The following is a 112,326-nucleotide window of genomic DNA, read 5'->3' on the forward strand; positions in this document are numbered from 1 at the left end:
AAGAGGTCGCCGTAGAAGGTCGAGTCCTCCGCTAGGAGCTTGTCGAGCGCCAACTCGCGCTTGGTGGTGATCAACTGATCCAGCCGCAGCGGACGGGGCGGGATCTCCGCCCACTGCTTGAGCGTCAGGTTGTGCTCCGGGTAGGGACGCCCGTCCCGGACCGCTCTGAAGATCACGACGGCACGCTCCCCTCCCCGAGACCGGACGGACCGACGGCGCCGAGCCGGGCCGCGGCGGGCGCCGCGCGGCGCGGCGCCGATGACCGTGCCAGCCTAGCGGCCCCGCGCACGCGACGTTCTGCTCCCTGATGTCAGTTTCGCTATCGCTCGTCCGATCCTCAACCCGACGAACGGGACGCCACGCTCAGCTCCACCGGCCGCGCCGCACCACCTCGTCGATCCCGCGCCGACCGCGACGCAACGATGGTGACCGATGGTCCGCCGCCCGGTAACCGATTGTGACGGCGCCGATGGGCTGGTACTCCTCGGGCACGCCGAAGCTCTCCCGGTACGCGGCCAGCCGCTGGGGTGGGATCCCGAAGAAACACGCCCCCAGCCCCTCGTCCACCGCCGTGAGCAGCATGAGCAGCGCGGCGAAGCCGGTGTCGACGTACCAGTAGGGCACCGGCCAGCGGTCCTTCGACCGGTCGGTCCAGCCCTTGTCGGGCTCCGCGTACCGCGTCAGGTAGGCCGACTCGTTGGCGTGCGGCACCACGATGAGCGGCGCGCGGCGCATCCCGGCCAGCCAGCGCTCCCGGCCTCCGCCGTCCGGCGTGGTGGCCGCCCAGAACCGCTCCCGGTCGGCCGGTTCCTCCAGCACCAGGAAACCCCAGCCCTGGGCGAAGCCGGCCGATGGGGCGCGCACGGCGTGGTCCAGCAGCCGGTCCACCACGTCGGGCGGGACCGGACGGTCCGGGTCGTAGTTGCGGACCATCCGTCGACGGCGGACGACCTCGGCGAACTCCATCAGGCCCCGGGACGGATGCCCCAGGCACCCCGCCAGGTCGTGCCGGGCCCCAGCGCGAGCACGTCCTTGCCCGACCGGAACGCGTCCGGCGGGCAGGTCATCGGCTCGATCGCCACCGACCGGCGGTGTCGCTCGCCGGTGAGCGCGTCGCCAGTGAAGACCTGCCACCAGCCGAACTCCGCGTCCGCCCAGATGCTCACCCCGGACGAGGAGTCCGGCGCCGCGAGGCTCACCGATGAGCCGCCGTCGGCGTCACGGACGACCTCGCCGAAGCACAGGTCCAACTCGGCGTCGCCGATCCGGCGCGGGCTGGTCCAGTCGTACTCGGTGCCGGCCACCGGCGTCGCGCCGACCGGGAGCAACCGGCCGTCCACCATGATCCGGGTACGCGCCGGCAGCCGCATGACCAGGTCGTCCACGGCGACACCCGGCAGTTGCAGGTACGGGTGCACGGAGAAGCCGAACGGGGCGACCTCGGTGCCCACGTTCGTCACCTCGTGCTCGGCCCGCAGACCGTCCGCGCTCACGCTCCACCGGCTGACCAGCCGCAGCGGCCACTCGTAGCCGGGCTGCGGCGGCAGGTCGTAGCCGACGGTCACCGCGTCCGTGGACTGCTCCAACAGCCGCCACGGCACCCAGTTGACCAGCCCGTGGATGGCGACATGCCGCTCCGGCTCGGTCAGCGAGAGCTGGTGCGTCCGGTCGCCGTACACGTAGCGCCCGTCCCGGATCCGGTTCGGCCAGGGAGCGAGCACCTGTCCGGCGCAGCCGGGGCAGACCTCGTCGACGCCGTACCCGTCGAGCAGGTCGACGCCGTCGTGCCGGTACGTCCGCAGCCCGCCGCCCACCTCGACGATGACGGCCTCGTGGCCCGCGGCGGCGATGGTCCACTGTGCGCCGGAGAAGGGGCGCTGCTCAGGGCTGTCCATGCCGGCGACCCTAACCGGTCACGACCGGTCGCCGCTCGACGCCGTCGTGGCCCGGTAGCGCAGCAGCGCCGGGAAGGCGACCGCGAGCACCACCACGAGCACCGCCGAGGCGAGTCCGCCGGCGACCCAGGCCACCCCGCCGCCGAACCCGGCGGCCATGGTGCCGGCCCGCAGGTCGCCGAGGCGAGGCCCACCGGCCACCACCACCGTGTTGACGCCCTGGAGTCGGCCGCGCATCCGGTCCGGCGCGTACACCAGCAGCATGGACTGGCGGAGTACGGCACTGACCAGGTCGGCGGCGCCGGCAACGGCGAGCAGCAGGACCATCAGCCAGAGCTGCTGGGCCAGCCCGGCGGCGGCGATCGCGACTCCCCAGCCGACCACCGCGACGACCAGGCCGACCCCCTGCCGGCGGAGCCGACCGATCCAGCCGGAGGTCAGCCCGCCGATCATGGAGCCGATCGCGATGGCGCTGTAGAGCAGGCCGACCGAGCCGCCCCCGCCGAACCGCTCGTTGGCGATCTCCGGAAACAGGGCCCTCGGCATGGCCAGGATCATCGCGATCAGGTCCACGCCGAAGGAGAGCAGCAGGACGGGCGTGGTGGCCAGGTACCGGAAACCGTCGATGACGCTGGCCAGGCCGGCGCGGCGGACCTGACCGTCGGCGCTCGGCTCGGGCGGCAGCGCCGGCAGGCGCAGCGCCGCCCAGAGCATCGCCGTGAACAGCACCGCGTCCAGCCCGTACGCGATCGGCAGCACCACCCGGGTGTCCGACGAGGCGGCGAGGATGAGGCCGGCGGCGAGCGGGCCGGCGACCGACGCGGCGGTGAAGGTCGTGTAGTTGAGGGTGCTGGCGGCCGGGACGAGGTCGTCGGGGACCAGCCGGGGCAGCATGGCGCTGCGGGCCGGCGAGGTGATCGCGAACGCCACCGACTGCACCGCCATCAACACCAGCAGCAGCACCGGGCTGCCCACGTTCAGCAGCGCCTGGACCAGCAGCCCGAGGGTGGATGCCCAGAGCAACAATGAGCCGCCGAGCAGCACCGCACGGCGGTCGCGGGCGTCGGCGACCGCGCCACCCCAGAGCCCGAAGATCAGCAGGGGTACGAACGCGGCGATGCCCAGCAGGCCGACCCAGAACGAGTCCCGGGTGAGGGCGTACATCTCCACCGGCACCGCGACGGCGGTGAACTGGAAGCCGAACATCGCCACGGTGTTGCCGAGCCACAGCCGCCGGTACGCCGGGACGCCCAGCGGGCGGACGTCGATCGCCCAGCGGCGCGCTCCGCGCGGCCGGGCCTCCTGCACACCGGTCACGGCGCCAGCCGCTCGACGATCCAGTCGCTTCCGTCGACGCGACGAAAGCGCAGGCGGTCGTGCAACCGACCGGACCGGCCCTGCCAGAACTCCACCGAGTCCGGCCGGACCCGCAGACCACCCCAGTGCGGCGGTGGCGGAATGGCGCTCTCGTCGGCGTACCGCTCGGCCACCTCGCGGTAGCGCTCCTCCAACGTGGCCCGGTCCGGCACCACGGACGACTGCGGGCTGGCCCACGCGCCCACCTGTGACCCGCGCGGCCGACTCGCGAAGTACGACTCGGTCACCGCCCGCTCGACCGGGGCGATCACTCCTGCGACCACCACCTGCCGCTGCATCGGAAACCACGGAAAGACCAGGCTGGCGTACGGGTTGCCGGCCGCCTCGACGCCCTTGCGGGACAGGTGGTTGGTGAAGAAGACGAAGCCCTCCGGGTCGTACCCCTTGAGCAGCACCGTCCGCCCACTCGGTCGGCCGGCGGCGTCGGCCGTGCCCACCACCATGGCGTTGGGTTCGGGCAGCCCGTGAGCCACCGCGTCGGCGAACCACCTGTCGAACTGGGTGTACCAGTCGGCGGCCAGGTCAGCCTCGGTCAGGCCCAGGTCCGCGGCGTACTCGTTACGCATCGCAGCCGGGGCTGGTGTGTCGCCCGTCACGTCCCCACTCCTTCTCGGCGTGCTGACCGGCACCCTCCCGCGCTGGCCAGACCGCTTCGCCCAGTCTCACCGACCGGCGCGGAGAATGCGCGCCCTGAGATGTCGCGTGCAGCACAGTCGCACTGGGTCGCGTATCCGGTTACCCAGCAGGCAAGATGTTCCGAACACATCCCTGAGGGTCGCCTAAGGCGCTCGGCCGACCGGGCCGGATCAGCTGATCGGGCGCACCGACCAGATCCAGGAGAGCGACATGGCCGACTTCAAACCCGGTCTGGAGGGCGTCGTCGCCTTCGAGACCGAGATCGCCGAACCCGACCGCGAGGGTGGCGCGCTGCGCTATCGCGGGGTCGACATCGAGGATCTGATCGGCCAGGTCTCATTCGGCAACGTCTGGGCGCTGCTGGTCGACGGCCGGTTCGGGCCGGGCCTGCCGCCCGCAGAGCCGTTCCCGGTGCCGGTGCACTCCGGTGACATCCGGGTCGACGTGCAGTCGGCGGTCGCCATGCTGGCGCCGTACTGGGGCCTCAGCCAACTGCTGGACATCTCCGACGAGCAGGCCCGCGAGGACCTGGCCCGGGTGTCGGTGACCGCGCTCTCCTTCGTCGCCCAGTCCGCTCGCGGCCTCGGCCTGCCGGCGGTGCCGCAGAAGGAGATCGACAAGGCGCAGACCATCGTCGAGCGGTTCATGAAGCGCTGGCGCGGCGAGCCGGACCCGCGGCACGTCAAGGCCGTCGACGCGTACTTCATCTCGGCCGCCGAGCACGGCCTGAACGCCTCCACCTTCACCGCCCGCATCGTCGCCTCCACCGGCGCCGACGCGGCGGCCTGCATCTCGTCCGGCATCGGCGCCCTCTCCGGCCCGCTGCACGGTGGCGCGCCGTCGCGCGTGCTCACCATGCTGGAGGCGGTGGAGCGCAGCGGCGACGCGGAGGGCTACGTCAAGGGTGTCCTCGACCGTGGCGAGCGGCTGATGGGCTTCGGCCACCGGGTCTACCGGGCCGAGGACCCGCGCGCCCGCGTGCTCCGGCGCACCGCCAAGGAGCTGGGCGCGCCGCGCTTCGAGATCGCCGAGGCGCTGGAGAAGGCCGCCCTGGCCGAATTGCAGGCCCGCCGCCCGGACCGGGTGCTGGCCACCAACGTCGAGTTCTGGTCGGCCGTGGTGCTGGACTTCGCCGAGGTGCCGGCGCACATGTTCACGTCGATGTTCACCTGCGCGCGGATGGGCGGCTGGAGCGCGCACATCCTGGAGCAGAAGCGCCTCCAGCGGCTGGTTCGGCCGTCCGCCCGCTACGTCGGCCCGGAAACCCGCAAGCCGTCCGACGTCGAAGGCTGGGGCGCCGTCCCGCACGGCGTCTGAGGTGTAAGGAAGGGCACCTTCTTAACGCCTCGCGTATAGGAAGGGGCCCTTCCTTTCGGCAGGGCGCGTTGTGGCGCACGCCTCATGGACGGTCGTGGGACCAGCGGCCGGACTGATCGCGACGGGTGCGAGGATGAGGGCCGGCAGTGTCGCCGGGCCCGCCCTCGCCCTTGCGGAAGGATCTTCAGAACCGTGGCTGACGCACCGATCATCCGGATTCCCGACGAGATCAAGCCCGCCGACGGCCGTTTCGGCTGCGGCCCGTCCAAGGTCCGTCCGGCGGCCGTGTCCGCGCTCGCCGAGGTGGCGACCAGCTACCTGGGTACGTCGCACCGGCAGAAGACGGTCCGCGACCAGGTGGCCCGGCTGCGCTCCGGGATCGCCGAGTTCTTCTCCCTGCCCGAGGGCTACGAGGTCGTCATCGGCAACGGCGGCACCACCGCGTTCTGGGAGGTCGCCACCTTCGGCCTGGTCCGCGACCGGGCGCAGTTCGCCAGCTTCGGCGAGTTCGGCGCGAAGTTCGCCAAGTCGGTCAAGGACGCCCCGTTCCTGGGCGAGCCGACGGTCCGCAAGGCCGAAGCGGGCAGCGCCCCGGCCCTGGTCGCCGAGGCCGGCGTGGACGTGTACGCGACGCCGCAGAACGAGACCTCGACCGGCGTGGCCGTGCCGATCAGCCGGGTGGCCGGCGCGGACGAGGGGTCGCTGCTGCTGGTCGACGCCACCTCGGGCGCGGGTGGCCTGGAGGTCAACGTCGGCGAGACCGATGTCTACTACTTCGCGCCGCAGAAGTGCTTCGGCTCCGACGGTGGCCTGTGGCTGGCCCTGATGTCGCCGGCCGCGCTGGACCGGGCCGCCGAGGTCAAGGCGTCCGGGCGCTACATCCCGGCCTTCCTCGACCTGGTGACCGCGATCGACAACTCGCGGCTCGAGCAGACCTACAACACTCCGGCACTGGCCACCATCTTCCTGGCCGCCGAGCAGACCGACTGGATGAACGCGCAGGGCGGCCTGGCGTGGGCGGCGAAGCGCACGGCGGAGAGCGCCGCCACGGTGTACGGCTGGGCCGAGCGGTCCACGGTGGCCACTCCGTTCGTCACCGACCCGGCGCTGCGGTCCAACGTGGTCGCGACCATCGACTTCGCCGACGGGGTGGACGCCACCGCGATCGCCAAGGCGCTGCGCGCGAACGGCATCGTCGACACCGAGCCGTACCGCAAGCTCGGCCGCAACCAGTTGCGGGTGGCGCTGTTCCCGGCCGTCGAGCCGTCCGACGTCGAGGCTCTGACCGCCTCCATCGACTACGTGGTCGAGCGCCTCTGAGCTTCGTCACGGTGGGTGTCCGTTGACGCCTCGACGGACACCCACCGTGATCGTTGCCGCAGCTCAGTCACGACATGCGGGTGTCGCTTCCCCCACCCTGAGACAGATGCGCGTACGGTGGTCCGAGACGCCTGGGTGGCCGACTCGTGGCGTGCGGCCAGCGAAGCGGGACGGAGGCAACGCTATGCGCCCAGTACGCTTCGTCGCCCTCTCCGAGGACGGCCAGGCCCTGGTGCTCGCCGACGAGGTCGGGCGACTGCTCGCCCTGCCGATCGACGAGCGCATCGCCGGTGTGATGCACCCCGAGCCGGGTGCCCCGCCGCTCGCGGTGGCACCGAGCACCGTCGACCCGATTCCCTCACTGTCCCCCCGGGACATCCAGGCCCGCATCCGTTCCGGTGAGTCGGCCGAGGACGTCGCCCGGATCGCCGGAGTGCCGGTCGACCGGGTCCTGCGCTACGCCGGTCCGGTGCTCCAGGAGCGGGCCATGCTCGCCCAGCACGCCCGTCGCACCCGCCTCAAGGGCGCGGAGAAGCCCACCCCGCTCGCCGAGGTGGTCAACGGTCGGCTGAGCCAGCACGGCATCGACACCGAGAAGATCTCCTGGGACGCGTACCGGCGCGACGACGGCACCTGGCGGATCATCGCCACCTGGCCGTCGGGCAAGGCCACCGCGCAGGCCATCTGGGACATGGACAAGGCCCGGCAGGTGGTCACGCCGCACGACGACATGGCGCAATATCTGTGCGCCGAGCGGCCCACGCCGATCCTCGGCCAGGAGCCGGCGCCGGAGCGGAGCGGGCACGGCCTGCCCGGTCCGTCGCGCGGTGAGCCGAGTCGGGGTGGGCACGGGTTGCCGGCGGCGTCCGAGCACCCGCGACCGGGCCGGGATCCGATCCGGGCCGGCCGGGACGCTTTGCTCGCCTCGCTGGACCGTCCACTCGGCAGCTCGTCGGGTCGCGGGCTCGAACCGCGTACTCCGGCGGCTCTGGCCGGGTCCGACGCGCCCCGGCAGCGGCCGGTCGGCGGTGGCGCTGCCGCGCTGCTCGGCGGCGGCCAGGGGTCGGCCTTCGACGACGACTCGGACGCGCCCAAGGAGGTCCCGGCCGTGCCGTCGCTGGCGGTGCTGCGGCCCCGACGCACCGGCACGGCGGCCGCTGCGGCGGCCGGCGGCGAGTCCACCGACGCCAGCGGCAAGCCGCGCAAGCGGCTGCCGAGCTGGGACGACGTGCTCTTCGGCAGCGGTCCGGCCGCCCGAGAGTCCTCCTGACGCTTCGCGCTTGATCGACTCGGGTTCACGGAAGTCGCGCTGTCAGCACCCGTAAAACACCCCGACTTCCACGAACCCGAGTCGATCAAGGCCGTTCACGCGGGCGCGCCGAGTCAGAGCGGCCAGGCGGCGAGCCGGTCGTAGCGCGAGCGTCCCGACCCGGGGTGGCTGCGCATCAGCAGCAGCTCGGTCGCCGGCCACTCCGGTCCCGCGTACTCGTCCAGCGCGGTGCGGTCGGCTTCGACGGCGGCCGGGTCCATCCGGTCCCCGGGCCGGGCCACGGTCAGGTGCGGGCGGAAGGGCTTTTCGTCGTACGCCACCCCAGCGAGCCGCAGCCGGTCCCGGACCAGCCGGGCCAGGCCGTGCAGCGCCTCGACATCGCCCTGGGCGTCCACCCAGAGCACCGTACGCCGACCGTCACCGAACACGCCACCACCGCTGAGACGCAGCCGGGGCGGGGCATCGAGGCCGGCGCGGAACGAGTCGGCGGCGAGCCCGAGCGCACTCTCCACGTCGACCAGCCGGCCGGCCTCGACGTCACCGAGGAACGCCAGGGTGAGGTGCAGGTCCGCCGGGTCGGCGAGCCGCACCCGGGCACCAACGGCCGCCGCCGCGCCGACCCGCAACCGGGCGATCTGCGCGCCGAGATGGTCGACGGCCTCCACGGGCGGGTTGACCGCGACGAACAGCCGCATTCGGGGGCCTGTCAACGGTGGCGTTGCCGGTGGCCAGCTCGGGCGGCCGGCAGGGTCAACCCGGCGGCGTGCAGCAGGCCCTCCACCCGTACCCGCTCGATCTCCTGGTCGACGCCGGTCAGCTCGGCCAGGTGTTCGCTGATCCCCAGGGCGCGGCAGGCCAGCCGGAGCCGGTCGTCGTACGCCTGGACCACCGCGCCGTGCCAGACCATCGGCCGGCCGATGCCGCCGAGTCGCTGACCGCCGAGGCGGCGCAGGTCGGCCGCGAGCTGTTCCAGGGGACGACGGTCGGTGCGGTCGAACTCGCTGAGGTCGATGTCCCGGGTCAGCGCGTCGGCTTCGATGGCCCGGTCGAGGCGGGCGATGGTGCGTCGCTCCCGCCGGCGCTCCCGCCACTCGGCCCAGCCGCAGACCACCCGGTCGAGAATCTCGTCGTAGCAGAAGAGCAGGGCGAACACCGCCGGAATGCTGGCCATGGCGAGGAACGCCAGGGCCAGCATCAGCGCGCGTCCGACTCCCACGTATCGACGCTAAGCCCCGGCGTGCCACCTCGCCAGCGGTTTGGCCGCATCCGCGCTATCCGTCGATCGGGACCACGCTCGGGGCCCCTGCCCGGCGGTCGGCGGGGGCCCGAGCGCGCGGCTCAGCAGTCGGCGGAAGTGACGTAGAAGCGGGGCATGGGCAGCACCCGGAAGCGCAGCCGCGCACCGGAGCGGCGCAGTTGCCAGGTCAGCGCGATCAGCGCGGTGGCCAGCGAGATCAGCCCGCCCATCCAGATGCTCGCGCCGGCGCCGAAGCGCTCGGCCACCCAGCCGATCAGCGGTGCGCCGACCGGGTTGGTGCCCAGGAACACCAGCACCCACAGGGCCATCACCCGTCCCCGGAACGCGGCGTCCACGCCGAGCTGGACGCGCTGGTTGGCGGCCTGGGCGAAGAAGACCATGAAGAAGCCGGTGGGCACCAGCAGCGCGACGACCAGCCAGTACGCCGACGCGAAGCCGACCAGGGTGCCGAAGCTGGCGCAGCCGATCGCGGCGCCGAGCACCAGCCACACCGACGGGCGGCTGCGCCGGCCGGTGCCGCTGAGCGCGCCGCCCAGCGCGCCCACGGCAAGGGCGGTGCTGAACAGGCCGAACGAGGCGGCACCGGTGTTGAACACCGTCTTCGCCAGCGCGGCCAGGGTGAGCTGGAAGTTGAACAGCGACATGCCGATCACCGACATCACCGCCATCGGCAGCAGCAGGTCCGGCCGCCGCCACACGTACCGCAGCCCGTCGACGACCTTCGCGGACGCCCGCTCGTCGCGCGGTAGGAGCGCGTCGCGGTGCAGGTCGGCGGTCCGCATCCGGACGACGTTCACCAGCGGCGCGATGGAGCTGACGGCGGTGAACAGGAAGACCGGGCCGACGTCGAAGGCGGCGATCGCCAGACCGGCGACTGCCGGACCGACGATCCGGGCGGAGTTGAAGACGGCGGCGTTCAGCGACAGCGCGTTGGGCAGCAGCGGCGTGCCGACCAGCTCCGAGACGAACGCCTGGCGGACCGGGGTCTCCACGGCGTTGGCCGTGCCGAGGAGCGCGGCGAACGCGAAGACGTGCCAGAGCTGGACCAGGTCGGTGAGGACCAGCAGGGACATGCCGAGCGCCAGCACGCTCCAGAAGGCGTTCGCGGCGAACAGCAGGACCCGCTTGTCGTACCGGTCGGCGAGGCGGCCGGAGAAGAGCGTGAGCAGCAGCACCGGCGTGAACTGACAGGCGGTGACCACGCCGAGCGCGGTGGCCGAGTTGTCGGAAAGCTCGAGGACGAGCCAGTCCTGGGCGATGAACATCATCCAGACGCCGATCAGTTTGATCAGCTGCCCGGATGCGAAAAGGCGGTAGTTGCGGACCTGTAGGGACTGGAACATCGTGCTCAGCTTGGCCTGCACTCTCGGTGCGCCTCCTCAAGGACGTACGCGTCATCGTCAGGTGACGGCACGGCCCGGTGGCGCGGGCGCGGGCTCAGGCGCGAGCGAGCTGCTGGAGAATCTCGGCGGCCCTGTGCAGGGTCTCCCGTTCGTCCTCGTCGAGCGCGGCCAGCCGGTGGGCCAGCCACTCGTCGCGGGCCCGCTCGAACTGGTCGAGCACGGCCTGCCCTCCTTCGGTCGCCGCGAGGATGACCTGCCGGCCGTCGGTCGGGTGGGGGGTCCGCCGCACGAGGCCACGGTCCTCCAACTTCGCGACGATCTTGGTCATCGTCGGTGGCTGCACCCGTTCGATCTCGGCCAGTTCCCGGGGCGTCATCCCGCCCGCCAGCCGCAGGCTGGTGAGCGCGGAGACCTGGGTGACCGTGAGGTCGCCGACCGGCCGGGCCCGTCGGACCCGCCGGTTGAGTCGGGTGATCGCATCTCGCAACTGGGGAGCCAGTTGCGCCGGTGGCACGCGTTCCGCCGTCACCGTCCGCTCCGTCACATTAGTTAGCTTAACTAATGAGCCTGGCTAACGACATCTGTTATGACCAGGCTCACGGGGATGTTTGTGCAGTTCCGGGCGGGGAGTCACCATCGACTCCCCGCCCGGACGACACCTGTCAGAGCACCAGCGACTCGATGGGCCCGCGCAGGAAGTACAGCACGAAGAGGGCGGCCACCCCGTACAGCAGCGGGTGGATCTCCCGGGCCTTGCCCCGGGCCAGCTTGACCACCACGAAGGTGATCAGACCAGCACCGATCCCGTTCGAGATCGAGTAGGTGAACGGCATCAGCACGATGGTGAGGAACGCGGGAATCGCGATCTCGTAGTCCGACCAGTCGATCGTCCGTACCGCGGTCATCATCAGGAAACCGACCACCACCAGCGCCGTCGAGGCCGCCTCGAACGGCACGATCACCACCAGCGGCGCCAGGAACATCGCCAGCAGGAAGAGGGCGCCGGTGACCAGGTTGGCCACGCCGGTCCGGGCACCTTCCGCGACACCGGCCGCGCTCTCGATGTACGACGTGTTGCTCGACGTGCTGGCCGCACCGCCGGCCGCCGCCGCGATCGAGTCGACCAGCAGGATCTCCTTGGCCCTCGGCGGGGTGCCCTGCTCGTCCAGCAGGCCACCCTCCTGGCCGACCGCCACCATCGTGCCCATGGTGTCGAAGAAGTCCGTGATGAGCAGCGTGAAGATGAACATCAGCACGACGACCCAGCCGGCCCGACCCCACGAGTCGAGCACGTTGAACTTGCCGAGCAGCGACAGGTCCGGCACGTCGACAACCGTCTTGGGCAACTCCGGCACGTTCAGCGCCCAGCCCTTCGGATTGGGCTTGCCGTCGACGAACGACGGGCCGATGTTGCCGATCGCCTCCACGATCACCGCCAGCACGGTGGACGCGAGGATGCCGATCAGGATCGCGCCGCGGACCCGGCGCACCACGAGCACCAGCGTGAGCAGCAGGCCCACCACGAAGACGAGCAGTGGCCAGCTCAACAGCTTGCCGCCGACGCCCAGGCCGACCGGAACTGTGGTGTTGGCGGCGTCCGGGAGCCGCCGGACGAAGCCGGCGTCCACCAGACCGATGATGGTCAGGAAGAGGCCGATGCCGACGCCGATCGCCGTCTTCATCTGCGTGGGCACCGACCGGAACACCGCGGTACGCAGACCGGTCAGCACCAGCAGCGCGATGATCACACCCTCGATCACCACGAGGCCCATCGCGTCGGCCCAGGTCATCTCGGGAGCGATCTCGTACGCCACCAGGGCGTTGACGCCCAGACCGGCGGCGAGCGCCAGCGGGAACCGGCCGACGACACCCATCAGGATGGTCATCAGGCCGGCGACCAGCGCCGTCGCGGCGGCCAGCGCCGGAATCGGGAGAGTCTTGTTGTCACCGTCGACCGCGCCGCCCAGGATCAGCGGGTTGAGCACGACGATGTACGCCATCGTGAAGAAGGTCGCCAGGCCACCTCGTACCTCACGACTCAACGTTGAGCCGCGGGCGGAGATCTCAAAGAACCGGTCGAAGCCGTTACGCGGTTGAGCGGGGTTGGGAGGTGTGTCGTTCTCGGGCGGCGCTACTGCCATGAGGACCTCACAGGTGATCTTCCGGTTGTCGCGCGCATCGTCCCAGATCGCTGGCGGGCAGGGGAAGTGCATCGCGTACGCTTGCCCGATGCCGAACGACCAGCCACCGCGCCCCGCGCCGCTGGACCCGCCGATGGTGCCGTTCGCCGTCGCCGGCCTGATCGCGTGGGCGGTCGTCGGACTGGTGCTGCTGGTGTTCTTCCGGGGCTGGCTGACCGAGCACCATCACGAGAACTGGCTCTGGACCTGCCTGGCCGGTTTCCTGTGGGGCTTCCCCGGGCTCGCCGTCATGCTGCGGCACGACGCCAACCGACGCCGCCGCCGGGCGATCTGAACGCGCCGGCCCGCGCCGGAGCGCCGCTCAGGGGTGCCCGTACGGCTCCGCCGGCTCCCCCGCCTCGACCGAACCCGGCGCACGGCTGACCGACATGGCCTCCACGGCGCTGTCGTCGTACACCGTTGGTAGGTCCTCGACCGCGGTCTCGGCGGCCTCGATCAGCGTCTCGGAGTGCGCGCCGCAACCATGGTCGGCGCTGACCACCCGACCGTCGTCGGGTGCGTAGAAGTTGCCGCACGCGCCGAACGCCGCCCGCATCGCCCCGGCCAACGGGAGGTAGAAGCCACAGGTGCCGCAGCGGGCGGCGGCCGGCGCGGCCGTGGAGATGGCGGCCGTCGGGCCGTGGTCGCCGTCGTACCAGCGCTGCGCCGCGTCGGCCCGACCCTCCCGGGAGAGCACCCGGGCCCGACCGAGACCCAGCTCCCAGGCCGTCTCCTCGACCGCCGGGTCGTCGGAGAGCAGGTAGCCGGGGACCAGCCGCTCATCCTCCGGAGCGGTCGGCAGCAGATCACCCGGGCCGAGGTCACCGGGCTTGAGCCGCTCCTGCCAGGGCAGCCAGCCGGGCGCGAGCAGCGCGTCCGGACCGGGCAGCAGCACCGTCTCGCAGATGGTCACCGTACGGCTGCGCGGGACGCGGGTCACGGTGACCGCCCACCGCCAACCGCGGTAGCCGGCGAGGCGACACTCGAAGTAGTGGGTGACCAGCCGATCGCCCTCGGACACGACCTGCAGGTGGTCGCCGACGTCGTCGGCGTCCACCTCGGTGATGCCGGCACGGGCCACCTCGACGGCGGCGGCGCAGACCTGGTCGAGACGGGCGGCACGGGTGGAGGCGGGCCTGGTCACCAGACCATTGTTCCCCATGCTCCCCGCAGGGGTGACAGGGACTCCCGGGGAACCTTTCGCCGCGACTGATGCGGCACACCTGCGTCGGATGGGCGAGGATGGTGCACATGCCGCCGTACTCCCACTCCGGGCGTTCCCTCCTCGGGCGGACCGTCGGCACCGGCATTCGGGCCATCCGTCTGCTCCTGCGCGGCTCGGTGGGCAGCGGCCGCTGGGTGACCCGCCGGGCCGGTCATGCCCGCGCGCGGGGCGCCGGCGGCGAGGTCGGCATGGTCCGGCTGTTCGACCTGCACGCGCTCTCCTGCGCGGGTGACACCCTGATCGCGATCGGCCTGGCCGGGACGATCTTCTTCAACGTGCCGCTGGGTGAGGCCCGCAGCAAGGTCGCGCTCTACCTGCTGGTGACCATGGTGCCGTTCGCGATGCTCGCGCCCGTGGTGGGGCCGCTGCTGGACCACTTCCGGCACGGCCGGCGGTACGCGCTGGCCGCCACCATGCTCGGCCGGGCGTTCCTGGCCTGGCTGATCTCGGACTACATCCACGGCTTCGGGCTCTATCCGGCCGCGTTCGGTGTGCTGGCGCTGTCGCGCGCCTACGGCGTGGCCCGCTCGGCGGCGGTACCCCGGCTGTTGCCGGAAGGGCTGGGCCTCTCCCAGGTGGGTGCCCGGGCCAGCGTGTACGGCACGGTGGCGGGCGCGCTGGTGGCCCCGATCGGGTTGGCCGCCTTCTGGTTCGGGCCGCAGTGGCCGCTGCGGGTCGCGTCGGTGATCTTCCTGATCGGCATGGTGATCTCGCTGCGGCTGCCCCCGAAGGCGGACTCGGAGCCACCCGAGCGCGTCCCTCGCGCGCTACGCGCCCTGGGCCGCCGCGCGGACCGGCCGCTGGGCCGGGGTCGGCCCGCCGGACGGCTGGTGATCGCCACCCTGATCGGCGCCGCAACCCTGCGGGCCGTGTACGGCTTTCTGCTGCTCTTCCTCGCGTTCGCCATCAAGAAGGGCGATCTGACCACCGGGGTGTTCGGGCGGGACCTGGGCGCGGAGTGGGCGCTGGGGCTGATCGGCGGCGCCCTGGCCGTCGGCAGCTTCCTGGCGACCGCGGTCGGCACCCGGTTGCGTATCCACCGGCCGACCGCCATCCAGTCCAGCAGCATGATCATCGTGGCGGGGGTGGGGGTACTCGCCGTCATCCAGTTCTCGCTGTTGATGGTGGCCCTGCTCTGCCTGGTCACCGCGCTGGTCAGCGGAGTGGCCAAACTCGCCGTGGACGCCTCGATTCAGGAGCGCATCCCGGAGCGGCTGCGGGCCAGCTCCTTCGCCCACTCCGAGACGGTGCTCATGCTCGCCTTCGTCGCCGGTGGCGGGCTCGGGCTGGTGCCGTTCGCCGGCCGGACCGGCATCGCGGTCGCCGCCGGGGTGGGCATCGTGGCCGCCGTCCGGGGAGTGCTGGTCGCCGCTCGGCTACGCACCGAGAAGCTGGCCGGCCGGCCGCTGGGTGACGACGAACTGGCCGAGGACGAGCCCGAGGTTGTCGCGCCCCAGACCGTCGCGCCCGAGACCGTCGCACCGACCTCGCCGGCGCCACCTCAGGCCACGTCGCAGCGGCAGGACGAAGCGGGGCTCGCGCCGCCGGGCTACCACATCTACCGGCCCTCTTCGTCGGTCGGCGGCCCGGGTGGGGGCGCGGACGACGAGACCCGCCGCGAGTCCCCCGGCTCGCTCTCGTGAGCGGTCTGCTGGTGGTGACCGCGGTGCCGGCCGAGGCGGACGCCGTACAGGCCGGGCTGACCGCCACCAACGTGACCGTCGCCCCGGTCGGGGTGGGCCCGGCCGTCGCGGGTGCCGCCACCGCGCGGCTGCTGACCCTGGCCGAGGCGGCCGGTCGGCCGTACCGTGCGGTGGTCAGTGCCGGCGTGGCCGGCGGCTTCACCGGGCGCGCAGCGGTCGGCGACACCGTGCTCGGCACCGCGAGCATCGCGGCCGACCTGGGCGCCGACTCACCGGACGGCTTCATCGGCATCGAGGATCTGGGCATGCCACCCGCGCTGCTCGGGGGCGGCAGCATCGTCCCTGCACACCCGGCGTTACTGGCAACGCTGCGAGCCGCCCTACCCATGGCCACGATCGGCCCGGTGCTCACGGTCAGCACCGTCACCGGCACCGCCGCCGGCACCGAGGAGCTACGCCGGCGGCATCCGGAGGCGGTGGCCGAGGCCATGGAGGGGTACGGGGTAGCCGTCGCCGCCGCCCAGGCCGGAGTGCCCTTCGCCGAGCTGCGCACCATCTCCAACCCGATCGGCCCGCGCGACCGCGACGCCTGGCGGCTGCGCGAGGCCCTCACCGCGCTGACGAAGGCGGCTGCGGCACTGGGCTGACCCCGGGCGCGCCTCGGACGTCGAGCATCAGCGCCGACGGTCTGCTCGCTCGAAGTTCGAATCCGCAGGCGAGGAGAAAATCGACGTTGCCGAACTCGGCGACCGCGTGGGCGGCACGAAGGCCGGCCCGCGCCATCTCCTTGGCCAACAGCTCGACCAGCCGCCGTCCGATACCGAGAAACCGCAGGTCCGGAGCGACGACAACACCCTCGAGCACCACCTCACGCCGGTCGTCCAGTTCGTCGCCGAGGAGGAGGTCGACACTCCGTTCATGAGCCCGCAGCTCGCCGACCGGTCCCGCTCCGGGCAGCTCGGCGACGAACCGCCAAGAGGTGGCCGGCACGTCTTCGCCCGTACGCCGGAGAGTCACCCGTGCGCGGGCCTCCTGCCGCCACCGCCGCCGGTCCCGCCGAGCCCGGTCGAGGTCGTAGGTCAGCTCCGGCACGCGCAGAGGCCACGATCTCTGCGGAAGAGTGTACGAATGCGCCCACCACGCGCCCGGCCAGTCCTTGAGGGTCCGTACCCGGCGGACATCGAGGTGCGCCGGGTACCGACGGTCGGCCTCGTCCCGTGGCTCGTCGACAGGCATGCCCAGCGGCACGCCGCCCGAATCGGCGAACTTGTCGAGCGGCGGTTCGTCGTGCAGCCGGATCGCCAGCTCGCTCCCTGCCGCTCCGACGAGCCGCGCCACCGTGCGAAACGCCGGCTCGCCGCCCCGCCCCGCCTCGATCCGGGCCAGTGTGCTCTTCGGGACCCCGGACCGATCGGCCAACTCCCGTTGGCTCAGATCTGCACGTCGACGAAGATCGCGCAGCACCGCCCCCACGTCGATCGCATCCCCGCTGATCCCCACCCGTCCATGGTTTTCCGCACGGCGAGCGTCGTCAACAGCGCGCCCTACGCCTGTGGATAACCATGTGGACAACGCGCTTGGGCTGTGGGTATCCCTGTGGTGGTCGGCCCCTGTCGAGCTGCCCCAGAAGTGGGGCGCGCCCGATCGCCCGAAGGGCGGTACACCCCGGATCGCCCCCGCCCACCACCACGACCACCCGGATCCACTGACCACCGCGACCACCGAACGCCCCCACCGCCACGGCCACAGCGCGCACAGGCAGGGCACCCGCACGAGCGGCACAGGCACGGCACAGGCACCGCACGAGCACTGGCACCGCACGAGCACGGGCACGGGCGGGCACGCCATAGGCATCAAACATCGCCACGACCCGCCGCCGCTGGCGCGATTGCGCCCCACATCTGGAGCAGCTCGACAGGGACCGACCTAACCACCCGCCACCACAGCCAGCAGTGCCCCTCGCCCTACATCCGGGGCAGCTCGACAGGGACCGACCTAACCACCCGCCACCACCGCCATCAGTGCCCCTCGCCCCACATCCGGGGCAGCTCGACACCGAGCGACGTGACCTCTCGCACCTGGACGGGGGCACCGGAGGGGCAGGAGTCGGCGCCGGTCTGGTTTGTCGCGGATCACCAGGCACGGGGTCGCACCGACCGGCCGCGCGGGCGGGGCTAACGTGAAGGGCGTGGCGCTCTCCCTGGCGATCTCGCCCTGCCCCAACGACACGTTCGTGTTCGACGCCCTGGTGCACGGGCGGGTGCCCGGCGCACCGCCGGTCGAGGTGACCTACGCCGACGTCGACGTCACCAACACGGCGGCCGAGCGGGGCGCGTTCGACCTGGTGAAGGTGAGCTACGCGGCGCTGCCGTGGCTGCTCGACGACTACCACCTGCTGCCCTGCGGTGGCGCGCTCGGTCGCGGGTGCGGGCCGCTGGTGCTCACCCGGGGCGACCGCGCCGACCTGACCGGCGCCACGGTGGCCGTGCCGGGCGACCGGACCACGGCGTACCTGCTGTTCCGGCTCTGGTCAGCCGGACGGCCGCCAGCTCGGATCGAGGTGGTTCCGTTCCACGAGATCATGCCGGGCGTCGCGGCCGGCCGCTACGACGCGGGCCTGGTCATCCACGAGGCCCGCTTCACCTACCACCGGCACGGCCTGACCGCGCTCGTCGACCTCGGCGAGTGGTGGGAGGCCGACACGGGCCTGCCCATTCCCCTCGGCGCGATCCTGGCCCGTCGCGGCGCGGTCGACCCGGAGGCCGCCGCCGGCTGGATCCGCGAGTCCGTCCGGCAGGCCTGGGCGGACCCGACGGTCAGCCGGGAGTACGTCCTCGCGCATGCCCAGGAAATGGAACTCGACGTGGTGGACCGGCACATCGGCCTCTACGTCAACGAGTTCACGGCCGACCTGGGTGAGGCCGGCTTCGCCGCGGTGACGGCGCTCCTCGACCGCGCCGCCACCGCCGGGCTGGTGCCTCAGACCTCCAGCTCGCGCGCGACCGCGTGGACCAGCTGAGCGATCTTCTGCGCGGTCTTCTTGTCCGGGTACCGGCCCCGACGCAGGTCCGGCTGGACCTTCGCCTCCAGCACCTTGATCATGTCTTCGACGAGGCCGTGCAGCTCCTCGGCCGGCCGGCGCCGCAGCTCCGCCATCGACGGCGGCGCGTCCAGCAGTTTCACGCCCATGGCCTGGGCGCCACGGCGGCTGTCCACCACGCTGAAGTCGACCCGCTGACCACCCTTGAGGTCGGTGACGCCCGCCGGCAACGCGCCCTTGGGCAGGAACACGTCACCGCCCTCGTCACTGGTGACGAAGCCGTATCCCTTGGCCGTGTCGTACCACTTCACTCGACCCGTAGGCACCTGAAAACCCCTGCTTCACTTGAGCCGCTACTGCTCCAAGGCTAGCTGGATCATGCCGTCGAGCGCCGCTGGGAATCCGGTGAGATCGTCCAGCACGACGCTCGCCCCCGCCGCACGCAGCTCATCCGGGGAACACGGGCCCGTCGCCACGGCGATTCCGGGCACGCCGGCAACCCCCGCCGCCACCATGTCCGCCACGTGATCGCCCACGTAGTGGGTCGCGCCGTGCTCCCGCAGGGCGGTCGCCTTCTGCTCGGCGAACAGGTCACCGGCGAGCTCGTCCACCACCAGGCCGAGGTGGTCCAGGTGCAGCCGGGCCAACCGGGCGATCTTGGAGGTGACGACGAGCACCCTTCCGCCCCGGGCACGGATCGCGTCGATGGCCTCCCGCGCGCCGGGCATCGGGACCGTCGGGGTGATCGCGTACGCCGGGTACAGCTCGCGGTACAGCAGGACGGCCGATTCGACCTGCTCCGGTGGGAACCAGTGCGCGATCTCGGTGCGCAGCGGCGGGCCGAGGCGGGACACCGCCAGGTCGGCGTCCACCGGAACGCCCGTCCTCGCGGTCAGCGCCCGGTAGGCCGCGGCGATGCCGGGGCGGGAGTCCACCAGGGTCATGTCGAGGTCGAATCCGACGGTCGGTGCAGACATGCCGAGAAACCTACTCGCCGACGCACAGCCGGCCGTACGTCCGAGGGGCGCGACCGGCCCACCCCGGGCTAGCGTGGAAAGACGATGACCACCTCACTCGCCGACCATCTGCGGTCGCTGCCCGACGAGTCCCTGGCCGCACTCCTGCAACTGCGGCCGGACCTCGTCGTGCCCGTGCCGGCCGACATCTCCGCTCTGGCCATCCGCGCCCAGTCCCGGGTCTCGGTGGCCCGCGCGCTGGACGGGCTGGACCAGTTCACCCTGCTGATCCTGGACGCCGGCCGGCTCACCCGGCACCCGGACGAGGGCACGACCGCCATCGACACGATTCTCGCCATGGCGACCGCTGGGCCGCACCCACCGGCGCCGACCGCGGTCCGGGCCGCCGTGGGCCGGCTGAGGGCGCTGTTCCTGCTGTACGGCCCCGAGCACGCCATGTACGTGGCGGCCGCCGTCGACGAGGTCTCCCCGTACCCCGCTGGACTTGGTCGGCCCGCCGCGGACCTGGACGTTCGCGCGGCCGCCCTCTGCGCGGACCCGGCGAAACTGCGCCGGACGCTGCTCGCGGCGCCCCCGTCGGCCCGGGCGATCCTGGACCGGCTGGCGGCCGGGCCGCCGGTCGGTAGCGTGCCCCCGGGCGCGTTGCAGGCACCGGCGATCGGCGCGCAGGACGCCGTCCTCGCCGACCCGATCAACGGCGGCGCGCCCACCGGCTCACCGGTGCGCTGGCTGGTCGACAATCGGCTGCTGGTGACCGTCTCGGCCGGCTCGGGGACGGCTGGCGGCACCGTCGAGCTGCCCCGCGAGGTCGGCCTCCTGCTGCGGCGCGACAGCGGTCCGCTCGGGCCGTTGCAGACCAGCCCGCCGTCGGTGGCTGCCGCTCCCCGCGAGCCCAAGATGGTCGACTCGGCCGGCGCCGGGCAGACCATGGAGGTGGTCCGGCACACCGAAGGACTGCTGGAACAGCTCGCCGCCGAACCCGCCCCGGTGCTGCGGTCGGGTGGCATCGGCGTCCGCGACCTGCGCCGGCTGGCCCGCACCGCCGGCCTGGACGAGCCGACCACCGCGCTGCTGCTCGAGGTGGCGTACGCGGCGGGGCTCGCCGGTGAGATGGAGCTGCCCGGTGCGACCACCGGTCGGTACGGGGCGGACCAGCAGGTGCTGCCGACCGGCGGGTACGAGGTGTGGCGGGCCGGATCACTGGCCCAACGGTGGGAGCACCTGGCCCGCGCCTGGATGACCATGACCCGGCAGGTGGGGTTGGTCGGGCGGCGTGACGACCGGGACCGGCCGATCACCGCGCTCTCGGCGGAGGCCGAGCGGGCCGGTGCGCCGGCGACCCGCCGGGCGGTGCTCGGGGTGCTCGCCGACCTGGAGCCGGCGACCGCGCCCACCCCGGAGGAGTTGCAGGCCCTGCTGGACTGGCGGACGCCACGGCGCAGCCGAGGTCGGGAGGCCGCCCACCGGGAGGTGCTGGCCGAGGCGGCGCAGCTCGGTATGACCGGGCTGGGGGCGCTCACCTCGTACGGACGGTTGTTGCTGGGCGAGCTGACGTCGACCGACGAATCCGGCGGCGACCCGCTGGGGTTGCACGCGGACACCGAGAGTGGCGATCCGTCCGGTGCGGCGCGGGCGTTGGACGCGCTGCTGCCCGCCCCGGTCGACCACTTCCTGGTGCAGGCCGACCTGACCGTGGTGGTGCCCGGCCCGCCCGAGCCGGCGCTCGCCGCCGAGTTGGAGGCGACGACGGAACTCGAGTCGGCCGGCGGGGCGAGTGTGCACCGGGTCACCACGGCGAGCGTCCGGCGGGCGTTGGACGCCGGTTACACGGCCGACGACCTGCACGAGTTGTTCCGTCGCCGGTCGCGTACCCCGGTGCCGCAGGGGCTCAGCTACCTGGTGGACGACGTGGCCCGTAAGCACGGCGGGCTGCGGGCCGGCTCGGCCGGGGCGTACCTGCGCAGCGACGACGAGGCGCTCCTCACCGAGGTGCTGGCCGACCGGCGGCTGGAGTCGCTGACGCTGCGTCGGTTGGCGCCGACGGTGTTGACCACCCCGTACCAGGTCAGCCGGATGCTCACCGCGCTGCGGGAGGCGGGCTACGCGCCGGTGCAGGAGGACGGCATGGGCAGCACGATGCTGATTCGGCCACGGGTCCGGCGCGCTCCGGCGCGGGTAGGGGTGACCACCAGGACGCTGGACCCGCTGGTTACCCCGAAGCTGCCGATGCCCCGGCTGCTCGGGGTGGTGGAGCACATCCGGCGGGGTGATGCGGCGGCGCGGGCGGCCCGTCGCGCCCCGGCGGTGGTCCGGGGTGGGGCGGCGGGGCTGGGCGGTGGCCCGGTGCCGGCGCACACGCACAGCGAGGCGCTCGCCGTGCTCCAGCAGGCGGTCCGGGACCGGGCGCTGGTCTGGGTCGGGTATGTGGACGCCCACGGGGCGACCGCGTCGCGGCTGGTGAAGCCGGTCTCGATCGGGGCGGGCTACCTGCGCGCCGAGGACGAGCGGACCGAAATGCTGCACACCTTCGCGCTGCACCGGATCACCGCGGCGGTGCTGGCGGACTGATCGGCTCCGTTCTCCCGTGGTCGCTCAGCGGCGGCTGCGTCGTACGGTGCCGACCACCGAGATGAGCAGCAGGAGGGCGAAGCCGGCCCCGGCCGACTCGCCGACCGAGTCGACGAAGCCCTGTTGGAGCACCAGCCACCCGAAGAGGAACCACCCGAAGAGCAGCGCCGCCGCGAAGGCGTACGCGAACACCGTCGCGCGGGACACCTCGTCGGGCGGCGCCTGCTCGTACTGCGCGACCACTTCACGGTCGACCGTCATACCCAGCCTCCCCGCCCGATCCGGCCCTGGACTCCCAGCGTGACACTCCGGTGACCGGTCCGACAGGGGATAAAACCCGGAAAGGAGGGCGTGTCGCTCAGGTGCCGGGGCGGCGACCGATCAGCACCACGCGGGTGCCGACCTTGCCCAGCTCCCACATCCGGACCGCGTCGGCGTGCAGAAGGTTGACGCAGCCGTGCGAGCCGATCGACTTGTCGTGCAGGTAGGTGGTGGTCTCGTGGAAGCCCATGCCCTGGGTGAAGTGCTGCCAGTACGGCAGCCACACCTCGTACGGGTCGGACCACTCCTTCGGGTTACGGAAGTTGACCGTGTACGTGCCGGAAGGGGTGCGGAAGCCGGACATTCCGGTGCGGGTCACGGTCGGCGCCATGACCACCTTGCCGCCCCGCATCGCCCAGACGGTCTGCCGGGTCAGGTCCACGCAGAACGTGGTGCCCGCGCCGGCCTGGCAGCGGGTCGTGTCGGTGGTGGCGAGGCGCTGGGCCACGTCGAGGGTGGTCGGTCCGGCGCGACCCTCAACGGGGCGAATGCCGTACCTCTGCTGGAACTTCTTGATGGCGGCGCAGTCGGCGGCGGACTGCCGCCCGTCGACGGTGACGGCCCCGAACCCGCCGAGGCGGGCGAGGTACGTCTCCACCGCGCGCTGGTGCTGGCCCTGTGGGCAGCCGGCGGCGGTCGGCGCGCCGGTGCTCGGAGTCGACGCCGCGCGGGTCGGCTTCGGCGTGGGTTTTCGAGAGGGTTTCGGGGCGGACGACGGTGTGGTGGGCCGGCCGTGCTGGGCCGGCCCGGACGTGCCGCTCGCCCCCGATGCCTGCTCCGCCGCACCGACCGGAGCGGCTCCCCCGCCACCACTCCCGCCGGACCGCGGATCGAACGTGCACGCGCCGGCACCGACCAGCACGACCACCACCAGGGCAAACAGCCGAGAAGTGTGCCGGACACGCCGCATGGCACCTCCCCTGGACAGTTGTCCCTTTCCTAGACGTTCGTAAGTGCCGTCCTGGTTGCATCCGGTGAGCATCTTTCTTGGGACGTTTCCCGTCGTGCAACACTGGATGGTCGGCCAGCGGCGGGTGTGCGACCGCGGCGGTCCCGACGGCCAACCGAGGAGAGGACGCTGGCGTGAGTGGTGGACCCCTGATCGTGCAGTCGGACAAGACGCTGCTGCTGGAGATCGACCACCCCGACGCGCAGGCCTGCCGGATGGCGATCGCGCCCTTCGCCGAGTTGGAGCGGTCTCCGGAGCACGTGCACACGTACCGGCTGACCCCGCTCGGGTTGTGGAACGCCCGCGCGGCGGGGCACGACGCCGAGGGCGTGGTCGACTCGCTGATCAAGTACTCGCGCTACCCGGTGCCACACGCGCTGCTGGTGGACGTGGCCGAGACGATGGACCGGTACGGCCGGCTCCAACTCGCCAACGATCCCGCGTACGGGCTGGTGCTGCGGGCGCTGGACCGGCTGGTGCTGATCGAGGTGGCGAAGAGCAAGAAGCTCGCCGGCATGCTCGGCGACAAGATCGACGACGACACGATCCGGGTGCACCCGTCCGAGCGGGGCCGGCTCAAGCAGGCGCTGCTCAAGCTGGGCTGGCCGGCGGAGGACCTGGCCGGTTACGTGGACGGCGAGGCGCACCCGATCGAGCTGGCCGAGGCCGGCAAGGACGGGCGCAAGCCGTGGACGCTGCGGTCGTACCAGCGGGAGGCCGTCGAGGCGTTCTGGGCCGGCGGGTCGGGCGTGGTCGTGTTGCCCTGTGGGGCCGGCAAGACCCTGGTCGGCGCGGCGGCGATGGCCGAGGCGAAGGCGACGACGCTGATCCTGGTCACCAACACCGTCGCCGGCCGGCAGTGGAAGCGCGAGCTGATCGCCCGCACGTCGCTGACCGAGGAGGAGATCGGCGAGTACTCGGGCGAGCGCAAGGAGATCCGCCCGGTCACCATCGCCACGTACCAGGTGCTCACCTCCCGAAAGGGGGGCGTGTTCACCCACCTGGACCTGTTCGGCGCCCGCGACTGGGGCCTGGTCGTCTACGACGAGGTGCACCTGCTGCCCGCGCCGATCTTCCGCTTCACGGCGGACCTCCAGGCCCGCCGCCGGCTGGGCCTGACTGCCACTCTGGTACGCGAGGACGGCCGCGAGGGCGACGTGTTCAGCCTGATCGGGCCGAAGCGGTACGACGCGCCGTGGAAGGACATCGAGTCGCAGGGCTGGATCGCCCCGGCCGAGTGCGTCGAGGTCCGGGTGACGCTGACCGACGCGGAGCGGATGTCGTACGCGACGGCGGAGGCCGAGGAGCGCTACCGGATGGCGGCGACCGCGCGCACCAAGCTGCCCGTGGTCAAGGCCCTCGTTGACCGGCACCCGAACGACCAGGTGCTGGTGATCGGCGCGTACATCGACCAGTTGCACCAGATCGGCGAGTACCTGGACGCGCCGATCGTGCAGGGCTCCACCACCAACAAGGAGCGCGAGCGGCTGTTCGACGCGTTCCGCACCGGCGAGCTACGCACGTTGGTGATCTCCAAGGTCGGCAACTTCTCCATCGACCTGCCCGAGGCGGCGGTGGCGATCCAGGTGTCCGGCACGTTCGGGTCACGGCAGGAGGAGGCCCAGCGGTTGGGTCGGGTGCTGCGTCCGAAGGCCGACGGCCGGCAGGCGCACTTCTACACGGTCGTCTCCCGGGACACGATCGACACCGAGTACGCGGCACACCGGCAGCGCTTCCTCGCCGAGCAGGGGTACGCGTACACGATCGTCGACGCCGACGACGTCCTCGGCCCGTCCCTACCGTCCTTCGACTGACCTGCGTTTTTGCTTTGTCGGCTTGATCGACTCGGTTTCCTGGAGGCCGGGGTGTCCCGAGCGCCCGGACACCCCGCCTTCCTGGAACCCGGCCTCGGTCAGCGGGAGAAGCGGTCGACCAGCGCTGCCAGCCGGCGGTCGTGGCCTTCGCGGCGGAGGCGGGCGCTGCGCATGAGCGTGACCAGACCGTGCAGGCCGCTCCAGAACGTCTCGGTGAGAATCTCCAGGTCGGCGTCGCCGGCGAACGGCCGTACCGTCTCGGCCAGTTCGGCGAAACCCCGGGCGAGATCGGTCGGGACGTCCGAGCTGGCGAACGGCAGGTCCACGGCGAGGGTGAACATCGCGTCGTAGAGGGCGGGTCGCTGGTCGGCGAACGCGACGTACGCCGCAGCGACGTCGGCGACCGCCTGCCGTGGGTCGGCCGCGGCCGCACGGGCGGTCACCAGCGCGGTCGCCAGTTCAGCGAAGCCCTCGACGGCGACCGCCGCCATGATGGCGTCCTTGCCCTTGAAGTGGCTGTAGAGGACGGGCTGGCTGTACTCGATCTCGGCGGCCAGCCGCCTGGTCGTCACCGCGTCCCAGCCTTCGGCCAGGGCTAACTCCCGGGCGGCGGCGACGATGGCGCGTTCCCGTTCCGCCCGCTCGCGCTCCCGGCGCGTCTGAGTCGACATGACAGCAATGCTAGCACCGCTAGCGAATCTGTCCGCGCTCTGCTAGCGTCGCTCTTATACCTAGCAGCGCTAGCAATTGGAGCGGATCATGTTGTCACCCCTGGCCTACGGGCTCGCCGTCGTACTCAGTCTCTTCGTCCTCTTCATCGGCGCACGGTTCCTGCTGGTGCCGCGGGCCGCAGCCGCCGGGTACGGCGTACCGGTGCGGCCGGACGGCGATATCGCCTACCTGACGGTCAAAGGGCTCAAGGACGTCACCTTCGGGCTGCTCGGCCTCGCCCTGATCGCCTTCACCACCGCCGACGCGGTCGCGTGGTACATGCTGATCGTCGCGCTCGTCCCCCTGGGCGACACCCTCATCGTGCTGCGCAACGGCGGAACGAAGGCCGTGGCCTTCGGCATCCACTTCGCGACGGCCGTAGTGGTCCTCCTAAACGCCGCCCTCCTCTTCGCCCTGTAACCCCCAGGGCTCGCCCTCAGGCTGGCCCTGTTGATCAAGAGGTTCGCGTCAAATTCCGCCCGATCGGTGACGCGAACCTCTTGATCACCGGGCTGGCCGGGGACCGGCGGGGGCCGGCGGGGGCCGGCGGGGGCCGGCAGGGTCGGGGTGGGGGTGGGGGTGGGGGTGGGGTTAGGGGGTGGGGGGTGGGCAGCGGTCGGGGAGGGTCACCTCGCCGGGGTGGTGGTCGAAGGTGTCGAGCGTGAACCACTCGTCCAGCTCGGGGTCGAAGAGGTTCTGCAGGCCGAACTGGAGCACCTGCCACCACCGGCTCGGGTCGCGCTGGTCGACGTAGATGTCGCCGAGCGCCAGCGGGAACCGGAAGAACTCCCCCGGCACGGTCGAGCCGCCAACCACTCCCACCCGCCAGTGATCCACGTGCCGGTCGTCCGCACCCTGCAGGATCTCCGGCCCGACATAGCGGGACGTCTTCAGCTTGTCGTTGAAGATCTGCCGGTTGAAGAACCCCGGCACCTTGCTGCACGGGCGCGGCGGAAACAGCGGGATGTTCGGCCACTTGTAGGTGAGCGTGTAGAGCGTGTTCTCGTAGATCAGGTTCGTGAACCAGATGGGGTGCTCGGGGCCGCCGGCGACCATCTGACTGTTGCCGTCGCGGCCCTGCCAGCTGAACGGCACGTCGATGCCGAGGTCGCGCACGACGTACCGGCCGGTGCCCCGGAAGTCGGCCGGGAGCAGCGGTGGGCGCGGCTCGCGCGGCACGGGGACCACGTCACCGTCCGCCCGGGCCGCGCGCGGCGGCGCGGCGGCCGGGCCGGGCGCGACCACGCCGAGGGCCAACAGCGCGCCGGCCACCGCCGCAACCACAACCCGAGGTGTACGCCTCGACGCCATCAGCCCTCCGTCAGTGTCGACAGTGGCCGACGCCCCGCCCGCGCCCGCCTCCGGCGAAGCGTAGGGGCAGGGCAAACGTGAGAACGGGCGGAACGGATGGCCTCCACCGGACGGGTGACGCACCCTGCGGCCCTGATCGGGACGCTGGCGAACCAGCTCCGCCGGCTCCGACCCGACGTCAGCGAGAACTGCTCCTCCCGGTGAGCGAGGCGCCCCGGGCCTTGGTCAACTCGTGGTCCAGGAAGGCGGGGTGTCGGGGCGCTCGGGACACCCCGGCTTCCAGGAACCCGAGTCGATCAACGCGCACGCCGGCCCGGGACCAGCAATCGGTCCCGGGCCGGTGTTCACGCGAACCCTGCCTACTTGATCAGCTTCCAGGGGCCGTTCGGGTCGCCCGGCTCCTGGCCGCGCGTCCACCATTTCGCCTCGTAGACGTGGCCCTTGAAGGACACCCGGTCGCCGGCCGTGTACACCTTGGTCAGCGTCCAGGCGGCCGGGCTGTTGTCCGGCGGGGTCGGGGCGATCTCCTCCCAGGACCCGTTGCGGTCACCCGGCTTCTGGTTGCGGGTGTACCACTGGGCCCGCCACTTCCTACCGTCGTACATGGCGAACTCGCCCGAGTTGAAGATCCGCGACGCGGTCCAGATCGCGGTGCCGTCCTCGGTCATGGCGATTTCCTGCCACGCGCCGTTGGCGTCGGCGCCCGGCTTCTGGTTCTTCGTGTACCAGGAGGCCCGGAAGACCCGACCCTGGTAGGTCACCCGGTCGCCGTCGTTGTAGACCGTCGACGAACTCCACTGCGCCGGCAGGTTCACCGTCAGGGTGGCGGTGGCCTCGACCGCGGTCAGGTGGTCGTCACCCGGGTACGACGCGGTCAGCGCGTGCTGGCCGCCGGCCAACCCCACCGGCAGGGTGAACGTCGCCGTGCCGTTGGTCAGCGTGGCCGAGCCGCGCACGGTCGTACCCTCGCGCAACTCCACCGCGCCGGTGACCGGCGTGCTGCCGGCCGCGACCTTGACGGTCACCGTCGCCGCTGTGCCCCAGGCGGTCGGGGTGGTGGTGACGGTCATCGTCGGGACCCGCTTGGCGGTCGTGAACACCGCCGGCTGGGCCACCGCCTCGCCGCCGTCGGCGCTCTTCGCCGACACGATCCAGCCGTACGAGGTGCCCGGCAGGAGCTTGTCCCACGTCGTCGTGGCCACGTCGTTCGAGGTCACCTCGTCGGTGCCGATCGTACCGGCCGGCACGTACGCGGCGAGCGAGTCGGTGGTGAACGACGTCTTGCGGGTGGTGAGGTCCACCGGCAGGGTCAGGTTGTCCTCCGCGCCGTTGTAGCGCGGCTTGGGCTGACTGCCGTCCTGGCGGATGTCGTACTCGGTCGCCCCGAAGTTCTTCAGGAACGGCGAGTACGTGTCGATGTGCATCTCGGCCCGGTCCACGTCGAACTGCAGCAGCCGCAGGAAGCTCGCGCCGAACTGCAACCGGTCGGTGGCCTTGTGGTCCGGCGTGCCGTCGCCGTTCACGTCGATGGTGCCGTCGGCGGCGACCTGGTTCGGCCACAGCTCGGCGGCGGCGACCGTATAGAACTGGTAGTCGGCCAGCAGTTCGACGACGTCGTGGCTGACCGTCACCCCGATCTTCGACTTCAGGTTGGTGCCGACGCCATGCTCGTGCCCGGCGAGTACCAGGAACACGTTCGGGTTGGCCTCGACGACCTGCTTGAACAGCGGCGAGCCGTCCGGGGCGGAGAAGTCCGCGCCGCGACCGTCGGGGTTGGCCGACGGCTTCAGGTAGTCGTGCGAGAGCAGGATCCCGTTGCGGTCCTTGTACCGCTTGAAGATCGAGTCAGCCCACTTGGCCTCGGCCGGCGTGACGCCGTACGACAGGCCGACCGCCACGAAGTCCAGGCCACCGGCGGAGAACAGCAGGTAGTTGTTCTGGTTGTCCTTACCCGGCGTGACCGAGCCGTCGGCGTTCGTCCGCTCGTCCCAGGCGTGGTACTCGGTGCCCTTCGGCCAGGCCTTCGCCGTCCCGTAGTACCGGTCGGCGCTGAAGGTGCGGCTGAACCGGGAGTCGGGGCCGGTCTCGGCGCCCAACTGGTCGTCGTGGTTGCCCGCGATGACCTGGTTGACGACGCCGTTGTCGTCGAGGATCTTCTGGAAGCCCGAGGCGGTCGCGAGTTCCTTCTGCACCTGCTCGTGCAGACCGGGCCGCTTCAGCGAGCCGTCCGGGTTCTTCGCCAGCGGGTCGTAGTAGTCGTTCTCGATGACGTCACCGGTGTGTGCCGCGTACGCGATCTTGCGGCTGTCCGCGTTGTCGGCGATCCACTGCATCTGGTCGCGGTACGCGGCCGACCAGATCGCCTGCTCCTCGGCGGTCTCGACGTCCGAGGGCTCGGCGTTGCCGTCGAAGTCGTCGTACGTGCCGCCGGCCGCGCCCTCGGTGACGTACTGGGTGTCGGTGAAGTGCGCCAACGAGAAGTCGTACGACGCGGGGTCCTCGAAGCGGTCCTTGTCGTTCTGCGCCGTCGCGTCGCGCGGCGACAGGTCGTCGGCGAACGGGTCCTCGCCGGTGACCAGCACGTGCACGACACCGCCGTCGCGGTAGCCCGCCTCGACCGGCGCGGTCAGGACGGTGTCCTGCCCGGCCTTCCCCCGCGAACTGGTGAGCACGACCCACTTTCCGGTGGCCGGGTTCCAGGCCCGCAGCGCCACGATCCGCGCCGGGTCGATGCTGCCCGACCAGCGCAGCGTCGGCTCCTGCTTGGTGGCGCCCAGCGGCAGGTCGTACCGCTGGAAGACCACCCCACGGCTGGACGGGCTGTCGATGGTCGAACCGTCGAGCGGACGCAGCGAGGTGACGTCCACGCTCCGGTCATGCTGGACGTCGAGCGTGGTCGGCACGTCGGCCGCCTCGCCCTGGTAACCCTTGGTCGGCAGGACGACGTCGGCCTTGGTGAAGGTCGCGGTCAGCCCGACACCCTCGGTGCCGGGAATCCGGGCGGACAGCTCCGCCGAGAGCGGGTCGGTGTTCTTGATCGTGGCGTTCAGCTCGGTCGGTACGTCCGGGATGCTCGCGCTGCTGAAGCGCACCTCGCGGGTCGCGGTGTTGCCGAGCGCGTCGGTCGCCGTCATCGCGATGGTGTGTTCGCCGGCCGGCAGGCCGTGACCGATCTGGTCGCCCTGCTTGACGGCCGCGCCGTCGAGCGTGATGACCGGCGTGCCGACCACCCCGCTGGCGTCCTTGACGCTGACGTCGAGCGCCACCGTCGACGTCAGCCGCTGGCCGGCTGCCGGAACGCTGCTCGCGATCTCCGGGGCGGTGTTGTCGGTGGTGAACCGCCGCGTCGAGGTCTTGTCGCCGACGACCGCCTTGATGGTGTGGGCGCCGTCCGCGATCGTCGCGGTGTCCACGTCGGCGCGCTTGCCCAGCGCCGGCAGCGCCGAGCCGTCCTGGGCGGTGACGTCGAACAGCACCATCGTGGTGAGGACGCCGTTGAAGCTGCTGCCGCAGGTGCCATCACCGAGGTACGTGGTCACGGGCGAGCCGGCCGGGTAGGTGGCCGAGCCGATGGTGACCGTGGTCTGCGCGACCGAGCGGGTCAGCTGAGTGGCCTTCGCGCCGCTGGGCAGGAGTTCGAAGTCCCGCAGGGTGAAGTCGTCGTAGTTGTCGCAGCCGGCCGGCTTGGCGCTGCCGTGGTCGCTGCCCGCCACGAGCTCCAGGGCGTTGACGCCCGGCACCAGCCACTCGTTCGGGAAGGCGAGGTCGGCGACCTCCTTCTCCCACATCCCGATCTCCAGCGGGATGCCGTTGACCAGCACCTTGTTGTCGTACCCGTTGTCGCTGCCGTTGCCACCGACGAACATCTTCAGGTGCGCGTCGCCGGCGGCGGCGAGGGTGTCGACGGTGCGCGTCGTCGGCGCGTCCGCGACGGTGAAGTGGAACTCGGCGTCCTTGTTCGCGCCGCAGGTGCCGTCGCCCAGCGCCAGGGACGCGGCGGTCGTCTCCGCCTTCGTCACGGTCGTGCCGCTGGTGGTGACCAGGTACGTGGTGCCGGCCGTCACCGTGCCCGCCGTGCTCAGCGTGAGGCTGGTGGCCTCCCGGGTGAGCTTGAAGTCGTCGTGGTTGGCGCAGGTAGCACCGTTGAGCGTGCCGTTGTAGTCGCCGGTGCGCACCTGTACGACGTTGTCGCCGAGGTGCAGGAACCGGTTCGGGAACGCCAGCTTCACGGCCTCCGCGCCGAGCGCGCCGTAGTCGCCGCCGAGGTCGATGCGGTGGCCGTTGACCAGCGCGTAGTTCTGGTAACGGGCCTCGATCGAGTTGCCGGCCTCGACCGAGAGGCCGAGGGTGGCGGTGCCGGCGGCCAGCATCTCCGCGTTCTCGGCCGGCTTGTCGTCGATCGCGAGCGACTCGACGCTGTCCTTGCCGGCGGACGCGAGCGCGGCGATGACCGGCTGCGTTCCCCGTACGCGGGCACCGTCACCGGGGGTGACCACCGCCGCGCCGGCCGGGGCGTTGTTGACGTCGACCGTGACGCTCGTCTTCGCGCCCGACAGGCTCGTCGCGCTGACGGTGTGCGTACCGTTGGTGAGCTTCGTGGTGTCCAGGTCGGTACGCAGGCCGGACGTGCTGCCCGGTTCGCCGGAGATGACGAAGGTGAGGTCCTGGTTGAGCAGCTTCGCCGAACTGCCGCAGGTGCCGTCGCCGAAGTTGTAGCTGAACAGGTTCTGCTCGCCGTCGGCGACCACGCCGAGGAGGCTGAGGCTGATGCTGCTCAGCGCGTAGTCGTCATAGTTGGGGCAGCGGCCACCCTCACCGTTCGGCAGTTCCTGGTAGCCGACGGCCGTCTTCGTGGTGGTGTCGACCCAGTTCGCACCGGCGTGGACCGAGACGGTGTTCGCGCCCGGCTTCAACCAGTCGCCCGGGAAGTCGAGCGTTCCGACCCGCCCACCAGGGACGTCCGGGAAGTAGACCCGGTCGGCCTCGGCCGTGTGCCCGTTGACGGTCAGGTAGTTGCGGTAGCGGGCCTCGGTGCCGTTGCCGCCCATCTCGAACGCGAAGTGGGCGGTGCCGGCGGTCTTCTCGGCGCTGATCTTGTCGCCGTCGACGGCGAGCATGGTCACCGAGTCGTTCTCGGTGACCGGCTCGACGACGACGGGCACCTTGCCCTCGACGTTCTGCCCGTCGCTCAGGTTGATCAGCGGCGTAGTGGCGCTGGCCGGCACGGCCTCCGCTCCGGCCAACGCCGGATGCAGGGTCGTCGCCGGTCCGGCGATGAGGACGAGCGCCATCGCGGACAGCAGTCCGCGTGTTCGCTTCCGGCGCGCACGTTGGTCGTGCGTCATGGCGGGGTTTCTCCTTTGTTGGGTGCGAAGAACCGCCGACGCCGTGATGCCGGCTGCGGCGGGCAGAGGGGGCCGCCCTGATGGCGGCCGGTCTCAGGACGACGGTCGGACGCGGGTGATCCGTCGACGACGTACCTGGCGTCGCAGCAACGACCCGACGGCCCCGAGCAGCAGCAGCGGACCGACGCTCATGACGAGCCGCCGGGTGGTGCTTTGGGCGTGGCCCGTCCGGCCGGTGGCAGCCGCTGGCGGTGGCGCGTCGCCGAGCAGCCAGTCGTGGGAGTACTCGTCGGTGCCGTACACCTGGCGTTTGCCCTTGGGGCCGGTCGCGACCGTGCGGTACGCGGGGTCGAGGTCGCTCAGCATCCGGATCTCGATGCGGGCGACGCCGAGCGGGCCGGGGCAGGTGTAGTTGACGTCCACACCAGAGTCGCTCGCCTTTCCGACGGCTCCGGCGCACACATGCCCGTCGCTGCTGACGGTCATCTGCTTGAGCAGGTAGTTCGCGAACAGCGGTGAGGAGGCGAGGATTGTCGCGTCCGTGTCCCGGGTGTCGACCGCGCCGTCGAGCAGGACGCGGTCCTGCGGCAACAGGCCGAGGTGGACGCCGAGCACTGTCAACTCGTCGACGCCGCCGGGCTTCCACGTCAGGTGCACCACGTCGGGGCGGGCCGCGTCCGCCGCAACGGTGACGGTCTGCGGATAGCCGTACGGGTGGGCATCAGCGGGGACCGCCAGGGCGAGCAGGGTGAGGGTGAACGCCGCCGAGATCACGACACGGCGGGGCCACCGAGCGGTTGCGGGCATGCCAGCGCTCCGGTCTACAGGTGCTGTGGCACGCCGGTGGGCGCGGCCGTTCAGTGACCCTGCCGGCCGTTGGCGAACTCACCAGGCGAGCTTGATGAGAAACGGGCGCAGCGGGGGTGAACAGTTAGTTGATCAACTGTGCCTTTCGGGGCACGCCACGGGATAGCCGGCCGCTCAGGCGACGCTGAGCTTCCGGGATGGGTTCCCGCTAACGCCTCTAGGCAAGGATTGACCCCCGTCGGGGGGATGCGGTCTCAAGTTGTCGGCTGCTGCCAGCGGGTGGCGGCCCACCTCGGCGAACAGGTGGCAAGCGTCGTTGGCTCACGTCTGGGGTCGACCCGCACCGATGCTCGCGCTGCCTTCTTGCTGCCTCGCTGCCGGACGCCTCGCTTGCAAGCTCTGTGCAGCTCGTCCGCCGTCGGCCGCCGCGTCCGCGACCTCGGGCGGCTGATCGCAGCCGATGCCCGACCGCTGTCCTCGTCCAGGCCGGTTGTTGTCAACGCTGCTGTCAACGGGGTAGGCGGCACGCAAACTTTCGAGGTCAGCGACCCGGTGTCCAGCTACAACCACCTGCATCAAACGGCATAGCGCTACACGTGCTCCGGCTCCGGCCCGACCCTCGGCGGACAACCTCGCACGCAGATGAACGAGACCATAAACGAGAGTGCCGAGCACACCTGACTCCTGGCAGCGACGTGTCAAGGCGGCGTCGCCCCCCTGCAGCCTTCCGAGTCGCGCCCCGCATCGCGGCGATCGCGCGCCTCTCCGTGGCAGCATGCGCGTGGATCACCTCCTTACGTGCCCTTGTGCGCGTAAGACGTGCATGAGTATGGTGTGGACTGTCCGGCGCCCGCCGAACCGCACTCAGAAGCGAGGCAGAACAATGGCCAGTCCACTGACAGCCACCACGGAGCACACCGATCTCAACGTCGCATCCGCTGCGGCAAACTTCGAAGCGACCGCAGTCGGCGGCCGCGTCTTCCCGTGCGTGGTCTTCAAGCAGGGAAGCCGGACCATGGTCTCGACCAGCTTTCCCTACTCCTTCATCGCCCGGAACGTGGTGACGAACTCGGCGCCCAAGGGCGAGAGCCCGCGAGAGAGCCAGAATCGGCCGCTGATGCCGGACCACGCCAAGTCCATCAAGGAGTACGTGGTCGCCAACGCGTCCGACTACATCCTGCCGCCGGTCACTCTCGCGGTGACCGAGCACCCCTCGCTACACGTGGTTGGCGCCCCCGGCGCTGCCATCCGTATGGGCTTCATGGTTGTGGATGACACGGTGCCGTTCACCGTGACCGACGGGCAACACCGCATCGCAGGCTTGGTCGGCTACCCCTCCGGCCGCTCCACGGCGCCCGGCGCACTGGACGCGGTGCCGGGGTTGAGCAAGGACGGCATGGCGGTTCTCATCGTGATCGAAACGGACAGGATCCGGATCCAGCAGGACTTCGCCGACGCCGCTCAAACCAAGCAGATCCCGCCTAGCCTGCTGGCTGTCTACAACACCCGCGAGCCGGTCAACCGAGTGCTCAGCCAAATCACAACGAAAGCCCGACTCTTCAAGGGTCGGATCGACGAGAGCTCAAAGACACTGCCCAAGGCGTCGCAGCACGTCTTCCTACTCAACCAGGTTCGCGGCTTCGTCAAGGAGATGCTGTTCGGAGACTACGCAATGAGCGAGGACTCCCTTACCAAGCAGACCGCGCAGCGCCTCGCCACCGGCGACAAGCAGGAGGAGTTCATCAACGACACCCTAACGATGCTTGAGGTCCTCACCGAGCGCATGGAGCCGTGGTCGACCATCGCCAGGATTCAGCCGGGCACTGGCGTAGCCAATCAGATTCCCGACTTCCGAGCTACCTACATCAACATGACCGCGACCGGCCTCAACATCATCGGCCGGATGGGCTACGAGATCGGCAAGGAACCGTCAGCGGAAGTGCGCCGTGACCGCTACGCTGCGCTCGCAGCCAAGATCGACTGGCGTCGTGACGCTCCCATTTGGAAGGGCACGATCATCTCGGCCGAGAACAAGATTGCCACGCAGCGCGGCCCGGTCAACGCTGCCGCCGCTCGGGTCCGCGAGGCCCTCGGCTTCTGATCCTTACATCCCGATGGGCTATGGATGTCAAGCTCCGCCGCAGTCTCGCTGGGCGGAGCTTGACCACTTCGTCCCGAAGAAACCACTAGCCGGCTGTGAGCTGCACTAGCAGCAGGGTGAGCTGTCCGAGTAGTCCGCAGAGGTCCACCGAGGTCCAGCGTCGCTCGCGCCCGTCGTCACCCAGTTGGTCACCCAGCCCAAGTGTCAGACGTTGAAGCGGAACTTGAAGACTCTGGCCACCGGGCTGCCTGAGGCGGTCACACGGAGGAGTCCACCTAGAGGGTGGCGCACGGGCAATATCATCGATTCCCTCCCTCCTTAGGTCCAGCAAGAGGAAAGAAGGATCCGCAATGGCAAATCGTGGCACGGGAGAGCACTGGCTATACGACCTGATTGACGAGCTGGAGATAAATGAAGGGAATCTAAAAGCTCGACTTCAGTCCAAGGCTTTCAGGGAGAGACTGTTTGACTCGCTGGGAAAAGGTGACAAATTCGATCCCTCTCAGGTGCCACTCACGGGAGCGTTGGTTGCGGGAATCGGTCTAGATCTGGCCTCTTGGGCCACCTGCACGGATTTCAAATGTCGGAATAAGACTTCGGATCGCGAATTTCCCCAAGTGCTTCACTACTTCGATTGGGTAGTCATGGAAGGGCCCTCTCGCTCTCGATACAGAGACTGGGTGTTGGACACCAAGCGTCGGGGAAACCCGCATCCGTTAATCGAGTCAATTGAAGACGACATTAAGGTGATGCTTCATCTCCGAAAAACAGGGCTGGCTAACTACATTCGCTTCACAAAGAAAGTCGACTGCTACTGCCCTGAACACATGAAACAGAAGGCAGATGAACTGGGCCTAGGCTTCCTGGCCGAGGATGACTATCTAACGGGTATCGCGAAGGAATTTAGCAGAGCGGGCCGGGTGAGCGTTATCCAGACTGGACCGCGTAGGTGGCGCGGAAAAGTTTGGTCCTCACAGTTTTCTGAGGCGCTGACCTTGCCATACGACCGAAAAACTAGGCCAAAGAAAGTAGACGTGGCTCGGGATGTCTTGGGGCCTCACATGCACGAGACATTGCATAACGCGGTCACTGCAAAGGAACTAGGCGCGCCGCTCTCCTCTCTTGGCGATGACGAGTTTTTCGTACCTTCCGCCTCTGCGGGGGCGAATGCCTTCACGGTTGATGACGTTGCGCTGAGGGTCAGGATCCCCGTACTACTCGGGCTCAACACGGAGCAGTTTATCAAACTTCGGGAAGAGGAGTACGACCACTTCATCAGCTTCCGTAAACTTCTGCGCCAGGCAATTGAGGAGACTGTGTCGCAGGCTCAGGCTGAGTCACCAGAGACCGCAGCTGATAAGGTGTGGCGGAATTCGATCCAGCCGCAAGTGGTAGATCTGGAACGAAAAATTTCTGCCAGTAATCGATCTTTGGTCCGGAAGCTGGTTACAGGGGTCAGTTTCGGTGCAACCTCGGCGGGAGTCGGTTCTCTGCTAGGGGCTGTCAGTGCAAGCCTTGGGACCCCTCTCGGTGCAGCCCTTGGCGCGGCTGCCGGGACAGTGGCGCTTCTACCCACTGCGCTACCGCTCGTCACGAAACACTTCGAGGAGCGACAGCAGTTCGAGACCGATGGGGCCTATTTTGTGTGGAAGGCCCAAAAAGCCGGGGGTCATTCCTAGAGCTGATCGAGCGGCAATATCTCAGCCATCCCGTCTGCCGTCGACCCGCCCACATCGGGAGCGGGCCGCCGCCCAGCCCGCCACGTCAAGACGGCCCTGACGCACGGTCGGACGCTGGCGGGTCGGGCGGTGGTCTGCTCGGCTTGCCCGTGTCGACGGTGGGCGGGATGGCTCCCACCGCCATCACCCACGGACAGCAAGCCGCCGACGGACCCCCGCCATCCTGGAGCCGGAGCGCCCCTGCCGGAGGCGTAGTAACCGCAACCCCGCCATCCGCCCGGCAGCCGCCGAGAGACCGGTGTGCGGCCCCCCTACGCCGCGCGGTGCTCGCCGCGCGGCACGGCCGACTGCCGGCCCACCAGCTCACCGGAAACGGCCTGTCGTCATCCGGCGGCCCATCGGGCTACCCGCCCTCCGCGCCAGCCGCCGGGCGTGTTGCGTGGCCCAAGGCGGAGCGACGGACGCGAGCCCTGGCGGCGGCGCGTCCGGCCCGTCAAAGGCCGCCTTAACACATGTACAGAAACTCTGAACCACGTCGCCGAGGCGCTTCGCCGTTAGGGCGAATGACGGGTTGTGGTCAGCCCTGAGCGGACTCAGCAACGAAGACTCCCCGACCTGGGCGGCCCACCAACACGCCTTGCTCCCGCAGGACCGCCACCGCCCGGTGGATCGTCGACACCGACACGTCGTAGTGGTCGGACAACTGCTGAGTAGACGGAATCTTTGACCCGAGCTGGAACTCGCCCACCTCGACCCGCCTCAGCAGATCGTTGATCAACTCGTCCATGGTCGGCGGAATCGGCACGCGAAGGCCCCTTGCAGTCGGTTGGCCCTCCCAGTATCGAGCAACAGGTGAAAGAACGGCAATAACTGACGCAGGAGAAGCAGGTGAGCAGCGCCAGCCAGATTCGACAGGTAAGAGAGCGTTGACAGAGGTGACAGGTATCGGTAGCGTCACTGTCGGTGATGCGGTGCTGCTGCGGTCGGTTGGCGCCTCTCGTACCGGTCTCGCATCGCCGCCGAGACCCCACCCTCCGCGCTCCCCCGGCGCGGCCCTGCTGCCGTACCGCCGATCGAGGCTGCGGTCGCAGGGTGGGGCGGTCTCCGCCGCCCGCAACCGGCGGAGGCCGCCCCTCCACTTCGACGCGACCCGACGAAGGGCGGTCCCCTGTGCGCGACCTGATCCGCCGGCTGCTGAACCGACGCGAAGAACGACCACCGACGGCAGCAAGCCAAGACCGATGACCGAGCGCTGGGTGATCCACCTGCCGGTGACCGCGCCCGACCTGTTCCGGGCCCGGATTTTCGCCCGTACCGCCGCCCGCGTGCTGGCCCGGCTCAGCGCCCACGTCGAGCCGGGCGGGGTGACCGTGTCGGCCGAGGACCAGCAGTGCGTACGCCACTGGGTCTTCTGCGACCAGCGACTACCCGCCGGCGGCCGATGCACCCTGCCGCCCGACCACACCGCGCCCTGCTCCCGGCGGGCCCTCTTCCGGAGATGACCAAGAGGTTTGCGTCACCGATCAGCTTTCCGGTGACGCAAACCTCTTGATCAACGCACTCAAGCTGCCCGACGGGGACGCGTCAGGCGGCGCGGAACGCCACCCAGGCGTCGCTCATCCGGTCGGCCTGGCCGGCGGTGAACATGTCCATGCAGGAGTCCTGCGTGTAGTCCATGAAGTTGTGGATCGGGTCCAGGCCGGGCGCGGTGCAGGTGTCCGCGCCGATCGGGCAGTCGAACTGCGGGGCGGCCTCGCGGGGGGTGTCCGCCACGAAGTCGCCGGACGCCGAGCAGCCGTGCGCGAAGGTGTGCTCCAGCATCAGCCAGTGCCCGACCTCGTGCGTCAGCGTGTCACCGAGGGCGTACTTGCCGGCCGTGCCGCCCGGCATCGACTCGTCGAGCATCACCACGCCGTCGATGTAGTCGCGGCCGTTGTTGTAGCCCTTCGGGAAGTACGCCCAGCCGAGGAGCCCGCCGCCGATGTTGGCCGCGTACACGTTCAGGGTCTCCGAGTCGCCGGTGTAGAGCGCCTTCTTCATGTCGCGCTCGTTCTTGCCCGGCTCGACCGTGTACCAGGCGCTGTTCACCGTCCACGTCGTGTCGACGAGCGAGAACCGGAACGGCGTGTCCGAGGCGTCCGCCGACGTGCGCCCGGCGTACGAGTCGTTGAGGACCGTCATCTGCGCCGCGATGAGGGTCTTCCAGCGGGCCGTCTCGGCGGCGGTGAACGGGTGGTCGGAGACCATGTGGAAGACCGTCGGCACGGTCACGCTGCCGTTGGGCAGCCGCGGCGCGTCCTTGATCACGCCGTAGGCGTTGGCCTCGTTCTTCGAGTACAGCTCCGGCTCTTTGGCCGTTGCGCCGGAGGTGACCCGGGCGGCGCTCGGCTCGCTGGCGCAGGCGGTGACACCCGGGGACGCGGTCACGGGGGCGGCGGTGGCCAGCGCCCCGGACGCGCCGCCGGACGCCAGGAACGTGGCGGCGGTGGCGGTGAGGACCGCCAGCCGGAAGGGGGATCTGCTCTGCATCGGTGCACCTTTCGGTGAGGGAGCGGTGCGGGTTCGACGATGCCGTCGCATCGGTATGAGAACACGTCGACGACATCGACAAAAGCCCCTCTGAGCAGGGAATATGCCGATGTAACGGAACCTGATCCGCCAGCGCTGATTGGGTCGCTCCGCGCGGTTGCGGGCATGCCCGCGCCACCCCTCGCTGACCGTCCACACAGTGCAGGCCTCGACCACTAGGCTGCTGATCCGGCACGCAGTGGCGATGCCAGGACGGGGGCGGCGATGAACGCCGAAGATCGCATCGAACGGGCCCGGAAGCTCTACGAACAGGCCGTGTACAGCGGCGATGGCCACGTACTGGCCGACGCCGAACGGGACCTGGACGCGGTGGAGGCCGACGCCGCGCTGGCCCGCGGGCGGATCCTGCACGCCCGGTATCTCGACGAACGATCCCGGGGCGACACGCCCCCCGTCGAGGACCCGGCGGAACTGCCGTTGTTCGAGCGTGCGAACGAGCTGTACCAGGCCCTCGCCGACACCCGCGGCCAGGCCGAGGCGCTGTTCTGGATCGGCTGCCTGCACCAGATCATCCGGCGCGACAACGAGACCGCCGTCCCGCACCTGGAAAGGTCCCGCCAACTGGCGGCGCAGGTCGGCGACCGGTCGACCGAGGCCGAGGCCCTGCGACACCTGGGCATCGCGGCGCACATGGCCGGCCGGCTGGATGAAGCGCGCGAGCGGCTGGAGGAGTCGTCACGGCTGCGCCGAGATATCGGAGCGCTGTCCGGTGTGGCCGCCAACATGGTCGGGCTGGCCTACGTCGCCGCCGCCCAGGACCGCCACGCGGACGCGCTCGCGACCCTCGACGAGGCGGACGCCATCGCGCAGGCGCACGGCGCCCATGCCGTCGTGCGGCAGATCGAAGAAGCGAGAACGCAGATCTAGGCAGGTCAGAGGATCCGGGTGACCTGCTCGGCGGCGACGACCGCGTCCCGTCGGGCCGGGTCGAGATTGGCGCTGATGACCACCGACGCGCCGGCCGAGAGCGGCGCGAGCAACCACTTCAGCGGCTGCTCGTGCTCGGCCGCATCCACCAGCAGCCGGTCACCGGCGCGCAGGTCGAGCATCCCGGCGACCTCCCGGGCGAGCGCACCCCACTGCCCGTAGGTCGTGCCGTCCGCGCTCGCCTGGTCCGACGGGCGGATGGCGGTGTGGTCGGGCGTGACGTCCGGGTGGCGAAGCACCTCGGCGGACCAGTCCAACCAGCCCAGCGGCACGTCGGCGAGCCGGCCCGGCCCGGTGCCGACCAGGTAGCGGTGCGGCGCGTCCGGCACGTCCTCCAACCAGTCGTCCTGGCGCTCCGGCGTCACGAAGACCGCGTCGAACGGCCGGTCGCCGCCGGGCTCCAGCACCGGCAGGCCCGCCGTGGCACGCGGCCGGAACGACACCGCCAGCCCGCACGCCCACGCCCCCAACAACACCGCGGCGGTACGCCAGTGCGCAGGCAGTAACACCGCTACGCGGCTGCCGGGGCCGAGCCCGCAGCCGTCCCGCAGCAGGCTCGCGCTGCGCGCGGACCAGGCGCCGACCTGCTGGGCGGTGAGGTCGACGCGCTCGCCGGTCGCCTCGTCGCGGTAGCTGAGCAGCGGGCTCTCGATGGCGGTGGGCGGGACCGTCAGGTCGGCCGTGGCGTGTGGCTGCATCCGCGTGCTCCCGGTGGTGACGACGTCCGCACCACCCTACGCAACGACTTTGGTCGCCGTCGCCATCGGCCGATGGCCGTAGCGGCTGGCCGGCTGGCTCGCGCACGGTGACCGGCGACCCCCGACCGAGCCGCCGAGGAGCATCCGTGCCGACCGAACCCGACCGTGCCGACCGTCCGCCGCTGCGCCGCCGGCTTGTGCCGGTGGTGGCATTGCTGCTGCTCGCGCCCTGGGCGGCCGAGTGCTCGTGGGGTGGCTTCGCCATCGACGACTTCCTCCCGGTGATCATCGCCCTGGGCCCGATGTACGGCGGAGCGGCGATCCTGATCCGGGAGGCCGCCCGACGCCTAGGCGCGGGATGGCCGGCGATCGTGCTGCTCGCCGCCGCGTTCGGCGTCCTGCAGGCCGGTCTGGTGGACCAGTCGCTGTTCAACCCCGGCTACCTCGACGACACCCAGTACGCCGACACCCGCGCCGCCGCCGAGGCGTCGCTGGTGCCGGGGCTCGGGTTCAGCCTCCGGCAGGCGTACGACTACGTCGGTAACCACATCCTGCTGACCATCTGCGCGCCGATCGTGTTCGTCGAGTCGTTCCTCGGCGCGAAGAGGCGGCGTCGGCCGTGGCTCGGGCGACCCGGGCTCGCCGTGGTAGGAGTGGTCTACCTGCTCGGCAGCCTGCTGGTCTTCACCTCGCCCGAGGGCCGCAAGAACTTCCTGGCCAGCCCGCTGCAACTGAGCTTCGCCACGGCGGTCGTCCTCACCCTGGTCGCGGCGGCCCTGCTGCCCCGCTGGCGTCGTACCCGTCCGCGTCGCGCCCGGCGGGTGCCGCACCCGCTCTGGGTCGGCCTACTGGTCGTCGTCGCCCACCTCTTCACCGACCCGACGCCCGGCTGGCCGGGGGTGGCCGTCGCGCTGGCACTCACCGCCGCCGTGGGAGCAGTCGTCGCGTACTGGTCGGCCGGCGCGCGCTGGGGGCAGCGGCACGTACTCGCCGCCGCCTCGGCGAACGTGGTCAGCGCCGCCGCCTTCGCGTACCTGGTGCCGCCCTACTCCCCGGCGAGCCCGGCGGCGGCCCTGGCCGGCGACGTGGCGGTCACCGTCGTCACCCTGGCCCTGGTCGGCGGCGCGTGGTGGCGGCTGCGCCCTGCCACGTCCGGCCCGGCGTCCACCATCGTGGACGCCGGGCCACCCGCCGCTATTCCGAGATCATGACGACGTCGGTCGGGCGGTCGACCTTCACCTCGACGCCGTAGTCGAACAACGCGAGCGTCGAGGTGACCGTCCCCCGGTCCAGCCGGCCCTTCGCCGTCGACTCCCAGGTGACGGTGAGCGCCACCGTCGCGATCCGGCCGTCGCGATCCAGCGTGACGTCACCGGTCGTGCCGGTCGACCCGTCCCGGGCCGCCGTCGTGTACGTGAAGTGCAGGCTGCCGTCCGGGTTCTCGGTGACCGTCGCGTTCGCGCTCTTCAGCGCGGCGAACAGGGCAGCCGGGTCGGGTGCGACGGCGCCCAGCACGGCGTTCCCGTCGCCCTGCAGCGCGAGGCGGTCGTATTTACCGGGGTGCTGCCCGTAGCGGCCGTACGTCTCGCCCGGTCCCTTGTCGGGCGGCAGCTCGCCCTGCGGCCGTTCCGCGCCCTCGTACCGGGTGCCGTCGATCAGCAGCTCGGTCTGGATCGAGTCGTCGTGCGGAACCCGGACGTACCCCGTGGCGGTCCTCGGGTCGAACGCACCCTCGTAGGTCAGCCCGCCCGGCCCCGAGTTGTCCAGGCGCATCCGGTAGCTGATGTTCTCGCTGGCGGTGGCCGCCGAGACCAGGCGCAGCGCCGGCGAGACCTGCTCCGGACGCGCGGCCCGGGCGGTGACGCCGGGACGCTCGGGTGGGGCGTTCGTCGTCACCGTGACGGCGGTGCCGACACCCAACGCCAGCAGCGCGCAGGTCGTACCCGCCAGGGCGGTGGCCCGACGGCGGCGACCCCGCCGACCGCGCTCGAGCAGCGCCGGCACGTCCGGGGCGGAATCCGGTTCGCCGTCCACGAGGTCGTGTAGTCCGCGTACCAGTCGGTCGTCGATGTCGTTCATGACTGTCACCTGCTCACCGAGTCGAAGGATCTGTTCAGGAGGTGTCGCAACGCGCCCAACGCCCGGGCGTTCTGGCTCTTGACGGTGCCCAGCGAGCAACCCAGGATCTGAGCGACCTCGCGCTCGCTCAGGTCCTCGTAGTGGCGCAGCACCACGACCGCGCGTTGCTTCGCCGGCAGCGCCAGCAGCGCCCGGCGCAGGACGTCGGCGTCGGGGTCGCTGCCGCCACCCGGGGCGGCCCGGTCGGGAACGTCCGCGACGAGGCTCTCGCGGCGGCGGCGCCGCCAGATCGAGGTGTGGTTGTTGACCAGCGCCCGGCGAAGGTAGGCGTGCGGGTCGTCGAGTCGGGACAGCCGCCGCCACCGCTCGTAGACCCGGACCAGGCTGTCCTGGAGCAACTCCTCGGCCCGCCAGCGGTCGCCGCAGAGCAGCATGGCCAGCCGGATATGTCGCTCCCACGCCACCTCGACGAACGCGACGTAGGACCGGTCCGTCGCGGACAGAGGATTCTGTTGGTCGGTCACGCCCCTACCACGCAGCGGGCCCGCAGAAGGTTGTCGCGGCGGCCACCCTTCGCAGGCCGGACGGTGCTCAGAACTGGTCGCGGGCCCGGGCGCCGGCCTGGATGAGCCGGTCCAGAACCGCGCGAGCACCGGCGAGCTGGTCGATGGACGTGGTGATCCGATCGCGCTCCACCGCGAGAGCGTCGAGGAGCTCGGGGCAGGTGGGAGCCAGCACGGTGGCGTCATCCGGGATGCAGGGAAGGATCTCGGCGATCGCTGCGGTGTTCAAGCCGGCGGACAACAACAGTTGGATGTGCCGCACCGCCCGCAGCGCCTGGGAGTCGTAGTGGCGGTAACCGCTGGCGAGACGGGCCGGCTGCAGGAGGCCCTGCTCCTCGTAGTACCGCAGGGCGCGGGGGGTGGTGCCCGCCTCCCGCGCCAGTTCGCTGATCCGCACCCCGACAGCAGATCAGGGCTTGACCTTCACGTCAACGTCAAGGTTTAGCGTCGTCGCCGTGACACACCCCAACCTGGACAATCAATCCGGCACCGTCGCCGTGCTGGGGCTCGGCCCGATGGGCCGGGCGCTGGCCGCCGCGTCGCTCGCCGCCGGCCACCCCACCGTGCTCTGGAACCGCTCACCCGCCAAGGCGAGCGCGCTGGTGGCCCAGGGGGCGGTGCTCGCTCCGACGGTGGCCGACGCGGCACAACGGGCATCGGTCGTCATCGCCTGCGTCATGAACTACCGAGCGGTCCGCGCCATCCTGTCGGGGCTCGAACGCCCGCCGAGCGGACCATTCGTCAACCTCAGCAGCGGGCACGCCGCCGAGGCACGGGACATGGCGGACTGGGCCGCGCAGCGGGGCGTCAGCTACCTCGACGGCGCCATCCTGACGCCCGCGCCGACCATCGGCACACCGGCCGCGACGATTCTCTACAGCGGTCCGCGAACCCTCTTCGACGAGAGCCTTCCCCGGTTGGAGAGCTTCGGTGGATCCAGCGCCTACCTCGGGGCGGACGTCGGCACGGCGGCGGCGTACGAGATGGCGCTGCTCGACCTGTTCGCCATGTCCGTCGGCGGGCTCGCGCACGCCTTCGCCCTGGCCAGCACCGAAGGTATCGCCCCGACCGCGTTCGCTCGCTTCGCCAGAGGAATCGGTGGCCTGTTGCCCGACATGGCCGACCGGTTCGCCGACCAACTCACGTCCGGGGCCTTCGCCGCCGACATCTCCACCATCGCGTCGGCCGGCTCGGCGATCGGCCACGTCCGGGACGCCGCGGCCGCACGCGGTGTCGACCCCACGCCGCTACAGGCCGTGCAATCGATCATCGAACGGGCCATCGCGGCGGGCCACGGAGGCGACAGCTACGCCCGGCTGGCCCAGTCGCTCGTACCAGCCGATCCGGCGGAGGCGGCACGATGATCACGGTCAGCGGCGACTAAACGCCGTCGCAGCGGCTGACGTCGCTTCAGCGCTTCGCCCGCTGTTCACGTCGCGGCAAGCTGACGCTCCCCGGCGAGTGCCAGCCTCCGAGCGGGTACGAACCGACGGAGGAAGTCCTTGACACTCAGAAGAACACTCACCGCGCTGACCGCGGCCGGTGTGGCTGCCGCCAGCCTGACCGGGGCCACCCCCGCCACGGCCGGCGTACACCACCACCCGGGACCGGCACTCGCCTTTGACCGGGTTGCCACGTACCCGGTCTTCCAGAACCGCCCGGCTGGCGAGGACCCCGCGACCGCGACGGTCGCCGAGATCTCGACGGTCAGCGAGGACGGCCGCACCCTGATCTACACCGATGCGCTGGCCCGGCGCATCGGCTTCCTGGACATCTCCCGGTCGGACCGGCCACAGGGCCTCGGCACGCTCTCGCTGGCGCAGCTCGGCGACGCCGAGGACGAGCCCACCTCGGTGACCGTGGTCGGCCGGTACGTGCTGGTGGTGGTGAACACCAGCAGCAGCTACACCGAGCCGTCCGGCCGACTCGACGTGATCGAGCTGGCAACTCGCCAGCGGGTGACGAGCTTCGACCTCGGCGGTCAGCCCGACTCGATCGCGGTCAGCAAGGACAAGCGGTACGCCGCGATCGCAATCGAGAACGAGCGCGACGAGGAGGCCACCCCGCCGGGCGGCGAGGAGGGCGACCTTCCCCAGGCGCCCGCCGGCTTCGTGCAGGTCGTCGACCTGACCGGGAAGTCCCCGGCCGGGTGGCGGCTGCGACCGGTCGCGCTCACCGGTGCCGACGGCAGCGCGCTGCCCCCGCTTGTCCACGCCGGGCTGGCCGCGCCGACCGACCCGGAGCCGGAGTACGTCTCGATCAACGGCCGGAACGAGCTGGCCGTGACGCTTCAGGAGAACAACGGCGTCGCCCTGATCGACCTGCCCACCGGCCGGATCACCAAGGTGTTCAGCGCGGGCACCGCCACGATCAGCGGGGTCGACACCACGAAGGACGGTGTCATCGACCTGACCGGCAGCATCACCGACGTTCCGCGCGAGCCGGACGCGGTGGCCTGGGTCGACGACCGTTACCTGGCCACGGCCAACGAGGGTGACTGGCACGGCGGCACGCGTGGCTGGTCGGTCTTCGACAGCCGGACCGGGCGGGTCGCCTGGGACGCCGGCAACACCTTCGAGCGGCTCGCCGTCACGTACGGGCTGCACAACGAGGACCGGGCCGGCAAAAAGGGCACCGAGCCGGAGGGCGTGGCCGTCGCCGAGTACGACGGCGTGCGGTACGCCTTCGTCGGCTCGGAGCGCAGCAACTTCGTCGCCGTGTACGAACTGGGCGACCCCACCCGGCCGGTGTTCCGGCAGATCCTGCCGACCACCAACGGACCGGAGGGCCTGCTGCCCATCCCGTCGCGCGGCCTGCTCGCCGTCTCCAGCGAGACGGACGACGCGTCGGTCAACGTCCGGGCATCGGTGTCTCTCTTCCGGATCGGCAGGGGCACCACGGCCTTCCCGAGCATCGTCTCCGCGTCGGAGGAGTCAGGCGCTCCGATCGGGTGGGGCGCACTCGGCGCGTTGAGCGCGGTGCCGGGTAAGCGGGACCAGCTCTACAGCGTCACCGACGCTGCGTACAGCCAGACCCGGATCCTCACCATCGACGCGAAGCGCACGCCCGCCGTGATCACCGGTGCGCTGCCGGTGCGGGACGCGGCCGGCACGCCGGTCGGATACGACGCGGAGGGCATCTTCGCCCGCCCGCAGGGCGGCTTCTGGCTCGCCGTCGAGGGTGCCAAGGGCACGGAGAACAGGCTGGTCCGGCTCGACGCTGCCGGGGTGACCCGGCAGAGCGTCGCGCTGCCCGCCGAGGTCGCTGCCGGCCTGGGCAAGCAGGGCCTGGAGGGCGTCACGGCGACGACCGACCGGCAGGGCCGGGAGATCGTCTGGGTGGCCGTGCAGCGGGAGCTGAGCACCGACCCGGCCGGCATCGTGCGTCTCGGCCGGTACGACGTCACGGCGGGCACCTGGAGCTGGTTCGGCTACCAGTTGGAGAGCACCACCGTGCCGGGCGACTGGATGGGGCTCTCCGAGATCACCGTGGTCGGCGACCGGTTGGCGGTCATCGAGCGGGACAAGCTCAACGGCCCGGCCGCCACGGTGAAGCGGATCTACACCGTGCCGCTGCCGGTCGCGGCGGCGACCGGCCCGTTGACCGTGCTCCCGAAGAAACTCGCCGTCGACGTGCTGCCCGCGCTCCGGGCCACCAACGGTTGGACCCAGGAGAAGCTGGAGGGTCTGACCGTGTCCGGCAACGGCGAGGTGTACGCGATCACCGACAACGACGGGGTCAAGGACGCCACCGGCGAGACGGTGCTCCTGCGCCTCGGCGCGAGCCGGAAGGTCTTCGGCCAAAAGTGACCGCCGACCGCCCGGCGCCCCTCGATCAGGCGGGCGCCGGGCGGCGCGGTGTTGTCACGAGCACGCGGCGAACGGCCGGTCGAAGCCCTCGTTATCGTTGACCACATCCCGACGGCCCTGTTCATCCGCACTCTCTTCGGGATGGGCCCGTGGCAGAAGCGAGATGCTCCATGATCCGTCCCGACGTGTCGAAACTCCGCGCAGATGCGCGGCGGCGAGCCGCAAACCGTCCCCCAGGTCCCGCGTTGACCAAGGTCGAAGATCTCCGTGGACCGAACGGGATCGTTCTGCGCCACTACCGGCCCTCCGAGCGGGCGCGGCCGCTGGTTGTCTTTGCCCACGGTGGCGCCTTCGTCCTGGGTGACCTGGACACCCATGACCGAACCTGTCGCCGCATCGCGGACGCGTGCGACGTCGAGGTGTTGGCCGTCGACTACCGGCGTGCGCCGGAGCATCCCTACCCTGCGGCCATCGAGGACGTGGTGTCGGTGCTCCGTTGGGCGCGCCCGGCAGCGGTTGCCGGGGACAGTGCCGGCGGCTACCTGGCGACCATGGCCTGCCTGCGGCTGCGCGACGCGGGCGATCCCCTGCCCGCCCTTCAGGTCCTGATCTGCCCGAACACCGACCTGACGCTTTCACAGGCCAGCATCGTGGAAATGGGCGACGGTCACGCGCTTGATGCCGACTTCCTCGCCTGGGCCATTACGCAGTGGACGCCCGACCCTGTGGATCGCGCGCCCGCCAGCCCCTTGCTGGCAGCAGACCTGCACGGCATGCCCGATGCGCTCATCGTGACCGCCGAGCACGACGCGCTGCGAGATGAAGGCGATGCCTACGCCCACCGGTTGGCGCAGGCCGGGGCACGGGTGGTGCACTGGCAGGAGGCCGGCCTGGAGCACGGCTTCATCCAGAACACGGACCCGGCATCGGCAGAGGCGGCCGCCCAGGGCCGGTTGTTCGACGAACTCGCCGCGCTGATCCGCGGACAGCCCGACCCGCCGCACGGGAACTGAACTGCCGATGTTGACCTGCCACGAGCGGACGTCCTGAAGGCCTGGTCTCAGTCGGGCAGTTCCGGGCCGCCGTGGAGCAGCGCGGCCAGCAGGTCGCCGTACTCCTCGACCCTCTCCAGGACCTCGGCGGCGGTGAACTGGCGGACGGCCGGCTTCCGGCCGCGCGCGCCGGCCTCGACCTCATCCCAGGTCAGCGGCGTCGAGACCGACGGCACCGACTGCGCCCGCAGGGAGTACGGCGCGACGGTGGTCTTCGCCGCGTTGTTCTGGCTCCAGTCGATGAAGACCTTGCCCGGACGCAGGTTCTTCGCCATCTTCGACACGATCAGCTTCGGGTGCGCCTTCTCCAGCTCCTGCGCGATCCGACGCGCGTAGGCGGAGACGTCGTCGGCGGACTGGGTGCCGGCGATCGGGCAGCAGAGCTGCATGCCCTTCTTGCCGGACGTCTTCGGGTACGAGTCGATGCCGTCGTCGGCGAGCCGGTCGCGCATCAGCACCGCCACCGGGCAGCACTCGGCGAGCCCGGCCGGCGGTCCCGGGTCCAGGTCGACCACCATCATGTCCGGGTGCTCGCCGACCTTCCACTGCGGCGTGTGCAGTTCCAGCGCGGCGAGGTTGGCCAGCCAGACCAGGGTGGGCAGGTCGTCGGCGACGACGTAGTCGATGGTCTCCCGACCCTTCGTCGACCCGGGCGCGGGCAGCGTCTCGACGCGTACCCAGTCGGGGGTCGCGGCCGGTTTGTTCTTCTCGAAGAAGGACTTGTCGTCCACCCCGTTCGGAAAGCGGATGCGGGTGACCGGCCGGTCGGCCAGGTGCGGCAGCAGCACCGGCGAGATCCGGGTGTAGTAGTCGATCACCTCGCCCTTGGTGAAGCCGACCGCCGGATAGAGGACCTTGTCCAGGTTGGACAGCTCCAACGCGCGGCCCTCGACGTCCACCCGCAGCTTCTCAGCCGGCATCGTCGACCTCCTCCGGCGGCTTGTCCGGACGCAACCGCAGCACCCGGGGGAAGCGCAGCCGGCCGTCGGGGGTGCGCTGGCCGTACTTCACCTCCACCACCACCCGGGGTGCTACCCAGATGGCCCCCCGGGCATCCTCGCGCGGCACGCCCGCCGCGAACGGTGACGCGCCGGTACGCAGCGGCTCCAGCTCGGCGAGGAGCTGCCGTTCGATGGCCGCGCCGATCCCGCCGCCGACCCGACCACGGTAGGTCAGCCGGCCGTCCGGGCCGGGCACCCCGACCAGCAGCCCGCCGATGCGCCGCGCGCCCGGCCGCCAGCCCCCGACGACGAAGTCGCCGGTCACCTCCAGTTTGACCTTCACCCAGTCCGGCGAGCGAACCCCGGGGCGGTAGACGGCGCCGACCCGCTTGGCCATCACGCCCTCCAGACCGTGCTCCCCGGCGGCCTCGTAGGTGGCCGGGCCGTCGGCGAACACCGGCGGCACCGCCCACCGCGCGCCGCCGAGCGCGAGCGCGTCCAGGGCCTCCCGGCGACGCTCGTACGACCAGCCGGTCAGATCGTCGCCGTTCAGGCGCAGCAGATCGAAGATCATGTACGTCACCGGCATCACCGCCGCCAGCCGGGCAGCCTTGGCGTGGTCCCGGACGTGCATCCGCTCGGCCAACGCGGTGAACGACGGCTGCCCACCCTCGCCCAGCAGCACCACCTCGCCGTCGAGCAGCGCGTCGTCGACCTGCGAGGACAGGGTGGCCAGTTCGGGGTACGCGGCGGTGATCTCCACGCCGGAGCGGGCATACAGGTGTTGGGCACCGCCGGAGATGTTGGCGAGCGCCCGGACCCCGTCCCACTTGAACTCGTACGCCCAGCCGTCACCCGCCGGGAGCGGCCCGGTCATCGCGAGCATCGGCTTGAGCGGCGCGCCGGGCACGACCCGACTGTAGTAGCAGGCCGAACACCTCGCGTGGAGTTCCTGCGGATGCGAGCATGGTCGATATCGGGGAAGGGAGCGCAGGATGCGTGCCATCTGGAAGGGAGCCGTGTCGTTCGGGCTCGTCTCGATCGGGGTGAAGCTCTACTCGGCGACCGAGGAGAAGGACATTCGGTTCCACCAGGTGCACCGCGAGGACGGCGGTCGCATCCGCTACAAGCGCACCTGCTCGGTCTGCGGCGAGGAGGTCACCTACGACGACATCGCCAAGGGCTACGACATCGGCGGCGGCGAGATGGTGATCCTCACCGACGAGGACTTCGCCGACCTGCCGCTGACCAGCTCCCGGGCGATCGACGTGCTGGAGTTCGTCCCCGCCGAGCAGGTCGACCCGATCCTCTACAACAAGGCCTACTACCTGGAGCCGGAGGGCACGGCCACCAAGCCGTACGTGCTGCTGCGGGACGCGCTTCTCGACTCGGAGCGGGTGGCCATCGTCAAGGTCGCGCTGCGCCAGCGGGAGCAGTTGGCGACCCTGCGGGTCCGCGAAGGTGTGCTGCTGCTCAACACGATGCTCTGGCCGGACGAGATCCGTACCCCCGAGTTCGGATTCCTCGACGAGGACCTCAAGGTGCGTCCGCCGGAGCTGGCGATGGCCAGCTCCCTGATCGACTCGATGACCGGGGAGTTCGAGCCGGACGTCTTCACCGACGACTACCGGGCCGCGTTGCAGGAGGTCATCGACGCCAAGGTGGAGGGTCGGGAGGTCGTCCAGCCGGAGGAGGTCGAGGAGGCGCCGGCCGCGGCGGTGGACCTGATGGCCGCGCTGAAGGCCTCGGTGGACCGGGCCCGGGCGGCGCGCGGCGAGCAGCCCGCGCGGGGTGGCGGCGGCGAGCCGACGCCCATCTCGTCGGCCCGGTCGGCGCAGAAGGCGGCCGAGAAGAAGGCCGCCAAGGCGCCCGCGAAGAAGACCACGACGAAGAAGACCGCCGAGAAGAAGGCGGCCGAGCCGGCGAAGAAGACCGCCGCCAAGAAGACCACAGCGAAGAAGGCCGAGCCCGCGAAGAAGACCGCCGCGCGCAAGACCGCACCCCGCAAGAGCGCCTGAGGTACGCGGCACCGACGGTGTCCGCCGGACCGGGTACGCTCCGCCGGCCGTCGGCCACCGGAGGAGCCCCCATGCCGCACACCCCTGACCTGGACCGGTTGTTGACGCCCGGGGCGCGTTTCACCGACGAACACGGCGCGTACCTCGTCGAGGCCCATCCGCTGGGCGACGTCGTACTGCCGACCGGCCGGGTCGTCGGGTGCGATCCGCTGGTCGTACCGGAGGCCGAGCCGTACACGGTGACCGTCGCGCCGGGCCGGTATCCCGGCCGCGCCTGGGTGGCCGTGGTGCTGCGGGAGGACGCCGAGGTGGACCGGCGGGTGGCCGCGCTGGAACTGGTGATCCGCGCCGAGCCGACGACCCGCTGGGAGCAGGCCGTGGTGGGCGACCAGGACGTCGCCGCGCTCGGCGCCGACGACTACTTCGGGTACGGCGTGGACGCCGGTGCCGGCACGCTCGCCGACCCGACCGCGCTCGCCGCCCTGGAGAGCTGGGACGAGGAGCGGATCGAGGATGTCTTCATCCCCGCCGGGCTGCCCTCGTCGCCGGTTCCGGGGCTGATCACGGCGGTGCTGGACGAGGCCACCGGCGCGAACATCGTCACGGTCGCCACGGGCTGGGGCGACGGCTGCTACGGCACCTGGATCGGGCGGACCGCCGACGGGAGGGTCACCTCGTTCGTGACCGACTTCATGGTGGTCCCGGAGTAACGTCCCGCAGACGGCGTTTCTGGGCAATCCGAGTCGTCCGGGGCGGGCACAGCGGGCCGCCGGGCGGGTACCGTGTGCGTCGGCTTTCCCCCCGGCACCGGGTGCCGGCCACACCTTCGCAGCAGGGAGTCGACGACGTGAGCGAGCGCACGCAGGAGAACCGGTCGGAGGGCCAGAGCCCGGCGACGAAGGCGGGGCGGCGGCTGGCCGCCCAGTTGGCGGCGCAGAAGGCGGCCGAGGCGAAGCGCCGCCGCCAGGCCTGGGCCGGCGGGATCGTCGGTGTCGCCGTGATGGCGCTGCTCATCGGCGGTTTCGTCTGGATCGACAAGAACCGGGACGACAAGCCCAGCAACGCCTCCGGCGCCAACCCGTCCGCCTCCGCCGCGGCGCCGGACGCCCCCACCGCGCCGCCCGCGCCGCCCGCGCCGCAGCTTCCCGAGGGCGCGGACCCGGCGTTGGGCAGCAAGCCGACGGTGAAGGCGGGCACGGGCGAGCTGAAGAAGCTCACGGTCACCCCGATGATCAAGGGCACCGGCCCGGCGGTCAAGAAGGGGCAGAACATCACCACCAACTACGTGGGCGTCTTCTACAAGGACGGCAAGGAGTTCGACTCGTCCTGGAACGCCGGCCAGCCGGCCACCTTCCCGATCGGCGTGGGCCAGGTCATCCCCGGCTGGGACCAGGGTCTGGTGGGTGTGACCGTGGGCAGCCGGGTGCAGCTCGACATCCCGGGCGAGCTGGCGTACGGCAACGACGAGGCCAAAGCAGGCGGTCGGCCGACCGGTCCGCTGCGCTTCGTGGTGGACGTGCTCGCCGCCCAGTGACCCGTCCGGATCGCCCCGGTTGTCACCCCGGCGCGATGGCTTTGTTCACATGGGGCTTCCTGCCCGTCACCCTCCGGCAGTAGGTTCGGCGTCACCCCGGGCGGCCGCAGTCCGGGGTGACGACGCGGACGCGGGACGGTGGAGGTACCTGTGACGGCGCTGGAGGATCTCGGGCGTACCACCCGGGTGATGTGGACGTACTTCGAGCCGGTGCATGCGGTCACCTACTTCCACCCTCGGGCCCGCGCCGCGTACGAGGCGGTCGGGCTGCGCGGCTACTGGCGGGGCTACTTCGCCGGCCGGGCCGCGCCGCTGGGCGCCGCCGAGGCCCCTCCGGTCGTCGCCGCCTTCTTCAGCTTCGCACCGCCGATGGTGAGCCGGGCCCTGCCGGCGGTGTGGCGGCTGGCCACCCCGCCGGAGGCGCTGCGCGCCCGGCTGACCGGCGCGGTGCAGGCCCTCGCGGAGCTGACCTACGAGCTGCCCGAGGGGCACCTGGCCGAGGCCGCCGACCTGCTGGAGCGGGCCGCCTCGGCGGCGCAGACCGCCGGTCGGGTGCTCGGGGCGGCCAACGCGGCGCTGCCGGTCGGGGAGTACCCCCTCGCCCGGCTCTGGCAGGCCGCCACCACGCTGCGGGAGCTGCGCGGCGACGGACACACCGCCGCCCTGGTGGCTGCCGGCCTGGACCCGGTGGAGGTGCTGGCCTGGCGCGTCGCGGTGGACATGTCGGCCCAGAGCCTGCTCGGCCGGGGCTGGTCCGAGGAGCAGTGGCGGGCCGCCCGCGAGCGGCTGACGCGGCGCGGCTGGCTGGCCGGGGACGGCACCCCCACCGACGCCGGCCATGCCGAATTCCAGGCGATCGAGGACGCCACCGACCGGTCCGCCGGGCATCCGTGGCAGACGCTCGGCGCGGGCGACACCGACCGCCTTCGGGAGCTGCTGGAACCCTTGGCCCGGTCCTGCCACACGGTGATCCCGCCCGACAGCCCGATCGGGCTGCCCGCGCTGGCCGGCTGACCGTGGGTCCCGCCGTCGGGCAGGATGGGTCCGTGGTGGATGCGGTGGTCTTCGACCTGGACGGCGTGATCGTGGATTCCGAACCGGTGTGGGAGGAGGTCCGGCGGGCGTACGTGGCGGCACACGGTGGCGCCTGGCAGCCCGACACCCAGCGCCGGCTGATGGGCATGAGCACCGGCGAGTGGGCCCACTACCTCAGCGGTGAGCTGGGGGTGCGGCGCACCGCCGCGCAGGTGGCCGACGAGGTGGTGCGGGAGATGGCGCAGCGCTACCGCGAGCACGTGCCGTTGATCGACGGCGCGGTCGACGTGGTACGCCGGTTGGCCGCGCGGTGGCCGCTCGGGTTGGCCAGCTCGTCGCCGACCCGGCTGATCGCCGCGGCACTGGAGGCCACCGGCCTGACCGACGCGTTCGGCGCGACCCTGTCCACCGAGGAGACCGAGCGGGGCAAACCGGCGCCGGACGTGTACCTGAGCGTCGCGCAGCGCCTGGGCGTCGACCCGGCCCGCTGCGCGGCCGTGGAGGACTCGTCCAACGGCGTACGGTCGGCCGTGGCGGCGGGGATGCGGGTGGTGGCGGTGCCGCACGGGTCGTACCCCCTCGATCCGGACGCCGCCGCGCTCGCGGCCGTGACGCTCGGGTCGATCGGCGAGTTGACCCCGCAGCTGATCGACGGTTTGGCATGACGGGGTCGGTGCGGGGTACCGCAGCAGACGGCACGCCGGCGGCGTGCCACGCCGGCCAGCGAGGGGATCACTGATGAAGGCCATCGTTTACGAGCGCACCGGCGACCCGTCGGTGCTGGAACTGGTGGACCGGCCGGTGCCCGAGCCGGGGCCGGGCGAGGTGCTGGTCCGGATGGCGGTCTCGGGGGTGAACCCGACGGACTGGAAGTCGCGCCGGGCGTTCGCGCCGGACGGGTGGCAGATCCCGGGGCAGGACGGCGCGGGTGTCGTCGAGGCGGTCGGTGCGGGAGTCGGCGGTGAGCTGATCGGCGAGCGGGTCTGGATCTGGGAGGCGGCCTGGCAGCGGCCGTGGGGCACCAGCGCGGAGTACACGCTGGTGCCGGTCCGGCAGGCGGTGCCGCTGGGCGACGCCTCGTTCGAGCTGGGGGCGAGCCTGGGCATTCCGTTCCTCACCGCGCACCGCTGTCTGACGGCCGGCGAGTTCATGCCGGACGCGCTGCGCGCCGGCGCGCTGGCCGACCACACCGTGCTGGTGCAGGGCGGGGCGGGCGCGGTGGGCAACGCGGCGATCCAGCTCGCGCGCTGGGCCGACGCCACGGTGATCGCCACGGTGAGCAGTGCCGAGAAGGCGCAGCTCGCGGCGTCGGCCGGTGCCTCGTACGTGATCAACTATCGCGAGCAGGACGTGGTCGAGGAGGTCGGCAAGATCGCCCCCGACGGGGTTCACACGATCGTGGAGGTCGCGCCCGCCCAGAACGCGGCGATGGACGCGCAACTGATCCGCAACGGCGGGGCGGTCTGCGTGTACGCCGACAACGGCGGCACCGAGATGACGCTCCCGATCCGCCCGCTGTACGTGGTGAACGCCCGGTGGCAGTTCGTGCTGGTCTACACGGAGCCGAAGGCGGCCAAGGCGCAGGGTGTCGTCGACGTGGCGGCGGCCGCCAACCAGGGCGGTATCCGGGTGGGCGCGGATGCCGGTCTGCCGCTGCACCGCTATCCGCTCGCCGACACGGCCGCGGCACACCAGGCGGTGGAGGACTCGGCGGTCGGCAAGGTGCTGATCACCACCAGCGACGCCTGAACGGGTCGTCGGGGACCGGATTTCCCCGTCATCGGGACAGAGGCGAACAATTTTCGCAACAATGACGGTGCGGGGTCACCCGCGTGGAGCGGGCGGCCCCGGCGCGGTGCGAACGCCGGGGCCGCCCTCTGGGGAGGAATGTCAGGAGTACTCCTCTGCCCATAGGCGACGGTGCCCGGTCAAACGTTACGGTGCTGTCAGCTCCCGGACAGTCAGGTCACCTTCGGCGTACCGCGAACGGACGACTTTCTTGTCGAACTTGCCCACGCTGGTCTTCGGCACCGTGTCGATGAACGCCCACCGCTCGGGCAGCTGCCAGCGGGCCACCGAGCCGGCCAGGAAGTCCCGCAGCTCCTCGGCGGTCACCGAGGCGCCCGCACGGACCACCACGGTCGCCAGCGGCCGCTCGTCCCACCGCTCGTCCGGGACACCCACCACGCACGCCTCCAGCACGGCAGGATGGGCCATCAGCGCGTTCTCCAGCTCGACCGACGAGATCCACTCGCCGCCGGACTTGATCACGTCCTTCGCGCGGTCGGTCAGCGTGATGTACCCGTCCGGGGAGAGCGTGCCGACGTCGCCGGTCCGTAGCCAACCGTCGCGGAACTTCTCCGGATCAGGGGCGTCGTCACCGACGTACCGTGCGGTCACCCACGGCCCACGGACCTCCAGCTCGCCCACGGCCGTGCCGTCGGCGGGCAGCGGCTCGCCCGACGGGCCGACGATCCGCGCCTGCACGCCCGCGGGCACTCGGCCCTGCGTGTAGCGGTAGCGCCACGCCTCGTCCCCGGCCACCCCGGCGGGCGGCCGCGAGACCGACCCCAGCGGTGACATCTCGGTCATCCCCCAGGCGTGGATGACGTCGATCCCGTGCCGCTCGTCGAACGCGTGCATCAGCGCCGGTGGGCAGGCCGAACCGCCGACGATCACCTCGGTGAGCGACGAGCTGTCCACGTCGTGGTCGTCCAGGTAGGCCAGCAGGTCGGTCCAGATGGTGGGCACCGCGCCGGCCAGGGTGGGCCGCTCGGCGGCGATCATCTCGGCGATCGGCGCGGCCTGGAGGAACCGGTCCGGCATGATCAGTGACGCGCCGGAGAGGAACGCCGCGTACGGCAGACCCCACGACATGGCGTGGAACATCGGGACGATGGCCAGCTCCCGGTCGGTCGGTCCGAGACCGAAGCCTTCCGGCATGCAGACCTGCAACGAGTGCAGGTAGATGGACCGGTGCGAGTAGGCGACGCCCTTCGGGTTGCCGGTGGTGCCGGACGTGTAGCAGAGCGCCGCGGCGTCGCGCTCGTCCACCTCGGGCCAGTCGTACACGTCCGGACGGTCGGCGAGCAGCGCGTCCCAGTGGTGCACGGTGATCCGGTCGCCGGCCGCCGCCACCAGCGGGGCCGGGTCGCCACCGCCGACCACCACGACGTGCCGCACCGTGGTCAGCTCGCCGATCACCCGGGCCAGCAGCGGAATGAGCGTGCTGTCGACCAGCACCACCCGGTCCTGCGCGTGGTTGGCGATGTAGACGACCTGGTCGGGAAAGAGCCGGATGTTGAGCGTGTGCAGCACCGCGCCCATGCTGGGCACCGCGAAGTAGGCCACCAGGTGCTCGTTGTTGTTCCACATGAAGGTGGCGACCCGCTCGTCGCCGGTCACCCCGCACTCGTCGCGCAACGCGTGGGCCAGGCGGGCCGCCGTGCGGCCCACCTCGGCGTACGTCATCCGACGGGGTTCGGCGCCCGTCCAGGTGACCACCTCGGCCGTGCCGTGCACCCCCGCGCCGTGGTCGAGGATGCGGGAGACCTGCAGGGGAGCGTCCATCATCGTGCTACGCATGGGTAACAAGCTAGTGTCGGCGGTCACACGTTGGGAACCCCCGTAAATTGTCGCGGGTGAGCATCTCTTGGGCCGACTCGTACGTGGGGCAGTTACGCGCGCTCGCCGGGGACCGGACGCTGATGTTCGTCGGCGCCCGCGCCGTCGTCAGCGACAACGCGGGCCGCATCCTGCTGATCCAACGCTCCGACAACGGCCAGTGGGCCATGCCCGCCGGGGCCATGGAGCTGGGCGAATCCATCGCCGACTGCGCGGTACGCGAGGTCCGCGAGGAGACCGGCCTGCGGGCGCTACGGGTCTGCGCGTTCGCGCTCTACACCGGCCCGGACCGGACCAGCACCAACATGTACGGGCACACCTACCAGGTCTTCACCACGGCGTTCAAGGTGGAGGAGTGGGACGGGCAACTGACCCGGGTCACCGACGAGACCACCGACGCGGGCTTCTTCGCCCGTGACCGCTTCCCGTCCCCACTCTCCGCGTCGGTCCTGGAGACCCTGGCCGACCTGGACGTCTTCGAGCAGACGAACCGACTGATCCTCAAGTAGGTCCTACTGCGGGTGGCGCATCCCGGCGAAGAACCCCTCCTGGATCCAGTTCGGGTACGAGACCGGCAGCTTGGTGGCCTCGTCCAGCTCGGCGAGATCCTGCTCGCTCAGCGTGAGGTCGGTGGCGGCGATGTTGTCCACCAACTGCTCGTGCTTGCGGGCACCGACGATCACGCTGGTGACCGCCGGCCGGGACAGCAGCCAGGCGATGGCCACCCGGGCCGGGCTGACGTCGTGCCGCTGGGCGACGGCCTTGAGCACGTCGACAACCGCGAAGCCGTGCTCGGGGTCGAACGGCGTGAAACTGGTGTAGCCTGGCTGGGCGCTGCGCGCGCCGCTGTCGGCGACGGCACCATCCCGGCCCACCTTGCCGGAGAGGAAACCACCGGCGAGCGGGCTCCACACGGTCAGCCCGACATTCGCGTCGAGCGCCATCGGCACCACGTCCCGCTCCACGTCCCGACCCAGCAGCGAGTAGTACTCCTGCACCGAGACGAAGCCAGCCAGCTTCTCCCGCGCGGAGATACCCAACGCCTTCGAGATCTGCCAGGCGGCGAAGTTGGCGCAGCCGATGTAGCGGACCTTGCCCTGCCGGACCGCGTCGTCGAGCGCGCGCAGCATTTCCTCCATTGGAGTGACCTGGTCGAAGTTGTGGATCTGGTACAGGTCGATGTGATCGGTGCCCAGCCGGCGCAGGCTGTCCTCCAGGTTCTGCATGATGTGCAGCCGGGAGGTGCCGACGTCGTTCGGACCGGGCCCGGTACGCGAGTGCACCTTGGTGGCCAGCACGACGTCCCGGCGCCGCTTGCCGAGCGCCTGGCCGAGCAGTTCCTCGCTCTCACCGTCGCTGTAGCCGTCGGCCGTGTCGACGAAGTTGACGCCCGCGTCCAGAGCCGTGTCGACCATTCGCTGCGCCTCGGGCAGCGCCAGCGCGCCGAGGGTTCCCCACAGCGGGTGCCCGCTTCCACCGAAGGTCATCGCGCCGAGCGAGATCTCCGAGACGTACACCCCGGTGGTGCCCAGCAGTCGGTACTTCACCTGTGTTGCTCCTCGTGGTGGGTGCGGAGGCCGAGGTCAGGCGCTCCGTGGTCACTATGTCGGACAGTGTGTCCGGCAGCGAGCGTACGTCGCCGGGCCGGCCCTCGGCCACCTAGGATTTCGGCATGCCGTCGATCACCCGCCGCCGCCCGCGCAACCCCGATGGGCGGGCCGCCGTCGAGGCGCGGGTGCTGGCAGCCACCGAGCGGCTCCTGAGGGAGGGGGTGCGCTTCACCGACCTCGGTGTGCAGCGGATCGCCGCCGAGGCGGGAGTGGCCCGGTCGACCTTCTACATCCACTTCCGCGACAAGACCGAGCTACTCATGCGCCTCGCCGGCACGATGCGGGACACTTCCTTCGACCGGACCGGCCAGTGGGACCCGGCCGGTAGCGATGATCCGTTGAAGAGCCTGACCGAGGTCTTCACCGACGTAATCCGAATCTACCGGACATATGCCCCGGTGCTAGCGGCGGTCAGCGAGGTGGCCGCCTACGACGAGGTGGTGCGGGAGTACTGGTCGGGCGGACTGGAGCAGTTCGTCGCGCGCACCGCGAACGCCCTGCGGGCCGAGCAGCAGGCCGGACGTACCCCCGCCGACCTGGACGTGTCCGCGGCCAGCCGGCTGATCGTGATCGGCGGCGACCGCTTCCTCGCCGACCACGTCAGCACGACCACCGCGGACCCCGAGACGGACGCGGCGGCCGCGCGGGAACTGGCGGCGACCTGGTGGTACGGCGCCTACCGCCGCCCCGCCTGACCCTTCGGTGATGTTCCAGAAGTAGCTCTGACCCGAATGCGTCGGGGCGCGGACCTGCCAATGAGCGTGATGCCTGTGAGTCATCTTGATGACTCACAGGCATCACGCTCATTGGCAGGTTGCCGGCCGCCGCGGAGAGCTCCGGACCTCTCCGCCCCGAACCACCCGGCCGGCCGCCGAGGAGCGGTCCGGGCGACCGCGCGGTCAGATCATCGTCTGGGACTTGGCCTCCATGTCGGCGGCGGCCTCTTCCTTGGACTCGCGGGTCAGCGGCTTACCGCCCGGTGCCGGCGCCTCGCCGCCGAGCGGGTCGGCCCCGCCCTTGGCACCCTGCGGGCCGGCACCCCGCAACTCGCTGTTGGGCATCGCCAGGGTCACCAGCACCGCCACGATGGCGACGAGTCCGGCGGTCAGGAAGACCAGGTGCAGCGACTCCACGAACGACGCCTGGATAGCGGCCCGCACGGCACCGGGCAGCGCCATGATCGTCGCGGGGTCGTTGATCGAGATGTTCGTGCCGCCGCTCGCCGCCACCGCGGCCCGCTGTTCCGGTGGGAGCTGGGCGATCGCAGCGGGCAGCCGGTCGGCAAGCTGCGAGTTGAGCCGCGACGAGAGCACCGTGCCAAGGATCGCCACCCCGAACGAACCACCCAGCGACCGGAAGAACGTCGCCGACGAGGTACCGGCGCCCAGGTCACGGACGGAGACCGCGTTCTGCACCGCGAGGACGAGCGACTGCATGCACAGACCGAGGCCGACGCCGATCACCACCATGAAACCGAACGCCACCCAGAGCGACGTACCCACCTGCAACCGGGTGAACAGCAGCATGCCGACCAGCAGGGTCGCCGCCCCGGCCACCGGGAACCACTTGTAGCGGCCGATCCGGCTCATCGCCCGACCGGTGACGATCGAGGTGACGATGATGCCCGCCATCATCGGCAGCATCAGCAGACCGCTGCGGGTCGGCGAGGCGCCCTTGACGATCTGGAGGTACAGCGGGATGAAGATGATCGACCCGAACATCACCAGACCGAGCACGAAGCCGGCCGAGTTGGCCAGCGCGAACGTGGCGCTGCGGAACAGCCGCAGCGGCAGGATCGGCTCGGCGACCCGCGCCTCCTGAAGCACGAAGAGCGCGGCCAGCACCGCACCGGCGACGAAGAGACCGATGATCAGCCCGGAACCCCAGGGGTACTCGTTGCCGCCCCAACTCAGCGCGAGCAGGAGGCTGCTCACCCCGGCCACCAGCAGGCCGGCACCGAGCCAGTCGATCGCGTGGTCCCGCCGCTCGAACGGGATCAGCCGCATCACGTGGTAGCAGACCACGATGGCCAGGATCGCGAGCGGCACGTTGATGTAGAAGATCCACCGCCAGTCGGTCTCGGCGAAATACCCACCGACCAACGGTCCCGCCACCGACGCGATGCCGAACACCGCGCCGAAGAGCCCCTGGTAACGGCCCCTCTCCCGAGGTGAGACCACGTCCGAGATGATCGTGAACGCCAGCGTCAGCAGACCACCGGCACCGAGCCCCTGGATGCCGCGCGTGATGATCAGCTGGGTCATGTTCTGCGACAGCCCGGCCAGCAGCGACCCGAGCAGGAATGTGCCGATCGAGAAGAGGAAGACCGGGCGACGCCCGTACAGGTCGGCCATCTTGCCGTACAGGGGCGTCGACGCGGTCGAGGCGAGCAGGTACGCCGTGACCACCCACGAGTAGTGGTTGATCCCGCCCAGCTCACCGACGATCGTCGGCAGGGCCGTACCGACAATCGTCTGGTCGAGGGCGGCCAGCAACATGCCGGTCATCAGACCCAGCATGAGCAGCCGGATCTGCTGGCGATTCAGCACCGGGGCAGCGGAGGCGTCGGCAGTCATACGCCCCTCTTTCCCGCACACCCCAGAACATGCGCGCAACCGCCGACCTATGCCGCGGTGATCAAGAGGTTTGCGTCACGACACGCCGGTCGGGATGACGCAAACCTCTTGATCACCGGGGAAATGGGGGGTTAGGCGGCGGCGAAGGATTTGGTGATTTGGGTGCAGAAGGCGGGGAGGTCGTCGGGGTTTCTGCTGCTCACCAGGTTGCCGTCTGCTACGCACTCCTCGTCCACCCAGGTTGCGCCGGCGTTGGTCAGGTCGGTGCGCAGGCTGGGCCACGAGGTGATCTTCCGGCCGCGCACCACGTCCGCCTCGATCAGCGTCCACGGGCCGTGGCAGATCACCCCGACCGGCTTGCCGGCCTCGAAGAACGCCTTCACGAACCGCACCGCGTCCGGATCCGACCGCAGGAAGTCCGGGTTCGCCACCCCTCCGGGCAGCACGAGCGCGTCGTACCCGGCGGCGTCCGCCTGGTCCGCGGTGACGTCGACGTCGTACGTCTTGGACTGGTCGAGGTGGTTGAAGGACTGGATGGAACCGGGCTTGAGCGAGACCAGCTCCACGGTCGCGCCGGCGTTCTCGACCGCCTCGCGCGGCTGGACGTACTCGACCTCCTCGACACCGTCGGCGGCCAGGAAGGCGATCCTCTTACCCTGCAATGTCGCTGCCATCTCGGTACATCTCCTCTCCGGGGTTCCTCAGTTCCCTTCCCGCGCCCTACCGCCCGAAACACCCCACGAGGGGCGTCACATCGGCCCAGGTTTGGCCCGGGGGCCGCTGGGGACCCGGGGAGGCATGGCAGGAGCAGCAGCGGAACAGCGCAGGCTCGCCACCGTCGTGGAGAGCTGGCTCGGGCGTCCGGTCCTGATCGTCGGTGACGCCATGCTGGACGAGTGGCGGTTCGCCGAGTCCGACCGGCTCTGCCGGGAGGCGCCCGCCCCGGTCCTGACCCTGCGTCGACGGATCTCCGCTGCCGGTGGGGCGGCGAACACCGCCGTCAACGTCGCCACCCTCGGCGGTCGGGCCGTGCTGGTGGCACCGGTCGGCGCGGACGTCGCCGGGGACGAACTGCACGACTGTCTGGACCGGGCCGGCGTCTGGGACCGTACCGTCAACCAACCTGGCCGACCCACCCCCGTGAAGCGGCGGATGCTGGCCGGCAACCAGATCCTGCTCCGGGAGGATTCGGGTGACCCCGACGACGCGCTCGACCCGGACGGCGTGACCCGGCTGCTCACGGCGCTGGACTGCGCCACCGAGGAACTGCGCGCCGCCGCCGACGGCGAGGCGCCGACCCTGGTGGTCTGCGACTACGGCCTGGGGGCGCTGCCCGCGCCGGTCCGCGCGTGGCTGGTCGAGAACCGCGAGCGGTACGCCACGGTCGCGCTGGACGCCCACGACCTCGCCGACTGGCGGGGGCTCGCGCCGACCGTGGTCACCCCGAGCTTCGCCGAGGCGACCCGGTTGCTGGCCCGCGCCGGTGGCGCGACCCGTACGACGGCCGGCACCGACCTGCACCTGGAGCACCCCGACATCGATCCGGCCGACGGGCCGTCCGAGTTGAGCGTGGGGGCCGCCCCGGGCGGGGCCCGCGTCGACGACCGTCCCGGCCCGGTCGGCGAACCCACGCCGGGCGAGAGTCGGGTGGCCCTCACCGGCGACGGTCTGAGCGTCACCGGAACGGGCGTCACCGTGAACACCGAGGCCGGAGCGGGTGTGGACCGGGCCGTGCTGGCCGAGTCGCGCCTGGCGGAGTTGCACGCCCACACGGGGGCGGACGTGGTCGCGGTGACCCTGGACACCGACGGCGCGGTGGTCGGCGGCGCGGACGGCGAGCGGCGGCGCAGCCACAGCACCCCGGTCCCGGCGAGCCACGCCGTGGGAGCGGGAGACGCCTACCTGGCGGCGATGACCCTGGCCCTGGCCGCCGCCGCGCCGCTGCCCACCGCCGCGCAACTCGCCCAGCTCGCGGCCACGATCACGGTCTCCGACACCGGCACCTGTGTGTGCCTGCGCGACGACCTGCTCGCCGCGCTCGACATGCCGCCGGAGGCCAGCGGGCACCCGGCGGTGGTCGGCACCGACGAGTTGGACGCGATCGTCGCCGAACACCGCGAGGCGGGACGGTCGGTGGTGTTCACCAACGGCTGCTTCGACGTGCTGCACCCCGGGCACGTGCGCTACCTGGAGCAGGCCCGCGCGCTGGGCGACCTGCTCATCGTGGCGGTCAACTCGGACGGCAGCGTACGCCGGCTCAAGGGTCCGGACCGGCCGGTCAACCCGGTCGAGGACCGTGGCGCCCTGCTGGCCGCGCTGTCCTGCGTGGACCACGTGGTGGTGTTCGAGGAGGACTCGCCCGCCGCGCTGATCGAGGCGGTCCGGCCGGACGTCTACGTCAAGGGCGGGGACTACCCGCCCGAGCTGGTGCCGGAAGCGCCGCTGGTACGGCGGCTCGGCGGTCAGGTGCGGACCCTCGGATACGTGGCGGACCGGTCCACCTCGGCGATCATCGAACGGATCCGGTCCTACGGTCAGGACCCGTCGTCGTACGCCTCCGATCCGTCGTTGAGCACCCGTACCCAGTCGTCGTGAACCGGCCCCTCGCCCTCGGCACGCCGGCGGAGTTCCGCGTCGACCGGCTCGTCGACGTGCTGATCCCGACCCGTAACCGGCCCACCGAGCTGGCCGTCACCCTGGCCGGGCTCGCCGCGCAGGAGGGGGTGCCCGGCTTCGGCGTGGTGGTCAGTGACCAGTCCGACGGCGACCCGGCGTACGCCCACCCGGCGGCGGCCACCATGGTTCGGGCGCTGCGGCACGCGGGCCACCCGGTGCTGCTGACCCGCCGGCTGCCGCGCCGGGGACTGGCCGAGCACCGCGCGTACCTGCTCGATGCGTCGGCCGCCCGGTACGTGCTCAACCTCGACGACGACGTCTGGCTGGAGCCGGGGGCGCTGCGCCGGCTGGTCACCGCGATCGAGGAGCTGGGCTGCGGGTTCGTGGGCAACGGCGTGCACGGTCTGTCGTACGTCGACGACGTCCGTCCGGACACGCACGGGCACTACGAGGAGTGGGCCGGACCGCCCGCGCCGGAGCGGATCCGCCCGGGCACCGTCGAGTGGGAACGCGCCCGGATCCACTCGGCGGCCAATCTGCTGCACGTCACCGCCACGGTGGGGCTGCCGCCGGGCGCGTGGCGGGCGTACAAGGTGTCCTGGATCGGCGGCTGTGTGCTCTACGACCGGGCCAAGCTCCTCGACTCCGGTGGGTTCGACTTCTGGCGTCGGGTGCAGGAGCGGCACCAGGGTGAGGATGTGGCCGCCCAGCTCGCGGTGCTGACCCGGCACGGCGGGGCGGGCATCCTGCCCAGCGGCGCCTACCACCTGGAGACCCCCACCACGGTCACCGAACGGGACGTGGAGGCGTGGGAGGTCGTCCTCGCCGACGAGGGCTTAACTATGGGTTGAGCAGTTCGCGGGCCGCCTCGCGCACTTCGGCCACGGGGACGTCGGTGACGAACGAGTCGCGGTGCGGGCACTCCCCGTCGCCCGGTCGGTGCGGATAGATGCCGGGCGTGCAGTCCACCCCGCAGACCGGGCAGTGCACCATCCACGAGGTGATCGGCCGGTGCCGGCCGCGCAGCGGCGTCGCCGTGTTGATCAGGTTGCCGACCCAGAAGATGCCCACCGTGGGCGTACCCACCGCGCCGGCCAGGTGCAGCGGGCCGGTGTCGTTCGAGACGACCAGAGCGCAACCGGCGTAGCAGCCGGCCAGCCCGCCGAGGCTGAGCGTGCCCACCTGCGGCCGCACCGGGGCCACGGCCGCCGCGACCACCCGGTCCACGACGTCCCGCTCCGCCGGCGTACCGGTCACCAGCACCTCGTAGCCGTCGTCGTGCAGCGCGTCCGCCACCTCGGCGAACCGCTCGGCCGGCCAGCGCCGTCGCGTGTCGCTGGCACCGGGATGCAACGCCACCCGGGGTCGCTCCGGCGGGCCGAGCACCCGCTCCGCCTCCGCCCGGTCCGCGTCGGTGACCGCCAGCGTCGGCACGATCGTGGTGGCCGGAGCGCCCACCAGCGCCACCGTCTCCAGGTAGCGGATCACCTCGTGCTGGTAGTACACGTAGCGGAGCCACCGGTCCAGCGGCGGCGCGTCCTCGGCGCGCAGCCCGACGGTCACCCGGGCGCCGAGCCGACTGATCAACGGGTTGGAGTTCGCGCCGCCACCGTGGAGCTGCACCGCCAGGTCGAAGCTCTCGTCCCGGGCCGCCGCCACGAAGTCGTCCACCGTCGAGGTCGACTCGTCGGCCACCGGCTCGCGGATGCCCGGCCCCGGCGGCACCACCAGCACCCGGTCCACCGGGCCGGGCCGGTCGCGCCAGAGCTTCGCGTGCCACGGCGCTCCGAGCAACACGATCTCCGCCGAGGGGTACGCGGCACGCAGCGCCTCCAACGCCGGCAGGACGAAGATGAAGTCGCCGAGGGCGTTGGCGCGCAGCACCGCGATCCGCCGCACGTCGTCGACTCGCCCGGCCGTCGGGCCGAGCAGGGACGGGGTGACCACCTGGCCCGCTACGGCCGGTCGATCTCGCCGACCGCGTCCGGGTGGTGCAGCTCCCGGTCCGCGGCGGGGTCGGCCGGAACCGGCGTACCCCCGGACAGGCCGCCGGAGCGCGGCCCGGTGCGGCCGACGGTGATGGTGCGCGGCGCGGGCCGCGCCGCCCGGGGCAGGTGGACCCGCAGCAGCCCGTGGTCCATCACCGCGTCGATGCCCTCCGGGTCGACCCGCGACGGCAGGTCGACGCGGTACTCGAAACCCCGGGTCTCGAAGCCACCGGGGATGCCCTGGTCGGCGTTGACCTCCGCCTCGGAGCGGCCCCGCACGCACAACTCGCGGTCGTCCAGCTCGACGGCGACCTCCTCCGGCGCGACGCCGGGCAACCGCACGACGACCTGCCAACCGTCCGCGGTCTCGGTCAGCTCGACGTCGGACGCCCCGGCCCGGCCGCCGACCAACCGGCTCAGCTCGGCGCGCAGCGACTGCAACTCGCCCATCGGGTCCCAGCCCTGCTGCCGGCTGCGCCACCCCCGACCGAAACCACCGGCCTGCTGCTCGGTCATCGCGCGTCTCCGATCCGCTGGGTGGTGGGTCGCAGTGAGCTGGGCGCGTTCAGATCGGCGTCGGGGTCGACGCCCACACCGAGCCGGTCGACAAGTTCGCCACCGAGCCAGGCGCTGATGCCGAGGATCGCCACCGCGACCACCTCGATGGCGATCAGCGCGCCGCCGGCGGCCCGCGAGTCCGCGTTGAGCCGGACCGCCCAGACGGCGGCGAAGAGCAGGATCACCGCGACGTTCGCGCCCGCATGCAGCAGACCGACCCGCTTCGCGCGGGTGCCCGTCGGGATCGCCAGCAGGTCGAACGAACCGGCCGCCGCGGCCAGCAGGCCGCCGATCAGACCGACGGTGATGTTCCAGTACGCGACCTCGCCGAGGAAATCGGGGCCGCCAACGGTGTCAATGATGTCGAAGAGCACCGCCGTGACCAGCAACGCGACCGGGAACATGACAAGCATTGGATGGACTGGGTGACCCAGCACCTTGAGTCGACTCTCCATGTCCCGGCCTCCACTGGTCGGCGCTCCTGCGGACGGTACGTGCGGCGGGCGTGTCGAGTGAGGCCGTACCCCCGGCTACCAGGGGCAAACCTCGATGGCCACGCGGGCCTAGGCTGGCGACGGTGGCGCGCCCGCCACCCTGGTCAACGGCTCAGGGAGGATCACGTGACGGTGGAGATCACCACGCACGAGGAACTACGCGAGCTGCTCGGGACGCCGCACCCCCGGGCCGCCAACAAGGACCGCCCCCGCCTGCACGAGCGCGACCGGCAGTGGCTCGCCGCCGCGCCGTTCTGCCTGGTGGCGACGGCCGGCGCGGACGGCACCTGTGACGTCTCCCCGAAGGGCGACCCGGCCGGGTTCGCGCTGGTGCTCGACGACACGACCATCGCGCTGCCGGAGCGGCCGGGCAACAAGCGGGCGGACGGCTACCGCAACATCCTGGACAACCCGCACGTCGGGCTGCTGTTCCTGATCCCGGGCCGCACCGACACGCTGCGCATCAACGGGCGGGCCCGCCTGGTGCGCGACGCTCCCTGGTTCGACGACATGGTCGTCAAGGGACACCGGCCGGTGCTCGCCGTGGTGGTGGAGATCGAGCAGATCTTCTACCACTGCGCGAAGGCGTTCCTGCGGTCCGCGCTGTGGCAGCCGGAGACCTGGCAGCCCGACGTGCTGCCGTCCCGCGCCCGCCTGATCAAGGAGGTCGAGGCGCCCGTCGAGAGCCTGGAGGAGTTGGAGAGGCACTACGGCCCGGAGTACGCCAAGAAGATCTACGTCTGAATCGGCGGCGACGAGCGGACACGCGTCACGAGTTGAGGTTCATCGTCCTGCAGGGGGTCCAGTCACCGACCGGATGGTCCGGCCGACGGCCGACCAGCCCACACGGCAGTGGCGCGAGCGGTACACCCAGCCGTGGGGCGATGGTGTTGTAAGCCAGCCTGCCCATCACGTCGTAGCCACCCGGTGTGGGGTGCACCCCACACTCGTCCAGATAGCCTTCGGGGATGGGCTGGTAGTCGATCCACGTCGGTACGCGGTCGCCGAACTCGTCGATGACCTTGATGCTGCGGTAGATCGCGTCGTTGACGACGGCCTCGCTCGCGGGGAGCCAGGCCGGGCTCGGGCCCGGTGGGGTCGTGCAGCCGGTCGTGCCATGGCCGGCGCTGTACTGCACCCACGCCGGGTACATGACGACGTCCGGGTCCATGTCCAGTGCGATGTCGAAGAGTGTCCGGTAGGTGCGCTCGAAAGCGGTGATCTGTGTCGCCGTGGCGGTCGACAGATTGTTGTTGGTCCCGCAGTTCAGCAGGATCAGGTCGGGCTGGTGCGTGCTGACGAGGTCCGCCATCCGTGTCGTCCAGTAGCCGCAGGTCGTACCCCCCACCGCCGCGACGGCGAAGGTGTGCGGGACGCAGTTCTCGGTGAGCAGTCGCCCCAACTCCGCACGGTAGGCAGGGCTCACCGAGCCGGCCATCGTCGCGCCCTCGGTGATCGAGTCGCCAACGGTCAGGATCTTCATCGTCGGCCGCGCTGGCGTGGGACAGGCGACCGCTGCGGCGTGAGCGGTCACGGGTGCTCCCCCGGGCGCGGACAGAAGGGCCGCCACGAGGGCGAGTGCGATGACGCCCAACAGCACCGGGCGGCGGTTCATCGACGCTCACCCGACGCCGAACCCACCGCGCGTTGCTCCCCGTTCGCCGGGCAGGCGGGCAGGTCCGAGGTTCGGCGAAGAAGAGGTCTGGCGGCGCGACTGTCGTTCATGGCGCTGACCGTACGCTCAGCAACCCCCGACAGAGGTGGAGCCCCCAGGGGGCCGGCACAGGTGACCGTCGGCCGATAATCTTCCATGATGGACGCGGACGACTGGCTGGCCGACACGCGCACCTCGTACGACACGGTAGCGGTCAGCTACGCCGACCTCGTCCGCGACTTTCTGGCCAGCGCACCCTACGAGCGGGCCGCGCTGGCGCTGTTCGCCGAACTCGTCCGCGCCGCGGGCGGCGGTCCGGTCGCGGACGTGGGGTGCGGCACCGGTCGCATCACCGCCCACCTGCACGAGCTGGGTCTCGACGTGTTCGGCATCGACCTGTCCCCCGGCATGCTGGCGGTGGCCCGCCGCGACAACCCCGACCTGCGGTTCGAGATGGGCTCGATGACCGACCTCGACCTGGCCGACGGCTCGGTGGCCGGTCTGCTCGCCTGGTACTCGCTCATCCACGTTCCGGACGAACGGCTCGGTCAGGTCCTCGCGCACTTTCGCCGGGTGGTTCGGCCGGGCGGCCCACTGCTGGTCGGCTTCCACGTGGGTGACGAGACGACGCTCAAGACCGAGGGGTACGGCGGCCACCCGATGCGGGTCCACGTGCACCGTCGCCGGCCGGCCCGGATGACGGCCTGGCTGCGCGACAACGGCTTCGCGGTCGAGGCGGAGATGACGGTCACCTCGCCGGAGAGCAAGCTCGGCGGGATCATCTTCGGCCGACGGAAGCCCTGAGCCAGCAGTTGTCGGCCCTCCAGGTCCCCTGCTAGCGTCAAACTGCGAACAGCGTTAGCGGTAACATGGCGGGAGGATGGCGATGACGGACGACACGCGGCCGGTCTGGGTGCTCGGTGGCGGTGGAGTCGCCGGCATCGCCTGGGAGGTGGGCGTCCTCGCCGGCCTCGCCGACGAGGGACTGACCGTGGGCCCGGACGCGGTGCTTCTCGGCACCAGCGCCGGCGCGGTGGTGGGCGCCCAGATCGCCAGCGGCACACCCCTGCCCGAGCTGTACGAGCGCCAGCGTCAGGGCGTACCCCACGAGACCGGGCCCGCGCTGGGCCTGCTCAGCCTCCTGCGGCTCGCCCGGGCACAGCTGTTCGCCCGCAGCCCCGAGCAGGCCGCCCGTCGCCTCGGCAAGCTCGCGCTCGCGGCACCCATCGACGACCCGTCGCGGCAGCGCCGGATCGCCGAGGCCCGCCTCCCCGACCACAACTGGAAGGACGCCGACCTGCGCGTCACCGCCGTCGACGTCGAGTCCGGCGTCCTGCGCCTCTTCACGCGGCACGACGGCGTACCCCTCGTGGACGCGGTCGCCGCGAGCTGCGCCATGCCGCAGTCCGCCGCTCCGGTCGCCATCGACGGTCACCGGTACATGGACGGCGGCATGCGATCCAGCCTCAACCTGGACCTCGCACCCGGGAACGGCCCGGTGATCGCCCTCGCGCCCAGCACCGCCGCCATCGGGCCGTGGGCCCGGATCGAGAAGCAGCGCGCCGCCCTGGGTAAGGGCCGCCCGGTCGAGCTGCTGCTGCGCGACACGGCCTCCAAGCGGGCGCAGGGCGCGAGCGTGACGGACCGGTCCGTGGTACCCGGGCTCGTGGCCGCCGGACGGGACCAGGGCCGGCACGAGGCAGCCCGAGTGGCCGCCGCACTCGGAGCCACCGGCCCTTCATAGGTTGATCATCGTCGACGCGTTGGCGTGGCAGGCTCACCGGCAGCGCGTGATCGTCGCCCCCAATCGAATTAGCGGCCGTGGATAGAATCGAGCCGTGGCCCGGGAATTCGACACCCAGCTCATCGAGTCGGTCGCGGTTCGCCGTGCCCGCATGCGGGAGCTGCTGCTGTGGGGCAGGCAGCGCCGCGTCCGCGCCACGGGTGACGGCTTCCGTTGGCTGCGGGCCGGTCTCGTGCTCGCGGCGGTGGCCTGCGCCGTGTGTGTGGGCTGGTCCTTCCTGCAGAACGTCGTCGCCGAGCAACAGCGGGCACGCAACCCGGCAGCGGTTCAGCCGACAGGCCAGCGATGACCGGTCCGCAGACCCTCGCGTCCGCCGGCCACCTCAGTCGGGTGACCCTGGCCGGGCCACACCGCCGCATCGACCTCGTGTTGCCCGCCGACGAACCACTCGGCCTGCTGCTGCCCGAGGTCGTCGCCCTCGTGGGCCACCCACCGACGGACGATTCGCGCGGCTACCAGATCAGCACCCTCGACGGTACGGTGCTCGATCCCGCCGGCAGTCTGCGGCAGGCCGCCGTTCCCGACGGCGCCCTGCTCCGGGTCGATCCCATCTCGGAGGCACCACCGGCGGCGATCGTCCACGACGTCTCCGACGAGGTCGGCGACGATCTCACGCGTCGACGCGGCCGGTGGGGTGACGTCCCTCGGACGTGGACCGCCACCACCGCCTGCCTGGTGGCCGCCACCACGGCCGCCCTGTTCTCCGGCCCACGACTCGGTCCCGCCCTGGTCAGCGTCGTCGGTGGCGCGGTCGCCCTGGCCGGCCTCCTCCTCGGAGTGGCGGGCCGACGGGCCGTCGGGGTGGCGGTGCTGCTGAGCGGCGCCGCGATCGTGACGACCACCGTGCCCGGTTGGACCGACACCGGCGCCGGACAGCTGGCGCTGTGGGCCGTGGTGATCGGCTGCACCGTCCTGACCGTGGGCGCGGCGACGGGCAACGGCCGCGCCGGCCTCCTCGGTGGCGGGACAGCACTCCTCCTGGTCGCGGGCTGGGGCACCCCGCTGCTGTTCGGCGTCTCCGACGAGCGGACCGCGGCGGTGATGGCGATCGCGTCGGTGGGCGTGCTGGGATTGCTACCCCGGTTCGCGCTGATCACCTCGGGCCTCACCCGCCTCGACGACCGACGCAGCAACGACGAGCCGGTGAACCGCGTATCCGTACAGGCCGCCGTCGACTCCGCGCACAGAGGACTGGCTGTCGCGGCGATCGCGGCGGCGACCTCGGCGACGCTCGCCGGGCTCGTCCTGGCGGCCACGCCGGGTCCGTGGCCACTGACGCTGGCAGTCCTCGTGGCCGCCGCCCTGCTGCTGCGGATGCGCGCCTTCCCGCTGGCGGCCGAAGTGGTGGCGCTGGTGACCGGCACGCTGACCGTCGTGGGTGGCCTGCTGCTGAGCTGGATACACCAGCGACCCGAGACGTGGTGGGCCACCGCCGTGGCGGCCCTCGGTGTCTGCGCGGTGTCCCTGGCGATCCTGGCGTACCGGCCGCCGCCACACATCCTGGCGCGGGGCCGACAGGTCGCTGACCGCGTCGAAGCCCTCACCGTGATGGCGCTGGTGCCCGTCGCCGTAGGGGTGTTCGGGCTCTACTCACGCCTACTCGACACCTTCTGAGAGAGGGGGTGGCATGAGCGCTCCTCCGGTGCCGCGAACCGCACCGCCGGCCGGTCCCTCGGTGGCCGAACCGAACAATCCGCCGATCGCACGCCGTCCCCCCTCCGGCGACTCCGCGCTACGGCGTACCTGGCGCAGCGCCAGCCAGATGTTCGCCAGCGGCCGGCAGAACCGGGAACTCACCGACCTGGCGGCCGAGGTGCAGTCGCCCGTACACACCGGCCGGCGCATCGCGGTGGCCTCCGTGCAGGGTGGCGCCGGGAAGTCCACGGTCGCCGCGCTGCTGGCGTCGGTGTTCGCGGCCCGTCGTGCCGATCCGGTCCTCGCCGCGGACGCCGACCCGTACGAGGGCTCACTGACCTGGCGGCTCGGCGTGCCGAGCGAGCCGTCGCTGCACCAGCTGGCACCCGGCCTGCTCGCGGCACGAGGCGGCGACCTACGCGAGCTGGCACCACTCCTACCCCGCACCGGGACGGGCCTCTGGGTGCTGCCGGGCGGCACCACCAACGCGAACCTGTGCACCGCGGTCACCCGCGCGCTGTCGCGCCTCTTCGCCGTCACCGTCACCGACTGCCCACCCGGCCTGGAGGCCCGTACCCCGGCGGGGGTGATGGCCGACGCGCACGCCGTGGTGCTCGTCGCGGCGGCCACACCCGACGGGGTACGGGGCACCTACCAGGCCCTCCGTCGGATCGTCGACGACGGGTACGGGGCGTGGCTGGACCGGGTCGTCGTCGTGCTGAGCGCGGGCAACCCGCACGGCCGCTCGACGCTGGACCAGCGCGCGGCACGGGAGCTGATCGGGCAGACCGGCGTACCGGTGGTGGCGCTGCCCTACGACCGTCACCTGGCCGCCGGCGCGCTCATCACGCCGTCACGGATCGGCGAGGCGACACTCGTGGAGGTGACCCGCGCGGCCGCGTTGGCCCTGACCCGCGCCCGGCAGACCTGACCGGAGGACCGCATGTCGACGCGCATGGTGCACCGCCCGGCCCGGATGGCCCGCCCGATGTCAACGATGGACCCGCTGGTGCTGGACCCGCCACCGCAACTGCCCGACGGCCGGTCCGCGATGGGGCTACAGGCGCTGCTGCCGATGGCCGGCGCGGGCGTGGCCATGAGCATGATGATGTTCCTGCGTGGCTCGGGGTTCGCGGCCCTCGGCGCGGTGGTGATGGTGGCGGCGCTGGGCGCCGCCGGAGCGATGTACCTCACCCAGCTGGGCAAGGCCGGCCGACAGCGCCGCGCGCAGCGCGAGCGCTACCAGGACTATCTGGAGGAGCTGCGGGACCAGCTGCGCGAGAGCGAGCAGCGGATGCGTACGGAGGCCAGCCTCCTCGACCCGCCCGTGAACCGGCTGCTCGACGTGATCCGCAGCCCCGCCCGGCTCTGGGAGCGCCGACGCGCCGACATCGACTTCCTGCACGTACGACTGGGTGTGGGCGCGCTGCCGGTGCGACCCATCGAGCTGCGCGAGCAGAGCACGCCCACCAACCCGCTCGATCCGTTCATGCGTCACGAGGCGCGTTCACTGATCCGCCGCTTCGCGCTGACACCCGGGCTGCCCCTGCGGGCGAACCTCGACTGCGCCGGGGACGTCAGCGTGATAGCGCCGAACCACGCGGAGGCAGTGGCCGTCGCCAGGGCGATCCTCGTGCAGGTCGCCACGTTCCACGCACCGGACGACGTGACGCTCGCGATCATCACCACTCCGGAACGGGCCCGGGACTGGCGGTGGGCGCGGTGGCTGCCCCACCTGCTCGACCGGACCTCGATCGGCCCGTCCGGCCCGACCCCGCTGCTGGTCACGACGGCGCAGACGCTCGTGGAACTGCTCCGCGACGACCTGGAGGAGCGGGCCACCAGCGCGCTCAAGGCGTTCCGCCACGGTGGCGGGCGAGCCGAGGCGAAGGCCCGACCGCGCCTGCTGGTCATCGACGACGCGCACGGGGAGCTGGCTCGCGTGCTGGCCAGCCCCGACCCGACGGTCGGACTGGACAGCCTCGGCGTCACGGTGGTCCACCTGCTCGCCGACCGGCTGCACGAGCCCGGCGACGTCTCCCGCCGGATCACCATCGACGGCGACTCGGTCACCCTGGAGGACCTCACCGCGTCCCCCGCCATGACCGTACGAGGCACCCTCGACGCGGCGCCGGGTCCGCTCGTGGAGGGACTGGCCCGCAGCGTCGCACCGCTGCGACTGTCCGCCGACTCCTACGACGACGGCACCGGCACCCCACCGGCCGACTTCCAGGATCTGTTGGGCCTGTCCGACCTCACCGACCTCGACCTGACCAGCCTCTGGCGGCCACGTGGAGAGCGAGACTTTCTCCGTGTCCCGATCGGGGTCGATCCCGCCGGGCGTCCGGTGCTGCTCGACCTGAAGGAGCCCGCGCAGCTCGGCATGGGGCCGCACGGGCTGTGCGTCGGGGCGACCGGCTCGGGCAAGAGCGAGCTGCTCCGTACGCTCGTGCTCGCCCTGGCGGCGAGTCATCCGCCGGAGCGGATGGCGATGGTCCTCGTGGACTACAAGGGCGGGGCCACCTTCGCGCCGTTCAGCGACCTACCGCACCTGGCCGGGCTGATCACCAACCTGGCGGCCGACGCGGCGCTGGTGGAGCGGATGTACACGAGCCTCGACGGCGAGGTGCAGCGCCGCCAACAGGTGCTCGCCGACGCCGGCAAGGTCACCGACATCACCGAGTACCAGATGCTCCGCGCCCAGGGTGAGCGCAGCGACCTACCCCCACTGCCCCACCTCCTCGTGCTCATCGACGAGTTCGGTGAACTGCTCGCCGCCAAGGCGGAGTTCATCGACCTGTTCCTGCGCATCGGTCGGATCGGGCGGTCCATCGGCGTGCACCTGCTGCTGTCCAGCCAGCGCGTCGAGCAGGGCAAGATGCGCGGCCTGGAGAACTATCTCGCCTACCGGATCGGCCTGCGTACGCTCACCGAGATCGAGTCGCGCACCGTCCTCGACACGGTCGACGCGTTCCACCTGCCGCCGCTGCCCGGGAACGGGTACCTGAAGGTCGACGTGTCGATCTACCAGCGGTTCAAGGCCGCCTACGTGTCCGGCCCGCTCGACGAGGGTGCGGACGCCGAGCTCGCCCCGATCGTCGGACCGCTGGCGAAACCGATGCCGATGTTCGGAACCGCCCGCGCCGACGTCGACGAGAGCGCGCCGGCCGAGCCGACGGCCACCCGGCGCACCACCGGACCGACCCTGCTGTCCACGGTGGTACGGCAGATGGCGGCGAGCGGGCAGCGCGTCCCGGCGATCTGGCTACCGCCCCTGCCGTCGCTGCTCACCCTCGACGAGATGGCCGGCGGAGTGAGCACCACACCCGATGGCGTACGCCTGGGGATGAGCCCGCCGCCCGGCGGTGGATTGCCGGTTCCGCTGGGCCGACTCGACGACCCGGCCCGCCAGTGGCAGGGCCCCTGGGTGCTGAACCTCGCGGGGAGCGGCGGCAACCTGCTCATCCTGGGCGGGCCCGGCAGCGGCAAGACAACGGCGCTGCGCACCCTCGCGCTCAGCCTGTCCACCACCCGCCGTCCCACCGACGTCGGGATCTACGGCATCGACCTGCTGGGAAACGGCCTGTCGGGGCTCGCCGAGCTGCCCCACGTCGGCGGCGTCGCGGGACGCGAGGACCGTGAGCGTGTTCGCCGTGTCGTCGACGAGGTGCACGCGATGCTCACCCGGCGGCAGCGCATCTTCACCCGCCACCAGTTCGACACGGTCGAGGACCTGCGGAACGCCGACGAAGCCGTACGCACCGAGGTCGGCTGCGTCGACGTGGTGTTGCTGATCGACGGGTACGGACAGCTCAACGCCGAGTTCGAAGGTCTCGAAGGCAAGGTGCACGGCCTGCTCGCCCGGGGCGGTCGCTACGGCATCCACGTGGTCGGCACGGCCCGGCGATGGAACGAGGTCCGCGCCGCCCAGCAGGTCGCCTTCGCCAACCGCGTCGAGCTGCGGCTCACCGAGCCCGCCGAATCCAGCATCGACGGCAGGCAGGCCCGAGCCGTACCACCGGACCAGCCTGGTCGGGCGCTGACCAGCGAGAAGTTGTTCGCCCAGGTGGCGCTTCCCCGCCTGGACGGGGTCGCCGACCCGGCGGTCGCCGGTCTGGTCGCGGCGGCCCGATCGGTACGGGCGGCCTGGACGGGCGCGCTGCCGCCGCCGGTGCGGGTCCTGCCCGCCGTGCTGCCCGTGGCCGACCTGGCCGGCGCGCCCTCCGGTCACGGGGTGGTTCCCTTCGGCCGCTACGAGCACGACTTCTCCACCGCCGCCCTCGACCTCTTCGGCCGCGACCAGCACCTCCTCGTGCTCGGGGACCCTCGGACGGGCAAGACGAACCTGCTGCGGCTGGTCGCCGAGGAGTTGATGGGGCAGTACGACTCCGAGGAACTCGTCTTCGCCGTGTTCGACCCGCGTCGTGCCCTCGCCGACGTGGTGCCCGACTCCTACTGCGGCGGGTACGCCCCGAACCCGGCGCTCGCCCAGCAACTCTCCAGGGCGGTCTCCGACGAGCTGGCGAAACGGCAGTCGCCGGAGGCGGCGCGTACCCGGATCGTGCTGCTCATCGACGACTACGACATCCTGGCCGCGTCGGCCACCCAGCCGCTCGGCGCGCTGGTGCCGCACGTGGCGGCCGGCCGCGACACCGGGCTGCACGTCGTGATGGCCCGCCGGGTGGCCGGTGCCTCACGCGGCCTGTTCGAGCCGTTCCCGCTGGCCGTACGGGAGGCCGGCTGCCTCAGCCTGCTCATGTCGGGCGACCGGACGGAGGGCCAACTGTTCTCCGGCGTGCGGCCCATGGTCCTGCCGACCGGCCGCGCGCAACTGATCCGCCCCGGCGACGGTCCCCGCATGGTGCAGACCGCGTTCACCGGTGAGACGAAGGAGCACTGATGACGTTCGACACGGTGGCGCTGTGCCGCGCCGAGCCCGATGCGGCCGCGATGCTCGGGGCCCTGCTCGCGGCCGGCTCCGAGCTGAAGATGGACACCGTCGAGGCGGTCGGGCTGGTGCAACTGTTCGATCCCCTCGACGGGCGGCTCCTGCTGAGCGTCGAGGCCGCGCGCCTCGTGCGCGTACCCGGGGAGGCGCGGCGGCTCCTCGGCCTCGCGCCCGCCGACGACGTACCCGAGCCGGTGTGGTGGGTGGAGAGCCGGGCGCCGGGCGCGGACCCGCAGGCCGCGGACGTCGCCCGTCGCTTCACCGCCGCGCTGGTCGAGATCACCGGAGGGCGGACATGGGAGAGCCGATGAACGGCGCGACCGACACGATCACCGACCGGGCCGTCGTCCTGCACCAGGACCGGGCGGTGGTCGGCCTGGCACCGTGGCTCGCGCAGGCGGCCGTCGACGCGGTACGCGACGGTCTGCTGCTCCAGGTCGTCACGCCGGTGGACGGCGTCATCACGTACCCGTTCGAGACGATGCTCGCCCAGGCGCAGGGCCAGTGGGTGGTGCGGGCGGGCGAGGAGTACCGGGACGGCCTCACCGGTCTGCCGCTGCGCTGGGACGGTCACCGCTTCGCCAGACCCGACGCCGCGCAGACCGCTGGAACACTGCCCACGAACACACCGTGGACGGGTGGCCTGGAGATCCAGATCGTCACCATGCACCCCGCCACCGAGGCCCTGCGGCTGGGCGCCAGCGCCGAGGCCGCCGTGCGCGCCCTCACCGGCGCCGAGCCGACCGGTTGGGGCGTCGCGGAACCGGTCACCGAACCGTGGTCACGCCACGAACTCACCGCATTCTGTCGAACGCGCGCGCCGGCACCCACCAGCCTGACCATCGTCGGCGGCGACGACGAGACGACGACGCTCGGGGTCCTGACGGTCGAACGGGTCGACGTCGGCGTCCGCGAACAACTCCGGCTGGCCGGCCCGCCCCTGTCGGTCGTCGATGCGGCGACGCTCGAAGGACTCGCCGAGAAGTTGGCGGGTAGCGCCCGCAGCCTGATCGTGTCCGTGCATCCGGGCCGGTCCGGCGGGCTGCGGTCGAGCCGACCGAGCATGCCGGCGCTGCCGTGGGGCATCCTCGTCGGCCACCACGAAAACCCCGTCGAGTCCGAGCACGAGGTTGTCGTGGGTCGGCCCTTCGGGCGGGGTGCCCGACGGGCGTGGTGGTACCGGCTGGACGGCGGTCCGGGCGCGCCGTACGAGACGCTCGGCGCGGTGCTGCGTCGCTACGGCCTGAACGCCGGTTATGGCGGCTGACCCGCCGATCGCCTGACCACACCGGTCAGCGGCGCACCCGGTAGCGCAGGTGGAGCACCCGGTTGCCCTGAATCACCACGTCCGGATCCTCCAGCAGGTGCTGCGCGTCGACCGACCCGAAGTAACGTTTCCCGGAGCCGAGCACCACGGGTACGACGTCCATGCGTACCTCGTCGATCAGGCCTGCGGCAAGCACCTGGCCACCGACGTCGCCAGCGGCGACCTCGACCACGCGGTCACCCGCAAGCTCCCGCGCTCGGGCCACGGCCGCCTCGACGCCGCCGACGAAGTGGAACGGCGTCGCGGGGTCCCAGCTCTCGGGCGGCGGCCGGTGCGTCACGACGACCACGTGGTCGATCCCGCTCGGCGGCTTCCCGTCCCAGCCGTCCGTCAGATCGAAGACGTGGCGGCCGACGACCGTCACCCCGATCTGGTCCCAGTACGGCCGGGTGTAGTCGTAGGACGTCTGCGAGACCTTCACCATGCCGCTCTCGTCCAGCGGGACGTCACCGTTCGCCAGCCAGTCGAAGAGCGGTCCCGGCTGGTCGCTGTCGTCCGCGACGAAGCCGTCCACCGACACCGAGCCGTACATGACCACCTTGCCCACGGGCTCTCCTCTGCTCTGAGACGCCCCAAGGTAGCGTGCCGTGAGCTGCCGCTCTTGTAGAAAATCAATCGACCGGCAGCGGCCAACCGTCCAACACGTGGCCGGGGTGCTCGCGCAAGAACCGCCGCCGGACTTCGACGTACCGGGTCGGTGTGAGCCCGGTGAACGCTCGGAACTCGTGGCCGAAGTGGGCCTGGTCGAAGTAGCCCGCGCCGCTGGCGAGCTCGGCCCAGTCAACCGGCCCGGCAGGGTCGATCGTGAGCACGGTGGCGGCGAAGCGGTAGGTGCGGGCCAGCCGCTTCGGGGTAACGCCGACGTGATCCTTGAACCGCTGAACCAGGTGCGTGCTGCTGACGCCGGCCGAGACCCTCAGGTCGTCGATGGCCACTGCCCCGCTGGTCGCGGCGATGACGCTGCTCGTATGACGAACCAACCCCAGGCCGCTGGTCCCGCGCAGCCGTCGCATGAGCTCGTCCTCGAGCAGCGTCAGCATCTGGTGGGGCCCGTCCGCCGTAGCCAGCCGGTCGCGCAGCTCGGCAATGGCGGGCCGGCCCCACACCTGTTCCAACGTCACCGGCCGGTCACACAGCTCGACCGCGGGCATCGGTAGGAACGGCGCCAGTCCCCACGGCTTGACGTGCACGCCGACGGACCGGGTCCGAAGTGGGTACCCGAACTCCACGACGCGGGTGGGAGTGGTGACGACACAGCCGTCGGCGTACTCGACCGTCTCGATGTCGGTACCGGCACGAATGCGAAACGGCGCCCCGAGGTTGACGATGAGCAGCGCCGCCGGCATCGGCGGCAACATCAGCCGGGCGTACGGCGACGAACCCTCCAGGTAATAGAGGTCGTCGATCAGCGCGTCCAGCGGCGGTCGCGGCGCCCTGGACACGTACTCCACCTCGACAGTATCGCCGACGCCCCGCCGACATATCGCGTCAACACGTCGGTTCAGGGCGAGGCAACCCTAGACGCCTGTGCGCACGTAGTCCTCGATCGTGATGTCGCCGTGCTCATCCCCGCCGAGCTCGCGATAGCCCGCGATCTCCTCGAAGTCCTCGTCGTCGCTGAATTTAACGACAAGTCCGGCACCGGCGGTGTCGGCGAGAAACTTCCAGAGCGCCTGCGTGAGCTGGGGATCTTCGGAGGTCAAGTGGTTACCGATGGAGTATCCGATGACCGTCCCACTCGGCTCTCTCAGCCGCTTACCAAGCCCGATCATCAACTGGCGCGACGGACACACCAGGTAGCTTGAAACACTCACGCCCTTTCCCCCATGACAACTAGATCGGCTCGTGTTGGCGGTCGATGAACGCGCTCACACTCTCCGCCTCGGCGCGGGTCTTCTCGTGGAGGCCCGGATCGTTCGCCAGACGATCGAAGTAGCCCTTCTCCGCCGAGCCGTCGAGATCGAGAATCGCCGGAATGGTGACGATCGTCAGACGCCACTGCAGTCGAGGTGTGGCTTCCTTGAGGAGACTGACCACCCGGGCTCGTTCCGAATCGTCCAACTGGTCGGGCCCCACGTTGCGGAACCAGCGGACCAGGCTCTCTGTCGCTCCCTGCAGGATGAAGAAGGCCCATGATCGACCAATGCTGTCGATGACCTCGTCCGGTGGCGTCGTCCACGTGACGCCGAAGACGTCCTCCGAGTCCAGGTACGCGTCAGCCCAGGCGCGCACCTTCTCGGGCGTGACGTCGGCGAGAGTCGGCATCGACTGCTTCAGCCGGGTGTACAGAATGAACCAGTAGTCGTCGAAGAACGCCTTGGGAAGTCCCCAATCGGTGTCGTCGCCGTAACGGTCCCGGACGTCCACCAGATAGGCGAGGCACGTCTCCAACGCCCGCAGGGCTTCGGCCCGCTGTGGTGGGCTGGGCGGCAGCTCGCGCGTCGCCTTTCCACGCTCGACGGGATCCGCCAGTCGCCATGGGACTGGCACGGCGGCCAGCATTTCGGGGGTAACCCAGGGATCGGTCACAGGAAATCAACTCCGTAGGGCCTGAGGAAGTCACGTGCCGCTTCGAGATTCGGCAGGTGCTCGCCGAACCAGGCGCCCGGCTTGCGCATCGGATGCGCCGGGTCGGCTGCGGCCCGCTCCACCGCCTCCTGCAGCGAGGTCAACTGCTGCGGGGTCAAGGTACGCCCGCCGATGCTGATCGGTACGTTCTGATCGGCGAGCCGTTCAATCGCCATCTGTGGAGGATCGTTGCCAGCGCGGCTGAAAAGTCCCGTCCAGCCCTCATCGGTGCCGACCCGAACGCTCACCTCACGTCCCGGGGCACCGTTACGCCAGTCGAGCATGCGATCCAACTGAGCAGGATCGGATCGGAACTTGTTGGCCACGGTTTGTGCGGTGGCCTTGACCTCCGTCACGTGAACGTTGCCGTCGGCGGTCTGGTAGACGAGATCGCTTTCGGGGATGCGCCCGGTGTCGACGACCGTGCCGTTGCCCAGGTTGACCCGTTCACCGGCGACGACGTTCAGACCGATCTTGCTGCCGGGCGCCAGATCGCCGCTCTGCAGCACCTCGTTTGCGGCACGCAGCTCCGTCGCGGCCCCCTCGAAGGCAGACCGGTCCCCGCTGAGGTTGTTCAGCACGTCGCGGAAGATGTCTCCCTGTCGGTCGACGCCTCCCGCCAGCCGCCCGGAGTCCTGGAGGTCCATGAAGTCCCGCGCCGCCTGGTTGGCCATGCCGTCCGGCAGATCGGTACGGGAGAGCAGATCCTGGACTTGAGCCCGCGCTGCGGGATCGAGCCGGCCAGCCTGGTCGAGGAACCGCTGCTGCTCATCCGGCGTCAGATCCCGCCCACGATCGGCGTTTCCTCCGCCCGGCGGGTTCCCGTCGGGGGTGTTGCCACCAGGCCCGTTACCGTCCGGAAGGTTGCCACCAGGCCCGTTGCCGTCCGGGAGGTTGCCACCAGGCCCGTTGCCGTCCGGGAGGTTGCCGCCAGGCCCGTTACCGTCCGGGATGTTGCCGCCCGGAGTATTGCCCTCGGGGAGGTTCCCGCCCGGCGTATTGCCGTCAGGGATGTGCCCACCGGGGGCGTTGCCGTCCGGGATATGCCCACCGGGCGTCAGGTCACCGGGGACGTGACCGCCCGGCGTGTTCCCGCCAGGCAGATGGCCGCCCGGCCCGTTGCCGCCGTCCATGTGCATCGCGTCGCCACCGCGAACGTTGGGCATCTCGACGTCGAAGCCACGCCCGATCGGCACGTCGCCGGCGATCGCCGGAACCAACCCGAGCTGCGGGATCTTGATGTCGAACTTCCTGGCGAAGTTGATCGCCACCTCGCCGACGGTGGGCAGCTTGTCGAGCCAGTTACCGGTACGGACCAACGCGGCGCCGATCCGCGCGGCGGTGGCGCTGCCTCGAATGGTGTTGACCGCCGCGCCCGCGCCGCGCAGCCCGGAGGCGGCACCCTTGGTACCCACGATCGCTGAGACGATATTGAAGGTGGCCATGCCGGCGGCCTTCGACTTGTCCTCGCCCCAGGTGTCGTACGCGATGATGGTCTTGCCCGCGTTGAGCAGGAGGTTGCCCGCCTCGCGCTGCTCCATGAACGGCATGCCGACCGTCTGGTCGATCACGATCGTCACCGGGTTGACGTAGATCGAGACCGCCCACACGAACTTGCCGAGCCCCAGCCACGACTGACCGGCGGTGCCCCAGCTCCACTCACCCGTGGTGGGATCCCGGCCGATCAGCCCGCCCAGGTCTTGAAGCATGGTGACGAAACTGATGCCGATGCCGACGAAGTACGCCCCCACGTCGCCGAAGAAGCCGCGGTCGTGCTCCTCGTTGCTACCCCAGGGCAGGGCGCCGTCCTCACCGGCGGCGGCGTTCAGCGTGTCGGCGGTGAAGCCGTACTCGCCGTTGTCGGCCTGACCGTCGGCGTTGTCGGCCCGATACTGGAGGCCGCCGTACAGCGCGTTGATGGTGTTGGCGCACTTGCGCTGCGCCTCGAAGAACGCGGCCACCTGCGTGTTCACGGCGGTGATCAGGCCGTTGTGCTTGTCGACCTTGCCCTGGTCCTCGCGCCAGTCCTCGTCGTCCTTGATCGAGCCGACGAACTCCTCCGCCTGGCCCTTCAGCGCGGCGAGTTGAGCCTTGATCTCCTTGACCTCGGTGGCGTACGTGGCCAGCGCGGCCCCGACCGCCTGGATGTCCTCGCCCACCGAGGCCGACACCGTACGCACCGGGCCGGTGGCGGCGAAGAGCTGCGCCGCCTCTGGCGCCGTGTACACCGCCGCCAGCCCCTGCCAGGTGCTGTCGACCGCCTGGCCGGTGTTGGCGAAGTCGACGCCAGCGGTCCGAACCGTCTGCGCGTGGGTGGCCAGCGCATCCATGTTGCCGGGGATCTGCGGAATCTCCCCCGGATTGATCATCGGGGCACCGCCCCACCGCCCGGCCCCGGCATCGTGGCCGACGGGTCGGGTGCCGCCGCGGCACTGCGCTGCGCGTTCGCGGCCATCTCCAGATCACCTTCGACGTAGGCGTTCGTCGCCTGCGCCGCTGCCTGCATGCACGCCCCCGTGCGAGTGAACACGAACTCGAGATCCGTCCGAATCGACTCCACGAAGCCCTGAAGCGCCTGGCCCACGATCTCCGAACTGGACTCAGTGGCGGATCCCTCCAACGCCGAGTTCAAGCTCGTCATCTGCCCCTCGAAGGGCATGGCCGCGGCATGTGTACGAGTCAGGACGTCGCGCACTCCACCGGGGGAGATATCCCACGCGCTCACGCTCGTGCTCCCTCGTCAACAACTCGTCGGATAACGGCTCAACCGATCGACTGCACCGCAGAGCGGGCCCGGGACAGCGTCGTGTTCGCCGTCTCGTCGTTCTTCGTCATGGTGGTCTTGACCAGGTCGATGATCGTGCGGACCTCGCCCGCTCCCCGGTTCCACCGGTCCTCGACCGTCCGGTACTCCTCGGACACCCCATCGGCCTGGAAGTCGGCCATCGCGGCCGCGACGTCGGAGCTGCGCTGCGAGATCAGTGACTCGAGCCGCCCGATGATGCCGGCGAGGTCACCCTGCACCTGCTGCGACGTGCCGGTATCGAAACTGCGTCGGTCTGTCATGACTGTCACTCCCCGTGTCAGCGGCTGCTGGAGAACCTGGCGGCGTCGAAGTTCGCGGTGCCCTCGGACGACCTCGCATTGTCGGACATCTCGGTGTCACCCTGACCGAACGAGGAGTCCATTCCACTCTGGCCGCCCAGAATCGCACCCAGGGAGGAGTTCAGTTCGGCGGTGATCGAATCGGCGTTCGCCTTGAACGAATCGAATGCCACCCGCCCGGCCCCGTTGAAGTTGCCCTGCAACGGCTCGGCCGCGGTGATCAGTTGCTTGATCAGAGAACCGAGATCATCGGAGGAACCCTGCGTCTGCTTGGTCAGACTGCCGAGCGTCTGAGCCCCCATGTCGAACTTCATGCCACCACTCCCCGCTCCTCGACCGAACGTCCGCCATCAATGTTACGAGATCCACGCCAATTCATCCTCAGTGGATTTTCGGGTGGGATGGCGTTTGCCGGGAAATGCGCAGTGGCAACTTGTCGGGGCATCCTTGCGCCGGCCGCCGTCTCAGGCCGCACCCGTGAGGCGACACCGATCCGGCGGGCCAGCGCCCGCGCGCCCGCCGCGTCGCCCGACCCGAGCGCGGCGCCGATGAGGGACTCCTCGTCTGACATGTACCGCCACGCCCCCTCAAGCCGATCTCCGTTGAAGATCACCGCCGGAAGCACCTGCAACCAGCCGGCGTGCCGGCCGCTGCCGACTCTTCCGTCGCCAGCAGTCCGAGCGCGGCCGGTTTGCGGGCGGCTTTGACGTGTACGGCGGGCTGTTCGATAACGACCTGGAAGCGGGCGTCAACCGGTTGAACGGAGCGGTCGCAGGGTGCGGGCTGGCGCGTCCGGCGGCGGTGTCCTGGACCTTGAGAAACGGCGGAAGCCCAGGTCGATGACCTGGGCTTCCGTGCCGAGCCGCCTGACGGAATCGAACCGTCGACCTACGCATTACGAGTGCGTCGCTCTAGCCGACTGAGCTAAGGCGGCAACGATCAGCAAGTGTACGGCACCCCGTACCCCTGGGCCGAGCGGGATACCCCGACGCTCCCGCCGCCGCCAAACGGACAAGCACCGCCATCCGGCCAATTACCAGACAGCAGCGCACGCAGACCGGTACTACGCTGCGGCGGGTGACTGACGAACGCGACGATCACCAGGCACCGGCGGACGCGCAACCCGACGGAGAGCCGGCTCCTCGCCGCCCACGCTCCACCGACCCGCTGGAACTGGGCTTCACCCCTCGCAAGCCGGTGCCGTGGCTGGCGCCGTTCCTGTTGATCAGCACCGGCATCCGGACGTTGCTGGCGATCCTCTTCGGCGCGTACCTCGACAAGCGCGAGTTGCAGAACGCCTTCGGCGACGACATCTTCCGCCAGGCCGGGCCGGACGGTGGGCTCTGGCTCGACTACGTGGCCGACCTCGGCGACGGCTTCCACGCCACCTACTCCGTCGCGTACCTGCTGGCGCAGCCGGAGCTGACCGTGGACGGGCACCGGCTGCCCCGGGCGCGGACCCTGGTGATGGGCGGCGACCAGGTCTACCCGTCGGCGGCCTACGCCGAGTACGAGAACCGATGCAAGGGTCCCTACCAGGCGGCGCTGCCGGCGACGCCGCCCGACCGTCCCACCCTGTTCGCGGTGCCGGGAAACCACGATTGGTACGACGGCCTGACCGCCTTCCTGCGGCTGTTCGTCCGCTCCCGGGACCGTAACTTCGCCGGCTGGCGCACCGGGCAGTCACGGTCGTACTTCGCGGTGGAGTTGCCGGCCGGCTGGTGGCTGCTCGGCGTGGACGACCAGTCCGGCTCGTACCTCGACGATCCGCAGTTGGCCTACTTCGACGAGGTGGCCCGGCGGCTCACCCCGGAGTCAAAGGTGATCATCGCGACGCCGTCGCCGACGTGGGTCAAGGCCGCCGACGACCCGACGGCGTACGACTCGGTCGACTACTTCGTACGGACAATCATCGACCCGACCGGTGCCCGGGTGCGGCTGCTGCTCTCCGGCGACCTGCACCACTACGCCCGCTATGCCGGGCACGACCGGCAGTTGATCACCTGCGGCGGTGGTGGGGCTTATCTGTACCCCACGCACAAGCTGCCCGAGCGCCTCGAGGTACCACCGCGCGACACGCTGGCCCGGCGGGCCAGCCGCACCCAGCCGTACGACCTGGTGGCCCGCTACCCAGACGCGGCCCGCTCGCGCCGCTACGGCTGGGGCATCTTCGGCCGACTACCGTTCCGCAACCCGGGCTTCGCGACCCTGCTGGGCACCCTGCACACCCTGCTGATGCTTGCCATGGCGGGCGCGACGGCCAACTGGGGCGACAGCAGCGACCAACGGCTGTTCAGCGTTCCGCTGGTGCTGATGGTGCTGGTGACGGTGATCGCGGCGATCCTGTTCGCCAAGCCGCCCAGCGCCAGCGGCAAGCGGCACGCCCGGCACTGGCTCCTCGGCGTCGGCCACGGTGTGGCCCATGTGGCGCTGGCCGCCGGCGGCACCTGGGTCTGGTTGGCGCTGCCGTTCTACGACTGGCCATGGCCGCTGCCGGCGGTCGCCGCCGTGGTGGTGTACGGCCCGGTCATCGGGCTGGTGGCGAGTCAGCTGGTCGCAGCGTATCTGCTGGTGGCAGGCGCCTTCGGGGTGAACGTCAACGAACTGTTCGCCGGCCAGGGCATCGAGGACTCCAAGTCGTTCCTGCGGCTGCGCATCGACCCGGACGGCACGCTGACCGTCTACGCCATCGGCGTCGACCGGGTGTCCCGAGACTGGCAGGTCAACCCCGACCAGTCCCCCACCGCAAGCTGGCTGACCCCCAAAACCCCCCTAACCCCCCACCTAACCGAACCCCCCGTAGTCCTCACCTGACCGGACCACTAGTTGATCAAGAGGTTTGCGTCATCCGGAGCCCGAATTTTGACGCGAACCTCTTGATCAACGCGGGCTGGCGGGGTGGGGGTGAGGGGTGAGGGGTGGGGGTGGGGTTTTAGGGGGTGTAGTGCTGGTCGTGGGCTTGGCGGGGGGCGCAGACGGAGGCGCGGGAGCAGGAGCAGCGGGAGCCGTCCGCGTCGAGGCGTACGGTCACCGCGTCGCGGGGCACGCTGTGGCCGACCACTCGACCACTGCCCTCGGGCGTCGTCACCCGACTGCCGACGGCGGGCGCGGTCTCCTGGAAGCGCTGGTACAGCGGATGTTCGTACTTGAGGCAACACATCAGTCGACCGCAGGCTCCCGAGATCCGCAGCGGGTTGAGCGGCAGGTCCTGGTCCTTGGCCATCCGGATGGTCACCGGCTCGAAGTCGGTGAGGAACGTCGCGCAGCACAGGTCACGACCGCATGAGCCGATGCCGCCCTGGACCCGAGCCGAGTCGCGCGCCGAGAGCTGGCGCAGCTCGACCCGGCAGTGCAGGGTGGCGCCGAGGTCGCGGACCAGTGACCGGAAGTCCACCCGGTGCGGCGCGGTGAAGTAGACCGTGCTGCGCTCGCCGCCGCCGTCGGCGGAGCCGAGCACATGGTCGACGGCCACCACCTTCATCGGCAGGCCGTGCGCGCGGATCAGCCGTTTGGCCGCCACCTTCGCCTCGGCCTTACGACGGCGCAGCGCCTCGTCACGGCGCAGGTCGTCGTCGCCGGCCAACCCCACCAGCCGGGGGAAGCCGTCGGTCTCCTCGCTCACCCACTGGGCGGCCCAGACGCACTCGGCGACCTCGGGTCCGTCGTCGGTCGGCACGAGCACCCGGTCGCCAACCTGGGGGCGCAGCTCGCCCGGGTCCAGGTAGTAGAGCCGCCCGTACCGGTTGAAGCTGACCGCGCAGAGCATGCCCATCCCCCCACCCTACGACGGATCACCGCGGAGAACGCGGCGGGCGATACCTCCATCTCCATCCATGACCGTCGACTCGACCGATTGCCGGGCCACCCGTCGTGCCGATGATCCTCGCCCGGACGGTTGAATCCGTGCCCGGGAAGGGGACAAACGCTGCCGGACAGCGTTGAGTGGAGGCAGACCTGCGGGGGGTGCAGGGGGAAGACCACGGCGTCGCCGTGCGCGCCGGCTCTGCTCTGGCGCCCGCGAGCGACGCCGTGGCCTGCCCGCGAACCACCACCACCGGCCCGAAGCAACGGCGTGGCCCGCGCGGGAACCACCACCACCGGCCCCGAGCGACGCCGTGGCCTGCCCGCGAACCACCACCACCGGCCCGAAGCAACGGCGTGGCCCGCGCGGGAACCACCACCACCGGCCCCGGAGCAACGCCGTGGCCGATAGCCGCGGACCGACACATCTGGGCCTGAGCAACGCCACGAGCCGACCCGCAAACCAACGACCACGACCAGGCCTGGGAGCGGGCGGGGGTACTGCTACCAGCCGACCCTGGTGTGCTGGTCGTAGCGGGCGCGCTCCTGAGTCGGCGACCGCCAGGTGGACTCGGCCAGGCTCGGCGCCCACTGGCGCAGGAGTGTCTCGGCGCCGTCGTACGCGACGCAGAGCACCGCCAGCACCCGCGCGGCGATCTCGGCGGCGTCGGCGACGCCCGGCCCGACCGGCGTCAGGCGGTTCGGGGGGCCGGCGGCGGTGGCGGCGACCACGGCCACCGCCTCGGCCGAGCGCAGCAGGTCGGCCAGCGTGCGGGCGAGGGCGAGACGGCTGCCCTCCACCCAGTCGGCGAGCGCGTCCGCGTACCCGGCGGTGGATTCCATCCGCCCGACCAGGCTCTCCGGCCCTTCGTCCAGGTGGCGCAGCAGCGCGGCACGCTCCTGCCCGTACGCCGAGGCGGCCGGCCCGGACCAGAGCACGGGGTCGGTGAGCGCGGCGCCGACGTCGTCGTACCCCCGGACGAGCCGGCGCACGGCGTGCCCGGCGCTGACGAGCGGCGCCGGGTGCAGGTCGAGGAAGCCTCGGACGGCGTCGCCGGGCAGCACCTGCATCCGGCGGAGCAGGGGCCACACCCGGTGCCCTTCGGGAACACCGGCCGCGAGCAACGCGTCCACCCGGCGCAGCAGGTTGAGGCCGGGTTCGGCGAGCCGGTCCAGTGGGTCCATCACGGCTCTCCGGTGATCCGGCGGCGGGCGGCGCGGTCGACCTCGGCGTACCGGTCGGCGGCCTCGCGGACGGCCGCGGCGGCGGCGGCGAGGCGGCCGGCGGCGGCTCGGGCCTCGCGGGCCCGGTCGTCGGTGGCGGCGGCCCACTGTCGATGCAGCGCGCGACCGATCTCGCCGGGGCGGCCCGGGGCGTCCGCGCCGAACGCGGCCTGGGCCGGATCACTGGCGGTGACGGTGTGGGACAGGGTGGTGAGCGTGGCGCTCGCCTCGTCGAGCCGGGCGGAGAGCGCGCGCAGCGTGTCCATGTCAGGCCCCCGCGAGCGGTCGGTAGGCGGCGAACGTCTCGTTGTGCAGCTTCTCCCGGGCCCACTCGGCCGCGTCCGCCGCCGCGGTGACCGCGGCCTGCACCGAGCCGGCCACGTCGCGCGGGCTGCGGGCGTGCAGTGGCCCCAGGAACCGGACGTCGGTGATGCGGCCGGCGGCGGTGACCACCACCTCGACCAACCCGTCCGGCGAACGGACGGTGACCTCGACCGTCGACACGGCCTGGTCGAACTCGGCCTGCAACGACTCGATACGGCGGTAGCGCCGCACCGCCTCCTCGATCCAGGCCTCGTCGATCTCCCCCCGCGGCATCGGCGACTCCTCCCGGATGGATCATCACTTAGCGTGCCGCCACCGTCACCACGGCACACCGGACCGTACCGCACAGCAATCGCACGTGTCGATGGCTGTGGACAACCGGCGGGAGCTGCTGGTCAACCCTTCCAGAGGGCGAGCATCATCGCCTCGACGGCGATGCGCGGCTTGACGTTCGCGTCGATCGCCGCACGGCAGGCGAGCACGGCCTCCAGCCGGCGCAGCGACCCCTCGGCGTCCCACTTCTGGGCCCCGGCGCCGGCGAGCGCGGCGGTGTCGGTGTGCACCGGGTCGACCGGTGCGCGCAGCGCCATGGTGAGCGCGTCACGGTAGAAGCCGGCCAGGTCGACGAGCGCCCGGTCCAGCGCGTCGCGCTGGGCGCGGGTGGCCCGTGACTTCTGCCGCTTCTCCAGTTCCTTGAGCTGCCCGGCGGCACCCCGGATCGCGCCGGCCGCGCCCCGGCCGGTGCCGCCCGCGCCGAGCGCCGTCTGCAGTGCCGCCCGTTCGGCCACGTCGGCCTCGGCGACCGACGCCTCGGCCTCCGCCTCGGCAGCCTCGATCAGCGCGGACGCCGCGTCGAACGCCGCGCCCACGCCGGTCAGCCGGCGCGGCACGGCGAGCACCGCCGCACGCCGCTTGCGGGCCTCCGGGTCGCGGGCCAGCCGGCGGGCCCGACCCACGTGCCCCTGCGCGGCCGCCGCCGCCCACTGCGCCACGTCGGGCGCGATGCCGTCCCGGCGGACCAGCACCTCGGCCACCGCGGTGGCCGGCGGCTGACGCAGGGGTACGACCCGACAGCGCGACCGGATGGTCACCGAGATGTCGTCCGGGTGGGTGGACGGGGCGCAGAGCAGGAAGACCGTCCGCGGTGGCGGCTCCTCGATGGCCTTGAGCAGGGCGTTACCGGCTGCCTCGGTGAGCCGGTCGGCATCCTCGATCACCACCACCTGCCAGCGCCCGCCGGACGGGGTGCTGGCCGCGCGGAGCACCAGCGCGCGCATCTCACCGACGCCGATGGAGAGCCCTTCCGGCACCACCAGCCGGACGTCGGCGTTGGTCCCGCCCATCGTGGTGTGGCAGCCGGGGCACTCGCCGCAACCGGTGCCGTACGCACACTGCAGGGCCGCGGCGAAGGCGCGCGCGGCGACCGAGCGACCGGACCCGGGTGGCCCGGTGAAGATCCAGGCGTGGGTCATCCCGGTGCCCGGGTCGGGGGTGCCGGCACCCGCGTCGGCCTCGCCCGCCGCGACGAGCGCGGGCGTCCGGTCGGTCGCGGCGGCGCGCAGCACGGCCGCCGCCGCTGCGGCGGCGCGGCGCAGCTCGGTCACCGCCTCGTCCTGACCGACCAGGTCGGCGAAGACGTCCGGCATCAGGTCTTGTGCTCCATCGTCACCAGCTCCGCGTCGGATAACTCAGGCTGCACCGAGGTGTCCGGGCCCTGCGCGGGTCGCGGGTGCACGATGCCGCCGGGCTTGCCGAGCATCTCCTCGACGCGCCGGACCACCAGCCGGGTGATCTCGCCGACCGGCCGGGACGCGTCGAGCACCAGGTAGCGCTTCGGGTCGGCGGCGGCGAGGTCGAGGAAGGCGTAGCGGACGCGCTCGTGAAAGGCGATCGACTCGGCCTCGAGCCGGTCGGCCGCACCGCTGCGCGAGGCGACCCGGGACAGGCCGGTGCGCGGCTCGACGTCGAGCAGCACCACGAGGTCGGGCTTGAGGCCGCCGGTGGCCCAGGAGGAGAGCCAGGAGACCTCATCGACCGGGAGCGTGCGCCCGGCACCCTGGTACGCGAGCGACGAGTCGACGTACCGGTCGCTGATCACCACGTCACCGCGGATGAGCGCGGGCCGGACCACGGAGGCCACGTGGTGCGCCCGGTCGGCGGCGTAGAGCAGCGCCTCGGCGCGCGGGGACGGCGCCTCGTCGCCGGAGGTCTCCAGCACCAGCGACCGGATCCGCCGGCCGACGCCGGTCGCCCCCGGTTCGCGGGTCACCAGCACGTCGCGCCCGTCGGTGCGCAGCCGCTCGGCGAGCGCGGCGAGTTGGGTGGACTTGCCGGCACCCTCGCCGCCCTCGAACACCACGAACAGCCCGGCCGAGACGAACGGCTCCGCCGGCGTCAGCGGACGGCCCCGGATCGAGCCCCAGAGGTCGGCGAGGACCGGGACGCCCTTCTTGTCGTCCATCTGGCCGAAGGCGCTGATGCCGGCGAAGATGCCGGCGGCGCCGGCCGCGAGCAGCAGCAGTCGGGTGGACGAGACGGAGATGCCGAGGTCGGCGATCTCCAGCTTGCGCGAGCCACCGACGCCGACCAACACGCTGCTCAGCCCGATGGCCAGGATCAGCACCAGTCGGGTGCCGATCTGCACCACCGCGAACACCCGGCCGCGCACCTCGTCGGCCACCTCACCGCCCAGCAGCGTGGTGCCGGCCAGGAAGGCCATGCCCGCGCCCGCGCCGACCAGCACCGCGCCGACGATCGCCATGGACAGGTGGATGGCGAAGGCGAGGGTCATCACGGCGGCGCTGGCCAGCACGATGCTCATGCCGAACCAGCGACGCCGGGACATCTCCTTGACGACCATCGGGCCGAGCCCGATGCCGAGCGCCAGACCGACGAAGATCGCGCCGAAGAGCAGCGAGAACGCGGCATCGCCGGCACCCAGTGAGTTGGCGAAGAACTTGGCCGTGCCGACCACGATGCCGCCGCCGGCGAACGCGCCGAAGATGCCCAGCACCAGGCCGCGGACGAGCGGGGTCTGGCCGATGAATTTCCAGCCCTCGGAGAACTGCCGGAACATGCTCTGCTCGGAACGCCCCGCCTCGCCGCGCTGCGCCTCGCTGATCTCCTTGATCCCGAACGCCACCACCAACGCGGTGGCGAGCCGGGAGAAGGCGTTGAACCAGAGTGCGAGTTGAGCCGGTTCGGCCCAGGAGGGTAGATCGCCGCCCACAGCGCCTCTGACACCACGGTCCAGCACTGCGAGGCCGATGGCCGCGGCCACCGGGGTGAGGCCGTACGTGGTGATCAACGTGAGCTGGTTGGCCGCCTCCAGGCGGGCCCGTGGGATCAGGTTGGGGACCGCGGCCTCCTTGGCCGGGATCCAGAGCAGGGTGAGCGACTCGATCAGGAAGGTGGCGATCAGCGCCCAGCCGACCACCAGGCCGCCGGCGGCCCCGCTGAGGGCGTAGAGCGGAATGGAGGCGAAGAGCACGAAGCGCAGCAGGTCGCAGATGACCATCGTCCAACGCCTGTCGAACCGGTCGGCGAAGACGCCGGCCACCGGGCCGAGCACCAGCGCGGGCAGTAGTCGGATCGCGGTGACCCCGCCGAACGCGGCGCCCTGGGCGGTGCTGCCCTGCACCTGCGAGGCGGCGAAGAGGGCGGTGGCGAGCAAGCCGAGCCAGTCACCGAAGGAGGCCGCGCCGAGCACGATCCAGAGCCGGCGGAACGGCCTGATTCGCAGTACCGAGCGGATCGCGGCATAGCCGGACGCGTCGACCTGACCACCGCTGGACTGGTTGGCGGCGCTGCCCGACTGGTCACCCGCGCGCGACACGCCGGGCGACTCGCCGCTGTTCTGGCTTTCGATGGCCGTACCTCCACGTGCCGGCCCATCGCTGGGCACCCCCGGTGGAACACTCTAGACCCGGTGGGGGCCGCCCCACCGGCGACATTCTCCTGCTCGCTGAGCCTAGGCCGCCGACGGCATCGACCGCAGCCCGGGACGTATGCGAGGGTGTTTCGCATTCATCGTCGGACAGTTAGCGTGCACACGTGGCCATCGAAAGCGACAAACTGCGCGAGCGCCTGGACCGGGCGACCGCCCATCTCGACCCCCCGTACGCCGTGGTGGATCTCACCGCCTACGACGCGAACGCGGCGGCCCTTGCCGACCGCGCCGCCGGCAAGCCGATCCGGCTGGCCAGCAAGTCGGTGCGCAGCCGGGACCTGATCGGCCGGGCGCTCAGCCGGCCCGGTTGGCAGGGGGTCATGGCGTTCACCCTCCCCGAGGCGATCTGGCTGGTCCGGGCCGGTCTGAGCGACGACGTGCTGGTGGCGTACCCGAGCGCCGACCGGGCGGCCCTCACCGAGCTGGCCGCCGACCCGACACTCGCCGCCGCGATCACCCTCATGATCGACGGCACCGGCCAGCTCGACTTCGTCGACGCCGTCCGCGCCCCGGGGCAACGCGCCGAGCTGCGGCTCTGCCTCGACCTGGACGCCTCCTGGCGACCACTGCGTGGCGTGCACGTCGGCGTCCGCCGCTCGCCGGTGCACAGCGCCCGGGCGGCCGGCGCGCTCGCCGCCACCGTCGCCGGCCGCGCCGGCTTCCGGCTGGTCGGGCTCATGTCGTACGAGGCGCAGATCGCCGGCCTGGGCGACGCGCCGCCGGGGCGGACGCTGCTGGCGGGCGCGATCAGGCTGGCCCAGCGCGGCTCCTACCGCGAGTTGCTGGCCCGCCGTGGCGCCGCGGTGGCGGCGGTACGCGAACACGCCGACCTGGAGTTCGTCAACGGCGGCGGCACCGGCAGCGTGGCCGCGACCAGCGCCGATCCCGCGGTCACCGAGGTCACCGCGGGATCGGGCCTGTACGGGCCGACGCTGTTCGACGCGTACCGCGCCTGGCGGCCCACCCCGGCGGCGTTCTTCGCCTGCGCGGTGGTCCGCCGACCGACGCCGGAGTTGGCGACCGTGCTCGGCGGCGGTTGGATCGCCTCCGGCCAGGCGGCCGACAGCCGGCTGCCCCGACCGTGGCTGCCGGCCGGCCTGAAGCTCGTCGGCACCGAGGGCGCCGGCGAGGTGCAAACCCCTCTCGCCGGCGCGGCGGCGGCCACCCTGCAGGTCGGCGACCGGGTGTGGTTCCGGCACGCCAAGGCAGGTGAGCTGTGCGAACGGGTCAACGAGCTGCACCTCGTCGAGGGGGACGCGGTCGTGGCGACCGTGCCCACCTACCGGGGCGAGGGCCACGCGTTCCTCTAGGTGTTCGCGCCGCCAGGTCAGGCGGACTGGGCGGCCTCGGCGCGCTGCTCGCTCTCGCATCCGTCGACCTGGCGGTGCAGGTACTCCCGGATCAGCGCCTTCGCCTCAAGCAGGACCCGCTCGTCGCCGTCGGACTTGCGCCGGAACGCGAGCTTGATCAGCGCGTCGGCGGCCTCCACGGCGATCTCCAGGACGAAGCGCAGCTTCGGCACGTCGGTCAGACCGAAGCGCTCGGTGAGCACCCGCGCCAACTGGTCGGCGATGACGCCGTTGTTGTCACGCTGCTCGTCGAGCAGGTGCAGGTCGACCACGTCGCCGAAGTGCAGGGTACGGAAGCCGGGGACGGTGCGGTGCATCGTGATGTACTCGTCGATTCCCGCGTCGACGCCGTCCCACCAGTGGGTCATCTCGTCGGAGGCGAAGCGCTCGTCGAGCCGCTGCAGGTAGGACTCCATCGTGCGCAGGGTCAACGCCTGCACGATCGCCCGCTTGTCCGGGAAGAACTGGTAGACCGACCCGATCGCCACTTCGGCGCGCTCCGCGAGCAGGGTCGTGGTCAGCCCCTCGTACCCCACCTCGTCGACGAGCTCGGCGCAGGCGTCCAACATGCGCTGAACCCGCGCGACACTTCGACCCTGCACCGGTACGCGGCGCAGCGGCCCGGTCGTGGCGGCTGGTGTGGACACTCGGCGCCACCCCCCTTCGACGGATGAACATATCTCCACGTCACGAGTCCGTGACTACCGGTACAACGAGCGGACCGCAATTGCGGTATTTACCAGGGACAACGTTCCTGATATGAAGTCAGTTCATATTCATGAATGAGGAGCGCGCATGGTCGGCACCGCACCGCTCACCGCCGGATGGTCCAACTGGGCCGGCAACCAGCGTGGCAGCGCCACCGCGATCCTGCGCCCCGGCTCGCCGGACGAGGTGGCAGAAGCCGTTCGGGACGCCGCCGCCGCCGGAGGCCGGATCCGCGTCGCGGGCAGCGGCCACTCGTTCACCGCCGTCGCCCTCGCCGACGACCGGCGGATGGAGTTGTCCGAGCTGGAGACCGGTGTCAGCGTGGACGTCGCGCGCCGACTGGTCACCGTACCGGCGGGAATGCCCCTGCACGCGCTCAACGGACTGCTCGCCCGGCACGGCCTCGCGCTGCCCAACCTGGGCGACATCGACGCGCAGACCATCGCCGGCGCCATCTCCACCGGCACCCACGGTACCGGCGCCGGCTACGGCTGCCTCTCCACCTTCGTCGAGGCCCTCACCCTGGTCACCGGCACGGGCGAGGTGCTGCGCTGCTCCGCGGACGAGCACCCCGACGTCTTCGCCGCCGCCCGGGTCTCGCTCGGCGCGCTCGGCGTCCTGGTCGAGGTGACCCTGCGCTGCGTGGACGCCTTCGTCCTGCACGCCCACGAACGCCCCGCCGCCCTCGACGACGTGCTCGGCGACCTGCCCGCGCTGATCGGCCGGCACGACCACGTCGAGTTCTACTGGTTCCCCTACACGTCCCGGGTCCAGGTGAAGGCCAACGACCGGGTACCCGTCAACGACCGGCCGCTGTCCCGCTGGCGCGGCTGGCTGGACGACGACTTCCTGTCCAACCGGGTCTTCGCCGGGGCCTGCCGCCTCGGCCGGGCCGTGCCCGCCCTGGCACCCGGCATCAGCGCCGTCTCCGCCCGCGCGCTCACCGAACGGCGGTACACCGGACGCTCCGACCGGGTGTTCTGCACCCCGCGCCGGGTCCGCTTCGTCGAGATGGAGTACGGCCTCCCCCGCGCGGCGCTACCGGAGGCGCTCACCGCGCTGCGACGGATCGTGGACGGACTCCCGTTCAAGATCCTCTTCCCGGTTGAGGTGCGCTTCACCGCCGCCGACAACATCTGGCTGTCCCACGGCTACGACCGGGACAACGCGTACGTCGCCGTACACCAGTACGTCGGCATGCCGTACGAGCCGTACTTCCAGGCGTTCGAGAAGGTCGCCGCCGCACTCGGCGGTCGCCCGCACTGGGGCAAGCTGCACTACCGCGACGCGGCGTCCCTCGCCGGGGCGTACCCCCGTTTCGCCGACTTCCAGGCCGTCCGCGACCGCCTGGACCCGCACCGCGTCTTCGCCAGCCCGCACCTGACCCACATCCTGGGCGCGTGAGGGCGGCGTCCGCCCGTCAGAGGTCCAGGACGACCCGGCCCCGGGCGCCGCGCTCGACCAACTCGTGGGCCTCGGCGATCTGTGCCAGCGGCAACCGGGCGGCGATCGGATAGCGCAGATCACCGGCGACGAGCGCGGCCGTCAGGTCGGTCGCGGCGGCCTCGTTCGCCGACTCGGGGAAGTCGTCGTTGCTGAGGAACCGGACCGTGATGTTCTGAAAGCCCAGCGGCCAGTACGGGATGGCGGGTTCGGCGGCCACGGTCGCGTAGGTCGCGATGACGCCGCCGACGCGGAGGATCTCCAGGTTGGTCGCCAGGTTGGCGTCGAAGGCGAGTTCGGCCACCCGGTCGACAGGTTCCCCGCCGGTGCGGTCGAGGATCCGGGCGGCGACGTCGCCGCCGGCGGTGTCGACCGCGTGGTGCGCGCCCGCGATCAGCGCCTGTTCAACCTGGTCGGGCGTTCGAACCGTCGCGATCACGGTGGCGTCGCCCCGGCGGGCCACCGCCAGCGCGGCCCGTCGACCGCGCCGAGGGCACCGGTGACGAGGACTCGCTGCCCACGCACGGGACCGTCGGCGAAGATCGCCCGATGGGCCGTGATGCCCGGGATACCGAGCCCGGCCGCCTGCTCGTCCGGCACGTCGGCGGGCAGCGGCACGGCGTGCCGGGCCGGCACCACCGTGTACTCGGCGGCGGTGCCGAACGGGCGGTACGACTGGGCGAGATACACCCAGACCCGCTCACCGACCCGTGCCGGATCGACACCCGGCCCGACGGCGTCGATCACCCCGGCGCCGTCACCGTGTGGGACCACCCGGGGGAACGACATGGCGGACCCCCACCAGCCCTGCCGTTTGCCCAGGTCACCCACGTGGATTCCGGAGACCGACACCCGGACCCGGACCTCGCCGGCACCCGGCGAGGGATCGGGCAACTCGCCGACCTGCAGAACCTCGCGGGCCGGGCCCTGCCGGTCGTACCAGGCTGCGCGCATCACGCACCCACCGGATCGGTCGTGGTGCCCTCCTCGGAGCTGACCACCTCGTCGATCAGGGCGAAGAACGCCTGGATGCCGGGCCGGTTCCCGCCCCGACGCCGGGACTCGGCGAAGTCTTCGGGCGAGGCCCAGAAGACGATGTCCAGCCACTGTCCGGCATCGAGTCGGATCAGCCGTGCGCCGAGGAAGCCGGCACGGTCGGCCTGGAAGTCGTCAAGCATCGCGGGCCGTGCGGCCAGCAGGGCATCGGCGCGCTCCGCGGCCACACGGAAGCGGGTGATCTCGACGGTGGTCATCGTCCTCAATCCGTTCGGGTACGGGAAGCCGCGTCCCGGACGCCCAGCATCAGCCTGAGCTGGGTGAGCAGGACGTCACGGAAGGTCTCGGGTGACGGCGTGGCATGGTGCTGGACGCGCGAGACGATCAGACCGGCCAGAGCCGCGAGCAGGAAGTCCGTCACCGCGTCGGCGTCGTGGGTCAGCGTGAACGCCCCCCGCTCGGCGCCCTCGCGCACCGCGGCCAGGAAGGGCGCCCGGTAACGCGCCAGCACCTTGGCGCTGTGGTCGCGGAGTTCGTCGTCGCGCATCGCGGATCGCCAGAACTCGACCAGGATCCGTCGGGCGCTCTCCGAGTTGTGCAGGCTCCGGTCGGTCAGGGCGACCAGCCGTCGCCACGGGTCGGCCTCGGCGACCGAAACCGCGTCCAGGGCGGCGACCTCCCGGTCGGTGAACACCTGCATGGCCTCGATGATCATGTCCTCCCGCGACCCGAAGTAGGTCTGGAGGGTGCTGATCGCGACGCCGCCGGCCGCCGAGACGTCGGCGAACCGCGTGTTCTCGTATCCGCGCGATGCGAGCACGTCCATCACCGCGTCGAGAACGGCAGCCCGCTTCTCCCCGCCCGCACGCCTCGTCCGACCAACCGGCATGGCAATACGGTACGGCGGTACCGACTCAACGGGTAGGCGGGCGATCTCGGTGTGGTGCAGAGCACCCTGGTTCGAGCCGCACCCTCGGCACCTGAGGGCGGCAGCCGCTCAGCCGCCCGACGCCACCACCTGGTCCGGGCCGGCACCCAGGGCCCGGACGTAGCCGAGCACCCGCTGGTACGCCTCCCGGTAGTCGCCCCGCCGGCCTGGTGAGGTGCCCGGGTCGGCAAGCGCTGCGGTCAGGTCGACCAGCCGCAGGGCCGGCGCCAGGTCGGTCCAGGTGGGCAGTGCCTCCATCCGGGTCACCGTCCAGCGTCCCGGAGCGGTCTCGGTGAAGGTGGCCCGGGCCATCACACCCTCACGGTTGTCGTCGATCGGCGTCTCGTGCCGGGCCAGTTCGTTGCCCATGCCGAAGACCACCCACTTGTCGCCGAAGCGCTGGAACGGCTGCACCACGTGGGCGTGATGGCCCAGGATGAGGTCCACGTCGGGCGAGGAGATCAACTGCTTCGCCCACGCCCGCTGGTCGGCGTCCGGCAGGTGCTGGTACTCCGTACCCCAGTGCAGGCTGAGCACGACGATGTCGGCACCGGCGACCCGGGCCTTGTGGGCGGCGGCGAGGATCTCGGACGGCTTGATCAGGTTGGCCAGCCACGGCTTGCCCGAGGGGCGGCTCAGCCCGTTGAAGTTCAGGCTGTACGCCAGGTGGGCGACGCGGACGTCGCCGACCTGGTAGATCCGGGGCCGGGCCGCTTCGGCGGCGCTGCGGGCACTCCCGGTGTGCCCCAGCCCGGCGGCGTCGAGTGCGCGGAGTGTCCGGGCCACCCCGTCGACACCCTGGTCGAGGGTGTGGTTGGAGGCGGTTGAGCAGCCGTCGAACCCGGTGGTGCGCAGCGCGTCGAGCACCTGCGGGGGCGCGTTGAACGACGGATAGCCGGCGAACGGGCCGGCGGGATCGGCCAGTGGCGTCTCGAGGTGGCACAGCGCCAGGTCGGCGCCGCGGACCGCCGGGGCGACCCCGGCGAACATCGGGCCGAAGTCCATGCCGCCGGCACGGGCACCGTCCCGGCGCGCCTGCTCGGTCACCGCGGGATGGATCAGAACGTCACCCGCGGCGACGAGTCGCACGGTCCGCGGGTTGGCGGGATCGCGGTTCGGCCCGGCGGACGACCCGGGGGCGACGGCCTGCGGGGAAGCGCGCGACATGGTGGCGCCGGCTGGCGAGGGACTGCCCGCGTCCACCGCCCGGATGCCGACCGCGGACACGGCGAGCAGCAACGCACCGGCGGCAGCACCGACGAGCATGCGGCGGCGCGGGACAGGGACTGCGAACATTCCCTCACATTAGGCAGTCCACGCCAGAACCCCGACCCCAAATTTGGACATTTAACCCATTTGGGGCGGCGTGCTCACCGTCACTCCTCGGCAGGGCTGGCGGTGGCCTTCTTCGGGGCCGCCTTCTTCGCCGGGGTCGCCTTCCTGGCCGCCGTCGCCTTGGCGGTGGTGGTCTTCTTCGCGGCGGTGGACTTGCTGGCGGCGGCCGTCTTCTTGGTGGCCGTCGTCTTCTTCGCCGGAGCCTTCTTCGCCGGAGCTTTCTTCGCTGCGGCCTTCTTGCGCGGGGCCGGACCCTTGGCCCGCTTGTCGGCCAGCATCTCGGACGCTTCCTCGATGGTGAGCGCCTCCGGGGTCTGGCCGCGCCGCAGGGACGCGTTGACCTCGCCGTCGGTGACGTACGGGCCGAACCGCCCGTCCTTGATCACCAGCGGCTTCTCGGTCAACGGGTCGACGCCCATCTCGCGCAACGGCGGCGCGGCGGCCCGCCGGCCCCGGGTCTTCGGGGCGGCCAGCAGGGCCAACGCCTCGTCCAGGGTGACCGTGAACATCTGCTCTTCGGACTCGAGCGAGCGGAACTCCTCGCCCTGCTTCACGTACGGGCCGTAGCGACCGTTGTTGGCGAACACCTCGACGCCGTCGGGCGCGACGCCCACCGACCGGGGCAGGCTCAGCAGCCGCAGCGCCTCGTCGAGGGAGAGCGAGTCCGGCGTCTGCGAGCGCAGTAGCGAGGACTTGCGCTCCCCGCTGGAGACGTACGGGCCGAAGCGGCCGGACTTGAGCACGATCGGCTCGCCGGTGGCCGGGTCGTCGCCGAGCTTGCGCTCGCCGCTACCGCCGAGGAACAGCTCGTGCACCTTCTCCGGGGTCAGCTCGTCCGGGGCCAGGCCCTCGGGGATCGGCGCCCGGTCACCCTGGGAGCCGGCCTCCTCGCCCTCGGCCGGAGCGGCCGGCGTCTCGCCGGGAACCGCCCGCTGGAGGTACGGCCCGTACCGGCCGACCCGGACGACGACCTCCCGGCCGTCCTCGTCGGTGAAGAGCGGGATCGAGTTCACGCTGCGCGCGTCGATCTCGCTCAGGTTCTCGGTGACGAGCTTCTTGAGCCCACCCGAGCGGGCGATGTCCTGGTCACCGGCGCCGTTGGAGCTGCCGAAGTAGAACGCGGTGAGGAAGTCGACCGCGGCGTGGTCACCGCCCGCGATCTCGTCCAGCTCGTTCTCCATGCTGGCGGTGAAGTCGTAGTCGATGAGGCGTGGGTAGTGCCGCTCCATCAGGCCGATCACCGCGAAGGCCAGGAACGTGGGGATCATCGCCTGGCCGCGCTTGGTGACGTACCCCCGGTCCTGGATCGTCTGCATGATCGACGCGTAGGTGGACGGGCGACCGATGCCCAGCTCCTCCAGGGCCTTGACCAGCGACGCTTCCGTGTAGCGCGACGGCGGCTGGGTGTGGTGGCCCTGCGCGGCCAGCTCGTCGGCGGTCAGCGGCTGGTCCTTGACCAGGGTCGGCAGCCGGCGCTCGGCGTCCTCGGCCTCGGCGTTCTCGTCGTCGCTGGACTCGACGTACGCGCGCAGGAAACCCGGGTCGGTGATGGTCTTACCGGTCGCACCGAAGTCGGCCTCCTCCTGGGAGGTGGAGACCGCGCGGATGCGCACCGAGACGCTGGAACCGACGGCGTCGGTCATCTGCGAGGCGATGGTGCGCCGCCAGATCAGCTCGTAGAGCTTGAACTCCTCGGCGGACAGCTCCTTGGCCACCTCGCCCGGGGTACGGAAGTTGTCCCCCGCCGGGCGGATCGCCTCGTGCGCCTCCTGGGCGTTCTTGACCTTGCCGGTGTAGCGGCGGGGCTCCGGCGGAACGCTGCGCTCGCCGTACAGCTCGACGATCTGCCGGCGGGCCGCCGAGATGGCGGTCTCCGACAGGTTCACCGAGTCGGTACGCATATAGGTGATGTAGCCGTTCTCGTAGAGGCGCTGCGCGGTGCGCATCGTCTGCTGCGAGGACAGGCGCAGCTTGCGGGCCGCCTCCTGCTGGAGCGTCGAGGTGATGAACGGCGCGTACGGGCGGCGGCGGTAGGGCTTCTCCTCGACCCGGGTGACCGTGAACGGCCGCCCGTCGAGCCGGGCGGCCAGACCCCGGGCACCGCTCTCGTCGAGGTGGACGACGCCCGCGCCGGCCCGGACCTTGCCCGTGGTGGGCTCGAAGTCCTTACCGGTGGCGATCCGGTCGCCGTTGAGCGCGATCAGGGTGGCGTTGAAGGTACGCGGCCCCTCCCCGGCGTTCGCCACGGCGAGGGTGGCCAGGATGTCCCAGTACTCGGCGGTGCGGAACGCCATCCGCTGCCGCTCCCGCTCCACCACGATGCGGGTCGCCACGGACTGCACCCGGCCCGCCGAGAGCTTCGGCATGACCTTCTTCCACAGCACCGGGGAGACCTCGTAGCCGTAGAGGCGGTCGAGGATGCGCCGGGCCTCCTGGGCGTCGACCAGGTCGCGGTCGATCTCCCGGGGGTTGGCCACGGCGGCCTGGATCGCCGGCTTGGTGATCTCGTGGAAGACCATCCGCTTGACCGGGACCTTGGGCTTGAGGGTCTCGACCAGGTGCCAGGCGATGGCCTCGCCCTCGCGGTCCTCATCCGTCGCCAGGAAGATCTCGTCGACCTCCTTGGACAGCTTCACCAGCTTGCTGATCTGCTGCCTGCGGTCGGCCGAGACGACGTAGAGGGCGTGGAAGCCGTTGTCCACGTCCACCCCGAGGCGGGCCCAGGACTCGCCCTTGTACTTGGCCGGCACGTCGGCGGCGTTGCGCGGCAGGTCGCGGACGTGACCGAAGCTGGCCTCCACGACGTACCCCGGGCCGAGGTAGCCCGAGATCGTCTTGGCCTTCGCCGGTGACTCGACGATGACCAGACGGGTGGTTCCAGCGTTGCTCGGCACGTCTCTCCCCGACCTCACTCCTGCTCGTGGCCGGCCGGCGCCTTACGACAGCGACCGCTCTCGACCCCGCCGTGGCACCGGCGGTCCGGATGTCCAACGTAACGCGCCGTCCGCGTTTCGGGTTTCGCGGGCGGCAATCCGCTGCGGCGCGGCGGTCGAATCCCGCCCGCCGTGCTCGACACTGCCGGACGGCGCCACCGTACACCGTGGGTAGGCCTCGGAGCGGGTCACTGTGACGATGGCAGGCCCTCAACCAGCCCGTCCAACCCCAGTTGTCCAACACCAGACACCTCACCCCCGCCCCTCCCCCGCCCCTCCCACGCCCCACCCCCACCCCCCGCCCCTCCCGCTCACGTCGATCATGGGGTTGTGGTGGGCGTTTAGACCCCGAAGGAGAGGTACGTCCACCACCACAACTCCATGATCGACGCCGGTGGGCGGGGGGCGGGGGCGGGGGCGGGGGGCGGCGGGGGCGGTTAGGGCCAGGCGTCGGGCGGGGCTGCCGCGGGCGGGGCGCCGACCAGTTCGGCGAGCCGCGCCAACCGGCGTCGGCCGGTGATCCGGTACGCCGGGCCACCCTCGTCGGGGCCGAGCAGCGTGCCGGCCAGGCCGGCGGCGGCGAGAGCCGCGCCGATCGCCTCCCAGCACCGCTGGTCACCCGCGCCGAGGCGCAGCAGGAAGCCGCCGGGCGGCTCCGGCGTCCCGGCGGCGGCGAGCCACAGCCGCAGCCGCCGGCCGGTCAGGTGGAAGGCCGCCGGAGGACGCTTCACCGGGCCGTCCAGCCAGGCGACCGCGAGCGGCTTCAACAACCGGGTGTACGACGTCCGCACGGCGTGCCGCTGGTCCTCGGTCGGCTCCCAGCTCGCGGCCAGCCCGCGCAGCGCCAGTTCGGCGACGAGCACGTGCACCCGCCAGGCGGCGTCCACCCGCACCGCGAGTCGGGCGGTGCCGCCCATCCGGACGACCTCCCCCGGCCCGGCGAGCAGCCCGGCCAGATCGGCGACCGCCGGTTCGGCGGCCTCCGCGCCGAAGAAGACGAGTTGCCGTCCCGCGTCGTCGGCGCGGGTCGGCGCGGGCGTGGTCGACTCGGAGCGGTCGGAACCGCCGCGCCGCCGGCTCGGCGCCGGGTCGGCCCGCGACGGGTCGGGCTCGGGTACGGGGAACAGCGCCGGCAGCGACTGCGCGGCCGGCGTGTCACCGAGCCCGTTCAGCGACACTCGGGCACCTCGTCGAAGGCCTGTTTCAGCTCCTCGGAGTTGAGCTTGCTGGTGTCCAGCGCGCTGGCGTCGTACTCCTTGTTCAGGGTGTCGACGGCGGCCCGCACGCCGTCGTAGAAGGCGGCGGGCTCGCCGGTGCCCAACCCCTCGATGGTGTCCCGGGCGCGGCCGTAGGCGTCCCGCATCTTCTCCAGCGACCCCCGGAAGCCGGCGGAGATGGCCTCGCCGTTGTCGGTCTCCGGGACGCCGGCCTGCTCGACCTTGCGGCGCGCGGTCTCGCTGGCCTGTTCCGCGCCGCCGAAGAGCCGCACCAGGTTCTCCTTGGCCTGCGCCGGAGTGGTCTGCGCCGTCATCTGCTGATCGGTGCTGCTGGTCAACTTGCTGATCTCGGAGCGCCACGGCGTGAGTGCGCCGCAGACCGAGGCCGCCCAGGCCCGTGGGCTGGGCCCACCGCAGCCGGTGAGGACGACGACGAGCGTGGCCAGGACCACCGTGAGCTTTCCGACGGCAGACGTCCGGCACGTACGCATGCGTTGCAGCGTACGACCTTCGGCCAGGTGTGGCACCGGTCCGGATGGCCGGGGTCCCCGCCCGACGGGTGCGTCGAGCGGGGACCCCGGTGCCGCCGGTGTCAGGCGTTGACGATCTCCGGACGGTGGTCGGCGCTGCCCGCGCCGGTGTCGGAGTCGTCCATCGCGATGCCCTTGCGCTTGCTGAAGACCACCGACGCCACGATGATCAGCGTCGCGACCAGCGCGATACCAACCCGCAGGCCGACGTTGCGGTCGTCACCGACGCTGTAGGCCACCACGGCGGGGGCGATCAGCAGCGAGACCAGGTTCATCACCTTGATCAGCGGGTTGATGGCCGGGCCGGCGGTGTCCTTGAACGGGTCGCCGACGGTGTCGCCGATGACCGTGGCGGCGTGCGACTCGGAGCCCTTGCCGCCGTACGCGCCGTCCTCGACCAGCTTCTTGGCGTTGTCCCAGGCCCCACCGGAGTTGGACAGGAACACCGCCATCAGCGTGCCGGCTCCGATCGCGCCGGCCAGGTAGGAGGCGAGCGCCCCCGGGCCGAGGCCGAAGCCGACCGCGATCGGCGCCAGGATGGCGAGCAGGCCGGGGGTCATCAGCTCGCGCTGCGCGTCCCGGGTGCAGATGTCGACGACCTTGCCGTACTCCGGACGCTGGGTGCGGTCCATGATGCCGGGCAGCTCACGGAACTGCCGGCGGACCTCCATGACGACCGCGCCGGCCGAGCGGGACACCGCGTTGATCGCCAGCCCGGAGAAGAGGAAGACGACAGCCGCACCGATGATCAGTCCGACCAGGTTGCGCGGGTTGGCCACGTTCAGCGAGTTGAGGATCTCGGTGCCGACGTCGCCCACGCCGGCGTCCGCGTACGCGGTCCGCAGGGTGTCCGTGTACGAGCCGAACAGCGCGGTCGCCGCCAGCACCGCGGTGGCGATCGCGATGCCCTTGGTGATGGCCTTGGTGGTGTTGCCGACCGCGTCCAGCTCGGTGAGGATGCGCGCGCCGTGCTCGTCGATGTCGCCGGACATCTCCGCCACGCCCTGGGCGTTGTCGGAGATCGGGCCGAAGGTGTCCATGGCGACGATGACGCCGACGGTGGTGAGCAGGCCGGTGCCGGCCAGCGCCACCGCGAACAGCGACAGCGTGATGGAGCTGCCGCCGAGCAGGAACGCCCCGAAGACGCCGGCGCCGATCAGCAGCGCCGAGTAGACCGCCGACTCCAGGCCGACGCTGATGCCGGCGAGGATGACGGTGGCCGCGCCGGTCTGCGAGCTCTTGCCGATGTCCTGCACGGGCCGCTTGTTGGTCTCGGTGAAGTAGCCGGTCAGTGCCTGGATCGCGGCGGCGAGCACGATGCCGATCACCACCGCGCCGATGGCTACCAGTCGCGGGTTGCGGTCGACGTCGGTGAGGCCACCTTCCAGGTCGGCGAAGGTCGCCGGCAGGTACGCGTACGCGGCGATCGCCACCAGCACCGCGGAGATCACGGCGGAGATGTAGAAGGCCCGGTTGATCGCGGTGAGACCGTTGCGGTCGGAGGCGCGCAGCCGGGTGATGAAGACGCCGACGATGGCGACCAGCACGCCGATGGTGGAGATGATCAGCGGGAAGACCAGACCGTCCTCGCCGAAGGCGGCCCGCCCGAGGATCAGCGCGGCCACCAGCGTCACCGCGTACGACTCGAACAGGTCGGCGGCCATGCCGGCGCAGTCACCGACGTTGTCGCCCACGTTGTCGGCGATGGTGGCGGCGTTACGCGGGTCGTCCTCGGGGATGCCCTGCTCGACCTTGCCGACCAGGTCGGCGCCGACGTCGGCGGCCTTGGTGAAGATGCCGCCGCCGACCCGCATGAACATCGCCAGCAGGGCCGCGCCGAAGCCGAAGCCCTCCAGCACCGTGGGCGCGTCACCCCGGTAGACCAGGACGACCAGCGCGGCGCCGAAGAGGCCGAGGCCGACGGTGAGGAAGCCGACCACGCCGCCGGTCCGGAAGGCGATCTTCATGGCGGCTTCGCGGCCACCCTGGCGCTCCCGGGCGGCGGCGGCCACGCGCAGGTTCGCGCGGGTCGCCAGCCACATGCCGGCGCCACCGATGGACGCGCTGAACACGGCGCCCACCACGAAGAAGAGCGAGCGGCCGAGCTTCACGGCCATCTCGCTGCCGTCGGTGTCGTGCACCGGCAGCAGGAAGAGCAGCACCACGGCGACGACGACGAAGATCGCCAAGGTGCGGAACTGGCGGAGCAGGTAGGCCGAGGCGCCCTCCTGGACCGCCCCCGAGATCTCCTGCATGTTGGTGGTGCCCTTGCCGGCGGCCAGCACGGTCTTCGTCAAAGCGGCGGCGAAGACGAGCGCCACCAGCGCGATGACCGCGGCGATGACGACGTACGTGACATTGCCTCCGGTAAGGGAAAGCCCGCCGCCGTCGGCGGCCAAGGTCTCGGACATCTGTGTCCTCCTGTTACCGAACACTCGCGTCGACGGGTGGAGACGCACCGGTCGACGCCTGGATGCGGACTCGCAAGCGCGCGCCAACCCACCCCAGCGGACCAGCGATGACCACCCATACCCGCTGGCTGCGGGTTGGATCACTTGCTGACAACCCGGGTACTGTAGCCCTCCACAGTGTTCGAGGTCACACCGAGGTGGCACCGTGTCTCGATGATCTTCGTCGCTGTGTTATGAAACGAAATCTGATATAGGGCCCGATCCATGACGACAAGGCCGCCTCCCCGGCGGGGACACGGCCTTGTGCGCAGTCGTTCCGAAGTCAGCGCCCGACGGGCCACACCATTCGCACCTCGGTGCCGATGCCCTCGTCGACCGGGCGCACCTGCAGGTCCTCCACGAAGCCCGCGAGCAGAGCGAACCCGACACCCGTGGTCAACGCCTCGTCGGTCAGCGACTCGTCGGCCAACTCGTCCGGCGGCAGCGCCGCCAGCCCGATGCTGGCCTCGATCGGCGCCCGGTCCACGACCCGCACCGCGTACGTGCCGCCGTCGGACATCTCCACCAGCACCGGATCGGCCAGGCCGTACTGACGGTGCAGCGCGACCGCCCGGGTGCACGCCTCACCGATGGCCAGGCGCACCTCGTCCAGCAGGTCCTCGCGGACACCGGCCCGTCGGGCGACGGCCACGCCGACCAGTCGGGCGGTACGCACGTGCACCGGGGCCGGAGAGAAGGAGAGCCGGACCGTCGCCATCACGCGTTGGCGCCGCTCGGGCCCGCGCCGGCCGCCGCCTCGACCGTGGCGTGCAGCGGGAACACCTGGTCCAGCGCCGTGATCCGGAAAATCTTGAGCAGCGGCTCCTTGTCACAGACCAGGGCGAACGAGCCACCGGCCGTGCGCAGCCGCTTGTGCGCGCCCACCAGCACGCCCAGCCCGGTCGAGTCGAGGAAGTCGACCCGCCCGAGGTCCACGATCACGTGCCGGGCGCCGCCGTCGATCAGCTCGAGGAGACGTTCGCGGAGCCGGGGCGCAGTGTAGACGTCCACCTCACCGCCGACCTCAAGCACCGTGTGCTCGCCCACGGTGCGCGTCGCCAGCGACAGCTCCATCGGTCCTCCTCGCCAGAGCCGTAAACTCTCCTGGGCATCTAACCACTACCGCCGGGACACCCTGCGGTCACCGGCGGCGGCTTTCCCTTACCCCGGGGCCCGGCTTTTCATCTCCGAACACCAGTGCGAGAGTGCAGGACGTGACTTCCTCCCCGCCGGTCGACCTGCTGCGCCGGCTGCGCGCACGGGGCGCGGGCGACCCGGTCACCCACGTCGAGCGGGTGCCCGCCCGCGTCGGGGTGCCGGCGCCGTGGCCGGCGTGGGCGCCTACGGAGCTTCGGGCGGCGTTCGACCGCCGCGGCGTGGTCGCGCCCTGGCAGCACCAGGCCGAGGCGGCCACCCTGGCGTACGAGGGCGGCCACGTGATCGTCGCCACCGGAACCGCGTCCGGCAAGTCCCTGGCGTACCAGCTCCCGGCGCTCGCCACGCTGCTCGCCGACCCCCGGGCCACCGTGCTCTACCTGGCGCCGACCAAGGCCCTCGCCGCCGACCAGCTGCGGGCCGTCGTCGGCCTGGAGCTGGAGGGGGTACGCCCCGCCACCTACGACGGGGACACGCCGCGCGCGGAACGGGAGTGGATCCGCCGACACTCCCGCTTCGTGCTGACCAATCCGGACATGCTGCACCACGGCGTCCTGCCCGGCCACGCCCAGTGGTCGGGGTTCCTGCGCCGACTGGCGTACGTGGTGATCGACGAGTGCCACACCTACCGGGGTGTGTTCGGCTCGCACGTGGCGCACGTGCTGCGCCGGTTGCGCCGGCAGTGCGCGCGCTTCGGGGCCAGCCCGGTGTTCGTCCTCGCCTCGGCCACCTCCGGCGACCCGGCGACCGCCGCCGCGCGACTCACCGGACTGCCGGTGACCGCGGTCACCGAGGACACCTCGCCGCGCGGCGGGGTGACCTTCGCGCTCTGGGAACCGCCACTGCTGCCACCGGACTCGGGCTCCTCCTCCCCGGTCCCCCCGCAGGCGACGGGCGACCACGACGACCTTCGTCAGGTCCGCCGGTCGGCGCTGCGCGAGACCGCGGACCTCCTCGCCGACACGGTCGCCGAGGGGGTACGCACCCTCGCGTTCGTCCGTTCCCGCAAAGGCGCCGAGGTGGTGGCGGCCAACGCGCGGCGGGCGCTCGACGACGCCGTGCCCGGGCTCGGCGACCGGGTGGCCGCCTACCGGGGCGGCTACCTGCGCGAGGAGCGTCGCGAGCTGGAACGCGCGCTGCTGCACGGTGACCTGCTCGGCCTGGCCTCCACCAACGCGCTGGAGCTGGGCGTGGACCTGGTGGGGCTGGACGCGGTGTTGATCTGCGGCTATCCGGGCACCCGGGCGTCGCTGTGGCAGCAGGCGGGCCGCGCCGGGCGTTCCGGCCAGGAGGCCCTCGCGGTGCTGGTGGCCCGGGACGACCCACTGGACACCTACCTGGTGCACCACCCGGAGGCGATCTTCGGTGCGCCGGTGGAGGCGACGGTGCTCGACCCGGCCAACCCGTACGTGCTTGCCCCGCAGCTGGCCTGCGCCGCCGCCGAGGCGCCGCTGACGCCGGCCGACCTGGCGCTCTTCGGCGACGGGGCGAAGGAGGCGGTGGACGAGCTGGTGGCAGCCGGGGCGCTGCGACAGCGGCCCACCGGCTGGTACTGGCGACACCGCGAGCGCCCCGAGGTGGACCTGCGCGGCGAGGGCGGCGCACCGGTCGTCGTGGTGGAGTCGTCGACCGGCCGGCTGCTCGGCACCGTCGACGGCGGCTCGTCCCACTTCCTGCTCCACCCCGGCGCGGTCTACCTGCACCAGGGCGTCTCGTACGTGGTCGACGATCTGGACCTCGCCGACGGCTGCGCGTTGGTGCACGTCGAGGAGCCGGACTGGTCCACCCACGCCCGGGACGTCACCGACCTGTCCGTGGTGTCGGTGCGCTCCTACGTCGACGCCGGGCCGGTCGGGATGTTCCTCGGCGAGGTGGACGTCACCAGCCAGGTGGTGTCGTACCAGCGGCGCAGGATCGCCACCGGCGAGGTGATCGACACCCGACCGCTGGACCTGCCCGCCCGGGAGCTGCGGACGGTGGCGGTGTGGTTCACGCTGTCCGAGCGGTCGCTGACGTCCGCCGGGGTGCAGCCGGCCGACGTGCCGGGCGCGCTGCACGCCGCCGAACACGCCGCGATCGGCCTGCTTCCGCTGATGGCGACGTGCGACAGGTGGGACATCGGCGGCCTCTCCACCGCCCTGCACCCGGACACCGAGGCGCCGACGGTCTTCGTCTACGACGGGCACCCGGGCGGCGCGGGCTTCGCGGAGCGCGCCTACGGGACGGCGTCGGCGTGGTTGCGGGCCACCCGCGACGCGATCGCGGAGTGCGGCTGCGAGACCGGCTGCCCGTCCTGCGTGCAGTCGCCGAAGTGCGGCAACGGCAACAACCCTCTCTCGAAGCCGGACGCGATCCGGGTCCTCGACGTGGTGCTGGGCAATCTGCCCTCCTGAGCCACCTTGCATGAATCCCGGTGGCACTGGGCACAATGGTGTGGGAGCGCTTCCATCGATGCTTGTGTTGTATTTCGCCCCCGCGCCCGAGGAGAAGTTGTGGCCGACACGATCGCTGAGACCGTCGACCTGCTCTACACCATCGACCAGGAACACCTCACCCTCGACCAGCAGATCGCGCTCGGGGCCGCGCTGGCCGCGTTGGCTCAGGCCGAACGGCTGGAGCAGATCAACGAGCGACTGCGCGGCATCCACCAGGTGCTCAACACCTGGTCGTTGCGGTCGACGGTGGACGGTCGCTGAATTCGCGCGTGACCGGTCCGGCCGGGCGGACCGGTCAGGCTGGGCCAGTCGGGGCGAGCTGGTCGGGGTGGGCCGGGGTCGGGGTGGCCGGTTCGGGGTGCGCGGGTTGGTCGGGTGGGTGAGCCGGATGAGCGTGGGCCGACGGGGGTTGCCCGGCTGTGCGAGACTCCGGCGCGACACCCCCTGAGGAGATCAGATGCAGCTCGACAACTTGCAGACCCTGCAGCAGTTCCACATCCGCCAGCGGCTGCGGATGATGGTCAACCAGTACGAGGTCCGCGCGGTCGCGCCGGACGGCAGCGAGGGCGAGCTGCTGGCCTTCGCGCAGCAGAAGCGGCTCGCCTTCAAGGAGCAGGTGACGATCTACACCGACGACTCCAAGCAGCAGCCCCTGCTCGGTTTCAAGGCCCGCCAGCGCATCGACCTCGGCGCCACGTACGACGTCACCG

Annotated in this window: 105 protein-coding genes and 1 tRNA gene (2 of these 106 cut by a window edge); 43 read left to right on the forward strand and 63 right to left on the reverse strand. The window is 71.4% G+C overall.

Annotation, left to right across the window (positions count from 1 at the left end; translation table 11 throughout):
* The 5 genes from AB0B55_RS15320 to pdxH all read right to left on the reverse strand — a co-directional run.
* Window positions 1–176, reverse strand: partial view of a type II toxin-antitoxin system VapB family antitoxin gene (locus tag AB0B55_RS15320; RefSeq protein ID WP_357123939.1) — the 5' portion only. The gene continues 136 nt to the left of window position 1, outside the view; only the first 176 of its 312 coding nucleotides appear in the window; its start codon is at window positions 174–176; its stop codon lies off the left edge, out of view.
* A gap of 187 nt (window positions 177–363) precedes the next feature.
* Window positions 364–966 carry a nitroreductase family protein gene (locus AB0B55_RS15325; RefSeq protein WP_357123936.1) on the reverse strand — a complete coding sequence of 201 codons (603 nt, stop codon included), beginning with the start codon at window positions 964–966 and terminating at the stop codon, window positions 364–366.
* Window positions 966–1,895, reverse strand: coding sequence for an aldose 1-epimerase family protein (locus tag AB0B55_RS15330; RefSeq protein ID WP_357123933.1), 930 nt, complete (start codon window positions 1,893–1,895; stop codon window positions 966–968). Before AB0B55_RS15330 ends, AB0B55_RS15325 begins: the two co-directional genes overlap by 1 nt.
* Before the next feature lie 18 nt (window positions 1,896–1,913).
* Window positions 1,914–3,212, reverse strand: coding sequence for an MFS transporter (locus AB0B55_RS15335; protein WP_357171975.1), 1,299 nt, complete (start codon window positions 3,210–3,212; stop codon window positions 1,914–1,916).
* Window positions 3,209–3,838 carry a pyridoxamine 5'-phosphate oxidase gene (gene pdxH / locus AB0B55_RS15340; RefSeq protein ID WP_357172036.1) on the reverse strand — a complete coding sequence of 210 codons (630 nt, stop codon included), beginning with the start codon at window positions 3,836–3,838 and terminating at the stop codon, window positions 3,209–3,211. Before pdxH ends, AB0B55_RS15335 begins: the two co-directional genes overlap by 4 nt.
* Before the next feature lie 280 nt (window positions 3,839–4,118).
* On the opposite strand from pdxH, the gene AB0B55_RS15345 reads away from it, so the two are divergent.
* The 3 genes from AB0B55_RS15345 to sepH all read left to right on the forward strand — a co-directional run bounded on the left by AB0B55_RS15345 (window position 4,119) and on the right by sepH (window position 7,815).
* Window positions 4,119–5,225, forward strand: a complete 1,107-nt coding sequence (locus tag AB0B55_RS15345; protein WP_357123927.1) for a citrate synthase 2 — start codon at window positions 4,119–4,121, stop codon at window positions 5,223–5,225.
* 192 nt (window positions 5,226–5,417) lie between these two features.
* Window positions 5,418–6,545, forward strand: coding sequence for a phosphoserine transaminase (gene serC / locus AB0B55_RS15350; RefSeq protein ID WP_357123924.1), 1,128 nt, complete (start codon window positions 5,418–5,420; stop codon window positions 6,543–6,545).
* A 184-nt stretch (window positions 6,546–6,729) separates the two neighbouring features.
* Complete coding sequence (gene sepH / locus AB0B55_RS15355; protein WP_357123921.1) at window positions 6,730–7,815, forward strand: septation protein SepH; 1,086 nt, start codon at window positions 6,730–6,732, stop codon at window positions 7,813–7,815.
* A gap of 113 nt (window positions 7,816–7,928) precedes the next feature.
* Here the strand turns inward: sepH and thpR are convergent, their stop codons facing one another.
* The 5 genes from thpR to AB0B55_RS15380 all read right to left on the reverse strand — a co-directional run bounded on the left by thpR (window position 7,929) and on the right by AB0B55_RS15380 (window position 12,557).
* Window positions 7,929–8,510 (reverse strand): RNA 2',3'-cyclic phosphodiesterase, encoded by a 582-nt coding sequence (gene thpR / locus AB0B55_RS15360; RefSeq protein ID WP_357171976.1) that lies wholly within the window; start codon window positions 8,508–8,510, stop codon window positions 7,929–7,931.
* A gap of 11 nt (window positions 8,511–8,521) precedes the next feature.
* On the reverse strand, window positions 8,522–9,031 hold the full coding sequence (locus AB0B55_RS15365) for a hypothetical protein (RefSeq protein ID WP_357171977.1): 510 nt from the start codon (window positions 9,029–9,031) through the stop codon (window positions 8,522–8,524).
* Between the two features lie 122 nt (window positions 9,032–9,153).
* A complete protein-coding gene (locus AB0B55_RS15370) occupies window positions 9,154–10,437 on the reverse strand; it encodes an MFS transporter (protein ID WP_357123912.1) in 1,284 nt (427 codons plus the stop codon).
* 73 nt (window positions 10,438–10,510) lie between these two features.
* Entirely contained in the window at window positions 10,511–10,960 is a 450-nt protein-coding gene (locus AB0B55_RS15375; protein WP_355049191.1) for a MarR family transcriptional regulator, read from the reverse strand.
* A gap of 118 nt (window positions 10,961–11,078) precedes the next feature.
* The gene (locus tag AB0B55_RS15380; protein WP_357123907.1) at window positions 11,079–12,557 is read right to left on the reverse strand and encodes an NCS2 family permease; all 1,479 of its coding nucleotides are present in this window, start codon (window positions 12,555–12,557) and stop codon (window positions 11,079–11,081) included.
* Between the two features lie 88 nt (window positions 12,558–12,645).
* Here AB0B55_RS15380 and AB0B55_RS15385 point away from each other — a divergent pair, with 88 nt between their 5' ends.
* Window positions 12,646–12,891, forward strand: a complete 246-nt coding sequence (locus AB0B55_RS15385) for a DUF2530 domain-containing protein (protein ID WP_357123904.1) — start codon at window positions 12,646–12,648, stop codon at window positions 12,889–12,891.
* Between the two features lie 27 nt (window positions 12,892–12,918).
* Here the strand turns inward: AB0B55_RS15385 and AB0B55_RS15390 are convergent, their stop codons facing one another.
* Window positions 12,919–13,758 (reverse strand): DUF3027 domain-containing protein, encoded by an 840-nt coding sequence (locus AB0B55_RS15390; protein ID WP_357123901.1) that lies wholly within the window; start codon window positions 13,756–13,758, stop codon window positions 12,919–12,921.
* 89 nt (window positions 13,759–13,847) lie between these two features.
* On the opposite strand from AB0B55_RS15390, the gene AB0B55_RS15395 reads away from it, so the two are divergent.
* Window positions 13,848–15,464 (forward strand): MFS transporter, encoded by a 1,617-nt coding sequence (locus tag AB0B55_RS15395; protein ID WP_357123898.1) that lies wholly within the window; start codon window positions 13,848–13,850, stop codon window positions 15,462–15,464.
* Entirely contained in the window at window positions 15,461–16,111 is a 651-nt protein-coding gene (locus AB0B55_RS15400; RefSeq protein ID WP_357171978.1) for a futalosine hydrolase, read from the forward strand. Before AB0B55_RS15395 ends, AB0B55_RS15400 begins: the two co-directional genes overlap by 4 nt.
* On the opposite strand, the gene AB0B55_RS15405 is transcribed toward AB0B55_RS15400, so the two are convergent.
* The gene (locus AB0B55_RS15405) at window positions 16,074–16,964 is read right to left on the reverse strand and encodes a GNAT family N-acetyltransferase (RefSeq protein ID WP_357171979.1); all 891 of its coding nucleotides are present in this window, start codon (window positions 16,962–16,964) and stop codon (window positions 16,074–16,076) included. The two genes, AB0B55_RS15400 and AB0B55_RS15405, sit on opposite strands and share 38 nt — an antisense overlap.
* A gap of 688 nt (window positions 16,965–17,652) precedes the next feature.
* Between AB0B55_RS15405 and AB0B55_RS15410 the strand changes: the two genes are divergently transcribed.
* The gene (locus AB0B55_RS15410) at window positions 17,653–18,483 is read left to right on the forward strand and encodes a 1,4-dihydroxy-6-naphthoate synthase (RefSeq protein WP_355049197.1); all 831 of its coding nucleotides are present in this window, start codon (window positions 17,653–17,655) and stop codon (window positions 18,481–18,483) included.
* Here AB0B55_RS15410 and AB0B55_RS15415 read toward each other — a convergent pair.
* Both AB0B55_RS15415 and AB0B55_RS15420 read right to left on the reverse strand, forming a co-directional pair.
* Window positions 18,444–18,830 (reverse strand): cold shock domain-containing protein, encoded by a 387-nt coding sequence (locus AB0B55_RS15415; protein WP_088986676.1) that lies wholly within the window; start codon window positions 18,828–18,830, stop codon window positions 18,444–18,446. The genes AB0B55_RS15410 and AB0B55_RS15415 overlap by 40 nt on opposite strands.
* 27 nt (window positions 18,831–18,857) lie before the next feature.
* Window positions 18,858–19,481: an HAD family hydrolase gene (locus tag AB0B55_RS15420; RefSeq protein WP_357123888.1), complete on the reverse strand. Its 624-nt coding sequence runs from the start codon at window positions 19,479–19,481 to the stop codon at window positions 18,858–18,860.
* Window positions 19,482–19,565: 84 nt separating this feature from the next.
* Here AB0B55_RS15420 and AB0B55_RS15425 point away from each other — a divergent pair, with 84 nt between their 5' ends.
* Entirely contained in the window at window positions 19,566–22,049 is a 2,484-nt protein-coding gene (locus AB0B55_RS15425; RefSeq protein WP_357123885.1) for a helicase-associated domain-containing protein, read from the forward strand.
* A 24-nt stretch (window positions 22,050–22,073) separates the two neighbouring features.
* Here the strand turns inward: AB0B55_RS15425 and AB0B55_RS15430 are convergent, their stop codons facing one another.
* Together AB0B55_RS15430 and AB0B55_RS15435 are read right to left on the reverse strand one after the other, a co-directional pair.
* The gene (locus AB0B55_RS15430) at window positions 22,074–22,310 is read right to left on the reverse strand and encodes a hypothetical protein (RefSeq protein WP_357123881.1); all 237 of its coding nucleotides are present in this window, start codon (window positions 22,308–22,310) and stop codon (window positions 22,074–22,076) included.
* A 97-nt stretch (window positions 22,311–22,407) separates the two neighbouring features.
* Window positions 22,408–23,280, reverse strand: coding sequence for a L,D-transpeptidase family protein (locus AB0B55_RS15435; RefSeq protein WP_357171980.1), 873 nt, complete (start codon window positions 23,278–23,280; stop codon window positions 22,408–22,410).
* Between the two features lie 173 nt (window positions 23,281–23,453).
* Between AB0B55_RS15435 and AB0B55_RS15440 the strand changes: the two genes are divergently transcribed.
* Window positions 23,454–25,133: a DNA repair helicase XPB gene (locus AB0B55_RS15440; protein WP_357123874.1), complete on the forward strand. Its 1,680-nt coding sequence runs from the start codon at window positions 23,454–23,456 to the stop codon at window positions 25,131–25,133.
* A 98-nt stretch (window positions 25,134–25,231) separates the two neighbouring features.
* Here AB0B55_RS15440 and AB0B55_RS15445 read toward each other — a convergent pair whose 3' ends face one another.
* Window positions 25,232–25,804 carry a TetR/AcrR family transcriptional regulator gene (locus AB0B55_RS15445; protein WP_357171981.1) on the reverse strand — a complete coding sequence of 191 codons (573 nt, stop codon included), beginning with the start codon at window positions 25,802–25,804 and terminating at the stop codon, window positions 25,232–25,234.
* A gap of 88 nt (window positions 25,805–25,892) precedes the next feature.
* Here AB0B55_RS15445 and AB0B55_RS15450 point away from each other — a divergent pair, with 88 nt between their 5' ends.
* On the forward strand, window positions 25,893–26,264 hold the full coding sequence (locus tag AB0B55_RS15450; protein ID WP_355049204.1) for a DUF4267 domain-containing protein: 372 nt from the start codon (window positions 25,893–25,895) through the stop codon (window positions 26,262–26,264).
* Window positions 26,265–26,435: 171 nt separating this feature from the next.
* Here the strand turns inward: AB0B55_RS15450 and AB0B55_RS15455 are convergent, their stop codons facing one another.
* From AB0B55_RS15455 to AB0B55_RS15465, 3 genes are all read right to left on the reverse strand, one after another.
* Window positions 26,436–27,128 (reverse strand): hypothetical protein, encoded by a 693-nt coding sequence (locus AB0B55_RS15455; protein WP_357171982.1) that lies wholly within the window; start codon window positions 27,126–27,128, stop codon window positions 26,436–26,438.
* 386 nt (window positions 27,129–27,514) lie between these two features.
* Entirely contained in the window at window positions 27,515–32,500 is a 4,986-nt protein-coding gene (locus AB0B55_RS15460; protein WP_357171983.1) for a carbohydrate-binding protein, read from the reverse strand.
* A gap of 93 nt (window positions 32,501–32,593) precedes the next feature.
* Window positions 32,594–33,307, reverse strand: coding sequence for a hypothetical protein (locus AB0B55_RS15465; protein WP_357171984.1), 714 nt, complete (start codon window positions 33,305–33,307; stop codon window positions 32,594–32,596).
* Window positions 33,308–34,190: 883 nt separating this feature from the next.
* Here AB0B55_RS15465 and AB0B55_RS15470 point away from each other — a divergent pair.
* Both AB0B55_RS15470 and AB0B55_RS15475 read left to right on the forward strand, forming a co-directional pair.
* Window positions 34,191–35,408: a DNA sulfur modification protein DndB gene (locus AB0B55_RS15470; protein ID WP_357171985.1), complete on the forward strand. Its 1,218-nt coding sequence runs from the start codon at window positions 34,191–34,193 to the stop codon at window positions 35,406–35,408.
* Between the two features lie 350 nt (window positions 35,409–35,758).
* Window positions 35,759–37,087, forward strand: coding sequence for a hypothetical protein (locus AB0B55_RS15475; RefSeq protein WP_357171986.1), 1,329 nt, complete (start codon window positions 35,759–35,761; stop codon window positions 37,085–37,087).
* A 577-nt stretch (window positions 37,088–37,664) separates the two neighbouring features.
* Here the strand turns inward: AB0B55_RS15475 and AB0B55_RS15480 are convergent.
* Window positions 37,665–37,892, reverse strand: coding sequence for a winged helix-turn-helix domain-containing protein (locus AB0B55_RS15480; RefSeq protein ID WP_357171987.1), 228 nt, complete (start codon window positions 37,890–37,892; stop codon window positions 37,665–37,667).
* A gap of 436 nt (window positions 37,893–38,328) precedes the next feature.
* On the opposite strand from AB0B55_RS15480, the gene AB0B55_RS15485 reads away from it, so the two are divergent.
* Entirely contained in the window at window positions 38,329–38,589 is a 261-nt protein-coding gene (locus AB0B55_RS15485) for a hypothetical protein (protein ID WP_357171988.1), read from the forward strand.
* 82 nt (window positions 38,590–38,671) lie between these two features.
* Here AB0B55_RS15485 and AB0B55_RS15490 read toward each other — a convergent pair whose 3' ends face one another.
* Window positions 38,672–39,616 (reverse strand): zinc metalloprotease, encoded by a 945-nt coding sequence (locus AB0B55_RS15490; protein ID WP_357171989.1) that lies wholly within the window; start codon window positions 39,614–39,616, stop codon window positions 38,672–38,674.
* Between the two features lie 264 nt (window positions 39,617–39,880).
* Here AB0B55_RS15490 and AB0B55_RS15495 point away from each other — a divergent pair, with 264 nt between their 5' ends.
* Window positions 39,881–40,543 carry a tetratricopeptide repeat protein gene (locus AB0B55_RS15495; RefSeq protein ID WP_357171990.1) on the forward strand — a complete coding sequence of 221 codons (663 nt, stop codon included), beginning with the start codon at window positions 39,881–39,883 and terminating at the stop codon, window positions 40,541–40,543.
* Between the two features lie 5 nt (window positions 40,544–40,548).
* On the opposite strand, the gene AB0B55_RS15500 is transcribed toward AB0B55_RS15495, so the two are convergent.
* The gene (locus AB0B55_RS15500; protein ID WP_357171991.1) at window positions 40,549–41,301 is read right to left on the reverse strand and encodes a TIGR03089 family protein; all 753 of its coding nucleotides are present in this window, start codon (window positions 41,299–41,301) and stop codon (window positions 40,549–40,551) included.
* A 146-nt stretch (window positions 41,302–41,447) separates the two neighbouring features.
* On the opposite strand from AB0B55_RS15500, the gene AB0B55_RS15505 reads away from it, so the two are divergent.
* The gene (locus AB0B55_RS15505; RefSeq protein WP_357171992.1) at window positions 41,448–42,512 is read left to right on the forward strand and encodes a hypothetical protein; all 1,065 of its coding nucleotides are present in this window, start codon (window positions 41,448–41,450) and stop codon (window positions 42,510–42,512) included.
* Here the strand turns inward: AB0B55_RS15505 and AB0B55_RS15510 are convergent.
* The 3 genes from AB0B55_RS15510 to AB0B55_RS15520 all read right to left on the reverse strand — a co-directional run bounded on the left by AB0B55_RS15510 (window position 42,496) and on the right by AB0B55_RS15520 (window position 44,340).
* Window positions 42,496–43,380 carry a hypothetical protein gene (locus tag AB0B55_RS15510; protein ID WP_357171993.1) on the reverse strand — a complete coding sequence of 295 codons (885 nt, stop codon included), beginning with the start codon at window positions 43,378–43,380 and terminating at the stop codon, window positions 42,496–42,498. The two genes, AB0B55_RS15505 and AB0B55_RS15510, sit on opposite strands and share 17 nt — an antisense overlap.
* 5 nt (window positions 43,381–43,385) lie before the next feature.
* Window positions 43,386–43,904 carry a SigE family RNA polymerase sigma factor gene (locus tag AB0B55_RS15515; RefSeq protein ID WP_357123825.1) on the reverse strand — a complete coding sequence of 173 codons (519 nt, stop codon included), beginning with the start codon at window positions 43,902–43,904 and terminating at the stop codon, window positions 43,386–43,388.
* Window positions 43,905–43,971: 67 nt separating this feature from the next.
* Window positions 43,972–44,340 (reverse strand): MerR family transcriptional regulator, encoded by a 369-nt coding sequence (locus tag AB0B55_RS15520; protein WP_357123822.1) that lies wholly within the window; start codon window positions 44,338–44,340, stop codon window positions 43,972–43,974.
* Window positions 44,341–44,398: 58 nt separating this feature from the next.
* Here AB0B55_RS15520 and AB0B55_RS15525 point away from each other — a divergent pair, with 58 nt between their 5' ends.
* The 3 genes from AB0B55_RS15525 (at window position 44,399) to AB0B55_RS15535 (ending at window position 48,765) form a co-directional block, all read left to right on the forward strand.
* Entirely contained in the window at window positions 44,399–45,307 is a 909-nt protein-coding gene (locus AB0B55_RS15525; RefSeq protein ID WP_357171994.1) for an NAD(P)-binding domain-containing protein, read from the forward strand.
* Between the two features lie 138 nt (window positions 45,308–45,445).
* Window positions 45,446–47,752 (forward strand): esterase-like activity of phytase family protein, encoded by a 2,307-nt coding sequence (locus tag AB0B55_RS15530; protein WP_357171995.1) that lies wholly within the window; start codon window positions 45,446–45,448, stop codon window positions 47,750–47,752.
* A 245-nt stretch (window positions 47,753–47,997) separates the two neighbouring features.
* Window positions 47,998–48,765, forward strand: coding sequence for an alpha/beta hydrolase (locus AB0B55_RS15535; RefSeq protein ID WP_357171996.1), 768 nt, complete (start codon window positions 47,998–48,000; stop codon window positions 48,763–48,765).
* Between the two features lie 47 nt (window positions 48,766–48,812).
* Here AB0B55_RS15535 and ligD (AB0B55_RS15540) read toward each other — a convergent pair whose 3' ends face one another.
* Window positions 48,813–49,724, reverse strand: a complete 912-nt coding sequence (gene ligD, locus AB0B55_RS15540) for a non-homologous end-joining DNA ligase (RefSeq protein WP_357171997.1) — start codon at window positions 49,722–49,724, stop codon at window positions 48,813–48,815.
* Window positions 49,714–50,655: a non-homologous end-joining DNA ligase gene (gene ligD, locus AB0B55_RS15545; protein WP_357171998.1), complete on the reverse strand. Its 942-nt coding sequence runs from the start codon at window positions 50,653–50,655 to the stop codon at window positions 49,714–49,716. Before ligD (AB0B55_RS15545) ends, ligD (AB0B55_RS15540) begins: the two co-directional genes overlap by 11 nt.
* A gap of 85 nt (window positions 50,656–50,740) precedes the next feature.
* Here ligD (AB0B55_RS15545) and AB0B55_RS15550 point away from each other — a divergent pair, with 85 nt between their 5' ends.
* The 6 genes from AB0B55_RS15550 to AB0B55_RS15575 all read left to right on the forward strand — a co-directional run bounded on the left by AB0B55_RS15550 (window position 50,741) and on the right by AB0B55_RS15575 (window position 56,081).
* The gene (locus tag AB0B55_RS15550) at window positions 50,741–51,763 is read left to right on the forward strand and encodes a Ku protein (protein ID WP_357171999.1); all 1,023 of its coding nucleotides are present in this window, start codon (window positions 50,741–50,743) and stop codon (window positions 51,761–51,763) included.
* 71 nt (window positions 51,764–51,834) lie between these two features.
* Window positions 51,835–52,473 carry a DUF4241 domain-containing protein gene (locus AB0B55_RS15555; protein ID WP_357123801.1) on the forward strand — a complete coding sequence of 213 codons (639 nt, stop codon included), beginning with the start codon at window positions 51,835–51,837 and terminating at the stop codon, window positions 52,471–52,473.
* Window positions 52,474–52,574: 101 nt separating this feature from the next.
* Entirely contained in the window at window positions 52,575–53,297 is a 723-nt protein-coding gene (locus tag AB0B55_RS15560) for an FKBP-type peptidyl-prolyl cis-trans isomerase (protein WP_357124659.1), read from the forward strand.
* A gap of 189 nt (window positions 53,298–53,486) precedes the next feature.
* Window positions 53,487–54,311 carry a hypothetical protein gene (locus AB0B55_RS15565; protein WP_357124655.1) on the forward strand — a complete coding sequence of 275 codons (825 nt, stop codon included), beginning with the start codon at window positions 53,487–53,489 and terminating at the stop codon, window positions 54,309–54,311.
* Between the two features lie 32 nt (window positions 54,312–54,343).
* Complete coding sequence (locus AB0B55_RS15570) at window positions 54,344–54,997, forward strand: HAD family phosphatase (RefSeq protein WP_357172000.1); 654 nt, start codon at window positions 54,344–54,346, stop codon at window positions 54,995–54,997.
* Between the two features lie 73 nt (window positions 54,998–55,070).
* The gene (locus tag AB0B55_RS15575; protein WP_357172001.1) at window positions 55,071–56,081 is read left to right on the forward strand and encodes an NADPH:quinone reductase; all 1,011 of its coding nucleotides are present in this window, start codon (window positions 55,071–55,073) and stop codon (window positions 56,079–56,081) included.
* Window positions 56,082–56,267: 186 nt separating this feature from the next.
* Here the strand turns inward: AB0B55_RS15575 and AB0B55_RS15580 are convergent, their stop codons facing one another.
* On the reverse strand, window positions 56,268–57,902 hold the full coding sequence (locus tag AB0B55_RS15580; protein ID WP_357172037.1) for a fatty acid--CoA ligase: 1,635 nt from the start codon (window positions 57,900–57,902) through the stop codon (window positions 56,268–56,270).
* Between the two features lie 71 nt (window positions 57,903–57,973).
* Between AB0B55_RS15580 and AB0B55_RS15585 the strand changes: the two genes are divergently transcribed.
* On the forward strand, window positions 57,974–58,465 hold the full coding sequence (locus AB0B55_RS15585; protein ID WP_357123791.1) for an NUDIX domain-containing protein: 492 nt from the start codon (window positions 57,974–57,976) through the stop codon (window positions 58,463–58,465).
* 3 nt (window positions 58,466–58,468) lie between these two features.
* On the opposite strand, the gene AB0B55_RS15590 is transcribed toward AB0B55_RS15585, so the two are convergent.
* The gene (locus AB0B55_RS15590) at window positions 58,469–59,503 is read right to left on the reverse strand and encodes an aldo/keto reductase (RefSeq protein WP_357172002.1); all 1,035 of its coding nucleotides are present in this window, start codon (window positions 59,501–59,503) and stop codon (window positions 58,469–58,471) included.
* 125 nt (window positions 59,504–59,628) lie between these two features.
* On the opposite strand from AB0B55_RS15590, the gene AB0B55_RS15595 reads away from it, so the two are divergent.
* Window positions 59,629–60,261 carry a TetR/AcrR family transcriptional regulator gene (locus tag AB0B55_RS15595; protein ID WP_357123785.1) on the forward strand — a complete coding sequence of 211 codons (633 nt, stop codon included), beginning with the start codon at window positions 59,629–59,631 and terminating at the stop codon, window positions 60,259–60,261.
* Between the two features lie 204 nt (window positions 60,262–60,465).
* Here the strand turns inward: AB0B55_RS15595 and AB0B55_RS15600 are convergent, their stop codons facing one another.
* Together AB0B55_RS15600 and AB0B55_RS15605 are read right to left on the reverse strand one after the other, a co-directional pair.
* A complete protein-coding gene (locus tag AB0B55_RS15600) occupies window positions 60,466–62,142 on the reverse strand; it encodes an MDR family MFS transporter (protein WP_357123781.1) in 1,677 nt (558 codons plus the stop codon).
* A 131-nt stretch (window positions 62,143–62,273) separates the two neighbouring features.
* Complete coding sequence (locus AB0B55_RS15605) at window positions 62,274–62,816, reverse strand: type 1 glutamine amidotransferase domain-containing protein (protein WP_357123778.1); 543 nt, start codon at window positions 62,814–62,816, stop codon at window positions 62,274–62,276.
* A 124-nt stretch (window positions 62,817–62,940) separates the two neighbouring features.
* Here AB0B55_RS15605 and rfaE2 point away from each other — a divergent pair, with 124 nt between their 5' ends.
* Both rfaE2 and AB0B55_RS15615 read left to right on the forward strand, forming a co-directional pair.
* Window positions 62,941–64,737 carry a D-glycero-beta-D-manno-heptose 1-phosphate adenylyltransferase gene (rfaE2, locus tag AB0B55_RS15610; protein WP_357172003.1) on the forward strand — a complete coding sequence of 599 codons (1,797 nt, stop codon included), beginning with the start codon at window positions 62,941–62,943 and terminating at the stop codon, window positions 64,735–64,737.
* Entirely contained in the window at window positions 64,734–65,609 is an 876-nt protein-coding gene (locus AB0B55_RS15615) for a glycosyltransferase family A protein (RefSeq protein ID WP_357172004.1), read from the forward strand. Before rfaE2 ends, AB0B55_RS15615 begins: the two co-directional genes overlap by 4 nt.
* On the opposite strand, the gene AB0B55_RS15620 is transcribed toward AB0B55_RS15615, so the two are convergent.
* Genes AB0B55_RS15620 through AB0B55_RS15630 form a run of 3 tightly spaced genes read right to left on the reverse strand, consistent with a single transcriptional unit; the run spans window position 65,599 to window position 67,759 of the window.
* Window positions 65,599–66,705: a glycosyltransferase family 9 protein gene (locus AB0B55_RS15620; RefSeq protein ID WP_357172005.1), complete on the reverse strand. Its 1,107-nt coding sequence runs from the start codon at window positions 66,703–66,705 to the stop codon at window positions 65,599–65,601. The genes AB0B55_RS15615 and AB0B55_RS15620 overlap by 11 nt on opposite strands.
* Window positions 66,706–66,713: 8 nt before the next feature.
* Complete coding sequence (locus AB0B55_RS15625; RefSeq protein ID WP_357172006.1) at window positions 66,714–67,262, reverse strand: Hsp20/alpha crystallin family protein; 549 nt, start codon at window positions 67,260–67,262, stop codon at window positions 66,714–66,716.
* A complete protein-coding gene (locus AB0B55_RS15630) occupies window positions 67,259–67,759 on the reverse strand; it encodes a DUF2231 domain-containing protein (protein ID WP_355049234.1) in 501 nt (166 codons plus the stop codon). The genes AB0B55_RS15625 and AB0B55_RS15630 overlap by 4 nt, the downstream gene beginning before the upstream one ends.
* Window positions 67,760–67,924: 165 nt before the next feature.
* Between AB0B55_RS15630 and AB0B55_RS15635 the strand changes: the two genes are divergently transcribed.
* Entirely contained in the window at window positions 67,925–68,542 is a 618-nt protein-coding gene (locus AB0B55_RS15635; RefSeq protein WP_357123763.1) for a pyridoxamine 5'-phosphate oxidase family protein, read from the forward strand.
* A 25-nt stretch (window positions 68,543–68,567) separates the two neighbouring features.
* Here AB0B55_RS15635 and AB0B55_RS15640 read toward each other — a convergent pair whose 3' ends face one another.
* Complete coding sequence (locus AB0B55_RS15640; RefSeq protein ID WP_357172007.1) at window positions 68,568–69,332, reverse strand: SGNH/GDSL hydrolase family protein; 765 nt, start codon at window positions 69,330–69,332, stop codon at window positions 68,568–68,570.
* Window positions 69,333–69,611: 279 nt separating this feature from the next.
* Between AB0B55_RS15640 and AB0B55_RS15645 the strand changes: the two genes are divergently transcribed.
* The 8 genes from AB0B55_RS15645 to AB0B55_RS15680 all read left to right on the forward strand — a co-directional run bounded on the left by AB0B55_RS15645 (window position 69,612) and on the right by AB0B55_RS15680 (window position 79,106).
* A complete protein-coding gene (locus tag AB0B55_RS15645; protein WP_357123756.1) occupies window positions 69,612–70,256 on the forward strand; it encodes a class I SAM-dependent methyltransferase in 645 nt (214 codons plus the stop codon).
* A gap of 82 nt (window positions 70,257–70,338) precedes the next feature.
* Window positions 70,339–71,196 (forward strand): patatin-like phospholipase family protein, encoded by an 858-nt coding sequence (locus AB0B55_RS15650; RefSeq protein ID WP_357123753.1) that lies wholly within the window; start codon window positions 70,339–70,341, stop codon window positions 71,194–71,196.
* A 94-nt stretch (window positions 71,197–71,290) separates the two neighbouring features.
* The gene (locus AB0B55_RS15655; protein WP_355049238.1) at window positions 71,291–71,545 is read left to right on the forward strand and encodes a hypothetical protein; all 255 of its coding nucleotides are present in this window, start codon (window positions 71,291–71,293) and stop codon (window positions 71,543–71,545) included.
* On the forward strand, window positions 71,542–72,870 hold the full coding sequence (gene eccD, locus AB0B55_RS15660) for a type VII secretion integral membrane protein EccD (protein WP_357123749.1): 1,329 nt from the start codon (window positions 71,542–71,544) through the stop codon (window positions 72,868–72,870). The genes AB0B55_RS15655 and eccD overlap by 4 nt, the downstream gene beginning before the upstream one ends.
* A 13-nt stretch (window positions 72,871–72,883) precedes the next feature.
* The gene (locus AB0B55_RS15665; RefSeq protein WP_357123745.1) at window positions 72,884–73,822 is read left to right on the forward strand and encodes a hypothetical protein; all 939 of its coding nucleotides are present in this window, start codon (window positions 72,884–72,886) and stop codon (window positions 73,820–73,822) included.
* Window positions 73,823–73,834: 12 nt separating this feature from the next.
* Window positions 73,835–77,791, forward strand: coding sequence for a type VII secretion protein EccCa (eccCa, locus tag AB0B55_RS15670; RefSeq protein ID WP_357172008.1), 3,957 nt, complete (start codon window positions 73,835–73,837; stop codon window positions 77,789–77,791).
* Window positions 77,791–78,150 (forward strand): hypothetical protein, encoded by a 360-nt coding sequence (locus AB0B55_RS15675; protein WP_357172009.1) that lies wholly within the window; start codon window positions 77,791–77,793, stop codon window positions 78,148–78,150. The genes eccCa and AB0B55_RS15675 overlap by 1 nt, the downstream gene beginning before the upstream one ends.
* A complete protein-coding gene (locus AB0B55_RS15680) occupies window positions 78,147–79,106 on the forward strand; it encodes a DUF6177 family protein (RefSeq protein ID WP_357172010.1) in 960 nt (319 codons plus the stop codon). Before AB0B55_RS15675 ends, AB0B55_RS15680 begins: the two co-directional genes overlap by 4 nt.
* 25 nt (window positions 79,107–79,131) lie before the next feature.
* Here AB0B55_RS15680 and AB0B55_RS15685 read toward each other — a convergent pair whose 3' ends face one another.
* The 9 genes from AB0B55_RS15685 to AB0B55_RS15725 all read right to left on the reverse strand — a co-directional run bounded on the left by AB0B55_RS15685 (window position 79,132) and on the right by AB0B55_RS15725 (window position 85,773).
* Window positions 79,132–79,713 carry a dihydrofolate reductase family protein gene (locus AB0B55_RS15685; protein WP_357123732.1) on the reverse strand — a complete coding sequence of 194 codons (582 nt, stop codon included), beginning with the start codon at window positions 79,711–79,713 and terminating at the stop codon, window positions 79,132–79,134.
* 64 nt (window positions 79,714–79,777) lie between these two features.
* Window positions 79,778–80,608 carry a helix-turn-helix domain-containing protein gene (locus AB0B55_RS15690; RefSeq protein WP_357172011.1) on the reverse strand — a complete coding sequence of 277 codons (831 nt, stop codon included), beginning with the start codon at window positions 80,606–80,608 and terminating at the stop codon, window positions 79,778–79,780.
* Window positions 80,609–80,683: 75 nt separating this feature from the next.
* On the reverse strand, window positions 80,684–80,980 hold the full coding sequence (locus AB0B55_RS15695; RefSeq protein WP_357123726.1) for a hypothetical protein: 297 nt from the start codon (window positions 80,978–80,980) through the stop codon (window positions 80,684–80,686).
* Between the two features lie 19 nt (window positions 80,981–80,999).
* The gene (locus AB0B55_RS15700) at window positions 81,000–81,695 is read right to left on the reverse strand and encodes a hypothetical protein (protein WP_357123723.1); all 696 of its coding nucleotides are present in this window, start codon (window positions 81,693–81,695) and stop codon (window positions 81,000–81,002) included.
* Window positions 81,692–84,103: a hypothetical protein gene (locus AB0B55_RS15705; protein ID WP_357172012.1), complete on the reverse strand. Its 2,412-nt coding sequence runs from the start codon at window positions 84,101–84,103 to the stop codon at window positions 81,692–81,694. Before AB0B55_RS15705 ends, AB0B55_RS15700 begins: the two co-directional genes overlap by 4 nt.
* Window positions 84,100–84,459, reverse strand: a complete 360-nt coding sequence (locus AB0B55_RS15710) for a DUF6507 family protein (protein ID WP_355049251.1) — start codon at window positions 84,457–84,459, stop codon at window positions 84,100–84,102. Before AB0B55_RS15710 ends, AB0B55_RS15705 begins: the two co-directional genes overlap by 4 nt.
* A gap of 38 nt (window positions 84,460–84,497) precedes the next feature.
* Window positions 84,498–84,800: a pore-forming ESAT-6 family protein gene (locus tag AB0B55_RS15715; protein ID WP_357172013.1), complete on the reverse strand. Its 303-nt coding sequence runs from the start codon at window positions 84,798–84,800 to the stop codon at window positions 84,498–84,500.
* A 17-nt stretch (window positions 84,801–84,817) separates the two neighbouring features.
* Window positions 84,818–85,153 carry a hypothetical protein gene (locus AB0B55_RS15720; protein WP_357123716.1) on the reverse strand — a complete coding sequence of 112 codons (336 nt, stop codon included), beginning with the start codon at window positions 85,151–85,153 and terminating at the stop codon, window positions 84,818–84,820.
* Window positions 85,154–85,699: 546 nt separating this feature from the next.
* A tRNA-Thr gene (locus AB0B55_RS15725) sits at window positions 85,700–85,773 on the reverse strand.
* A gap of 143 nt (window positions 85,774–85,916) precedes the next feature.
* Here AB0B55_RS15725 and AB0B55_RS15730 point away from each other — a divergent pair.
* Entirely contained in the window at window positions 85,917–87,653 is a 1,737-nt protein-coding gene (locus AB0B55_RS15730) for a metallophosphoesterase (protein WP_357172014.1), read from the forward strand.
* A 118-nt stretch (window positions 87,654–87,771) separates the two neighbouring features.
* Here AB0B55_RS15730 and ricT read toward each other — a convergent pair whose 3' ends face one another.
* The 6 genes from ricT to tmk form a co-directional block, all read right to left on the reverse strand.
* Window positions 87,772–88,611 (reverse strand): regulatory iron-sulfur-containing complex subunit RicT, encoded by an 840-nt coding sequence (gene ricT / locus AB0B55_RS15735; protein ID WP_357123709.1) that lies wholly within the window; start codon window positions 88,609–88,611, stop codon window positions 87,772–87,774.
* Window positions 88,612–89,144: 533 nt separating this feature from the next.
* The gene (locus AB0B55_RS15740) at window positions 89,145–89,825 is read right to left on the reverse strand and encodes a hypothetical protein (RefSeq protein WP_357172015.1); all 681 of its coding nucleotides are present in this window, start codon (window positions 89,823–89,825) and stop codon (window positions 89,145–89,147) included.
* Window positions 89,825–90,130, reverse strand: a complete 306-nt coding sequence (locus AB0B55_RS15745) for a hypothetical protein (protein WP_357123703.1) — start codon at window positions 90,128–90,130, stop codon at window positions 89,825–89,827. Before AB0B55_RS15745 ends, AB0B55_RS15740 begins: the two co-directional genes overlap by 1 nt.
* Before the next feature lies 1 nt (window position 90,131).
* The gene (locus AB0B55_RS15750) at window positions 90,132–90,461 is read right to left on the reverse strand and encodes a YbaB/EbfC family nucleoid-associated protein (RefSeq protein ID WP_355049259.1); all 330 of its coding nucleotides are present in this window, start codon (window positions 90,459–90,461) and stop codon (window positions 90,132–90,134) included.
* A 122-nt stretch (window positions 90,462–90,583) separates the two neighbouring features.
* A complete protein-coding gene (locus AB0B55_RS15755) occupies window positions 90,584–91,834 on the reverse strand; it encodes a DNA polymerase III subunit delta' (RefSeq protein ID WP_357172016.1) in 1,251 nt (416 codons plus the stop codon).
* A complete protein-coding gene (gene tmk / locus AB0B55_RS15760) occupies window positions 91,834–93,924 on the reverse strand; it encodes a dTMP kinase (protein WP_357172038.1) in 2,091 nt (696 codons plus the stop codon). The genes AB0B55_RS15755 and tmk overlap by 1 nt, the downstream gene beginning before the upstream one ends.
* Window positions 93,925–94,241: 317 nt before the next feature.
* Here tmk and AB0B55_RS15765 point away from each other — a divergent pair, with 317 nt between their 5' ends.
* Window positions 94,242–95,447, forward strand: a complete 1,206-nt coding sequence (locus AB0B55_RS15765) for an amino acid deaminase/aldolase (protein WP_357172017.1) — start codon at window positions 94,242–94,244, stop codon at window positions 95,445–95,447.
* Window positions 95,448–95,464: 17 nt separating this feature from the next.
* Here AB0B55_RS15765 and AB0B55_RS15770 read toward each other — a convergent pair whose 3' ends face one another.
* Window positions 95,465–96,055, reverse strand: a complete 591-nt coding sequence (locus AB0B55_RS15770; protein ID WP_357124646.1) for a TetR/AcrR family transcriptional regulator — start codon at window positions 96,053–96,055, stop codon at window positions 95,465–95,467.
* Window positions 96,056–96,281: 226 nt separating this feature from the next.
* Between AB0B55_RS15770 and AB0B55_RS15775 the strand changes: the two genes are divergently transcribed.
* Complete coding sequence (locus tag AB0B55_RS15775) at window positions 96,282–97,598, forward strand: D-arabinono-1,4-lactone oxidase (protein WP_357123694.1); 1,317 nt, start codon at window positions 96,282–96,284, stop codon at window positions 97,596–97,598.
* Between the two features lie 16 nt (window positions 97,599–97,614).
* On the opposite strand, the gene AB0B55_RS15780 is transcribed toward AB0B55_RS15775, so the two are convergent.
* From AB0B55_RS15780 to AB0B55_RS15830, 11 genes are all read right to left on the reverse strand, one after another.
* On the reverse strand, window positions 97,615–98,076 hold the full coding sequence (locus tag AB0B55_RS15780) for a zinc-binding dehydrogenase (RefSeq protein WP_357123691.1): 462 nt from the start codon (window positions 98,074–98,076) through the stop codon (window positions 97,615–97,617).
* Window positions 98,073–98,591, reverse strand: coding sequence for an alcohol dehydrogenase catalytic domain-containing protein (locus AB0B55_RS15785; protein ID WP_357123688.1), 519 nt, complete (start codon window positions 98,589–98,591; stop codon window positions 98,073–98,075). The genes AB0B55_RS15780 and AB0B55_RS15785 overlap by 4 nt, the downstream gene beginning before the upstream one ends.
* The gene (locus AB0B55_RS15790) at window positions 98,591–98,890 is read right to left on the reverse strand and encodes an antibiotic biosynthesis monooxygenase (RefSeq protein WP_357123685.1); all 300 of its coding nucleotides are present in this window, start codon (window positions 98,888–98,890) and stop codon (window positions 98,591–98,593) included. The genes AB0B55_RS15785 and AB0B55_RS15790 overlap by 1 nt, the downstream gene beginning before the upstream one ends.
* 5 nt (window positions 98,891–98,895) lie before the next feature.
* Window positions 98,896–99,522, reverse strand: coding sequence for a TetR/AcrR family transcriptional regulator (locus AB0B55_RS15795; protein WP_357123682.1), 627 nt, complete (start codon window positions 99,520–99,522; stop codon window positions 98,896–98,898).
* 108 nt (window positions 99,523–99,630) lie between these two features.
* Window positions 99,631–100,857 carry a CapA family protein gene (locus tag AB0B55_RS15800; RefSeq protein WP_357123679.1) on the reverse strand — a complete coding sequence of 409 codons (1,227 nt, stop codon included), beginning with the start codon at window positions 100,855–100,857 and terminating at the stop codon, window positions 99,631–99,633.
* An 80-nt stretch (window positions 100,858–100,937) separates the two neighbouring features.
* Window positions 100,938–103,790 (reverse strand): type I DNA topoisomerase, encoded by a 2,853-nt coding sequence (gene topA, locus AB0B55_RS15805; protein WP_357123676.1) that lies wholly within the window; start codon window positions 103,788–103,790, stop codon window positions 100,938–100,940.
* A 476-nt stretch (window positions 103,791–104,266) separates the two neighbouring features.
* Complete coding sequence (locus AB0B55_RS15810) at window positions 104,267–105,007, reverse strand: hypothetical protein (RefSeq protein WP_357172018.1); 741 nt, start codon at window positions 105,005–105,007, stop codon at window positions 104,267–104,269.
* Window positions 104,998–105,537 carry a hypothetical protein gene (locus tag AB0B55_RS15815; RefSeq protein WP_357123670.1) on the reverse strand — a complete coding sequence of 180 codons (540 nt, stop codon included), beginning with the start codon at window positions 105,535–105,537 and terminating at the stop codon, window positions 104,998–105,000. The genes AB0B55_RS15810 and AB0B55_RS15815 overlap by 10 nt, the downstream gene beginning before the upstream one ends.
* Window positions 105,538–105,638: 101 nt before the next feature.
* Entirely contained in the window at window positions 105,639–107,987 is a 2,349-nt protein-coding gene (locus tag AB0B55_RS15820; protein ID WP_357123667.1) for a sodium-translocating pyrophosphatase, read from the reverse strand.
* 322 nt (window positions 107,988–108,309) lie between these two features.
* Window positions 108,310–108,747, reverse strand: a complete 438-nt coding sequence (locus AB0B55_RS15825) for an ATP-binding protein (RefSeq protein ID WP_355049271.1) — start codon at window positions 108,745–108,747, stop codon at window positions 108,310–108,312.
* Window positions 108,744–109,100, reverse strand: a complete 357-nt coding sequence (locus AB0B55_RS15830) for an STAS domain-containing protein (protein ID WP_355049272.1) — start codon at window positions 109,098–109,100, stop codon at window positions 108,744–108,746. Before AB0B55_RS15830 ends, AB0B55_RS15825 begins: the two co-directional genes overlap by 4 nt.
* Window positions 109,101–109,231: 131 nt before the next feature.
* Between AB0B55_RS15830 and AB0B55_RS15835 the strand changes: the two genes are divergently transcribed.
* From AB0B55_RS15835 to AB0B55_RS15845, 3 genes are all read left to right on the forward strand, one after another.
* Complete coding sequence (locus AB0B55_RS15835) at window positions 109,232–111,574, forward strand: DEAD/DEAH box helicase (RefSeq protein ID WP_357123663.1); 2,343 nt, start codon at window positions 109,232–109,234, stop codon at window positions 111,572–111,574.
* 99 nt (window positions 111,575–111,673) lie between these two features.
* Window positions 111,674–111,877 carry a hypothetical protein gene (locus AB0B55_RS15840; RefSeq protein WP_357123660.1) on the forward strand — a complete coding sequence of 68 codons (204 nt, stop codon included), beginning with the start codon at window positions 111,674–111,676 and terminating at the stop codon, window positions 111,875–111,877.
* Between the two features lie 196 nt (window positions 111,878–112,073).
* A protein-coding gene (locus AB0B55_RS15845; RefSeq protein ID WP_357123657.1) for a hypothetical protein crosses the window boundary here: on the forward strand, window positions 112,074–112,326 show its start. It continues 326 nt past the right edge of the window; 253 of the gene's 579 nt are visible here — the first part of the coding sequence; the start codon lies at window positions 112,074–112,076; its stop codon lies off the right edge, out of view.

Origin of the sequence: Micromonospora sp. NPDC049107 (genome assembly GCF_040648595.1) — a bacterium.
Lineage (GTDB): Bacteria > Actinomycetota > Actinomycetes > Mycobacteriales > Micromonosporaceae > Micromonospora.

What these genes read in the sequence shown, in the direction of transcription:
- AB0B55_RS15325 (WP_357123936.1), bottom strand. Translation starts at nt 966, where the DNA reads ATGGAGTTCGCCGAGGTCGTCCGCCGTCGACGGATGGTCCGCAACTAC.
- AB0B55_RS15330 (WP_357123933.1), bottom strand. Translation starts at nt 1,895, where the DNA reads ATGGACAGCCCTGAGCAGCGCCCCTTCTCCGGCGCACAGTGGACCATC.
- pdxH (WP_357172036.1), bottom strand. Translation starts at nt 3,838, where the DNA reads ATGCGTAACGAGTACGCCGCGGACCTGGGCCTGACCGAGGCTGACCTG.
- AB0B55_RS15345 (WP_357123927.1), top strand. Translation starts at nt 4,119, where the DNA reads ATGGCCGACTTCAAACCCGGTCTGGAGGGCGTCGTCGCCTTCGAGACC.
- sepH (WP_357123921.1), top strand. Translation starts at nt 6,730, where the DNA reads ATGCGCCCAGTACGCTTCGTCGCCCTCTCCGAGGACGGCCAGGCCCTG.
- thpR (WP_357171976.1), bottom strand. Translation starts at nt 8,510, where the DNA reads ATGCGGCTGTTCGTCGCGGTCAACCCGCCCGTGGAGGCCGTCGACCAT.
- AB0B55_RS15380 (WP_357123907.1), bottom strand. Translation starts at nt 12,557, where the DNA reads ATGGCAGTAGCGCCGCCCGAGAACGACACACCTCCCAACCCCGCTCAA.
- AB0B55_RS15385 (WP_357123904.1), top strand. Translation starts at nt 12,646, where the DNA reads ATGCCGAACGACCAGCCACCGCGCCCCGCGCCGCTGGACCCGCCGATG.
- AB0B55_RS15390 (WP_357123901.1), bottom strand. Translation starts at nt 13,758, where the DNA reads ATGGGGAACAATGGTCTGGTGACCAGGCCCGCCTCCACCCGTGCCGCC.
- AB0B55_RS15395 (WP_357123898.1), top strand. Translation starts at nt 13,848, where the DNA reads ATGCCGCCGTACTCCCACTCCGGGCGTTCCCTCCTCGGGCGGACCGTC.
- AB0B55_RS15420 (WP_357123888.1), bottom strand. Translation starts at nt 19,481, where the DNA reads ATGTCTGCACCGACCGTCGGATTCGACCTCGACATGACCCTGGTGGAC.
- AB0B55_RS15425 (WP_357123885.1), top strand. Translation starts at nt 19,566, where the DNA reads ATGACCACCTCACTCGCCGACCATCTGCGGTCGCTGCCCGACGAGTCC.
- AB0B55_RS15430 (WP_357123881.1), bottom strand. Translation starts at nt 22,310, where the DNA reads ATGACGGTCGACCGTGAAGTGGTCGCGCAGTACGAGCAGGCGCCGCCC.
- AB0B55_RS15435 (WP_357171980.1), bottom strand. Translation starts at nt 23,280, where the DNA reads ATGCGGCGTGTCCGGCACACTTCTCGGCTGTTTGCCCTGGTGGTGGTC.
- AB0B55_RS15445 (WP_357171981.1), bottom strand. Translation starts at nt 25,804, where the DNA reads ATGTCGACTCAGACGCGCCGGGAGCGCGAGCGGGCGGAACGGGAACGC.
- AB0B55_RS15450 (WP_355049204.1), top strand. Translation starts at nt 25,893, where the DNA reads ATGTTGTCACCCCTGGCCTACGGGCTCGCCGTCGTACTCAGTCTCTTC.
- AB0B55_RS15460 (WP_357171983.1), bottom strand. Translation starts at nt 32,500, where the DNA reads ATGACGCACGACCAACGTGCGCGCCGGAAGCGAACACGCGGACTGCTG.
- AB0B55_RS15465 (WP_357171984.1), bottom strand. Translation starts at nt 33,307, where the DNA reads ATGCCCGCAACCGCTCGGTGGCCCCGCCGTGTCGTGATCTCGGCGGCG.
- AB0B55_RS15470 (WP_357171985.1), top strand. Translation starts at nt 34,191, where the DNA reads ATGGCCAGTCCACTGACAGCCACCACGGAGCACACCGATCTCAACGTC.
- AB0B55_RS15475 (WP_357171986.1), top strand. Translation starts at nt 35,759, where the DNA reads ATGGCAAATCGTGGCACGGGAGAGCACTGGCTATACGACCTGATTGAC.
- AB0B55_RS15485 (WP_357171988.1), top strand. Translation starts at nt 38,329, where the DNA reads ATGACCGAGCGCTGGGTGATCCACCTGCCGGTGACCGCGCCCGACCTG.
- AB0B55_RS15490 (WP_357171989.1), bottom strand. Translation starts at nt 39,616, where the DNA reads ATGCAGAGCAGATCCCCCTTCCGGCTGGCGGTCCTCACCGCCACCGCC.
- AB0B55_RS15495 (WP_357171990.1), top strand. Translation starts at nt 39,881, where the DNA reads ATGAACGCCGAAGATCGCATCGAACGGGCCCGGAAGCTCTACGAACAG.
- AB0B55_RS15500 (WP_357171991.1), bottom strand. Translation starts at nt 41,301, where the DNA reads ATGCAGCCACACGCCACGGCCGACCTGACGGTCCCGCCCACCGCCATC.
- AB0B55_RS15510 (WP_357171993.1), bottom strand. Translation starts at nt 43,380, where the DNA reads ATGAACGACATCGACGACCGACTGGTACGCGGACTACACGACCTCGTG.
- ligD (WP_357171997.1), bottom strand. Translation starts at nt 49,724, where the DNA reads ATGCCGGCTGAGAAGCTGCGGGTGGACGTCGAGGGCCGCGCGTTGGAG.
- AB0B55_RS15550 (WP_357171999.1), top strand. Translation starts at nt 50,741, where the DNA reads ATGCGTGCCATCTGGAAGGGAGCCGTGTCGTTCGGGCTCGTCTCGATC.
- AB0B55_RS15555 (WP_357123801.1), top strand. Translation starts at nt 51,835, where the DNA reads ATGCCGCACACCCCTGACCTGGACCGGTTGTTGACGCCCGGGGCGCGT.
- AB0B55_RS15565 (WP_357124655.1), top strand. Translation starts at nt 53,487, where the DNA reads ATGTGGACGTACTTCGAGCCGGTGCATGCGGTCACCTACTTCCACCCT.
- AB0B55_RS15575 (WP_357172001.1), top strand. Translation starts at nt 55,071, where the DNA reads ATGAAGGCCATCGTTTACGAGCGCACCGGCGACCCGTCGGTGCTGGAA.
- AB0B55_RS15580 (WP_357172037.1), bottom strand. Translation starts at nt 57,902, where the DNA reads ATGGACGCTCCCCTGCAGGTCTCCCGCATCCTCGACCACGGCGCGGGG.
- AB0B55_RS15595 (WP_357123785.1), top strand. Translation starts at nt 59,629, where the DNA reads ATGCCGTCGATCACCCGCCGCCGCCCGCGCAACCCCGATGGGCGGGCC.
- AB0B55_RS15600 (WP_357123781.1), bottom strand. Translation starts at nt 62,142, where the DNA reads ATGACTGCCGACGCCTCCGCTGCCCCGGTGCTGAATCGCCAGCAGATC.
- AB0B55_RS15605 (WP_357123778.1), bottom strand. Translation starts at nt 62,816, where the DNA reads ATGGCAGCGACATTGCAGGGTAAGAGGATCGCCTTCCTGGCCGCCGAC.
- rfaE2 (WP_357172003.1), top strand. Translation starts at nt 62,941, where the DNA reads ATGGCAGGAGCAGCAGCGGAACAGCGCAGGCTCGCCACCGTCGTGGAG.
- AB0B55_RS15625 (WP_357172006.1), bottom strand. Translation starts at nt 67,262, where the DNA reads ATGACCGAGCAGCAGGCCGGTGGTTTCGGTCGGGGGTGGCGCAGCCGG.
- AB0B55_RS15630 (WP_355049234.1), bottom strand. Translation starts at nt 67,759, where the DNA reads ATGGAGAGTCGACTCAAGGTGCTGGGTCACCCAGTCCATCCAATGCTT.
- AB0B55_RS15645 (WP_357123756.1), top strand. Translation starts at nt 69,612, where the DNA reads ATGGACGCGGACGACTGGCTGGCCGACACGCGCACCTCGTACGACACG.
- AB0B55_RS15650 (WP_357123753.1), top strand. Translation starts at nt 70,339, where the DNA reads ATGACGGACGACACGCGGCCGGTCTGGGTGCTCGGTGGCGGTGGAGTC.
- eccD (WP_357123749.1), top strand. Translation starts at nt 71,542, where the DNA reads ATGACCGGTCCGCAGACCCTCGCGTCCGCCGGCCACCTCAGTCGGGTG.
- AB0B55_RS15665 (WP_357123745.1), top strand. Translation starts at nt 72,884, where the DNA reads ATGAGCGCTCCTCCGGTGCCGCGAACCGCACCGCCGGCCGGTCCCTCG.
- eccCa (WP_357172008.1), top strand. Translation starts at nt 73,835, where the DNA reads ATGTCGACGCGCATGGTGCACCGCCCGGCCCGGATGGCCCGCCCGATG.
- AB0B55_RS15675 (WP_357172009.1), top strand. Translation starts at nt 77,791, where the DNA reads ATGACGTTCGACACGGTGGCGCTGTGCCGCGCCGAGCCCGATGCGGCC.
- AB0B55_RS15680 (WP_357172010.1), top strand. Translation starts at nt 78,147, where the DNA reads ATGAACGGCGCGACCGACACGATCACCGACCGGGCCGTCGTCCTGCAC.
- AB0B55_RS15705 (WP_357172012.1), bottom strand. Translation starts at nt 84,103, where the DNA reads ATGATCAATCCGGGGGAGATTCCGCAGATCCCCGGCAACATGGATGCG.
- AB0B55_RS15715 (WP_357172013.1), bottom strand. Translation starts at nt 84,800, where the DNA reads ATGACAGACCGACGCAGTTTCGATACCGGCACGTCGCAGCAGGTGCAG.
- AB0B55_RS15720 (WP_357123716.1), bottom strand. Translation starts at nt 85,153, where the DNA reads ATGAAGTTCGACATGGGGGCTCAGACGCTCGGCAGTCTGACCAAGCAG.
- ricT (WP_357123709.1), bottom strand. Translation starts at nt 88,611, where the DNA reads ATGGGCATGCTCTGCGCGGTCAGCTTCAACCGGTACGGGCGGCTCTAC.
- AB0B55_RS15740 (WP_357172015.1), bottom strand. Translation starts at nt 89,825, where the DNA reads ATGGACCCACTGGACCGGCTCGCCGAACCCGGCCTCAACCTGCTGCGC.
- AB0B55_RS15745 (WP_357123703.1), bottom strand. Translation starts at nt 90,130, where the DNA reads ATGGACACGCTGCGCGCGCTCTCCGCCCGGCTCGACGAGGCGAGCGCC.
- AB0B55_RS15750 (WP_355049259.1), bottom strand. Translation starts at nt 90,461, where the DNA reads ATGCCGCGGGGGGAGATCGACGAGGCCTGGATCGAGGAGGCGGTGCGG.
- AB0B55_RS15755 (WP_357172016.1), bottom strand. Translation starts at nt 91,834, where the DNA reads ATGCCGGACGTCTTCGCCGACCTGGTCGGTCAGGACGAGGCGGTGACC.
- AB0B55_RS15770 (WP_357124646.1), bottom strand. Translation starts at nt 96,055, where the DNA reads ATGTTGGACGCCTGCGCCGAGCTCGTCGACGAGGTGGGGTACGAGGGG.
- AB0B55_RS15775 (WP_357123694.1), top strand. Translation starts at nt 96,282, where the DNA reads ATGGTCGGCACCGCACCGCTCACCGCCGGATGGTCCAACTGGGCCGGC.
- AB0B55_RS15785 (WP_357123688.1), bottom strand. Translation starts at nt 98,591, where the DNA reads ATGCGCGCAGCCTGGTACGACCGGCAGGGCCCGGCCCGCGAGGTTCTG.
- AB0B55_RS15790 (WP_357123685.1), bottom strand. Translation starts at nt 98,890, where the DNA reads ATGACCACCGTCGAGATCACCCGCTTCCGTGTGGCCGCGGAGCGCGCC.
- AB0B55_RS15795 (WP_357123682.1), bottom strand. Translation starts at nt 99,522, where the DNA reads ATGCCGGTTGGTCGGACGAGGCGTGCGGGCGGGGAGAAGCGGGCTGCC.
- AB0B55_RS15800 (WP_357123679.1), bottom strand. Translation starts at nt 100,857, where the DNA reads ATGTTCGCAGTCCCTGTCCCGCGCCGCCGCATGCTCGTCGGTGCTGCC.
- AB0B55_RS15815 (WP_357123670.1), bottom strand. Translation starts at nt 105,537, where the DNA reads ATGCGTACGTGCCGGACGTCTGCCGTCGGAAAGCTCACGGTGGTCCTG.
- AB0B55_RS15820 (WP_357123667.1), bottom strand. Translation starts at nt 107,987, where the DNA reads ATGTCCGAGACCTTGGCCGCCGACGGCGGCGGGCTTTCCCTTACCGGA.
- AB0B55_RS15830 (WP_355049272.1), bottom strand. Translation starts at nt 109,100, where the DNA reads ATGGAGCTGTCGCTGGCGACGCGCACCGTGGGCGAGCACACGGTGCTT.